Annotated in this window: 65 protein-coding genes, 1 tRNA gene and 1 CRISPR repeat array; of the genes, 36 read left to right on the top strand and 30 right to left on the bottom strand. The window is 59.4% G+C overall.

Going from position 1 to position 81,171, the window contains the following annotated elements; genetic code table 11:
- Positions 1 to 416: 416 nt before the first annotated feature.
- Entirely contained in the window at positions 417 to 1,226 is an 810-nt protein-coding gene (locus tag B2828_RS04845; RefSeq protein ID WP_479632563.1) for an electron transfer flavoprotein subunit beta/FixA family protein, read from the top strand.
- A 35-nt stretch (positions 1,227 to 1,261) separates the two neighbouring features.
- Positions 1,262 to 2,278, top strand: a complete 1,017-nt coding sequence (locus B2828_RS04840; RefSeq protein WP_479632562.1) for an electron transfer flavoprotein subunit alpha/FixB family protein — start codon at positions 1,262 to 1,264, stop codon at positions 2,276 to 2,278.
- Between the two features lie 189 nt (positions 2,279 to 2,467).
- On the opposite strand, the gene B2828_RS04835 is transcribed toward B2828_RS04840, so the two are convergent.
- The 4 genes from B2828_RS04835 to B2828_RS04820 form a co-directional block, all read right to left on the bottom strand.
- Positions 2,468 to 4,168, bottom strand: a complete 1,701-nt coding sequence (locus B2828_RS04835; protein ID WP_479632561.1) for a sialate O-acetylesterase — start codon at positions 4,166 to 4,168, stop codon at positions 2,468 to 2,470.
- Positions 4,169 to 4,546: 378 nt separating this feature from the next.
- On the bottom strand, positions 4,547 to 5,956 hold the full coding sequence (gene der / locus B2828_RS04830; protein WP_479632560.1) for a ribosome biogenesis GTPase Der: 1,410 nt from the start codon (positions 5,954 to 5,956) through the stop codon (positions 4,547 to 4,549).
- A 4-nt stretch (positions 5,957 to 5,960) separates the two neighbouring features.
- On the bottom strand, positions 5,961 to 6,557 hold the full coding sequence (gene pgsA / locus B2828_RS04825; protein ID WP_479632559.1) for a CDP-diacylglycerol--glycerol-3-phosphate 3-phosphatidyltransferase: 597 nt from the start codon (positions 6,555 to 6,557) through the stop codon (positions 5,961 to 5,963).
- A 132-nt stretch (positions 6,558 to 6,689) separates the two neighbouring features.
- Positions 6,690 to 8,714 (bottom strand): protein-disulfide reductase DsbD family protein, encoded by a 2,025-nt coding sequence (locus tag B2828_RS04820; RefSeq protein WP_479632558.1) that lies wholly within the window; start codon positions 8,712 to 8,714, stop codon positions 6,690 to 6,692.
- A gap of 250 nt (positions 8,715 to 8,964) precedes the next feature.
- Here B2828_RS04820 and B2828_RS04815 point away from each other — a divergent pair, with 250 nt between their 5' ends.
- Positions 8,965 to 9,729, top strand: a complete 765-nt coding sequence (locus tag B2828_RS04815) for an SDR family NAD(P)-dependent oxidoreductase (RefSeq protein ID WP_479632565.1) — start codon at positions 8,965 to 8,967, stop codon at positions 9,727 to 9,729.
- Positions 9,730 to 9,817: 88 nt separating this feature from the next.
- Here B2828_RS04815 and B2828_RS04810 read toward each other — a convergent pair whose 3' ends face one another.
- The 5 genes from B2828_RS04810 to B2828_RS04790 form a co-directional block, all read right to left on the bottom strand.
- Complete coding sequence (locus B2828_RS04810; RefSeq protein ID WP_479632557.1) at positions 9,818 to 10,126, bottom strand: hypothetical protein; 309 nt, start codon at positions 10,124 to 10,126, stop codon at positions 9,818 to 9,820.
- Positions 10,127 to 10,128: 2 nt separating this feature from the next.
- Positions 10,129 to 10,563, bottom strand: a complete 435-nt coding sequence (locus B2828_RS04805) for a hypothetical protein (RefSeq protein ID WP_479632556.1) — start codon at positions 10,561 to 10,563, stop codon at positions 10,129 to 10,131.
- A 207-nt stretch (positions 10,564 to 10,770) separates the two neighbouring features.
- Entirely contained in the window at positions 10,771 to 12,057 is a 1,287-nt protein-coding gene (hflX, locus tag B2828_RS04800; RefSeq protein ID WP_479632555.1) for a GTPase HflX, read from the bottom strand.
- 126 nt (positions 12,058 to 12,183) lie between these two features.
- Positions 12,184 to 12,945, bottom strand: a complete 762-nt coding sequence (locus B2828_RS04795; RefSeq protein WP_479632554.1) for an FKBP-type peptidyl-prolyl cis-trans isomerase N-terminal domain-containing protein — start codon at positions 12,943 to 12,945, stop codon at positions 12,184 to 12,186.
- Between the two features lie 271 nt (positions 12,946 to 13,216).
- Entirely contained in the window at positions 13,217 to 13,663 is a 447-nt protein-coding gene (locus tag B2828_RS04790) for a hypothetical protein (RefSeq protein ID WP_479632553.1), read from the bottom strand.
- A gap of 316 nt (positions 13,664 to 13,979) precedes the next feature.
- Here B2828_RS04790 and B2828_RS04785 point away from each other — a divergent pair, with 316 nt between their 5' ends.
- The 5 genes from B2828_RS04785 (at position 13,980) to B2828_RS04765 (ending at position 21,354) form a co-directional block, all read left to right on the top strand.
- Positions 13,980 to 17,162 (top strand): glycosyltransferase family 9 protein, encoded by a 3,183-nt coding sequence (locus B2828_RS04785; RefSeq protein WP_479632552.1) that lies wholly within the window; start codon positions 13,980 to 13,982, stop codon positions 17,160 to 17,162.
- Between the two features lie 57 nt (positions 17,163 to 17,219).
- Positions 17,220 to 18,107 (top strand): glycosyltransferase, encoded by an 888-nt coding sequence (locus tag B2828_RS04780; protein WP_479632551.1) that lies wholly within the window; start codon positions 17,220 to 17,222, stop codon positions 18,105 to 18,107.
- A 9-nt stretch (positions 18,108 to 18,116) separates the two neighbouring features.
- Complete coding sequence (locus B2828_RS04775; RefSeq protein WP_479632550.1) at positions 18,117 to 18,899, top strand: glycosyltransferase family 32 protein; 783 nt, start codon at positions 18,117 to 18,119, stop codon at positions 18,897 to 18,899.
- A gap of 94 nt (positions 18,900 to 18,993) precedes the next feature.
- Positions 18,994 to 20,088, top strand: coding sequence for a polysaccharide pyruvyl transferase family protein (locus B2828_RS04770; protein WP_479632549.1), 1,095 nt, complete (start codon positions 18,994 to 18,996; stop codon positions 20,086 to 20,088).
- An 18-nt stretch (positions 20,089 to 20,106) separates the two neighbouring features.
- Positions 20,107 to 21,354, top strand: a complete 1,248-nt coding sequence (locus B2828_RS04765; protein ID WP_479632548.1) for a Coenzyme F420 hydrogenase/dehydrogenase, beta subunit C-terminal domain — start codon at positions 20,107 to 20,109, stop codon at positions 21,352 to 21,354.
- 6 nt (positions 21,355 to 21,360) lie between these two features.
- Here the strand turns inward: B2828_RS04765 and B2828_RS04760 are convergent, their stop codons facing one another.
- On the bottom strand, positions 21,361 to 23,004 hold the full coding sequence (locus B2828_RS04760) for a glycosyltransferase (protein ID WP_479632547.1): 1,644 nt from the start codon (positions 23,002 to 23,004) through the stop codon (positions 21,361 to 21,363).
- A gap of 206 nt (positions 23,005 to 23,210) precedes the next feature.
- Between B2828_RS04760 and B2828_RS04755 the strand changes: the two genes are divergently transcribed.
- On the top strand, positions 23,211 to 24,131 hold the full coding sequence (locus tag B2828_RS04755; protein ID WP_479632546.1) for a glycosyltransferase family 2 protein: 921 nt from the start codon (positions 23,211 to 23,213) through the stop codon (positions 24,129 to 24,131).
- A gap of 58 nt (positions 24,132 to 24,189) precedes the next feature.
- Here the strand turns inward: B2828_RS04755 and B2828_RS04750 are convergent, their stop codons facing one another.
- Together B2828_RS04750 and B2828_RS04745 are read right to left on the bottom strand one after the other, a co-directional pair.
- Positions 24,190 to 26,085 (bottom strand): hypothetical protein, encoded by a 1,896-nt coding sequence (locus B2828_RS04750; protein WP_479632545.1) that lies wholly within the window; start codon positions 26,083 to 26,085, stop codon positions 24,190 to 24,192.
- Between the two features lie 10 nt (positions 26,086 to 26,095).
- Positions 26,096 to 27,259 carry a glycosyltransferase family 4 protein gene (locus B2828_RS04745; RefSeq protein WP_479632544.1) on the bottom strand — a complete coding sequence of 388 codons (1,164 nt, stop codon included), beginning with the start codon at positions 27,257 to 27,259 and terminating at the stop codon, positions 26,096 to 26,098.
- A gap of 319 nt (positions 27,260 to 27,578) precedes the next feature.
- Here B2828_RS04745 and B2828_RS04740 point away from each other — a divergent pair, with 319 nt between their 5' ends.
- On the top strand, positions 27,579 to 28,736 hold the full coding sequence (locus B2828_RS04740; protein ID WP_479632543.1) for a glycosyltransferase family 4 protein: 1,158 nt from the start codon (positions 27,579 to 27,581) through the stop codon (positions 28,734 to 28,736).
- Here B2828_RS04740 and B2828_RS04735 read toward each other — a convergent pair.
- From B2828_RS04735 to B2828_RS04680, 12 genes are all read right to left on the bottom strand, one after another.
- Positions 28,733 to 29,566 (bottom strand): glycosyltransferase, encoded by an 834-nt coding sequence (locus B2828_RS04735; RefSeq protein WP_479632542.1) that lies wholly within the window; start codon positions 29,564 to 29,566, stop codon positions 28,733 to 28,735. The genes B2828_RS04740 and B2828_RS04735 overlap by 4 nt on opposite strands.
- A gap of 12 nt (positions 29,567 to 29,578) precedes the next feature.
- Entirely contained in the window at positions 29,579 to 30,856 is a 1,278-nt protein-coding gene (locus B2828_RS04730; RefSeq protein ID WP_479632541.1) for a glycosyltransferase family 4 protein, read from the bottom strand.
- A gap of 76 nt (positions 30,857 to 30,932) precedes the next feature.
- Positions 30,933 to 32,474 (bottom strand): lipopolysaccharide biosynthesis protein, encoded by a 1,542-nt coding sequence (locus B2828_RS04725; protein WP_479632540.1) that lies wholly within the window; start codon positions 32,472 to 32,474, stop codon positions 30,933 to 30,935.
- The gene (locus B2828_RS04720) at positions 32,471 to 33,451 is read right to left on the bottom strand and encodes a glycosyltransferase family 2 protein (protein WP_479632539.1); all 981 of its coding nucleotides are present in this window, start codon (positions 33,449 to 33,451) and stop codon (positions 32,471 to 32,473) included. Before B2828_RS04720 ends, B2828_RS04725 begins: the two co-directional genes overlap by 4 nt.
- 5 nt (positions 33,452 to 33,456) lie before the next feature.
- Positions 33,457 to 33,735 (bottom strand): hypothetical protein, encoded by a 279-nt coding sequence (locus B2828_RS04715; RefSeq protein WP_479632538.1) that lies wholly within the window; start codon positions 33,733 to 33,735, stop codon positions 33,457 to 33,459.
- Positions 33,736 to 33,753: 18 nt separating this feature from the next.
- Entirely contained in the window at positions 33,754 to 35,484 is a 1,731-nt protein-coding gene (locus tag B2828_RS04710; RefSeq protein WP_479632537.1) for a thiamine pyrophosphate-binding protein, read from the bottom strand.
- A gap of 31 nt (positions 35,485 to 35,515) precedes the next feature.
- Positions 35,516 to 36,553 carry an NAD-dependent epimerase/dehydratase family protein gene (locus B2828_RS04705; protein ID WP_479632536.1) on the bottom strand — a complete coding sequence of 346 codons (1,038 nt, stop codon included), beginning with the start codon at positions 36,551 to 36,553 and terminating at the stop codon, positions 35,516 to 35,518.
- Positions 36,550 to 38,037 (bottom strand): lipopolysaccharide biosynthesis protein RfbH, encoded by a 1,488-nt coding sequence (gene rfbH, locus B2828_RS04700; protein ID WP_479632535.1) that lies wholly within the window; start codon positions 38,035 to 38,037, stop codon positions 36,550 to 36,552. The genes B2828_RS04705 and rfbH overlap by 4 nt, the downstream gene beginning before the upstream one ends.
- Before the next feature lie 6 nt (positions 38,038 to 38,043).
- Positions 38,044 to 39,192 (bottom strand): CDP-glucose 4,6-dehydratase, encoded by a 1,149-nt coding sequence (gene rfbG, locus B2828_RS04695; protein WP_479632534.1) that lies wholly within the window; start codon positions 39,190 to 39,192, stop codon positions 38,044 to 38,046.
- Positions 39,193 to 39,249: 57 nt separating this feature from the next.
- A complete protein-coding gene (gene rfbF / locus B2828_RS04690) occupies positions 39,250 to 40,032 on the bottom strand; it encodes a glucose-1-phosphate cytidylyltransferase (protein ID WP_479632533.1) in 783 nt (260 codons plus the stop codon).
- A complete protein-coding gene (locus B2828_RS04685; RefSeq protein ID WP_479632532.1) occupies positions 40,029 to 41,612 on the bottom strand; it encodes an O-antigen ligase family protein in 1,584 nt (527 codons plus the stop codon). Before B2828_RS04685 ends, rfbF begins: the two co-directional genes overlap by 4 nt.
- Before the next feature lie 52 nt (positions 41,613 to 41,664).
- Entirely contained in the window at positions 41,665 to 42,576 is a 912-nt protein-coding gene (locus tag B2828_RS04680) for a 5'-3' exonuclease (RefSeq protein ID WP_479632531.1), read from the bottom strand.
- Between the two features lie 137 nt (positions 42,577 to 42,713).
- Here B2828_RS04680 and B2828_RS04675 point away from each other — a divergent pair, with 137 nt between their 5' ends.
- From B2828_RS04675 to B2828_RS04665, 3 genes are all read left to right on the top strand, one after another.
- On the top strand, positions 42,714 to 42,998 hold the full coding sequence (locus B2828_RS04675; RefSeq protein WP_479632530.1) for a hypothetical protein: 285 nt from the start codon (positions 42,714 to 42,716) through the stop codon (positions 42,996 to 42,998).
- 79 nt (positions 42,999 to 43,077) lie between these two features.
- Positions 43,078 to 44,763, top strand: coding sequence for an ABC transporter ATP-binding protein (locus B2828_RS04670; protein WP_479632529.1), 1,686 nt, complete (start codon positions 43,078 to 43,080; stop codon positions 44,761 to 44,763).
- 70 nt (positions 44,764 to 44,833) lie between these two features.
- Positions 44,834 to 48,304: an FHA domain-containing protein gene (locus B2828_RS04665; protein WP_479632528.1), complete on the top strand. Its 3,471-nt coding sequence runs from the start codon at positions 44,834 to 44,836 to the stop codon at positions 48,302 to 48,304.
- Positions 48,305 to 48,373: 69 nt separating this feature from the next.
- On the opposite strand, the gene B2828_RS04660 is transcribed toward B2828_RS04665, so the two are convergent.
- A complete protein-coding gene (locus B2828_RS04660) occupies positions 48,374 to 49,834 on the bottom strand; it encodes a hypothetical protein (protein ID WP_479632527.1) in 1,461 nt (486 codons plus the stop codon).
- 14 nt (positions 49,835 to 49,848) lie between these two features.
- Positions 49,849 to 51,528 (bottom strand): DNA repair protein RecN, encoded by a 1,680-nt coding sequence (gene recN, locus B2828_RS04655; RefSeq protein ID WP_479632526.1) that lies wholly within the window; start codon positions 51,526 to 51,528, stop codon positions 49,849 to 49,851.
- Positions 51,529 to 51,581: 53 nt separating this feature from the next.
- Between recN and B2828_RS04650 the strand changes: the two genes are divergently transcribed.
- A complete protein-coding gene (locus B2828_RS04650; RefSeq protein WP_479632525.1) occupies positions 51,582 to 52,367 on the top strand; it encodes an MBL fold metallo-hydrolase in 786 nt (261 codons plus the stop codon).
- 139 nt (positions 52,368 to 52,506) lie between these two features.
- A complete protein-coding gene (locus B2828_RS04645) occupies positions 52,507 to 54,201 on the top strand; it encodes a TIGR03790 family protein (RefSeq protein WP_479632524.1) in 1,695 nt (564 codons plus the stop codon).
- On the opposite strand, the gene B2828_RS04640 is transcribed toward B2828_RS04645, so the two are convergent.
- Positions 54,181 to 55,866 carry a hypothetical protein gene (locus B2828_RS04640; protein WP_479632523.1) on the bottom strand — a complete coding sequence of 562 codons (1,686 nt, stop codon included), beginning with the start codon at positions 55,864 to 55,866 and terminating at the stop codon, positions 54,181 to 54,183. The two genes, B2828_RS04645 and B2828_RS04640, sit on opposite strands and share 21 nt — an antisense overlap.
- A 96-nt stretch (positions 55,867 to 55,962) precedes the next feature.
- On the opposite strand from B2828_RS04640, the gene B2828_RS04635 reads away from it, so the two are divergent.
- From B2828_RS04635 to B2828_RS04600, 8 genes are all read left to right on the top strand, one after another.
- A complete protein-coding gene (locus B2828_RS04635; RefSeq protein ID WP_479632522.1) occupies positions 55,963 to 57,357 on the top strand; it encodes a DUF2851 family protein in 1,395 nt (464 codons plus the stop codon).
- 124 nt (positions 57,358 to 57,481) lie between these two features.
- Positions 57,482 to 58,744, top strand: a complete 1,263-nt coding sequence (gene nusA, locus B2828_RS04630) for a transcription termination factor NusA (protein WP_479632521.1) — start codon at positions 57,482 to 57,484, stop codon at positions 58,742 to 58,744.
- Between the two features lie 30 nt (positions 58,745 to 58,774).
- On the top strand, positions 58,775 to 60,946 hold the full coding sequence (gene infB / locus B2828_RS04625) for a translation initiation factor IF-2 (protein ID WP_479632520.1): 2,172 nt from the start codon (positions 58,775 to 58,777) through the stop codon (positions 60,944 to 60,946).
- An 86-nt stretch (positions 60,947 to 61,032) separates the two neighbouring features.
- The gene (rbfA, locus tag B2828_RS04620) at positions 61,033 to 61,407 is read left to right on the top strand and encodes a 30S ribosome-binding factor RbfA (protein WP_479632519.1); all 375 of its coding nucleotides are present in this window, start codon (positions 61,033 to 61,035) and stop codon (positions 61,405 to 61,407) included.
- 120 nt (positions 61,408 to 61,527) lie between these two features.
- Entirely contained in the window at positions 61,528 to 62,517 is a 990-nt protein-coding gene (locus B2828_RS04615; RefSeq protein ID WP_479632518.1) for a DHH family phosphoesterase, read from the top strand.
- Positions 62,495 to 63,217 carry a tRNA pseudouridine(55) synthase TruB gene (gene truB, locus B2828_RS04610; protein ID WP_479632517.1) on the top strand — a complete coding sequence of 241 codons (723 nt, stop codon included), beginning with the start codon at positions 62,495 to 62,497 and terminating at the stop codon, positions 63,215 to 63,217. Before B2828_RS04615 ends, truB begins: the two co-directional genes overlap by 23 nt.
- Before the next feature lie 100 nt (positions 63,218 to 63,317).
- Positions 63,318 to 64,256, top strand: a complete 939-nt coding sequence (locus tag B2828_RS04605) for a bifunctional riboflavin kinase/FAD synthetase (RefSeq protein WP_479632516.1) — start codon at positions 63,318 to 63,320, stop codon at positions 64,254 to 64,256.
- A gap of 43 nt (positions 64,257 to 64,299) precedes the next feature.
- Entirely contained in the window at positions 64,300 to 65,130 is an 831-nt protein-coding gene (locus B2828_RS04600) for an MBL fold metallo-hydrolase (protein WP_479632515.1), read from the top strand.
- Positions 65,131 to 65,151: 21 nt separating this feature from the next.
- Here the strand turns inward: B2828_RS04600 and B2828_RS04595 are convergent, their stop codons facing one another.
- Positions 65,152 to 65,832, bottom strand: a complete 681-nt coding sequence (locus B2828_RS04595; RefSeq protein ID WP_479632514.1) for a tetratricopeptide repeat protein — start codon at positions 65,830 to 65,832, stop codon at positions 65,152 to 65,154.
- 198 nt (positions 65,833 to 66,030) lie between these two features.
- Here B2828_RS04595 and B2828_RS04590 point away from each other — a divergent pair.
- From B2828_RS04590 to B2828_RS04565, 6 genes are all read left to right on the top strand, one after another.
- Positions 66,031 to 66,104, top strand: a tRNA-Gly gene (locus B2828_RS04590).
- 464 nt (positions 66,105 to 66,568) lie between these two features.
- On the top strand, positions 66,569 to 68,839 hold the full coding sequence (locus tag B2828_RS04585) for a type I restriction-modification system subunit M (RefSeq protein WP_479632513.1): 2,271 nt from the start codon (positions 66,569 to 66,571) through the stop codon (positions 68,837 to 68,839).
- The gene (locus B2828_RS04580; RefSeq protein ID WP_479632512.1) at positions 68,836 to 69,840 is read left to right on the top strand and encodes a virulence RhuM family protein; all 1,005 of its coding nucleotides are present in this window, start codon (positions 68,836 to 68,838) and stop codon (positions 69,838 to 69,840) included. Before B2828_RS04585 ends, B2828_RS04580 begins: the two co-directional genes overlap by 4 nt.
- Positions 69,837 to 71,177, top strand: a complete 1,341-nt coding sequence (locus B2828_RS04575; RefSeq protein ID WP_479632511.1) for a restriction endonuclease subunit S — start codon at positions 69,837 to 69,839, stop codon at positions 71,175 to 71,177. Before B2828_RS04580 ends, B2828_RS04575 begins: the two co-directional genes overlap by 4 nt.
- Positions 71,174 to 72,160: a DUF2934 domain-containing protein gene (locus B2828_RS04570; protein WP_479632510.1), complete on the top strand. Its 987-nt coding sequence runs from the start codon at positions 71,174 to 71,176 to the stop codon at positions 72,158 to 72,160. Before B2828_RS04575 ends, B2828_RS04570 begins: the two co-directional genes overlap by 4 nt.
- A 17-nt stretch (positions 72,161 to 72,177) precedes the next feature.
- Positions 72,178 to 75,264: a type I restriction endonuclease subunit R gene (locus B2828_RS04565; protein ID WP_479632509.1), complete on the top strand. Its 3,087-nt coding sequence runs from the start codon at positions 72,178 to 72,180 to the stop codon at positions 75,262 to 75,264.
- A 96-nt stretch (positions 75,265 to 75,360) separates the two neighbouring features.
- Here B2828_RS04565 and B2828_RS04560 read toward each other — a convergent pair whose 3' ends face one another.
- Positions 75,361 to 75,624, bottom strand: coding sequence for a helix-turn-helix transcriptional regulator (locus B2828_RS04560; RefSeq protein WP_479632508.1), 264 nt, complete (start codon positions 75,622 to 75,624; stop codon positions 75,361 to 75,363).
- A gap of 130 nt (positions 75,625 to 75,754) precedes the next feature.
- Here B2828_RS04560 and B2828_RS04555 point away from each other — a divergent pair, with 130 nt between their 5' ends.
- The 4 genes from B2828_RS04555 to B2828_RS04540 all read left to right on the top strand — a co-directional run bounded on the left by B2828_RS04555 (position 75,755) and on the right by B2828_RS04540 (position 78,492).
- A complete protein-coding gene (locus tag B2828_RS04555) occupies positions 75,755 to 76,339 on the top strand; it encodes a DUF4339 domain-containing protein (RefSeq protein WP_479632507.1) in 585 nt (194 codons plus the stop codon).
- Between the two features lie 62 nt (positions 76,340 to 76,401).
- Positions 76,402 to 76,704, top strand: a complete 303-nt coding sequence (locus B2828_RS04550) for a hypothetical protein (protein WP_479632506.1) — start codon at positions 76,402 to 76,404, stop codon at positions 76,702 to 76,704.
- Between the two features lie 52 nt (positions 76,705 to 76,756).
- Positions 76,757 to 77,230, top strand: coding sequence for a LexA family protein (locus tag B2828_RS04545; protein ID WP_479632505.1), 474 nt, complete (start codon positions 76,757 to 76,759; stop codon positions 77,228 to 77,230).
- Positions 77,227 to 78,492: a Y-family DNA polymerase gene (locus B2828_RS04540; protein WP_479632504.1), complete on the top strand. Its 1,266-nt coding sequence runs from the start codon at positions 77,227 to 77,229 to the stop codon at positions 78,490 to 78,492. Before B2828_RS04545 ends, B2828_RS04540 begins: the two co-directional genes overlap by 4 nt.
- Positions 78,493 to 78,500: 8 nt before the next feature.
- On the opposite strand, the gene B2828_RS04535 is transcribed toward B2828_RS04540, so the two are convergent.
- The gene (locus tag B2828_RS04535) at positions 78,501 to 78,818 is read right to left on the bottom strand and encodes a hypothetical protein (RefSeq protein ID WP_479632566.1); all 318 of its coding nucleotides are present in this window, start codon (positions 78,816 to 78,818) and stop codon (positions 78,501 to 78,503) included.
- Between B2828_RS04535 and casB the strand changes: the two genes are divergently transcribed.
- Genes casB through B2828_RS04520 form a run of 3 tightly spaced genes read left to right on the top strand, consistent with a single transcriptional unit; the run spans position 78,699 to position 80,492 of the window.
- Positions 78,699 to 79,124, top strand: a complete 426-nt coding sequence (casB, locus tag B2828_RS04530) for a type I-E CRISPR-associated protein Cse2/CasB (protein ID WP_479632564.1) — start codon at positions 78,699 to 78,701, stop codon at positions 79,122 to 79,124. The two genes, B2828_RS04535 and casB, sit on opposite strands and share 120 nt — an antisense overlap.
- Positions 79,125 to 79,127: 3 nt before the next feature.
- Positions 79,128 to 79,781, top strand: coding sequence for a type I-E CRISPR-associated protein Cas6/Cse3/CasE (gene cas6e, locus B2828_RS04525; RefSeq protein WP_479632503.1), 654 nt, complete (start codon positions 79,128 to 79,130; stop codon positions 79,779 to 79,781).
- 42 nt (positions 79,782 to 79,823) lie between these two features.
- The gene (locus B2828_RS04520; RefSeq protein WP_479632502.1) at positions 79,824 to 80,492 is read left to right on the top strand and encodes a type I-E CRISPR-associated protein Cas7/Cse4/CasC; all 669 of its coding nucleotides are present in this window, start codon (positions 79,824 to 79,826) and stop codon (positions 80,490 to 80,492) included.
- Positions 80,493 to 80,542: 50 nt separating this feature from the next.
- Positions 80,543 to 81,120: a CRISPR direct-repeat array (repeat unit 29 nt; unit sequence GGTCTCCCCACGCGAGTGGGGATGGTCCG).
- Positions 81,121 to 81,171: the final 51 nt, after the last annotated feature.

Raw genomic sequence — 81,171 nt, 5'->3', positions numbered from 1 at the left:
CGGAAACGGCAATAGAGTTTCGGATATTGCCAGCCGTTTTACAAGGGGTTTACTAAGTCCCGGCTGGCAGGTGCCATCTTCGGCGAATTTCCATGTTTTAGAGTGGGTTGTAAAGCCGTAACCGGAGAACAGGAGGGGCGTTTTTCCCTCGTTGTCCCTCGTTCCCAATCTCCAGATTGGGAACGTCTTCTGTCCGCGAATCTATGATTCGTTGCGTGAGGTGATGGAATCAGAGATTCCCAGACACCGACGTTACGAATCTGGAGATTCGTAACGAGGGATACGCGAGGGATACTCGCGGGCGGCCCGGACGGAGGGCAAAAAGGGGGCCATCACGGAAGCGCTTTTCCCTGTTTCCTCTGTAGACGCCCCCGTTTTTTCGCGTTAAAGTCGCCCCTCTTTTTGCCACTTCTTCTATGAGTCAAGCCTATCAAATTGTCGTTTGCGGAAGCATCGTCCCCGACCCGCTCCAAACCCTTGAGCCCATCACCGGCCCCGTCGGTCCCGCGCTCAAAAACGAAGCGATGCTCCCTTCCGTGCTCGACCCCTGGGCTGGCCACGCCCTTTTCGAAGCGGCCAACCTCGCCAAGAACCACCCCGGCAGCAAGGTCTACCTCGTCAGCCTCGCGCCGAAGGCCAAGCTCCAGCAGGTCATGATGACCCTCGCCCAGAAGGTGCCCTTCGAGCTTGTCGCCCTCGACGGTTCCGCCAGCGGCTTCACCGATTCCGCCGAAACCGCCGCGCTCCTGGCCGACGCCATTTCCGCCATCCCCGGCCTCGATAAAAACCGTCTGCTCCTCTTCGGCGGTTGGGAAAGCGCCTCGCGCTGTTCCGGCTCCACGCTCGCCATGGTGGGCGAAAAGCTCGGCATTACCGACCAATTCCAGGGCGTTGACGAGATCGCCGTCCAGCCCGATGGCTCCTTCCAGGTCCTGGAGCGCATCGAAGGGGGCCGCCACCAGACTTCCGTTTGCGCGGGCGCACCGGCCGTCCTCGGCTGGGCCACGGGCAACCTTCCCGAGCCGAAGAACAACCCGCAAGTCGGCATGATGAACATGCGCGCCGTCATGCCCGCGCTGCAAAAAGCCAAGCCGGTCAAAGCCGGAGCCGAGGGCCTCGCCTTCGCCAAGGTCGCCCTGCCCAACCAGGTGCGCGAGACCCGCATCGTCAAAGACGCCACCCCGGACGCCATCGCCCAGGAAATCATCGAGTGGATCAAGAAGTAAGCCCACGCGCAACCGACCAACCCTCTTTTTTCTCCATGGAAACCATTCTCGTTCTTCTTCATACCGAATCCGACGGCGCGCTCGGCAAATCCGCCTTCGAAACTATCGGCGCTGCCAAGGCGCTGGGGTTCGATTTCGCGGTCGGCCTCGTGGGAGCCTCCGTTCAGGAAGCCGCCAACCAGGTTGCCGCTTCCGGCGCGGCCAAGTTCCTCGCCGTCGAGGGAGCTGATTTCGCCACGCCCCGCTACGGCTCGGATGCCGCCGCGGTGGAAGCGCTCGTCAAAGCCTCCGGGGCCACCATCGTCCTCGCGCCCGGCACCTCGCGCTGGAACCGCGTCCTCTCCGGCGTTGCCCAGCGTCTCGGGGGCCGCGCGGATACGCACGTTACCGGCCTCGCTGCTGAGAACGGGGCCTTGAGCGTCTCCCGCTGGTATTACCGCCAGCGCATGGAGGCCCAGCTTTCCCGCACGCAGCGCCCGTGGATCGTCGTTATCGACCCCGGTAGCCAGGCCGCCTGGCAGGGCGAGGGCGGCGCGGCCACGCTCGAAGCGGTCGCCGTCGCGCTGCCCGAGAGCGCCCAGCGCACCTGCGTCACCGGCATCCGCACCCCGGCTGCCGACGCCCAGACCATCCGCCCCGACGCTGATCTCCTCTTCGTCGCAGGCGCGGGCTGGACCAAGAAACAGGCCGACGGCGAGACCCACGTGCCGGAGGCCGAAGTCGCCATCCGCAGCTTCCTCAACCTCACCCGCGCCTCGTTGGGCAGCAGCAAATCGCTCGTTGACCTCGGCGGCGAGGGGCAGGCCGTGCTCTCTTTCCTGACTCACTTGAACCAGATCGGCCAGACCGGCTCCACCCCGCGTCACCCCAAGGGCCTCTCCACCTGCTGCCACGGCGAGGAACCGCACGCGGTCGGCTGGCGCTTCATCAAAGAGCGCCGCGCCATCAGTCTCGACGCCAACTGCGGCTGGGCCCGCGGCAAGGCCGATGTCCTCTATGTGGCCGACGCCTTCGCGGTCATGGCGAAGGTCAACGAGCTGCTGAGCAAGTAATTCTGGGTACTTCGTTTTCGAAATAAAAAACGCCGGGTGGCCTTCGGGCTACCCGGCGTTTTTGTTTGGAAAAAATGGGCTTGTTGGGGCTTGTTTTTCGGGCCTCGTTCCCAATCTCCAGATTCGTAACGAGGGCGCGTGGGCGCAAGACGGTGCGTGGGCGCTTAAAGCGACCTTGAATATCAGATATTATTTTTTTTCGTCCGTATCCGTGCGGAAGGGCGAGGCGGGGAGGCCCGCTTTGTTGTAGAGATTGGCCTCGGGGTTGTCGGCCCAGGCGTAGCGCACGGCTACGGGGTTCGGCACGCCCTCGGCGGAGACTACGACCGTGTCGCCGTCGATCTTCGCCTTGGCCCAGACGAATTTATTATCCGCCCCGGCGATGGCGAACCCTTGCAGCTCCGACGCGGTGGCCCTCGGCTCGCCCGGGTGGAAATGCTCCGGCGGCACGCCGATTGTCAGGCCACCGTCGATATGATCGAAGGTGAGGCGGGCTTGGGCTCCCTCCACCTTAAGCGCCTTGTAGATCGGCCCCGACCAGGCGAGCGTTTCGCCATAGGCCAAGTGCCGCCCGGCCAGCGCCAGGCGCGTGCTGACGTCCCATTTATCCTTCGGGTGGATGTCGGTCTCCTCGCCGATGTCGATGATCACGGCCATGCCCGTGTTGGGTACGGTGAGGGCCGTCTTCAGCTGAGCCTCGCGCAGGAGCGCCCAGTCGCTGTTGACCGGCTCCGGTTTGCGGGGCATGTAGTTGGCGAGCTGGACGAAGAGGAACGGGAAATCCCCCTGAGCCCAGTTCTCGCGCCAGTCGGCGATCATCGCCGGGAAGAGCGTCCGGTAGACCACGGCCTGAGAGGTATTGGCCTCGCCCTGGTACCAGATGGCCCCTTTGATGCCGTAAGGGACGATCGGGGCGATCATGCCGTTGTAGAGGCCGGTTGGGTTGTTGGGGTTCTGATCCGGAGAAACCGGGGCCTTGGGCTCGCTCACCGGTGTCGGTTTGGGCGGGACGGGCTTGCCCTCGGCGGTGGCCTGTTTGGAATCGGTCTGCCACTGAGCGAGGGCCGTTTTGTAGGTTTCGATCGCGTCCTTGTTGGCTTCCTTCCACTGGGCGAGGTCGGCGTTGTACTTCTCAAGCACCGGGCCGTAGTCTTCCAGAGCCTTTGGGAAGCCTTCGGAGAATTTCTGGGCCGCCGTGGCGAGGCTTTCCAGGCCGGGCGTTTTTTTCAGCGTTTCCTGGCTCGTCCATGCCTGCGCGGTCGTGCCGCCCCAGGCGGATTCGATGAGCCCCACCGGCTGCTTGGTGGTCTGGTGGATGTTCTTGCCGAAGTAGTAGCCGACTGCCGAGAAACCGAGATTCGAGAGGCTCTCGGGCGTGCAAACGTGCCAGCTCCCATGCATGGGCCTGGTGGGGGCTGGCTTGATGTCGGCGAGGGGCTGCGGCGCGACGGTGCGGGGCACGTAGAAGAAGCGGATTTGCGGGAAGTTGGCCTGGGCGATCTCCTCCTTTGAACTGGCGTCCTGGTGAATGACGAAGGCCATGTTCGACTGCCCGGAGCAGACCCACACGTCGCCCACGAGCACGTCGGTGAAGGTGATCTTGTTTTTCCCCTGCACTGTCACCTCCACGGGCGTGGCTGAGGGGGGCAGATTCTTGAGGCGCACGGTCCATTTGCCGTCCGGCCCGGCGGTGGCGGAGGCCGAGGCGCCCGCCGCGCTGACCGTTACCTTTTCGCCTGGGTCGGCCTGGCCCCAGACGGGGACTGCTCCGTCGCGCTGGAGCACCATGTGATTGCCAAAAATGGCGGGCAGGCTGACATTGGCCAAGGCAAACGGGGACCCGGCCACGACAAAGGCGGCCGCCAGCATTCCAGGAGAGGAAAATTTCATGATGGGAGGACCAAAGTAATGGCGGCTTACCCCCCGGACATCAAGCGCGATCCACCGGGAAATTACACGACTCGCATAGTCAAACGCCACTCCATGGCCTCTCTATAAAAAATATTTCACGCAAAGGCGCAAAGGCGCAAAGGCGCAAAGAAGGCANNGTCTCTTCTTTGCGCCTTTGCGTGAGACTTAAGGGCACCTCTGGAAACCGGCGGCACGTCATCCATTTTGTCTTTTTGCGCCCTTTCGACCTCATTTTTCAGTCAATATTGATCAATATTGCCCGAAATATGAGGCCAAAAGGTCATCAAAAATCCTTCATGGCTGCCATGCCCCGGTTTCCAGAGGTGCCCTTAATGCCTTTTGTCTGTGTAAATTGTGTTACTCCTCCAAATGGGCGCGGCGGCCCCGGGCTTCGCGCTCCTTGAAGTAGAACTTCAGCGGCAGGCCGGTCCACGGGACTTCCTCGCGGATCTTCGTTTCCAGGTACTTCCGGTAGCTCGCGATGAGCAGGTCGGCCTGGTTGACAAAGAGCAGCAGGGTGGGCGTGGGGATGGGCGTGCGGCGCGGGTCGTTGCGCTCGGGCTGGGTGGCGTAGATGATTTTAAAGCGCTTGTTGGAGCGGGTGGGGGCCGGGTGAAGGGTCATCGCCTCCGAGAGGACCCGGTTAAGCGCCCCGGTGCTGATGCGCGCCTGGGCCCCTTCGCGGATCTGCTCGATCATTTTGAGAACCCGCTGCACGCCCTCGCCCTCGTGGGCGGAGGTGACGACGATGGGGGCGTAATCGACGAAGAAAAGCTCCACGCGGATGCGCTCCAGCAGCGCCTCCAGCTGCTCCTTGCGGCCCGCGAGCTGCTCTTTGCGGTTGCCCTGGATTTCGCTGACCAGGTCCCATTTATTGACGGCCACCATGCACGGCTTTCCGGCTTCCTGGATGAGCCCGGCGATGCGCTTGTCCTGGGCTGTGACGCCCTCGACGGCATCGATGACCAGCACGCAGAGATCGGCGCGGCGGATGGTTCGCTCCGAACGCATGACGCTGAAAACCTCCACGGAGGATTCCTGTTTGCCCGCGGGGCGGATGCCTGCGGTGTCGATCAGCGTGTAGCTGCGGCCGCCCCATTCGTAGGGGACGTCCACGGCATCGCGCGTGGTGCCGGAGATGGGCGAGACGAGGGTGCGGCGGTCGCGCAAAATGGCGTTGATGAGCGAGGATTTGCCGACATTCGGGCGGCCTACGATGGCCAGCTCCAGCGGCGGCTCGGGGATCTTCTCCTCCTCCCCGGGCAGCACCTCGGGCAGGTGGGCGCGGATCAGGGAAAGCAGATCGAGCATGCCCCGGTTGTGCTCGGCGCTGATGGAGACGGTCTCTTTAAACCCGAGCCGGGCGAAGTCGCTATCCAGCTCGGCGTGCTTCTCGTGGTCCACTTTGTTGACGACCAGCAGGATCGGCTTTTTCACGCGGCGGAGCTGTCGGGCGAGCTCCTGGTCCACGGGGTTGAGGCCCGCCTGGGCGTCAACCAGGAAGAGGATGACGTCGGCGGCCTCCATGGCGAGGCTTACTTCGACCTCCACCTGCTGGGTGAAGCTCGTATCGACGTCGCTGCCGATGCCGCCCGTGTCGATCAGTTGAAAGGGTTGCCCGACCTCGTCCCAGCGGCATTCGGCGAAGATGCGGTCGCGCGTGACGCCGGGCTGGTCGTGCACGATGGAGATGCGGCGGCGGGCGAGGCGGTTGAAGAGGGCGGATTTGCCCACGTTGGGGCGGCCGACAATGGCGACGGTTTTCATGGCTTTATACTGAGGCGTGACCTCCGGCCTGGAGTTGCCGGATGCCGTCGATGACGTATCCGATTCCCGAAACGAGGGTAAAGAGCCCGGCGGCGGCGACAAGGCCGCTCATCCAGGTAAAGGGTGGGAAGCTGAGTTGGTTGAACTGGAGCATGGCGGCGATGATCGCGGCCATTTGCAGGGCGGTGGCGGTTTTGCCCGTCCAGCGCGGGCGCACGGCGACCTTGCCGTTGAGGTAGTGGACGAGCAGCGCGCCGAGGACCACGACGGCGTCGCGGCTGACGACGAGGATCGGGAACCAGAGCGGGAATTCGTAATGCCAGTTGGAGAAGGAGAGGGTGACAATGGCCGAAAGGAGCAGGCCTTTATCGGCCAGGGGGTCGAGGATCAGGCCGAGCCGGGTGCGCTGGTTAAAGTGGCGGGCGACGAAGCCATCCAGGCCGTCGCTGGCCGCCGCCAGGGCGAAGACCGCTATGGCCGCCCAGCGCTGCCACTCCCGGGGATGGCCGGTCTGCACGCCGTTTCCATAATAGATCGCCAGCGTCACGAACACGGGGATCGCGAGGATGCGCAGGAGGGTGATCTTGTTGGCGGTGGTCATTGGGGTAAGCGGGGCAGTATAGCGTGGTTGCCCCGCGGAAGGGAAGGGATAGGTTTAAGCTCCCTTTTTCTCTTACCCCCGCTCCGCGTGTCCGAGTGGCACTCGGGCACGCCCCCCCATGGCCTCGCCGGATTACTTCAGCGCCTCGGTCACGACCGGCTGGGTCAGCAGCTCCGGCAGGACCTTTGGCTCGGAGCCGTCGGAATGGTCCACGACGTAGACCGGCACGCCGCCACGGCCCAGCTTTTTGAGCTCGGCGGTGATGCGCGGATCGCCCTTGGTCCAGTCGGCCCGGAGCTTTACGTAGCCTTTGAGGGCTTCCTTCACCGCGTCGGTGCTGAGGACAAATTTTTCGTTGTACTTGCAGTTCAGGCACCAGTCGGCGGTGAAGTCGACGAAGTACGGGGTGCCCGCTTTTTGCAGCTCCACCACGCGCTCGGGCGACCATGCCTCCCAGTCTGCCTCGGCTGGGGCTTTCTGGTTGGAGGCCAGGTTGAACCCCGCGCCGACCAGGACCACCATCGCCCCCACGGCCAGGTAGCGCTGCGGCCGCCGTGCCGAGGGCGTGCACCAAGCGCCGAAGATCCAGCATGCGCCGCCCACGCCCAGTAAAATCCACGCCGCGCCAACGGCTTCCGCCGTCCCCTTCTGCGCTCCCAGCACCCCTAGGAGCCAGACCACCGTGCCGAGCATCAGGAAGCCAAACGCCTGCTTGAGGCGCACCATCCACATCCCCGGCTTGGGCAGCCAGCGCATCCACCCGGGGTTGGCCGTCAGCAGCAGGTAGGGCACGCTCATGCCCGCCGCGATCGAGGCGAACATCGAGAGCGTCACCGGCGTGCTCTGGGTAAAGGCAAAGGCCAGCGCCGAGCCCAGGAACGGGGCTGTGCAGGGGGTGGCCAGCAGGGTCGCGAACATCCCGTGCAGGAACGCGCCGCCGTAGCCCTCCTTTTCCGAGAGGGCGGCCAGCTTATTCGTCCCGGGCACCCAGATCTCGAAGACCCCCAGCAGGTTGAGGGCGAAGACGAATACCAAGAGCATCATCCCGAGGACGAATACCGGGTTCTGGAACTGGAAGGCCCACGTTACCTCTTTCCCGGCTCCCCGGGCCACGCAGATCAGCACGGCCAGGCCCATGAACCAGGCGAAAATCCCGCCCACAAAGGCCAGGCCCGAGCGAAAGACCCGCTGGCGCGATTCGCCCGCTTCTTTCAGGAAACCGAAAATCTTCAGCGCGATGACCGGCAGCACGCACGGCATGAGGTTCAAAATAAAGCCGCCCAAAAAGCCGAACCCGAGCGCGCGCGCCAGGGTGAGCTGTGGGGTGCCTTCCGGTGCGGTGGAGGTGCCGGGCGCGGTGGCCCCGAGGGGTTGTTCGACGATCCAGCCTTTTTGCCCGCCGCCGTCGTCCACCAGGAGCAAGCCCCGGACTGCCGCCGGTTTCTCATCCGTGTACGGCACCCGCAGCAGGCCGCCGGAAGTCCATTCGGGGTGCGAGGCGCCGGGAGTGATCGGGTAAAAATCCGCCTTGGCCTGTGCCGGGAGCCCCTCCACCTTCAGGCGCATCTCGGCGTCGCCCGGTTCCCAGGAAATGCGGTACGGGACGGGGCCGGGCTGCGGCAGGCGCGCTTGCGTGGCCTCGATGGTGGGGGCCACGGGGGAGGCCTGTGGGGTGGGGGAGGCCGGGAGCGTAAGGGCTACCTCGGCGCTGCCGGGGACGCAGGTTTTCTCGCAAACGAGCCAGGTGGCGCGGGCGGGGAGCGTGATTTTTTCCCCGGGAGCGAGGTTGGCGGGCGGCGTCAGCTCGGCCAGCAGGAGCACTTCCCCTTCATAGCCGTAGGTGACGAGGCCGCCGTCTTCCAGGTGTTTCTGGGGGATGGGCCATTGCAGCTTCCCGGCCTTCCAGCCTTCGGGGAGCTTCCAGGCGAGCGTCACGGGCAGGCCGGAGTCGCCCGGGTTCTCCCAGTAAACGTGCCAGCCGGGCCGGATGCGAAGGTGGAGGGCGGCCAGGAACGGTTTGCCGGGGGCGATGGCCGTGGTGTCGGCGACGAGCTCGGCCTGGACTTGCGGAGAGCCATTCTCCACGTCCTGGGCCTGGGCCATCATGGGAATCCCCGTCAGCCAGAGGACGCAGCCAACGATCAAATTGCGAAACATGGGGCTACACGTAGCACAGGGTGCCCCCCCGCGCAACCGGAGCCCGCCGTGGGGCCCCCTCTGGCCAGGGTTAACTTTTCCCCCGGCCTACCGGTCTTCCGCCAGGGAAAGCGGGGGGGGAATAGTCGTTGTGGTGCTTCTGAATAAAGAGCGCGCTCCGTTGTTTGTAAAGCCGCTCGGCGAGGCGGTCGGCGATGGGCGGCGCGTCCGGCCTTTCATGCACCCGCGAATTCGTGGAGGGGTGGAAGCGATGAACTTGGAAGGCAAAGTGGCGCTGGTGACGGGCGAGGGGATGGGCGTTGGCGAGGCGATCGCCGAACGGCTGGCCCGCGAGGGGGCGGATGTGGTGATCGATAACCGCGCCCGGGGATACGGCCCGGGGGTTCTGCGCCGGGTGCGGGCTACGGGCCGCCGCGGGGTCTTTCTTCAGGGGGCCCTCGGGACGGTGGGGGATGACTTCCGCATGGTGGCTCATGGGATCGAGGCTTTCGGGAAGCTCGATATCCTCGTTAACCATGCCGCCATGGAGAAGCAGGCCGATTTCTGGAATGTCTCTGAGGCGGAGTACGATGCCGTGCTGCGGGGCAATCTGAAGGGGGTGTTCTTCGCGACTCAGGCTTTTGTCCGGCATCTTCGCGAGAACAAGCGCCCGGGCAAGATCATCAATATCAGCTCGGTTCATGAGGAACTGCCAGCCCCCCGTTTCTCTGCCTGCTGCATTAGCAAGGGGGGCTTGCGGATGTTGATGCGCTCGCTGGCCATTGAGCTGGCGCCCCTGGGGATCACGGTGAACAATGTCGCTCCCGGGGCCATTGAGACGCCGCCTCTGAATTCCCGTCTTCTCGACAGCCCCGATCTCCTCCGGGCGCTGCTCGACCATATCCCCCTCAACCACTTGGGTGAACCGGCCGATGTGGCCGGGGCGGTGGCGTTCCTCGCCTCGCCGGATGCGGATTACATTACCGGCGCGACGCTGATCGTGGATGGCGGGCTGCTCTGGAATCGGGCGGGCTGATGAAAATAACGCCAACACCCCGGCTGGGTTTCCCATGCCGGGTTGTTTCAGCTCAGGCAAACGGCCTGGCGGGCTGCGCTTGCTCTCTTTAGGAGATTTTGATGCTCTGGTCGAGCATGCCTCGCAGGTGTTCCTTTACCACCGGAACGGCGAGGACTCGCGCTTTTTGGAGCATGGCTGAGGCCACGGCGGATTCCCCGTTGCGGTAGTCCAGGCGACGGATGCCGCCCTTGCGCAGGCGGTAGCCCACCTGGCCGGGGGTCAAGTCCGTGTGCTCCATGATCAGCTTGGTTGAAAAACCAAGGCTCCCCAGCAGCGCACATTTGAAGTCGTCGCCTTTGAGAAGCTCTACTTTGCGAGGTAGCGTTCGCAAGCTCGTGTCGGATTCGTAACTCATGTTTAGTTCCCGTTGACCAAGGCCATGGCCGCGTTGACGATCTCCATGTTGAAGCCGCACTGTGGGCAGAACTTCACGTGGTTCGCTTCCAGGGATGGTGCTCTGCGCACCCTATCGGTTTTGGAAGCGGGGGCGGCCGCCTTCTTGGATTCTTTCTTGGATTCTTTGCCGGTTGATACTCCGTGAATCCGCCGCTTGTGCTGGGTGACGTCCGCATCGGTGCGGAAGGTCACCCCTCGAGCGTTGTGGTCCACGCCGCAAATGTCGCACACGAGCGCCCCGGGCTGGGGCTCTGGTAGGGCGGCGTTGGGCTGGACGGTTTCTTTGCCGCTGTGGAGGTGCGCTTTATGCGCCCCCAAGCCGGCGGGTGTAAACGGTTTGCCTGAGAGGGACTCAGTCGCACCGCAGATGTCACACTTAAGACCTGCGTTTTTCATGGAATAGGGTTTTGCGTAAACAGGGGGGAGTGCCGGGGCAAACAAATCCTGTCCTGTCGGCAATCCTGGTTTCATGTGCTACGTCTCCGATCCTGGAACCGAAACCAGCCGTCGACAGTAGGAAAACAACGCCCCGCGGTCAACAGGAAACGTTGTTTATACGCGATAGTACCCTTTGACTACGCGTGCGCTACGTCTTGAGAACGCTTAGGGAACGTGGGTGGGCTCGACGGCAAACGGGGCCAGGGTTTCCATGGCGCGCTTGGGGACTGTGGCCACCACATGGGCGATGTCTCCGTCGTATTCAAGGCTCGCGACGGTGCCGTCACGATGCAGCTTGGCCAGCAGGTCGGAGCGGGCGGCGGGCAGCCGCAGCTCTACGGTGAGGGTGCCGTTGCTGACGAAATCCGAGATCCGCTCGACGAGTTCGTCGATCCCCGCGCCGGTGTGGACGGAGATGAAGACGGAATCCGGGAACTGCCTGCGCAGACCGGCGAGGATGGCGGGGTCGGAGACTTTGTCGGTCTTGTTGAAGACGATCAGCATCTGCTTGGTGTCGGCGCCGAGGTCCGTTAAAACGCGCAGGGTCGTTTCGTAGAATTCCATGACGCGTGGCTGCGAGGCGTCCAGCACATGGATGATGAAATCGGAAAGGGTGGCCTCTTCCAGCGTAGCGTTGAAGGACTCGACGAGCTCGTGCGGCAGCCGCCGGACGAAGCCGACGGTGTCGGTCAACAGCAGGGGCTGTTTGTTGGGGAGGGCGATTTTGCGGGTGGTGGTGTCCAGCGTGGCGAAGAGTTTGTTCTCTACCAGCACGTCGGCGCCGGTGAGCCGCCGGAGCAGGGAGGACTTGCCGACGTTGGTGTAGCCGACGATGGCGGCGTTGGGCACGGGGGCGCGTTTGCGGTCTTTGCGCTGGGTGGCCCGGGAGCGGCGGACTTCGTCGAGTTCGCGCTTGAGGCGGTCGACTTGGCCGCGAATCCGGCGGCGGTCCTGTTCGAGCTGGCTCTCGCCCTCGCCCTTGCCGCCGATGCCGCCGCCCTGGCCGCCGAGGTGGCTCCATGCGCGGGTGAGCCGGGGCAGGGAGTACTCGAGCCGGGCGACCTCGACCTGGAGGCGGGCTTCGCGGGTGCGGGCGCGGGCGCCGAAGATGTCCAAAATGATCTCTTCCCGGTCGGCCACGGTGACGCCGGTGAGCACTTCCCAGTTGCGCTGTTGGGCGGGGGTCAGCTCGTTGTCGAAGACGAGGACGTCGCATTGCCGCTCTTTGAGCAGTGCGGCGAGCTCTTCGGCTTTGCCGGAGCCGATCAGGTAGCGGGGGTGGTTTTCGCGGTGATGCACGAGGTGGCGCTCGACGACTGGGATGCCCAGGGTGTCGACCAGCTCTTCCAATTCCTCCAGGAGGCTTTGGGCTTCGTATTTATCGCTGGCTTCGACGTAGGCCCCCACCAGCAGCGCCCGCTCCACCATTTTGTCGGCTTTGATTTCAAACATTGGCGTTGATCTACAATATCGGTCGGATTCGGCGAATTTATACGAAAATCGTTTGGGCGGACAACAAAACAGCCGGGGCTTTGTGGGCTCCGGCTGTTTTGATGAAAAATACGGTGGCTTTCGCGGTTATTTCTTCGCGTCGGCGGGCTTGGCTTCCGGGGAGGCCGCGGGGGCTTCCTTTTCGGCGGGTTTGATCCCGAGGAGCTCTACCTCGAAGATGAGCGCCTGGTTCGGCCCGATGACGGGCGGGGCGCTTTCGCCGTAGGCGAGGGCGGGCGGGATGACGAGCTGCCACTTGGAGCCGACGGGCATCAGCTGCAGGGCTTCCACCCAGCCGGGGATGACGCCTTCGACGGGGAAGGTGACGGGTTCCTTGCTCTTGTCAAATTCGGTGCCGTTGATCAGCGTGCCGCGGTAGTTCACCGTGACGGTGTCGGTGGCCTTGGGCTTGGGGCCTTTGCCTTCGGTGATGACTTTGTACTGAAGGCCGCTGGCGGTGGTGATGACGCCTTCCTTCTTCTTGTTTTCTTCGAGGAACTTCTCGCTGGCGACTTTGTTTGTCTCGGCGAGGGCCTTCTGCTTGGCGGCCAGCTTGGTCTGCATGTCCGTCTGGAAGGCTTGCAGGGTGGCTTTCATCTCCTCGTCGCTGAGCACCGTCTTGCCCTGGAAGGCGTCTTTGAGGCCTTGGGCGAGGAAGTCGGGGTTAATGTCGAGGTCGTTGCGTTTCAGGTTGCTGCCGATGTCGGCGCCGATGGAGTAACTGATTTTGTCCCGAGTTTCCTGGGGTTTCTGGCCCGCGGTTTTCTGGTCCGCCGCCTGGGAGGCGGGCTGGAGCATGAGAACGCCCGCGAGAGCCAGTGCGAAACCGGCGAATGGTGCTATTTTCATAGAATTTGGTTTGTGGCGTATTGATATGAGAAAACGCGGGCAGCCATTCATCCGGCCGTTTCTTTGAGCTTGGGTGCGGAGAGGGGCAGAACGGTTTCGTCGAAGGGAGTGCTTAGCCTTGCACCCTCTTGAAACCAAGAAAAAAAATGCGGCGGCCGGAAAAGATCAAATCTTTCCCGGCCGCCGGTTTGCCTTGGTCGGCTTTTTTTATGAGCGGTTTTGGCTTCGCTCTAAGGTGCTTGCATCAGTGATGGGTCTGGCAAAAGCCAGCCTATAACCCGCAGCCGCAGCTAGGGGTCGACCGGAAGGTGGTGGTCCGTATGATGGTCTTCTCACCCACCGGTTTCAGGAACTTGTGGTGCCGGATTATCGTCTTTTCCGCAACGGGAAGGGGCGATTGGCGCACCAGGGTTACCTTTTTATGCAGGCTCTTCTTGCTGTGCTTGATGAGCTTGCAGCTGTATTTCTCGCCGACCGGGCTGAGCATTTGTTGATGACGGATGACCTTCACGGTTGTGATGCGTTCGGCCACCGGCAGCAGCGGCTGCTCATAGCGGACCACCCGGACGGTTGTGAACCGTTCTCCCACCGGCTCCAGCATGGCGGGTTGGTAGTAACGGATCGTGGTGAAGCGTTCTCCAACCGGCATGATGGCCGGTTCGCGGATGGTGCGAATTGTGTAGCTTTGGCTCGGTACGAAATAGCTGCAAGAGCTCACGGGTTGATAGCTTATGACACGCTCGCCGACCGGGGCGACATTCCACCCCGACCAAGAGCAGCTGCCAAAGCCACAGTCCCCGAAGGCGAAGCTCGCCGATGCAGCCATGACAAGAGCCGCTAACCATTTACAATTTTGTTTCATAGATTCCTCCTATAGAACTTTTCGGAAGTCCGGGCCGGGCTGGCCTTGCGATTCGTTTTAGGATGGTCCCGCCCGGGCTTCAACGGACGGTGGGAAAATTTTTCCTTTCCGTAACACGTTGGGGAAAAAGGCTCTAGCTTTCCCACGGGGTTGCTTTAGGATTTTCCCCTTAATGAGCGCCGAAGCCCCGCGTAAACTATTGGTCCTGGAACTCTGGGGCCTGGGGGACCTGACGTTTTCCACCGTGCTGATCCGCAAGGCGGTGGAGGCCGGGGAGACGGTGCACGTGCTGGGCAAACCGCATGCCAAGCCGCTTTTGGAGCCGACGTTCCCCTCGCTGAAGTTTTTCCCCTTCCAGGCGGGCTGGACGAAGTTTATCCACAAGTACCGGATTTGGAACTGGAACTGGAAGGTGTTCTTTTCCCTGATTTTGGAGCTGCGGCGGGAGCATTACGATGTGGCGGTGAGCGCGCGGGACGATCCCCGCGACCATTTGCTGATGTGGCTGATCGGGGCGAAGAGCCGCTATGGGTTTCCCCACGTATGGAGCCAAGTCTTGCTCAACCATCCCGTGGCTCGTAGCGGCGGTAACCGCCAGCACAAAGTGGAAGACTGGCGCGATCTTGCCGCGGGCATGGGCTATGGCGAGGCTGGCGACCCGGTGTTGCGGCTCGCCGCCTACCGCACGGAGCGGGTGGACGAGGTTTTGGGGGAACAGCGACTGCCGCTCCTGGTCATCCACACCGGGGCCCGGATTGCCGTCCGGCGGTGGCCGTTGCCCTACTATGAGGAGTTGATCCAGCGGCTGCGGCGGTCGTTCCGCTTTTTCCTGGTCCTCATTCCCGATCCGGATGGGTACGGCGCGAAGCTCAGTTCACTGGCCGACGCGGTTTTAAACGACCTGACGCTCATGGAACTGACCGACATGGTCGGTCGGGCGGATCTCATCCTGTGCAACGACTCCGGCCCTGGGCACATCGCCGCGGCCTGTGGCACGCCTTCCATCTCGCTCTTTGGCCCCACCGAGGCCGACTGGTTCCGGCCATGGGGCCCGCTCCACCGGATCATTCTGCGCGACAACTGCCGCTACCGGCCTTGCTTTGATTACTGCCACTTTTCCGAGCCCCACTGCATGACCCGGCTGACCCCCGCCACGGTCTGGCCCGAGGTGGAGGCCTATCTTTGCCGCTTGGTGGCCGGGGGGAGCTTGCCCGAGAGCTTTTTACCGGATGCCGGGGTGGGGGCTGGTCGGCCATTTGTTGCCGCAGTGGTGGCTACTTACAAACGTCCCGAGGAGCTGACCCGCCTGCTGCAATCCCTGAAAGGCACGCCAACGCCGCTTGCCGTTGTGGTGGTCGACAACGCGGATGACCCTGCCACGGCTGCCGTCGTCGAGGCGGCGCGAGGTTGGCTTGAAGTCGTCCGGCTGGTTCCGGGGGAAAACCTGGGGTGCGGCGGAGGACTCGCCTACGGGGAAGCGGAGGCGATAAAGCGCTTTGGTAACCGCTTGACGCACTTTTGGGTCATGGATGACGACACGGAAGTGTTGCCCGGGGCCCTTGAGGTATTGTTGGCCGCGATGGAGAAAGAAAAAGCCGTCGTGGCTACGCCGCTCGTATTGAATAGCGCCGGTGAAATCAACTGGTTCCCCGGGTTGCTTGACCGGCCCGTTTTCGATGCTGTGCGCAAGCAACGGGTGCGCACGCCTGCCGAGTACCGCGAGCAGTTTGGCAATGCGCCGGTGCCTTTCTCCTGGTCCACTGGCATTTCGCTCCTGGCCGAGCGGGGAGCGGTTGAGGCGGTGGGGCTTCACCGTTCGGATTTCCTAATCCGGGGCGAGGATCTCGATTTCAGCCTGCGCCTGACCTCGTGGGGCAAGGGAATCTACGTGCCAGAGGCCGAGGTCAGACACCTGCCTCCGGCTGGCCCGGACACCGTGCAAACGCGGCAAAGCGACCGCCGAAAGCACGCCATTTTGCTGCAAAACCTCGCTTTCATCAGCTTGCACCTGCGGCATGGGCGGCGAATCTTGCGCACCCTTCCGGGGAACAACTTGCGATACGTGCACACCTGGGGGCTTTTCAGCGTCGGCGAGGTGCTGACCGCCTTTTGGGCCGGAGCCGTGCGGGGCCGCCCTGCGGGCTACGATGAGGCTTCGGAGCCAGTCAAAGTGCTCATATTCGCGCATACCCCGCCTCCTCATCACGGCCAGAGCTTCATGGTGCAGCTGATGCTCAACGGCCTCGGCGGAGATGCGCGCAAGGGAAAGCAAAAGGGCATCGGAGGCATCGAGTGTTACCATGTGAATTGCTCCCTTTCCAAAGGCATGGAGGACATTGGCTGCATCCGCTGGGGCAAAGTGCTCCTGTTGCTGCGCTATTGTCTGGAGGCCATTTGGTGCAGGTTTCGCTATGGCGTTCGCAACTTTTATTACGTCCCTGCGCCCGGAAAGCAGGGGGCGCTTTTCCGAGACTGGATGGTGCTCTTCATGTGCCGCCCCTTTTTCCCGAAGCTGATTTTCCACTGGCACGCCACCGGCCTGACCCAATGGCTGGATGAGAGCGGGCACGGGCTGGAGCGGTGGATCACCCGGCTCCTTTTGAGACGGCCCACGCTTTCCATCGCCCTGGCTAAGGCGAGCTCCCGGGACGCGGAGTGGCTAGAGTCGCGCCGGACCGCGATTGTTCCCAACGGCATACCCGACCCCTGCCCCAGCTTTAGGCAGACCCTGCTTTGCCAGCGCCAGGCACGCTGGGCCGAATTAACGCGGAAAGGGGAGGAGGCGCGGCAAAAGGGAACAGCGTCCACAGAGTTTCGGCTCCTCTACATCTCCCACTGCACCCGGGAGAAAGGCTTGTTCGACACCGTGGAGGGAGTGGCTCTCTTCAACCAGAGGCAAAACGGGTTTAGGGTTCACTTAACCGTGGCAGGAGTCTTCATGGAGCCCAGGGAAGAAGAGGAATTCTTCAATCGGATTGCGCGCCCGGACTTGAAAGGGGCGGTGGAGTATGTCGGTTTTGCCGGAGGAGAAAAGAAGAAGCGCCTTTTCGAAACCAGCGACGGGATTTGCTTTGTCAGCTACTACTTCGCCGAAAGTTTCGGCCTCGTTGTGGTGGAAGCCATGGCCTATGGGGTGCCGCTAGTGGCTACCTTTTGGAACGCCATTCCCGAAATCCTACCGCCTGGTTACCCCGGTTTGGTCGATCCCCGGTCTCCGCAACAAATTGCGGATAAGCTGGAGGCAATAATGAAAGCAGACCTCGCTGAGACGCTGCGAGATCGGTTTGAATCGCACTTCCTCATGAAGCCTCACCTCGAACTGCTCAAGGAGACCCTCGAAAGCCTTCGGACCTAATCATCTTTCGCAGAGTGATTCGTTGTCCTTTTTGAAAACTCCTTTATTCTCGGGCCCATGTCTGTTCGCTTTTGGATTGTAACCCCAAGTTACAACAGCCTGAAATGGCTGCCGTGCGCCGTTGCCTCCGTGGCTGACCAAGCCGGGAAGGACCTCGTGGTGCATCATCATGTCCAAGACGGGGGTTCCAGCGACGGTACCCGCGAATGGCTGGAGCAATACGCCGCCGAGTGCGTTCGCAACCCGAAAGAGGCTTACTCCTTTTCTTACGAAAGCGCACCCGACCATGGTATGTATGATGCAATCAATAAGGGCTGGGCTAACGCGCCGGAGTGCTATGATTACATTGCCCACCTTAATAGTGACGAACAGTATACGGTCGATGCGCTGAAAACGGTGGCAGAGATGGCAAAGACCCGCTCAGAGGTGGATATCGTTCTTGGCGACGCGATCGTCGTCGATCTCCAAGGCCGCTATATTTGCCATCAAAGCAACGTGAATCCTTGGGGGTGGATGTCGCGCTTTTTTTGCCTGATCCTGACCTGCACCGCGTTTTACCGGCAAGAGTTCATGCGGCGTTCGGGATGCCGGTTCGATCCTTCATGGCGCATGATGGGAGATGTGCTGTTTTACCGCCAGCTTTTCAAAAGCCCGGTTCGCTCCGTTCTTTGCAACCAAATAACTTCAGTTTTCATGGAAACCGGGGAGAATCTTGGAACGACTCCTGCTAATCGAAATGAGTTGCTCCGTTATCGGGAAAAATACCGGGGCCGGCTGGGCTGCTTTTCGCCTTGGGTGCGGAAGTTCAATACAGCCCGACGTATTTTAAAAGACCTTGTAAACCGTAGCCCCAAACAATATCAAATCTTTCGATCCGACGTAAAAATGGGACGGATAACCTTCGAAATCGCTCGCCAGAGGACCCTTTGGAAACGGAAGGTTTAGTGATGCGCCATGATTAAGAAAATTCACTACTGTTGGTTTGGTGGCGCCGTGCCTCCCAATGTGGCCGAGAACGTGGAGAAATGGAAACGGCTCAACCCCGATTTTGAAATTTGCGAGTGGAACCTGCGCAATAGCGATTTCTCGAAGTTTGCCTTTGCTCAGCGCGCCCTAGAGGAAAAACGCTGGGCGTTTATTTCCGACGTTGTGCGGCTTCAGATGCTCTACGAACACGGAGGAGTTTATCTTGATACCGATGTGGAGCTGATCCGACCTTTCAACATGTTGGCTGACGAATCGGATTATTTGGTGATGGGGTATATGTATCCTTGCACTTTAGGCACGGGGGTCATCCATTGCCCCCCATGTCACCCGTTAATCGCGGCGGTGCTTGATGAATATCACCACGTTCTCCCCGGAATGTGGCCCGTCAACAACACGATGTTTACGGATTACTTCCTAAATCATGTTCCTGGATTTTTATTGAATGGCCGGTGCTGGAAAAGCGAAACGGAAAAGATTTCGCTCTATCCCAAGGAGTATTTTGAGCAGCCAGCCTTTATCCGTGAGAGCGGCTTTTCCATTCACCATTACTCCGGCTCATGGATGCCCGAAAACCGGGGCAAGGCTTATACCACCTATGGAGGGGGTACTTGGCATAAAATCAAGTGGCTAAAGCGGGAACTGCGAACAGTGCTTTCGGTGTTTAGCTCCGGCTATTCCGCGATTTATTGGAAAGCGCAACTAGGGATTGCCACGAAAAAAATGTCAGAGTGGAGAGAATTGGCGGATTAATGGCGGAGACCTTTGCTAGGTCGCCAAAAAGTTGTCTCTAGGGAAGAGAATAGATTTCCCATCTGGCATTGAAGGATGAAATAATCTGCCCGTCATGACCCTGCGCAAGATTGGGATCGCCACCTATACGAACTTCAACAACTACGGATCGCTACTCCAGCGGTTCGCGATGCAACAAGTTCTGGCGTCGATGGGGTTCTTGGGAGAAAGTGTTTCGCTTTCTAAATTGATCCCCGGCTGCCGGAGGGTTTGGGACGTCTTGATTCGCCGCCTGCCGAGGATGGTCGAGCGCAATAAGCGGTTTGCGCAGTTTATTACGGAGAAAGCGCCGTTGAGGATGTTCAATTCGGAACAGGAGCTGGCTCAGCATAGTGAGGAATACGATGCCTTCATTGCGGGGAGCGATCAGATCTGGCGGGATCGTATCCCCTTTTATTTTCTCAAGTTTGTGACCAACCGGCGAAAGATCGCCTATGCGGCCAGTGGGTTGGACCACCTGCCTCCGGAAGAGTGGCAATGGGCAAAAGAAGCTATCGGTTCGATTGATTATATTTCGGTACGAGAAAAAAGCAGCGTTGGCAAAGTGGATGCGATCGCACAGCGCAGCGCGGAATGGGTGTTGGACCCGACCTTGCTTTTGGAGACTTCGTTTTGGGACCGTTTGGCAATGGCTCCCCGTAACAAAGGGCGGTATCTGTTTAGCTATTTTATTCAGAGCCGTCGTAGGCCTCTGCCCTACATGCCGCAAGCGCCATGCACTTATTTTTTTGAAACGGTTGACCAACTGGCTCGTCAACTCGGTCTGGAGCCGGTGTTTTTATGTGGCGCTCCCAGGGGTTACCTTCCCTACAACTTCTCCGATGTAGCGGGATCTGGGCCTCAGGAGTTTCTGGGATTGATCCGGGATGCGGAGTTGGTGATTACGGATTCCTACCACGCAACGCTGTTTGCCATTCAGTTCAAGAAGCCTTTTTACTCGCTTCCCGTGGCGTGGAAAAATGACGCTAACGATGAAAGCCGTCGTTGTCGGGACGTTCTGGACCGTTTGGAGCTTTCCAACCGGTTCCTTCCTCTTGGCAGCCCATTACCCCGCAGTGAGGAAATCCCACTGGATTTTACGAAAACTTATTCTCTTCTTGATCGGGAGAGGGCTGCTTCGCGGGCATTTTTAGCCCGGGCTTTGCAATGATGGAAATATCCCGCGGCCATGCTATTCTTCAGAGGTAAAACGCTTGATTTTGATCCGGATAAGTGTGTCCGTTGCGGAGCCTGCTTTGCGTCGTGCGGGCATGGCGCTCTTTCATGCAACCCGGAATGCGGGGACCGCGAACCGTTTGTCACCATAAACCGCGAGCGGTGCGTCCTTTGCCAAAAATGCGTCAAGGTATGTCCTGTCAGTGAGCTACCCCTCCATCCATTAATTGGAGACGACATCGAACAACTTGAGCATATCTGCCTTGCGTCATCAAAGGACGAACAGGTGCGTTTTAACGCTTCTTCCGGAGGCGCCGCGCGAGAACTGGCTTATGCCGCTTTACAGAGTGGTTTTGTCGATGCGGTATATGGGGTTCGTCGCCTGCCCTCGGCGCCTTTTTATGAGGGTGCCTATTTTGTTGAGCCTGACGATGTGTTGCAGATGGCCAATTCTGTATATCACGCCTTTCCGTTTGCCGCAGGGTTAAAAAAACGACTGGATGGGCGGCTTATCAAACGGCTTCTTTTTATTGGTACCAACTGCCAGATGCAGGCTGGAGCAAACTTTTACAAGGGCACATCCACGGAACTCATTCGGGTTGCCATCCTGTGTAAACAGCAAAAGACCCATGATTTCGTAACCTATATTCGGCGAGAGATGGGCGATCCGGATGATTTGGAGGCAGCAATTGAGTATAGGGGTAAAGGTTGGCCTGGGGTTGTGCGTTCAAACGCAAAAGAAAAGCCCTCTGAATTTTACACTGTTCCATTCGGGATGGAGCTTTGGCGCGTGCCGGGATGCAAACTTTGCGCCAACTTATTTGGCTGGAAAAGCGACTTGGTGTTGCTTGATCCGTGGGGTATCGGTGCCGACGACCGCTCCGGTCTGAATCTAGTACTGATTCGGACGGATACAGGACAAAGACTTTGGAATATGGGGCGAAGCCGAATCGCAGACTCAGATCAGATTACGGGCGCGGGCGGAACCCCCAATAGCAAATCTCGCCCGTTGACAGTAGCGGATGTAAAAACCGCAATCGACTGGTGGCGCTATCGGCGTACTAAGGTGGATTCCATTCCCTACTACCTTGGGCAAGAGCGCAATTGGATGCGGAAGCTCGGTTATGCCTTTCTTGACTGGGTGCGCACCTTCAATGGCTGGTTTTTTTTGCGTTTTAAGAATCGGGCCCTACGCAACATTCTGATGCGGTTTTGGGGAAAAAGCAGCAAAGCCATCTTGATGATCGTGGGAAAGCGCTGAGAGGTATCAGATCTTGATCACGGTGACCATGTAGCGCGATTCGCCTTTGCCCAAGCAAATGAAACGGGCGTTAACCTGCTGGGGCGCTCCCTCTTTTTGTGCAATGCAGATGGTGTCGGGGAACGAATGGCCACTGCCTTCCGACGGCATTTGAAAATACTGGATGTAATCGCGCATGGCGGTTCCCTCGTCATGGAAGGGCATGAATAATCTCGCGTAAGATTTTCCCACCAGCTCGCCTCGGGGAATTTTCAGGAAATCCACGGCTTCGTCGTTGGCGAAGATGATTGCCCCCATGGCGTCTGAGATGACCACTGGCATCGGCATGGTGGTCAGAATGTCCATGGTCTGATCCTGCCGAGCTTTGGCTTCGCACCGGGATTTGCTGAAGAGGATCGCCAGCGTTGCGGTGAATACGAAGCTGATTAAGCGCAATATTAGCCGAATCCATGCCTCCTGGCTGCCGTCGAATGTCGACATGTACTGGAGCGAGTAGAAGATAGCCCCGGTAAACGCGACGGCAAAGGGAACCAACTGCAAGGGCTCAAGTACAAACGAGAGTGCCAGCATTAAGCTCGTTGAGAGCATTGGCGCCACGATGATGGCCGTGGAGGTTTCCTTTTCCAGAAACAGGATAAGGAGTGTTAATAAAATCGGGATCAGCAAACAATAGATCCATGGCCAGCGCGGGGGGTGGTAAAAGCTGAACGGGAGCGCGCGGGAATGGCTTAGGTGCAGGGACTCGTCGATGCCTAGAAACCGGCGAATTTTGTCGAGGGGGTTGAGCCAGGTAGAAGTGACTCCCAGCTGGGGCTGGGCCTTTTTCCATGCGAATGTTAAACGCTTGGAGGAAATCCTGACGCGTTGGTGGGGCGACGAATGGGTATAAACTTCCGTGCTGAAGTTTCTGACGGCATAGGCGCCGTGGATGAATTTGCGGATGCGGTGCCAGAAAATGACCGGGCTCTTGAGCCACAGCGCCCAACGAGGAACCAACTGGCGCTGCCATTTTTCGCCTTCTTTGAAGGCCAAGCTGCTCTGACCGAGATTTGCCGTCGTGATGGTGAACGCGGCAAGCGGTTCTGGCAATACCGCCATCCGCAGTTTCCCCTTGATCAAGCTGGCTACCCAGACGGCGTCGGCGATGGTTCTCCATTCCGTGTCCAACATGAACCCCCGTTCGATGACTGAACGGCGGATAAAGGTGCCGCACGACAGGGTGTTAAGATGCGAGAGCTGGATATGCAGCAGCGATGGCGGAATGGCTCGCCTGTAGGAAAGCAGATTCCCATTTTCTCCTAAAAGGATGACGTCCCCAAACACGACGTCGACTTTAGGATGTTGCTCAAAGAAAGCGGCAACTTTGGCCAGAGCGCCGGGCAAATACTGTTCATCGCAGTTGAGCCAGGCGACGATGTCTCCGGTGGCCTTTATGAACCCGCGGTTGATCGCGTCGTACATGCCCGAGTCTCTCTCCACAAAGAGCTTGGTATGCGTATGGGTCTGTACCCAATCGGTGAGCTCCTGGCCCGAGCAGGCGTCCTGAATGATATGCTCGAAGGCGACGCCTTGTTGATCGGCTACCGATGCGGTGCAGAGCTTCAGCCACTCAAGTTGCTTATGACTGGGGGTGACAATCGATATTTTCATCGAGGGGACTCTTAAGCAATAGCACTGTTTGGGGGGCGCAGGGGAGGAAAAATTACGTATTGGGCTCCTTTATTATCGTTATGTGACCAAACTCTCGGGAAGGTGCCCGTTGGGACCGAGAAAATCGTTCCCTTTGCTCGGGTTCTGCATTACGGTCGCGGAAATTCACGCCTGTCGCAGATATCCTGTTATTTCAGTTATTCCTTATGAAACCAGCCCCATCTCTTACGATCGGTATCCCTTGTTATAACGAAGCCCTTACCATTGGAAAAGTTGTGAGTGACTTTCGCCGGGTGTTCCCGGAAGCCAGGATTTTGATCATTGATAACGCGAGTACGGATGACACCGGGGCGATCGCAAAAGCCGGTGGAGCCGATGTGATCCAAGAGCCCCGAAAGGGAAAAGGCTATGCGGTGCAACGGCTCTTTATGGAAGCTGATACCGATTACTTGATCATGGTCGACGGCGACGATACTTACCCCGCGGAGGAAGCCCCGAAGCTGATCGATGCGATCCAGACCCAAAGCGGGGATACGGTGGTGGGGCGGCGCGTTAGCAGAGATCAGGCGGCCTTTGTGACAACGCATACCTGGGGTAATAATCTGCTGGCCTTTTTTATTGAAACGGTTTTTTGTGCGCCTGTGGGAGACTTGTTTTCCGGGTACCGGCTTTTTACCCGGTTTTTTTACCGCAATATTCCCATTCTCTCCTCCGGCTTTGAGGTCGAGACTGAACTTGCGTTGCAGACCATCGACAAGGGGTTCTTTCAGCTCGATGTGGACATTGATTTCCGGAGCCGTCCGGAGGGATCTTTTTCCAAGCTCAACACGGTGAAAGACGGTTTGCGGGTGCTGCGGGAGATTCTCCTGGTGATCAAGGATTACAAGCCGCTGCTGTTTTTCTCGTTCATCAGCCTGGTCCTGTTGGCCCTGGCGATGCTAGCCGGTTTCTTCCCGGTGAGGGATTATATTTGCTACCACTATGTCTATCGTCTGCCGCTGGCTGTTCTGGCCACGGGCTTAACGCTTCTTTCCGCGCTGAGCTTCATGTGTGCGGTTGTGTTGGACACCCTTGTTCGCCATAGCCGGGAACAGTTTTTCCTGCGGATCCGTAATTTCCGGCACTGACCGGATGCGGTGAAGACCGTGGGGTGGGCTATCGTTGTCAGTGATGGAGGCTGCGGGGCTATTCCTGGTTTTTCCCTTTGGTGAACTTGACTAGGTAGAGCGTCTCATCGCCGCGGGTGAATTTCAGGTGCACCTTGGGCGTGGCCACAACTTCGGCATGATAGCGTGCGAGCCACTGTTCTGTGGTCATATTCCAACGCAAGGAAAGACCGAGGGGAACAATCAAGACATACTCGAAATCCCGATTTTCCAGCGGGGTCTTGAGGCTGATGTTCCGGAGATGAAGTTTTCCATAGGGCAGCCACAAGCTGCCTTCGACGTCATCGCCTGTTGAGATAAAGCCGATGGTATTAACTCCCTCGGGAATTTGCTGAACCGCGGGCCCAAGAGCATAGGGGCGTATCCGATAATTCTGGTAAACGCTCTGAGCCCTTTGGGTTAAGCTATTGGAAAAGTGTTTGTCGATGGCATTGAGAGCGGTCAGGGCGGGCCACAACGGGCGAGCCGGTGTCGTGACGACCACAAAAATGGAGGTGCATGCCGCGAAGACGGCGATGGATTTCCATGCTTTGGTGCGCACGAGCCGTTCAGCTGACGCAGCCCCCAGCAGTGGCAGAAACAAGAGCGGGTAGTAGGCCGCGCTGACCCGGCTGAATACGCTGATGTAAGACTTGTCCAGCAAGACGGCAAACGCAATCCAAGTTGCGGTGGCCATGAGGAATGCATCCCGGTTGGTTTTGCAAAGGTTGGCCTGAGCTGCGTATTCCCGCCGGGTCGCGCAGGCATAGCCAAAGGCAAAGAGGGACACGATGCCGATCCCGAAGCCGACGCCCGCGAATTCTTCAATTTGGAGCTCCCCCAGCGAAAGATCAAAACCGCCCTCGAAGCCAGCTTTCAAACGACTCTGTAGCGGTTCCGGGATCGATTGGACGATGGCGTTCTCCAATGCTTTGGCCCTGGGAAACAGAGGGGGGATGAGGTTTTGACTGGCGAGCTGGATGGTATTGCCGATCAAAGCGGCATGGCCAAGATTTTTGAAATAGTCGGATTCGAGCGAAAGGCCTGTCCAATCCTTGCACAGGCGGTAGTTGATTACCGCCAACGGAAGGAACGAGGCTCCTGCGGCAAGAACGATACAGAGCGCAGAGAGCCACTTTTGCTTCCAAAGCAGGCTTAGTGCGGGCCAGACGGCCACCAGCCAAGGCAAGGCCAGGGGAGCGTTGGAGGTCTTCGATGCCGTAACTAGCGCGATGGCTAGCATGGAAAAGAACAAGGGCTCCAGCTTCCCGGATGTCCGGGCTTTGAATGCGAATACAATCGAGGCCAAAAAGTAGACCGCCGCGATGGCGTCATTGCCTGCGCTGCCCGCCTGCAGAGCATAAATGTAAGCGGTTGGCAGGAGCCACATCCAGTTCCATGCCACCCTTCGGCGCACTCCCAGGAAACGGAGCGTTTGGAACGTAAGCCCTGGCAGGAAGAGGAATGCGGAGAAATTAATCAGGAAGACCAGGCGTGCCGACCCGGTCAAAGCAATCAACGGAGCCATTACCCACTCAAACCCCGTGGCCCGGGTATTCATTCGTGCACCGCCCCCGTCGATCCAGTACCAGCCCTGTTGGTCGAGCCAATGGCAGATCCGGGGAATCCGGTAGCTGAGAGCGTCGTAATTACAAGGCGCGTAAAGGGCTCCGCCGAGAAATATCAGGCTGGCGAGGGCCAGGAAACAGAGTGGCAGGCCATGGCGGTAGCGCCATTTCAGGCGGGCCCAGCGAACCGGCCTCAGCGGCCCTCCATACTTTGCAAAGAAGGCAACGACTCCCACTGCCCCGAGGAGTAAAGTGATGGCATAACCCCAAAAATTGAGGGCATGGAAGGCGGAGAGCACCCAGCCCGCGACATTTAGGTAGGCGCAAAGAAAAATCCAGATTGCCAGTAATTGATTGGGGTGAGGCATAGACGCAATATTACGATTCCAAAAGATTCTGGTAGAATTGGTGAATCAGAAGCGCGGTTTTGTCCCACGAAAAAAAGCGAGTTCGTTCAAGGCCGTTGTCGATTAACGATTTGCGAACCTCTGGTTGATGCAAAAGGATACTGATTGCATTTAGAAGATCATCTTCTGAATTTGGGTCAAAGAATAAAGCTGCATTCCCAATAATCTCGGGCATAGGGGCCGCATTACTGGCCAATACGGGACATCTACAGGCCATGGCTTCGATTGGAGGCAAACCAAAACCTTCGTATCGTGAGGGATATATTAGCGCGATCGCATTTTGGTAAAAACCAGCCAGGGTATCGTCGGAACCGGACCTGTGAAATACGCGGTTTGCAAGTCCTGCTTTTAGAATTGTTCGCCATTCTGTTTTGTCGAAAGGTCTTCCTCCAAAACACACTAAGCTTAGTGGCTTAAGCATATCTGATTTTGCAAAAGCCTTCAGTACAAGTTCGAAGTTCTTGTATAGGGAACCCCGGTTCCCGACGTACAGAAGATATGGAACGTCTACGTCGGGAGGAACGGCACGCGATGAATTTAGATCATTCCCGTGATAGGCTACCAAGATGGGCTTATTGCCAACATCGTAAAATTTCAACAAATCGTTTTTGGTGTTATTGGATACGCAAATAATCCCATCAACCTTGGAAAGTGCATCCCTGCGTTCATTGACCTGATTATCTGTTTTGAGGAAGATCTCAAAAATCAGATCATGAATTGTCACTACAGTTTTAGTTTTTACCGGAACTTTGGGAGTTTTGAAAAAGGTATAGTGACAGATATCGGGGGCGAACCGTTTAGCGAACTGAACGAAAAGGGCGTTGTTGATGGGCAGGAAAACCCGTTGTTTGGCAATGGATTGGGGAAGTAGAAATTCGTGGACGTTGTTCGGGAATTCACATGCAATTTCATGAAGGCCAGTATTCTTATGAAAACCTGCGTAAACCTGGCACTCGACGCTATTACGCTGGATTTCCCGCCTGATGATTTCATTCATAATGCGGGTAACCCCTCCCTGCTTTTGATCAAGGAAAGCGCCGTAGTCGTATAGAATTTTCAAGGGTGCTGAGGGAATATGGTTAGCATATCTGTTCCTGTGGAGCAAACGGATGCCCGCATCTACGCTAAATAGCATTCTCTAGACCTGCAATCAACTATTTGAGACCAGATGACGCGTTTGTTGCATTAAAACCGGAGAACGGTGTTCGAGGGGTCTAAACTCCTTGCAGGTAATCCGAATTTTGATAGCCTTGCGGGTTATAAACTCACTCCTGAAATCCGATCTCATGGCGAAATTTCACATGCTTTATCCGGGGATTTTAGCCACCGATTTGTTGTGTGCATCCTTTGTTTAAATCCTGTTGGCCTAAGCTTCTCAAAAGGCTGATAATCAGAATTTGTCAGGTGGCAATGCCGTGGGATTCTGCGGCTTGGTTTTTTTGTGATGTCGTAAAATGAAAAAAAAGCACCGCATTGCTGTTTGTTGCGAAGGTTCGTTACTGTGGGCCCAGGGGGTCGAGGTGGTTGTTCGAACTTTGCTGGAGGGGATCTTGGCCAAATACGAAGTGGTTCTTGTTTCCGGAGGGGATGCGGGAGAATTCAAAGGACCTATTGCCCATATTCATTGGGATAGCCGCAAGGCCGGTTATGCATCGGCCCAAGATCTTGCCCGGCAATTGAAAGCCCTGGATGTGGAATTGGTGCATTTTCACGCCAACATGCCCTACGCTTGGGGATCGCGGGTGTTTGGGCGCCACCCGGCCATCGCATGCCGCCGGATCGGATTGCCCTGCCTGCTTACCACCCATCTGTTGGGGGCCTGGCATTGGGGTTATTGTGGGCCTCAAAAGCCGCTTTGGTTCAAGTTGGCTCTGTTCCCTTGGGCGTGGCTTTCGCGTCTTCATTTTTTGGGTTATCTGGAACTTGAGGTTGCCGTTTCAAACGAGAACCGGGATTTTTTACGGCGACTTTGGTTTCCATTTAAGAACCGAATTCAGACGCTTTACCATTCCAGAATCCATGAAAACCGCAAACAGCCGGTGGTCGAACCTCGGGAAAAGATGATCTTAAATGTCGCGTCGATTGCCCCAAGAAAAGGGCAGTTGATTTTAATAAAAGCTTTTACGGAAGTCGCCGCCCAATATCCAGATTGGATGTTGGGGATCGTCGGCCACGTTGGGGACAAGAATTATTTCAATCAGATCCAGGAGGTTGTTCGCGCGAACGGCTTGGAAGCGCGAGTTCGGTTTTTCGGGGTTCTCGATGAGGTCTCTGTGGATGATTTGCTGTGCGGGGTCTCCATTTTTGCGTTTCCATCGTTTATCGAAGCCTTGGGGTTGGCGCTTGAGGAAGCTCTGTTTGCCGGTTGCCCCTCCGTGGGTTCAAAGGTCGGCGGAATCCCCGAACTGATCGAGCCCGGACGCAACGGTTTATTGGTGGCTCCCGGCTCGGTGCGGGAACTTGCAGATGCCTTGGCTTTGCTGATGGGCGACCCGGCGTTGCTCCGAACGTTGTCGGATCAATGCCGCGTTTCCATTTTGGAAAAGGGATTCACCGCGGAGAAAATGGTAGAGAACTATACCCGGATTTACGATCATCTCCTCACTCCCTAACGCCGCTGTTTCCACTTTAGCCAGGCAATGACGATCCCAAACTGGATGTGGTGAGGATACAACCAGTAAGCGGGGTGGGGCCACCGTCCCCGCTTGATGCATCGCGCGAAGTCAATAGCCATCCCGCGCAGCCCCCCCAGAATGCCGGTGCGCAAGGGTCGCATCCGCATCCGCGCCCAGAACTCCGGCCAATGGGGTTCCGTGCGCCAGCATTGCAGGTTTTCCACGGGCGAAAACAATTGATTGCCTACCTGCCTTGTCCAAAGCCAAGTGCGTTTCCTCAAGAAAATATTACGGAATCCGTAGGTTTTTCGCGTTGGCTGGTGCTCCAGTATCAGGGGCAGTTTTTCATACACCATGCCGGGGTCCGGTATCGGAATGCACTCCGGGATGCCAACGCATGAGATGCGGTTGCGGTCAAAAAGCAAGCAGCGATGGTCAGGCCAATCATGAGTGACTGTTTTCTTCCCGTTCCACATTGGCCAGATGCAGGAAAACCCGGCCGTAGGTTCTGCTGGCGCGGGAGACTGCCGGAACTGGATCAGCCATTGTTGCAGCGACGGGGACGGGAATTCGTCCGGATCCATTCGCAGGATCCAGTCGTGTGTTGCGGCGCCAAAGGCAAACTTCCAATGTTGCTCCTGCTGGAATGCACGTGGTCGTTCAAAAAACCGCCCCCCGATATCTTCGACGATGCTGCGGATATTTTTCTCGTCCGGTCCATCATGGATGACCAGCAGCTCATTGTAGCAGCCCTCGATATGCTCGAAGAGCCGGACAAGATGGTCCCGTTCACCGCATGCGCATATAATGAGAGAAAGAGCGGGCATGGGAGGGGGGAATTAAAACCGGGCTGAGGGCTGGGGATGAAGTCGCTGTTTGATCACCTTTCGCCACTGGTGGAAGCGCACGCGGTAGTAGAAGGGCCTCAGTGCGAGCTGTTCGCGCCAGGTTTCACCGAATTGGCGGGCTTTCAGTTTGGCAAGGGTATCTTGGGCTTGTTGCAGATCGCTTTCGCGGTGGGGGTTGGGTTTGCCTTCGACGGTGGCGACGAGGGCTTCTTCAAGCCGGTTGAGCGATGAATTCGGCGATGCTAGCTTGCGAATATGGCGCTGGGCGTTGGCCCCTAGTGAAATCCGAAGCTCTTTGTTTGTTGCTAGTTTCAAAATGGCCTCGCAGATCGTATCCGCCGTGCTCGCGATATAGCCGCATTCGCTGTGGCGCACCAGTTCGATCTGTGCCTGGTCGAGCCAGGGAACAGAATTGGCGATTACCGGTTTTCCATAATTCATCGGTTCGGCGATGCCATAGCCAAAGCTCTCGCCGATGCTGGAGGTATGCAGCACCACATCGAGGCTGGCGAGGGTCAGACGCAATTCGGAGGCGTTGCTGGTAGCGGGTAGGATGATGAACCGGTCGTGGTCCGGGGCGTTCCGGAGCTGCTCCGCCACGAGAGGCGGCGGTTCTCGAAGGATCAACTTGAGGGATGGCTCCTTTTGCAGGGCTTTGCGGAAAGCCATAAGCGGTAAGTCGGTCCATTTATTCGGCTCGGGCCGGGAAATGCGCCCGAAAACCACATCATCCGGTGCGATTCCATGCGCGCTGCGGAAATCGGCGATCTCTTGCGCGGATGGGCCGTCGTCCGAATCGAGCGGATAGACTGCGACGCTGGCTTTGCGGAAAAATTCGAGGTCGAGCTTGAGGAATGCGCGCTGTGCAGCCTGCACGCAACTGGTCCAGGAGATAAACAAACGGAAATCGGTCCAAGCGCGGTCAGTGGGGTTTTCCAAGCGGCCGAAGACATTGGTTTGGACCACGGGGATCTTTGGGATTTTTGCCAAGGCTTGCCCAAGAACATCGCCTTCGGTTGGAAACCCAGGGGAGTGGGTATGAATGGCGTCCGGTTTTGTGCGTTCCAATAGCTGGGCGATGAACAATGGATCAGGTGGAAGGACTTCCACGGGTACACCATGCGCTTCGAGTTCCGGTTTGCGTGGTCCGTCGTTTAGCGTAAGGACCGTGATCTGGTGGCCGCGCTCCTTAAGCCCCCATGCCCATCGGCAGGCTGCTTTTTCGGTACCCCCCAGTCCTAGCGAATTTACAAAAACGTGAATTTTCATTCAGGCTTGGGTCAAAGAGGAGATGGGTTCAATGATGGGCCACCGCAAGTGGACGATTCAGTCAATTGGAACACGGTCACTTGCTGGCAACGAGGATTTCCCTCGGTTTGCGCCGCTTTTCAAGTTGTTGTTTTAGCCACTGGCTGGCGCAGCCGATTTCATCTTGGAGGGTATACCAAAAAAGGGCGATTCCCAGGAGAGCAACAACGGCTTCCGAAGTGAACATGATACTTTTGAATTCCGGGTTGATATTCTTAAAGACCAAAAAGCTGGCGGTGAGCAGCCCTGTATAAAGAAGTAAAATGGATTGGGAGCCTTGGATCAGTTGCTTGGTGTGAAGGCCCATGAGGCGCGGGGCTCTGAATGTGATAAAGCAGATGCCAATTCCAATCAACGAATAGATAGCTGACGAGCACATGTAGCCAACCAGCCCGAAATACTTTGTGCCAAGAATCGAGACTCCTAACGAAAGCACGACATCTCCTGCGATAACCGCCGCGAATAAATTCATTTTTTTGGCCAAGCTGAACGAGATGGCGAGACACCGGTTCCAGATCTGGGCGACGGCAAACACGGCAAACCAAAAGTCAAAGTCCTTGCCAATATAAAGTTGTTCCTTTCCAAAAAGGAGGACAAACCAACGGTTCATGGCCAGGCTGCAGGTCATAGCCAGGAAGGTTAAGCCGATTGTGAAGCGTAGCATCTGGACGAATTCACGGTTTAGCGATTCGGTTTCACCATTGACCCAGCAGATCTGCCACCGCGGATTGAAGGCGTCAAAGGGGCGCCAGATCAGTTGCATCAAAAGGGTTGGCACCTTTGCACACAGAAGATAGCTTGCGACTGCTCCAAGCCCAAGAACGCGGGTAATCACAAGCGAGGGGCTCATTAGCACAACCTGCACGGCGATGTTGATGACAAAAACAGCAGAGCTGAATCCGAAAAGTTCGCGGGCGTGTTGCCAAGGAATGCCCTGTAAGGAGATCCTGATCCGGTTAGGCCCACGGAGGACGGCGATGATGATCAGGATGATGTTCAATCCTGTCTGGGAGGCTAGTGAGAACACATACGCCAAGCTGCCGAAACCCAGTTTCAAGGTTACGAAGAAAACTCCCAGCCCAAGAAATGCTCCCGCGCTGGTGGAAAAATAATACCAGTAGGAACGGTTTTGGGCTCCTAATATGCCGTTTAAAATGCGGAACGGAAAACCGAGAGCATTCAAAAATAACGTGGAGATCCACAGAGTCCGGGCTTCGGAAAACAGCGGAGCTGGGATGTGGAACCAATGCAGGATGGAGTCTGCAAGGAACAATCCTGTTCCAAGGACCAGCAGGCCTTGGACGGTCAGGATGGCAAGAAAGAGGTTGATCCACCCGTTCCATACCTTCTCGTTCTTACCCTGGAGCGGATCGGTCAGAAGCCTCCCGATGGAATTGGTGACGCCGAAATCCAACAAAAGCAGGTAGCCGAGAGACTGCGAAGTGAACGACCAAAGCCCAAAACGTTCGTTGTCGAGAAAACGCAGGGCCATCGGAATAGCCACCAACTGCGTTAACATAATCGCCCCAATCTGAATATATGAGGAGGCTCCTGTTAAAATGGTATTGCGGAACTTCATGAGTCAGCGCTGTGGATAATGCGTTCTCTGCGTCCGGGGGTTAAGCGATTGCCCAGCAATTTGACGAAATCGCGCAACGCGGATTGCGCCGGGTGGAAACGGCGATAGAGTGCCCATGCCGCCGAGGCATTGGAAAATTGTCCCCGTTTGAGTTGTTGCAGCGCGATCATCCAAAGGTGGGCGGTCCGGCGCTGGGATTCCGCACCGATATCGATACCGTGGCTGGCCCATTCCCCAGGATGCTCTTCGAAACTGGTCAATAGGTGTAGCTGCTGTTCCATGGCCCATTCGAAGCTGTGCTTGTTCTGCGCAGTGTCGTTGGAAAGATGGAAGCGGTAGGACGCGCCCTTCTCCGGATCCAAAAGGAGATACGGGTAAAAGAGGGCAAGTTCAACATAGATCGCCCAGTCGCCACAAAAGCGCCAGCGACTGTCAAAGGTGATGCCGCGGGTGGCAAGCGCAGAGCGGCGAAACATGACGTTGCTAATGTTGATGTAGCAGTAAAGCAGCATCCGTTTCAGGGCTTCGCTGCTCGGTTCGATGGGCGGCTTGGATAAGACCGACGGCGCGTCATCGGAGAGCCTAGGGATCACCTTGCTGTTTTGATCCACGTGAACGGCCCAGCTATAGGCGAGCGGGGCCTCAGGGTAGCAATCGAGCAGGCAGACTTTACTCCGGACAAAGTTAGGAAACAAAAAATCGTCCGAACCAAGCATGCAGAAGTAATCCGTTTCGACTTTTTCCCGGACGAAATTCCAGTTGTTCATGACCCCAATATTCCGTTCGTGCCGGAATAGTTTGATGCGGGAGTCGCGGAACTCTTGCAGGATTTCCCAAGTGCCGTCGGTCGAACAATTATCGGCTACCAGCAGGACCCAGTCATTGGAATCCTGAGCCAGAACGCTTTCAATGCATTGCCGGATGTAAGGAGCTGTGTTATAAACAGGAACACAGATGGAGGCTCGCGGGAAACTCATAAAATTCAGACTAATCGTACTGGGAAAATTCCCAGGCAGCCCTTCAGTTTTTCGGAGTTCAGTTGGGGAAACATTGCTTTCAGCAAAGGGGATATGATTTTGCCGTTCGGCAACATTTCCCGTGTCCCGGAGATCCAGGCGATGCGGCGCTCCGGGGTCAGGTACCGCAGGACCAGTGCAATGGTGATCGGGCCGGTGAGTAGCCGTGTGATCTGGTTCGCATTGGAGAAAAAGACGGCGCGGTCGATTCCCAGAAAACGACAGAGTGCTTTGATTAGGTGCATGATCTCAAAGCGGTTCGCTTACGTTCCTTCCATCTCTAGCGGTTTGGCAAACGGCTCCATCTCTGACATGGGCTTGCCGAATGCCATTTTGGGATAGGCATTGGCGGCCGGGGCGATGTTGACTTCAAGCAGGTAGGGGCTCTGGGGTTGGGCCCAGCAGGCTTCGATGGCTGCTTCCAGGCAGGCGGGATCGGTGACGCTGGTTGCCGCGATGCCGTATGCTTGCGCGACTGCTGTGAATGCTGGCGCTGAATAGCCCCAGACGGTGGATTGGTAGCGGGAGCTGAAATAGGATTCCTGAAATTGCCGCACCATGCCGTGACAATGGTTGTTTATGACGATGATCTTTATCGGTAACTGATGATGCGCGATGGTTTGCAGTTCTTGGATGTTGAGCTGGAATCCTCCGTCTCCGGATATGGAGACGACGGGTTTCGCGTTGCCTGCTAAGCATGCGCCAATTGCCGCGGGAAGGGAAAACCCCATGGCTCCGAGGCCTCCTGATGTCAGCAGGCGTTGGTGGCTGGCGATTTCGAGGGATTGGGCCGCCCACATTTGATGCTGGCCCACGTCAATGGTGTAGGCGGAGGCGCTTCCTGATTTCTTCGATAGCTGGTGCATCAGGACGTTCGGGTTGATGCCGGGCACTGAAGCTTGTTCGTTGGTATCGGGCCACTGGTCGCGGAGGGTGTTGATCTGGGAGGTCCACTCCTGGCGCGAGAGCCCGGTGGGTGGGTTCGCGGTGGCATGGGACAGGAATTCTTTTAGTTCGCATTGCAGGCTGATGCAGCCTTCGATGCGGTTGTTCATTTCTCCGGCTTCGCAATCGACATGGAAGATGGGTCGTGTGCCTTTGAATGCCTTGGTATCCGCGCCGGTTTGCCGAACGTCGAGACGGCTGCCCAGGACGAGCAGGTAATCGCTTTCACTCAATGCGATGTTGCTCCACCGGTTGCCGTAGGTGCCGATCAGGCCGGCTCGCAGCGGATGGTGTGAGGGGATGACATCGCTGGCCATTAGGGAGTGGACGACGGGAATGCCCAGGGTTTCGGCAAACTGCCGGAACAGCTCGGTGGCTTGCCCGGAGCGAATACCGCCTCCGGCTAAAATCAGCGGTTTTTTTGCTTCGGCCAAGCGGGCGCATGTTTCGTCCCAAAATTCACGGGTTGCGGGGGTGGCTGCGGAAGGCGGGATCGGGGCGGGGGTGGTTTCCAGGCGTTCGAGGTCGGTGATTTCAGCCCGTTGAACGTCGAGGGGGAGATCCAGCAATACGGGCCCGGGGCGGCCTGACGTTGCGAGGGTGAAGGCGGCTTCGAGAAGCCGGGGGAGGTCTTCGGGTTGGTTGACGAGCCATGCCGCTTTGGTGATGGGGCGGGCCATGGAGACGATGTCGGTTTCCTGAAATCCGAGTTGGCGGATGGGCCGCGAGGCTTTTTGCTCGGTGCGGTTAACCTGCCCGGTTATGAAAACGGCGGGGGTGGAGTCGAAGAAGCAGCTTCCGATGGCGGTGAGGAGGTTGGTTGCGCCGGGGCCGCTGGTTGCCAATGCGACGCCGGGAATTCCGCTGACTCGCCCCCAGCCTTCGGCGGCAAATCCCGCGCCTTGCTCATGGTGCATGCTGACGATGTTGACGGAGGTGCGCTCGTGCAGCGAGTCGAGCAAGAAGGTGATCATTCCTCCAACGAGCTCGAAGACGTGTGTGACGCGACGGTGTTGCAGGTAGAGAGCAATGTAATCGGCGGCTTTCATTCGAGGTGGTGGTTATCGGGGCAAAGGTAGCTTAGGTTTGAGCCGTATGAAATGCCCAAGTCCGTTGAAGAGCTTCTTTGATTGGCACGGAAATTTGAAGCTCTAAACGGTTTTGGGTGAATTGGGTGTCGGGGACGTAGCGTTCGGGGAGGGTTCCTGGTCTGGGGGTGCCTTGGATTTCTACGCGGATCGGGGGCTGGGGAAGGCGGGCGACGAGGTGTGCCAAGTCGGCGATGGAGATGGGGTGGTTGGAGCCGACATGATAGGGCTGCATGGGCTGGCCGTTGAGCAGGATGGTGAGCAGCCAGACGATCAGGTCTGTGGCGTAAAGGTAGGAGCGGTACGGGGTGCCGTCGCCTTTGATGATGACGGGCTCGCCTCGCAGGGCGTTGCCGATGAAGTTGCCGACGGCGAACTGGCTTTCAAGGGGAAGGTAGGGGCCGACGAAGGCGAAGCACCGGGCGATGGTGCACTCGATCCCGTGTTGCTGGTGGTAGATGGCGCAGAGCTGCTCGGCGATGCGTTTGCCTTCGCCGTAGGCGCTCCGGGTTGAGCAGGGATCGGGGGCGCCTGGGTGGGTTTCCGGTAGGAGGGGAAGCTCGGGGGGCTGGCGTCCGTAGACGGCTCCGGAGCTGGTCAGGAGAAATCTGGAGGCTCCTGACTGAAGCGCGAAATCGAGCATTCTCCGGGTCCCGGCGACGATGGGGTCGAGAATGGCCAGTGGCTGGTGGGCGTTCTGGTCGGTCTCTGTGGCGGCGTGGATGATGTAATCAAAGTGGCCTTCGGGAAAGGGGAAGCCGGTGATGTCGCCGCTGAGGAAGTCAATGCGGGGGTGGTTGAGAAAATGGGGGGCTTTTTGGCAAAACCGTTCGGGGCTGCGGCTAAGAACGGTTAGCGATGTCTCGATTCCGCGGCAGCGGTGCAGGTAGTCGAAGGTTTCCAGTAGCCAGCGACCAAAGAACCCGGTGCCGCCGGAGATGAAGAAGCGTTTTCCGGCCAGCTTTTCCCAAAGGGTTTGGCCTTTGAGAAAGATTTCATCGAGATCCTGGGTCGAGGGCCGCTGGGTCATTGGCAGCGGCAGAAGGCCCGGATGACCTCGATTTCATAATCGAGCATCGCTTTGGTGAGGCCGGGGTAGGTCCCCAGGAAGAGGGCTTGGTTCATGATGCGGTCGGCGCCTTTGAGGTCGCCCACGATGCGGAAGGCGGCCGGGTTGTCTTTGCGCAGTTGGATGAAGGCGGGCTGGCGGACGAGGTTGCCGCCAAAGAGCATCCGGTTGCCGATTTTGGCGGCGTCGAGGGCGCGGGCAAGCTGGCTGTTGGTGAAGGGGGCGCTGGCGCGTACGAGGAGCAGGAAGCCAAACCAGCTGTTGTCGGTGCGGCAGCCGCTGGGGTCCCAGGTGAAGCCGTCGGTGGTCCAGCCGGTGGCGTGGGTGGGCAGGGAGAATTCGAAAAATTCCTCCAGGTCTGCCAGGCCGCGGCGCAGGGTTTCCCAGTTTTCTTTGCGGGTCTGGATGAAACGGGGCAGCTTTTTGAGCTGCTGACGGCCGATGGCGGCCTGGATGTCGAGCGGCTTGAGGTTGTAGCCCAGGTGGCTGTAGATGTATTTGTGGTCGTAGCCGCGCGGGAGTTCGCCGAGCTGCCAGTCGAAGCGCCGGTGGCAGGTGTCGTCCATGCCGCTGGCGCACCAGCAGTCGCGCCCCCAGTCGCGGAAGCTTTCGGCGTAGGTTTTGAGCTGCGGTTTGGAGATGATGTTGACGGCACCTCCTTCGCCGAGGGTCAGGTGGTGCGGAGGGTAGAAGGACTGGGTGGAGATGTCGCCCCAGGAGCCGGTGTAGCGGGTGATGTTTTGGCTGTCGTCGGCGAATTCGGGGGAGTTGCCTTTGATTCCTAGCCGTTGGGCTCGTTCCTGCGGCATGGTGTAGGTGCACCCGAGGGCGTCGCAGTTGTCTTCGATGAGCCAGAGGTTGTGGGCCTGGCAGAATTCCAGAACGGTGGCGAGGTCGAAGGGGTTGCCCAGGGCGTGGGCCATCATGACGGCCTTGGTTTTTCCGGGAACGTAGGCGGCTTCGAGCTGCGTGACGTCGGCGTTGCCGGTGGCGGGGTCATTGTCGATGAAGACGGGGATGGCGCCGTTTTGGATGATCGGGGAGACGGTGGTGGGGAAGCCTGCGGCGCAGGTGATGACTTCGTCGCCGGGGCGGATGCGGCGTTCGGCGGGGAGTTTATGGCTGGTCAGCGCGGCGAATGCGACGAGGTTGGCCGAGGAGCCGGAGTTGACGAGCAGGCTGTGCCGGACGCCCAGGATCCCGGCGAGCTCTTTTTCGAAGGCGGCGCCTTCGGGGCCGAGGGTGAGCCAGAAATCAAGGGTGCTACTCACGGCCGCTTCTACTTCGTCTTCGGTAAAGACCCGACCGGCATACGGCACGGTGGTTTGGCCTGGGATAAACTCGGTGGCGGCTTCTGACCCGGGGCGATTGGCCCGGTGCATTAGGGCGGAGTAGTCGCGGGTCAGGCGCAGAATTTCGGCTTTGATTTCGGCGGCGGTGTTCATGAGTGGTTAGACGGCCCAGGCGATCCCTGCGGCTTGGGCTGAGGCCGTGTAGGCGGCGATCTGTTGATGGGTGAGGGATTGGAACCGGGCGGGTTCGCCCTGGCAGGCGTCGGTTTCGCGGTACCAGCGGACGGTTTCGGCGATGGCTTGGGGAAACGGCCAGGCGGGGGACCAGCCCAGGAGGGCGCTGGCTTTGTCGGTGCAAAGCTGGAGTAGCTTGGCTTCGTGCAGGGCGTTGGGATCGCTCTGGTCTGTCCAGGTGCCGGGCCAGGATTTGAGGATCTCCCGGACGAGTTCGCCCACGGTGCGGTTGGCGTCGTGTCCCGGGCCGAAGTTAAAGCCGGAGCAAAGCGGGCCCCCGCATTGTTCCTGCGAAGCGAGGCGGGCGCCAAGCCAGAGATATCCGCTCAAGGGTTCCAGAACGTGCTGCCACGGGCGGGTGGCGTGGGGGTTGCGGATGCCGATGGGGGCGGTGCAGTGCAGGGCTCGGATGCAGTCGGGCACGATGCGGTCGAGGGCCCAGTCGCCACCGCCAATGACGTTGCCCGCGCGGGCGCTGGCGATTTTAACGGGGTGGTTTTGGAAAAAGGACCGGCGGTAGGCGGCGATGGCCAGTTCGGCCATTCCCTTGCTGGAGCTGTACGGGTCGAAGCCGCCCATGGGGTCTTCTTCGCGGTAGCCGTAGATCCATTCCCGGTTTTCGTAGCACTTGTCGGTGGTGATGAAGACTGCGGCGCACGGTTTCCGAAGCGAACGCAAGGCGTCCAGGAGGTGGACGGTTCCCATCACATTGGCAGCGTAGGTTTCCACGGGCCGGTCGTAGGAGAGCCGAACGAGCGGTTGCGCGGCGAGGTGAAAGACGAAATCGGGCTGAACGGCTTCCACTGCATGTCGCAATAGCGCGGCGTCGCGGATGTCGCCGATCTGGTGATGGAGGCGGTCGGCGAGTCCGAGTTGATCAAACAGTGCCGGGGTGCTTTCCGGTGTGAGGGAAAACCCGTGGACGTCGGCGCCCAGCTGGAGCAGCCATTCGCAAAGCCACGATCCTTTGAAACCCGTATGGCCGGTTACGAGAACCGTTTTGCCCGAGAAGGTATCCCGGAACGGAACCAATGCTGCTGCGGTTGAATTGGAGATCGAGTTTGGGCACGCCATGGAGGATTTGAAAGGGGTTGGCAGACGGAGTCGAGGGTTGGAATGGTCAACTAAAGATCACCAGACTTTCCAGGGCGCTTTTCCCTCGTTCCAGAGACGGTTCAGGAACAGGTTTTCCTGATAGGTGTCCATTGGGTACCAGAAGCCCGAATGCTTGAAGGCTTTGATTCCCCCGGCGGCTGCGATTTGCCGCATCGGTTCCTGTTCGAACATGACGTTGTCGGCGTTTTGCAGGTAATCGAAGATCTTTGTTGATGCGATAAAATAACCTCCGTTAATCCATCCCGCCTCGATCTGGGGCTTTTCATTGAAGGTCTTTACGGAGTTCTCTTCGCCCAAGGTCAATTCGCCGAAACGTCCCGGAGGGTGGACGGCGGTCAATGTCAGGAGGCTTTTATGGCATCGGTGGAAGGCAAGTTCCGCGCTGATGTCTACCGAGCTGACGCCGTCGCCGTAGGTCAGAAAAAACTCTTCGTCATCGCCCAGGTGTCTGCGGATGCGCTCGATGCGTCCACCGGTCATGGTTTCTTCGCCAGTTTCAGCCAGGGTGACCGTCCAGCTCTCTTCATCATGCTTATCGTGGAAGTGGAGGCACGGCTCTTCTCCCAGCCGCAGGGTGACGTCGGTGGACATCCATTGGTAATTCCGGAAGTATTCTTTGATAATATTTCCTTTGTACCCGAGGCACAAAATAAAGTCTTTGAACCCATGGGTGGCATAGGTCTTCATAATATGCCATAGGATAGGGCGTCCCCCGATGGGTACCATCGGTTTAGGACGGTATTCGGTTTCTTCACGCAAACGAGTTCCTTTTCCACCGCAGAGAATGACGACTTTCATGACTGGTGACGTGTTATAATTTTGGGCGCGAAGGGATCCGCTCCGAAAAGTTCTTTATGGGCCGGGTGCTTGGCTGCGGCCTGGTTTTGAAGATATGTTTCCAAGGAACGGCGAATAAGCCGCAGCATGGCTACGGACATAATCGAGTTTACAAATTCATATTTAAAGAAGCCGGTCAGGATCAACGTGGGAAGTGGTGCGAAAATCAGTGGAATGCCAATAAAAAGCGCGATGGCAAAGAAGGGTGTTCCCTTGCACGCTGAGATCAGGAGGCTGGATTCCCACGCGATGGCGAAATAGAGGACTAGGAATATAACGAACCCCACGTAACCGACGGTATGGATAGCCGACAGCGGCAGGCTGTGATAATCCCCCGCGACGGTGAGGTTTTCCTGGGCCTCTTGCGCGTACTGTCCCGCCTCCTTTAGCTGGGTGCGCGTCATGCCAAAGCCGTCTCCAAACCACCAATTATTGATGTATTTGTGGCCTGAAGACCAAACGTTTTGCCATATTTCAAGCCGCCAGTCGTTTGAGTCCTGAGCGTTTTCGATAACGCTTTGATCCCACTTGGCTGGCAAAAACGAGAGGGTGCGTTGCATAGCGGGAGGCATATTGATCACCGTCCCCTGCAATGCGATGATCAATCCCAGCACCGGCACTATGGTGAGCGCAGCCCTGAAAATGCTCGAAAAACCGTGCCGGAAATAGCAGGCGACAAAAAAGAAACCGGCGGCACCCATCAACGAGGATCGAAACCCAGATTTTAGAATTGCGAGCACCGATAACACGGTGAGGGCAAAACGGAAAATGTGGAACGGGTTGAGTGTTGAAAAGGGTGAGAACCAGGAATATAAGGTAAGCAGAATGCCCTTCCCAAGGTCTGCAAAAAAAGCTGGGCGTTGTATGTAATCGGTTCCTCCGCTGCTCATCGTCTCAGCGTAACTTGAGGTATCGATGCCGGTGTAAATGCGGGCAACAATAGGGACGGTGGATGGAATGCAGAACGTGATGAAGCTGATGGCGGAAGTAAATAAAGCCCCTGCCATGACGATGAGGGGAAATTTCCAGGCAAATTTAGAGGGAATCTGTACATGGCTGATGACCCAAAAACCCATGGTGGCAAAAACTGCTTCAAAGTAAGGTTTCCCACCGATCAGATTGAGTCCCATGGATTCGGTACCGACAGGATTCCGCAGATATGTGGTTGCTAGGTAAGCAAGATTAAGAAACAGCAAATAATCCAGCCAGTTATAGGCTGCCTTTGTCCGAACGAGTTTAAGCGCCCGCAGCCCCAAAAAAATCATGAAGACGTAGATGATGATTACGTCTCGCAGAGGGAAGGATCCGGGCAACCCGACCAACTGGCCGGTCATGCCCCAGGATAGCGGAATCAAAAGCCAGATCCGTGACTGCATCATCATGGCGATGCCCATCGCCACGATGGCTCCAATAATCATGAATGGCGCTTTGGAACCGGCTCCGGCGGCTCCCCCGACGTATATGGAGAGCAGCGCACCGACAACGATAGTTATAACGATTGTTATACACTCTGTTAGGCGCTTTAATTTCTTGGAATCCATGGATCTCTCGATGGAGGGTGTCACAATGGGAAACGTTCCGCAATGGCTTTTGTTAAAACAGCTCGCCTTGAGTGGGCCGGGCTGTCTTGGCGGCTTCGTCGCGGATTTCCTGGGTTAGCGATTTGAATTCCCACGGCTCCAGCTCGGCCAGCAACTCGGGGTAACGGGGGCACAGGGTCAGCTCGTCCAGAGGGGCGGGCAGGGGGAGGCAGGTGTCGAGCTGGATCATGACTTGGTTCTCCAGAATTTGCTCGCGCCCGGCCCGCACTTTTTCGCGGAGGGTTTCGTTGGGGATGGATTCGGCTTGGTTGAGCAGCGCGGCGATGTTGCCGTATTGCCCAATGAGCGCGGCCGCCCGCTTGGGCCCCAGGCCGGGGACGCCTGGGATGTTGTCAGCGGAGTCGCCAACCAGGCAGAGGACGTCGCCGATCTGCTCGGGCTCGACGCCCCACTTGGCCCGCACGTAGTCCCCGCCGAGGAGCGCGAAGCCGTCCTTGGGCGAGGCGAGGTCGGTCTTGTTGGTGGAGTAGACTCGGATGCTGCCGTTGACGAGCTGGAAGAGGTCCTTGTCGTTGGTGGCTACGACCACTTCCATGCCGCGCCGCTGGGCTTCGCAGGCGTAGGAGGCGATGAGGTCGTCGGCTTCGGTGTCGGGCATGCGCAGGCTGGCGATGCCCATCAGGGGGACGAGCCGCCGGATGGGGGCCAGCTGCGGGCGCATCAGCTCGGGCATTTCCGGGCGCTGGGCTTTGTAATTGGGTTGCAGCTGGGTGCGCCGGGGCGGGAGGCCTTCGTCCCAGCAGACGGCGACCAGGTCCGGGGAGATGTCTCGGATCATTTTTCGGAGCACTTTGACGAAGCCGTAGATGGCGTTCGTCGGCTCGCCCCGCGAGTTGGAGAGTTCGCGGATGGCAAAAAACGAGCGGTATACATAATAGGGGCCGTCGACAAGCAGCAGTTTCACGGGGCACACGGTAGACGCAAACTCGGGTTTTTCGAAATTCCTTTTTGTAAATTGTCGATGACGGCTCAAATCGGGATAAGGGGGCCCGGGAAGTTTCCCTTGCGCCCGGCCTGGCAGGGGAGTGCGAATTAAGGGGTATGGAACGCAAGATCTTCTGCCCCAAGTGTGGGGAAACGGTGGAGAAAACGGCCAAATGCATCCGCGAGCATCCCGAGAAGGCGGCGCTTTTTAGCCTGGGGATTGGCTTTTTGCTGGCCCAGCTGCCGTTGCGGTTGGTGATGGCGGCGTTGGCCAGCCTGGTGCTGACGGTGATCAAGCCCGCCGCGCTGATCTACGGGCTTTTCCGCCTGGCCGAGGATGTCTACAACCATCCCCGCCCGGCAGCCGCCGCGCCGGACCCGGACGAACAGGTATCGCCCTAGCCTTTGGTTCCCTAGTTTTTCAACCAGCCGCTAAGCCGGGACTTGCACCGGGCGCGCCTACCTCTCTAGGGTAAGGCGCGTGTTCGAACTCCACGATGTTTCGCTTTTGGCGGCGGCCCTTCCCCAGGAACGAGTCCTTTTGGGGGATGTCAGCGCCGTTTTTTTTCCTGGCGAGGTGGCGGCCTTGGTGGGCCCCCCCGGCTCGGGCAAGAGCCTTTTATTGCAGGTCCTCGCAGGCGTGCGGGTTCCCACTTTTGGCGAAGTGATCTGGACGGGAGCGGCTCCGGCTCCCTCCGTGGCGTACCATCCGGCGCTGAATTTTGGCCATGACCGGGCAGCGAGCTGGTTGACGGTTCGCGAACAGATTTCCGGGGCGTTGCGGCTGCGCGTCGTCGCCTCTGCGGCGGATCTTTCCGAGCAGACCGAGGCCCTTTTGCGCCGAGTGGAGCTGGCGGAGGCCGGGGAGAGCCGGGGTGGGACGCTTTCGCGCGGGCAGCGGCGGCGGCTGGAGCTGGCCCTCGAGCTGGCCGGTTCCCCGGGGCTGCTCCTCTGGGATGAGCGGGACGACGCCGGGAGCGATCCCGGGTTCGACCGCCTCCTGCGCACCCTCGCCGTGGAGCTGCGGATCGCCATCGTGCGCGTTACCGAGGCCCTGGACCGGCTGGGGGACTTCGATACCGTGCTCGTGCTCTGCGGCGGCCACCTGGCCTACCATGGCGCGCCGGGTGGCCTGGCTCATTATTTTCAGATCGAAGCCCCCGGGGCGCTCTGGGCGCAGCTTGCCGTGCGGGACGCCGGGCAGTGGCACGGGTCCTGGGAAAAACACGGCGAGGCTTATCGCCGCCTGCTTCCCTCCGGAGCCGAGGGCTGCGACGCCCCCTCGCGGCTGGGGCGGCCGGGCGCGCTGAGGCAGGGGCTCGGGCTGTTGCGGCGGCGTGGCGAAGCCCTCTTGCGCGACCGGGCCGAACTCGGGCGCGAGGTCACCCTGGCCCTGGCGTTTCCCCTGGCCGCGGCAGTGTTCGCCATGGACGGGCTGCCGAGGTTCGTCGGCCTGGCCGGGGCGCTGCGGGGCGACGTGGCCGCGCAGATCCGCGAGAACGCCCTCCTGGCCGTCGATGCCACCTACGGCGTGGGGTTGGCCAACGGCCTTGTGTTGGCCCAGTTCGTCCTGCTCGCCTTCCTGACCGCCCGCATTGCCTCAAGCGAGGTTGCCGGGGAGCGCGGGTTCCTCGAACGCGAGAAATTCCGAGGCCTGCGCGTCGGGGCCTACGTCGCCAGCAAGGCCGCCTTTTTGCTGCCGTGGGTGGTGCTTCAGGCGCTTTGGATGGGGGTTTTTATCCACGAAGTTTGCCGGATGCCGGGCGCGCTCGGGTGGCAGGCGGGCGTGCTGGCCCTGGCCAACGGCGCTTTCGCCGCGATGTGCCTGGCCCTTTCCAGCTTTGCACGGACGGCTGGGCGGGCGCGGCAGCTCTGCTTCGGGCTGGCGGCCTTACAGCTCCCCTTTGCGGGCGTCCTCCTGGCCCCGCCCGAGTGGCTGAGCTGGACGCTGCGGCCTCTCTCGCCGCTTTACTGGGGCTCCGGCGCGTACCTCCAGTCGATGGAGGGGACCCGCTTTTACGAAATCCTCCAGATGGTCAACCCGCAAAGCCCCTCCGGCTTGTGCCTCGGGATGCTGGGCGCGCAGCTCGCCCTGGGGCTGATTTTGTGCGCGGCAGGCTGCAATATGAATCGTTTGAGAGTTGCCCCGGGCCGCGAGGGCACGTAACCTGCTTCACAAACTCGATTTTACGACCTCCCTTTTCATGAGCCGTCATATCCCCCGGTAGTTATCCCTCATGGCCACACTTTTCGTACACATTCCCGGATCGGGCATCATCTCCCACGGAGTACCCCAGAACCAGCCGCTTACCATCGGCGAGGCGGCTGAAAACGCGTTCCCGCTCAAAGCCCCCTCAGTCTCCCCGCGCCATGCAGAGATCATTTTTGAGAACGGCGCGTATAAATTGCGCGACTTGGGCTCGGCCAACAAATGCTGGGTCAACGGCGTGGCGATTTTCGAAGCGGGCCTCAAAGAGGGCGACTCCGTCCGTTTCGGCAAGATCGAGGGCCTCTTTCTGGAAAGCGACCCCGGGGAGGGCAAAGCGGCCATCGAAGCGCGCCTGCGCGGCCGCCTCGCCCTGGCCACCCCGGAGGGCGACACCGATATCGTCCAGTTTGAGGGAGCCACCACCGTCGGCTGGAAGTCCGACAACGACGTGCGGATCAAAGACCCCTCGGTTTCCGGCCACCACGCCCAGTTCATCCAGCAGGGGGGCAAGTTCATCCTGCGCGACCTCGGCTCCACGAATAAAACCTTCGTCAACCAGGAGCCGATCTCCGAGCGGGAGGTCCAGGATGGCGACATCGTCCAGTTCGGCGCGGTCCGGGGCACTCTGACCATCCATTACGGCCTCCAGCGGCAGGCGGGCGGCGGCGTTTCCGACGCCGAGGCAAAGGGCCTGGCCGACGAGGTCGAGAAACTCAAAAAAGAGACCGAAACCCTCGCCAAGGAGCGCGACGGGCTGGAATTTCATAACAAAGCCCTCGCCGCCCAGCTCAAGGACGCCGAGGAGCAGCTCGACCAACTCCAGACCGAGACCGAGAGCAACCGGAAGGTCATCGACCTGAAGGAAAAAAGCATCGCCACCGCCCTCTCCATCGCCGGGGCCCGCGTCACCGCCCTGGAGGAGAGCCTCAAGGCCGCCGAGGAAAAAGCCGCCAAGGCCGAGCGCGAATTGCAGAACGCCAAGGGCCAGGTGGAAGCCCTCTCCGGCGACCAAACCGGCCAGCAGCAGAAGATCGCCTCCCTGATGCAGGCCCGCGACACCCTTCGCGCGGAGAAAGAGCAATTCTCCACCCAGCTCGCCGCCGCCCAAGCCCAGGTAGAGGCCGAGACCAAAGCCGCCGCCGAGAGCGTCCGCAAACAGAAAGAAGCCGCCGCCCGCCTCCTGGAGCAGGAGAACGCCATCGGCGAGCTCAAGTCCGAAATCGACGGCCTCAAGGCCAAGCTCGACGCCGCCCTGGCCAAGCGCGACGAAACCCTCCAGCGGTTGGAGAACGCCTCCCGCGACCGCGAGCGCGACCAGTCCCAGGCCACCGAGGAAGTCGCCGCCGCCGAGGCCCGCGCCGCCAAAGCCGAGAAAGAGGCCAAGGAAGCCCGCGACGCCGTGGAGCTCACCGCCCGGCAGCTGCGCGACTCCAACGCGCTGATCTCCACCCTTTCCGGCGACCAGACCGGCGACCGCCAGCAGATCGCCTCCCTTACCCAGGACCGCGACAGCATCCAGCAGGAGAAAGACCGCCTCGCCACCCAGCTCACCGAGGCCAGGGCCGAGACCGAGAAAGCCGCCAAGGAGCGCGACGAACTGCGCAAATCCCTCGACGAAGCGACCTCCCGCGTCAAGATCCTCGCCGCCGACTGCGACGGCTTCAAATCCTTCGAAAAGAGCCTCCAGCAGCGCATCGAGGAGCTCTCCCGCGAACGCGATCTGGCCAAGGCCTCCGCCACCGACTTGCAGGCCCAGATCGACCTGCTCTGCACGGAGAACGACGAAGTTCGCGCCGAGGTCAAGGAAACCCAGGTCAAGCTCGACGCCATGGCCAAAGAGCGCGACGCCGCCAAGGTCGCCGAGGCCGCGCACCAAGGCAAACTCGACGCCATGACCGAGGAACGCGATGAAGCCAAGGCCGCCTCCGTGACGTTGCAGGCCAAGGTCGATTCCGTCTCCAAAGAACGCGACGAAGCCCGGGCCACCGTAACCGAGACCGAGGCGAAGCTCACCGCGATGACCCAGGAGCGCAACGCCGCCAAGATCAGCAACGCGGAACTGGAGTCCAAGCTCGCCGCCGCCACCCGCGACGGGGCCTCCTCCCAGTCCACCGCCTCCGACTTGCAGGACCGCCTCGCGGCCCTCTCCAAAGAGCGCGACCTGCTGAAAACCTCCCTCGCCGAGGCCCAGGCCAAAGCCGCGGCCGACGCCCGCGATCTCGATGCCGCCAAGGCCTCCAGCGGGGAACTGCGCGGCCAGCTCGAAAACCTCCTGCGCGAACACCGCTCCGCCCAAGGTGCGGAATCCGGCCTCCAAGCCCAGCTCGAAGGGCTCACCCGCGAGCGCGATGCCCTCAAAACCGAGGTCGCCACCGCCGCCGAAAAGCTCTCCCTGGCCCAAAGCGAGATCGCCGCCCTCGCCGCGCGGCCCGCTGCCCCTGTCGCCGCTCCGGCCCCCGTGCCCGCGCCCGTTGCGACCCCCGCCGCACCCGTGCAGGCGCCTGCGCCCACGCCGATGCCCACCCTTTCCATGCCGACGGTTTCCATGCCGACCGTGCAAATGCCGTCGATCCCGCTGCGCCCGGCCCCGGTCGCCACGCCCGCTCCGGCCGCGCCCGCCGCCGCCAGTTTCCCGCCGGTCCCGAAGCTCTCCCTCGCCCAGGAAGAGCCGCTAGCGCCATCCGCCGCTACAGCCGCCGATCCGAGGCATTCGCTTATCGAAATCGCCCCGCCCGCGCACGATCCCGGCATGGTTTCCACCCGCCCCGGGCCCGTCTTTGGCGGAGGCGCGCCCGACCTCAAGAAAATCCTCGAAACCGCGCCCGAGGCCCTCAACTCCATGCGCCGCAGCCTCCACGCGTTCATCAAGAACCAGATGGAGCTCTCGCTCTTGGAGGAATTTCAGGTTGGCCTCCACTGCATGGCCGAGGAGACCCGCCGCGCCAACGTCACCCCCGTCGCTACCCTCTCCAATGCGCTCGAAATGCTCGTGGACGACCTCAAGAAAATCCCCGGGCAGATCAACCCCTCTTCCCTGCGCACCGTCAGCCAGGCGGTCGACTTCCTCGTCACCCTCATCCACGAGAAGAACCTTTCGCTGACCCAGGACCCCTCCCAGGCGCGCCTCTTTGCCATCGACGACGACCCCGACGCCCGCAAGACCATCCTCGCCGCCCTGGAAACGCTCCGGCTCAACGTATCGAGCGCCGTGGACGCCAAGGGAGCCCTCGCCGCATTTGAGAGGGAACAGTACGATCTGGTCTTAATCGATGTGGGCCTGCCCGACATCAACGGCTTCGAGCTCTGCACCCGGCTGCGCAAGCTGCCCAACTACAAGAAAGTGCCCGTCGTCTTCATCACGGGAGCCGTGACCGTCCAAAACCGCGTGCAATCGAGCCTCAGCGGCGGCAACGACTTCATCGCCAAGCCCTTTAACCTCCTGGAGCTAGGCGTCAAAGCGCTCATCTGGATCTTCAAAGGGCAGATCGGGCTGGTGTAGGCCTCGAACGCATTCCGTCAAGTTTCAGGAGTTGACCCCATTGTACGTCAGCTTCACTGGAAGGATTCTTTAGGCGTTCAAGATCGCCTCAACATTGTCCTCTCCTTTAACAACGTCTGCTATGTATGGATGATGCTTTTTCAAAAGGCTAAACGCATCAATTGTCTTCGCCTTTAGTCCCGCTTTCGCATATGTTATCACGGCCCGCTGCAAATGATCCTCATCGGGGTTGGGTTTATCACAAATGATAGCCATATAACGGTCCACGAGCGCCAAAGCCTCATCAAATTTGGCCACTTTCTCGCAACTTATCGATTGATTATACAAATAGGATTCGTCATTAGGACAAAGATCTAAAACGCGTTGGCCAATCTCAAACGTTTCCATAAATCGCCCAAGTCCGCTAAGCAACCGATTCTTTTGAGTAAGCAGACTTGCCCGATTTTCAACTGAATAATCTCCCATGCGACCCTCACTGACCCCGTTAAAGAGCGGTTCGAGTAACTCTAACGCCTTCTTTTCCTCGTCAAGTCGGTTTGCTCCTGTGACGAAGCAGCCTACAATCGTTATAACATCATCCTGTTCAAACCCGCCTAGATTTGTAACATGACAAGCCAAGAGATCGAAAGCAACACGACTTCCAATCGCTGCGCCTTGGGCTAAGCCACTGAGAATGAAATTATTACCCTCGGGGCGCTTCTTTGCTAACCTTGGAAGAATCTCATCAACCAAATCTGAATCCCGTTGCGAAAACGCATAATTCAAAGCCGCAATCAGACCGTATTGCTTTATTAACTCAGAGGCACGTGGAGATGGTGTGGTAATGGAGAGTGAAGGACTCGCAACGGCCAAGCGGTCAAGCGTTCGCTCAATGCGTCGAACCGCTTCAGCAACACTTGCCAACGATTCACCCGAACTGTTTAATTGGAAACCGTCCGCGACAATTTTCTCCACGGCACCTTGGACGGATTTCACTGCATCATGAATATCTCGTCCACTGCATAAACTGTAGAAAATGGTACGTATTGTTGTTATATCAAACGGAAGCGTCTCACCCTTTTTCGCAATCATTATGTATGGCTTTCCGGTCTCATGCCTGCGACCGCATTCGTACATGACGTTCGGATTGTGGCCAGTAATGTCAATCACGCATACCTCCGCATTCTGAATTTGATCAATGACATCTTTGTTGATCGATCCCAACGAGTTGATTTTATCGGCACGGAGCACAGAAAAACCAAATCTCTCTAAAGCTGGCTCAATCAACAGATCGAAGACATCGTCTGCGTGTTCGCGGGGTTCAGAGTTCTCTTCGCCAATGGGTGAAATTACGAAACATGTCGGCCGCTTTTGTGAGTTCATAGTTTGGGTTCTTCTTCCAGATGCGTCCGTGCTTCCCATTGCATCCGAAGTACGGCTACGGTTTCCAACTTCGTATGTAAAGTTTTTTCGCTTGGAAAAAATAATAGCCTGATAAGAGGGCAACTCTTGAAAATTGACAAAGAAACGAGCAGATGTGCCGAGTTTCAAGAGTGGCCTCTTTATTATTTCCAGCCTTTGAGCAACTCCCGGGCGTGGGCGAGGGCGGATTCGGTTTGGCCTCCGAGCATCCGGGCGATTTCCTCCACGCGCGCTTTGCCTTCCACTTCGACTAAGTGTGAGCGGGTACGGCCGTCGTGGAATTCCTTGCTGACGACGCACTGGGCCTGAGCTGCGGCGGCCACCTGGGGCAGATGCGTGATGCAGAGGACTTGGCGCGCTGCTCCCAGGGAACGCATTTTGGCTCCGACGGTGTGGGCGATCTCGCCGCCGACGTTGGCGTCGATTTCGTCGAAAACCATGAGCGCTACGGTGTCCTGGGCTGCGAGCGACGACTTTACCGCCAGCATGACGCGCGATATTTCGCCGCTGGAGGCGATGGATTTGAGCGCTTTGAGCGGTTCGCCGGGGTTGGGGGCGAAGAGGAATTCGGCCCCTTCCAGGCCGTGGGGGCCCGGTTTCTCCTGCGGGGTGAGGGTGACTTCGAAGCCGCTTTTTTTGAACCCGAGGTCGCGCAACTGCCCGGCCACATCGGCGGCCAGCTTGGGCGCAGCGGTTTTGCGGGTTTTGGAGAGCTTGCCGCCTGCCGTCTGGACCTTGGCGCGCGCCGCTTCGATCTCTTTTTCCAGCCGGGCCAGTTCGTCGCCGCGCGATTCGATCTTGTGCAGCCGGGCGGCGGCCTGGGCTCCGAAGGCGATCACCTCGGCGAGCGAGGGGCCGTATTTGCGCTTGAGGGTCTCGATCAACGTCACGCGGTCTTCCAGCTCGGCAAGTTGTTCCGGGTCGAGGTCCAGGCGGCCTGCGTAGCGCTCCAGTTCGCGCACGGTGTCCTCCAGGGCCGCGACGGCTCCGGTGTGGGCCTCGGCGAGCGGGGTGGTGGAGGGGTCGAGCTTTTCGAGCTCGCGGAAAAGGCGGGTCAGCTCGGCGAGGCCGGGCAGCAGGGCGTCGTCGGCGTCGGAAAGGCGGCGGGCGATCTGCGTGGCGAGCTCGACGAGGCGGCGGCTGTTGGTGGCGACGTGGTAGCGGGCGAGCACCTCGGCCTCCTCTTCTTCGCGCAGGCAGGCGGCTTCGATCTCGCGCGACTGGTGGCGCAGGAGGTCCAGCTCCCGCTCCAGGGCGGATTCGCTGGTGGAGAGCTCTTCGTATTCCGCCGTGAGGCTGAGCCACTCGCGGTAGCGCGTCTCGTACTCGGCCAGCAGCGCGGCGTTGCCCGCGAAGGCGTCGAGGAGTTCGAGCTGTTTTTCCACGGAAAGGAGCGACTGGTGGTCGTGCGGCCCGTGGAGATCCACCAGGCCCTCGCCCAGTTGGGAGAGGACGGAAAGGGTCGTCGCGCTGGCGTTGATGAATTGCCGGTTGGCCCCCGCGCGGGTGAACGTGCGCTTTAAAATCAGCTCGCCCCCCTCGCACGGCTCCACGCCCTGCGCTTCCAACCATGGGTTGAGCCGGGCGGTGGGTGCGCCGCCTTCGAGCTCGAAGACCGCCTCCACGGTGCAGCCGTCTGCGCCGGTGCGGATCAGGGATTTATCGGCCCGTTCGCCCAGGATCAGCTTGAGGGCGCCCAGGATGATGGATTTGCCGGAGCCGGTCTCGCCCGTCACCGCGACGAACCCGCGCTCCAGACGCCATTGCAGGTCTTCGACGAGCGCCAGGTTGCGGATGCGGAGGGAAGTGAGCGTTGCGGTCACGGGGGTTATTATGTAGGGTCACTAGAGTTTTTTCAAACCCGCAAATCACGCTCATGGACAGCTTCCAAATTACCTTCCTCGGATCGGGAACTTCCCAGGGCGTGCCGATGATCGCCTGCGATTGCCCTGTTTGTACGTCCGAGGACCCGCGCGATTTCCGCACCCGCTCCTCGGTATACGTGGAAACGCCCGAGGCCGCCTGGGTGATCGACACGGGCCCTGATTTTCGCTTACAGTGCCTGCGAGAGAAAGTTTGCCGCATGGATGCTGTGCTCTACACCCACGCCCATACCGACCACATTATGGGCTTCGACGATCTGCGCCGTTTTTGCGGCGGCGACCGCTGGCTGCCCATTTACACGGGCCTGGCGACGATGCAGGATTTGAAGCGGATTTTCTTCTTCGCCTTCAACGGCCAGAACCTCTACCCCGGCTACATCAAGCCCAAACCGCTCGTTGTGCAGAGCTTCCAGCCCTTCAAAATCGGCGAAACGACCCTCACGCCGCTGCCGATGACGCACGGGCGCTCCCCGGCTTTTGGCTACCTGATGGAGCGCGGCGGCCGCAAGCTCGCCGCCTACCTGAGCGACTGCAAAAGCGTGGAGGAGGAGGTCGTAGAGCGGCTCCAGGGGGTGGAGGTGCTCATCGTTGACGCGCTGCGCCACCGGGAGCACCCGACGCATATGAACCACCAGGAGGCCCTCGCTCTTTCCTCGCGCATCCGGCCCGGGGCCACCTGGTTCACTCACCTTTGCCACGAAATCGGCCACGCCGAGACCGAGGCCGCCCTGCCACCGGGCGTGCGCCTGGCCTACGACGGGCTGAAGCTGAAGTTCTAGAAAAATGACTCACGCAAAGAAGCAAAAGCGCAAAGGATGGAAGCCGTTGGCGCTGGCTCTCTTGTTTTCTCGTTCCCAATCTCCAGATGGGGAACGCAAGTGTCTTGGAAACTCCAGTTTCCGGAACCGCGCGCTGGCAGTGTGGCCCACCTTTTCGAAACAGAGTTTCGCAGACAGAGGCGTTACGAATCTGGAGATTCGTAACGAGGAAGAAGAACGCCCTTCCGCCCCCCGGCGTGGAAGCGCCTTCTCCGCGTCTCCGTGTCTCCGCGTCTTTGCCTTTTGCTTCCTCAGCGCCGCCCTGCCGCTGCAAGCCGCGCCGCCGCCCACCCCGGAGGCCCAGGCGACGGTCGTGGTCTTTAACCAGGCCGACCCCGCCTCGCTCCCCCTGGCCAGCTTCTACGCCACCCAGCGCAATATCCCGCTGGACCACGTTATCGCGGTCACCTGCCCCACGGCGGAAACCATCTCGCGCCAGGATTACGACGACGCCATTGCCGGGCCGTTGCGCCGGGCCTTCCTCGCCAAGGGGTGGTGGAAAACCGAGGCCGATATCGACTCCGGCCAGGTCGTCGCCAGCCGCATCCGCTACGTCGCCCTCATCCGGGGCGTGCCGCTCAAGATTGCCCCCGTGGCGGATTACCCGGGCGACAAGCCCGCCCAGCCTGCCTTAAACCACAACGAGGCCTCAGTCGATTCCGAGCTGGCCACCCTCGGGCTCGGCTCCCGGCAGATCTCGGGCTTTGTCGAAAACCCCGCCTTTATCCGCCCCGGCCACGCGAGCAACCCCGCCTCACAGTGGCTGCTGCGCGTCTGCCGCCTGGACGCCGCCACGCCCGATACCGTGCGCCGGATGATCCGCGACAGCCTGGAGGCCGAAAAAGAGGGCCTCTGGGGCTTCGCCTACGTCGATTCGCGCGGGATCACCGAAGGGGCCTTCGGCCAGGGGGACGAATGGTTCCGGCAGGCCGCCGGGAACCTCTTTGCCCAGGGCTTCCCTTGCGTGATTGATAACCGGCCCGCCCTCTTTCCCGAGAACTACCCGCTGACCCGCGCGGCGGTTTACCTCGGGTGGTACGCGGGCGGAGTCGAGGGCGTTTTCCGGAACCCGGCGGTGAAATTCGCCCCCGGGGCCATCGCCTTTCACCTCCATTCCTTTAGCGCCACCTCCCTGCGCGAGCCGTTGCAAGGCTGGTGCGCGCCGCTCCTGGAGCACGGGGCCGCCGTGACCTTCGGCAACGTCTACGAGCCCTACCTGACCTTCACCACCCGGCCCGACACCCTGGAGGAGCAGCTTGCGGGCGGTGCCTGCTTCGGCGACGCCGCCTACGCCGCCCAACCGGTGCTCTCGTGGATGTCCACCTTCATCGGCGACCCCCTCTACCGCCCCTTTGCCGCGCGCCAGGCGGGCCGCAAGCCGCCGGTGGACTACGCCGAGTTTGGCGTCGTGGCCGAGGGGGCGCTCCACTGGGGCAGCGACCCGAAGATCGGCGAAAGCTGGCTCTCCACCCGCGCCAAGAGCCTGAAGAGTGGGCTCCTCTGGGAGGACCTGGGCCTGCTGCAAGTGCAGGCGCGCAACCCCCGGGGGGCGTTGGCCTCCTGGGAGCAGGCCCGCGCTGCCTACCGCGAGGAATCGGGTCGCTTGCGGTGCCTGCTGCACGAGATCAGCCTCCTGCGCTCACAGGAAAAAAACGCCGACGCCCTGGCGCTGGTTCGCAAGGGGTTGGGGGAACCCTGGCAACCCGGCCCGGCGGCGCTGCTGCGGTCCATCGAGCTGGAGCTGGCCCCGCCGCCCCCGCCGAGCCCGGCTGCTTCAGCGGCCGGGAGCCGGTGAGGTGCCCTGCGCCAGCGAGCGGCCAAGCGAGCCGTAAAGGAGACTTTCGAGGAGCCGTTTTTCGATCGTCTCCTGGCAAACCGGCAGCATTTCCTCAATCACCTGATGCGCCGTTGCGGTTTGCCCGATGGAATAATAATGAAGGGCGATGGCTGTCACTGCCTGGGGGGTGTAGACATCGGTTGGCTTCAGCTCGGCCCGGGTTTCTTCCCAGGTTTTGGTCCCGGCCACGAGGGCCTGGGCCGCGAGATAAGCGGGGCGGTTGGTCTTGAGCTCCAGGAATTGCTGCCGGGCGGCGTCCGTTCCTTCCCGGTTGCCCTTGTGGAGCGCGCAGATCCAGAGCGCGTTTTTCCCGATGAGATTAAACCCGCGCTTCTGGTTGAAGGCATTTCCCGCCGCCTCCGCTTTCTCCCATTGGCCGACCAGGGGGGCGAGCTTTGAGAGTTCAGCGAGCGTGTTGATGTCGCTGGTGGTGGAGGGATCGGCGTCCAGAATCTGCGCAAAGGACTGCTGGTCACTAAACCGCAGGGGCCGCAGCTTGGCCTCCATGCCTTCTCTTATATAGAAAGAAATCATCCAGGAGCTCGTCGAGAGGTCTGGATGGAACGAAAGGAACTGCTTTTCCGCCTCGTCCAGTTTCCCCGAACGCTCGGCTTCCAGGGCCTTGTTGATGATCGCTTCGGCACCGCTGGCCTTGCGCAGCCGGTTGAAATTGTCATCGGTCCCGAAGGCGCTGCGATAAACGGAGCCCCCCAAGTCCAGCAGGAGTTTCACGGCGGTGGCGTTGTCGCCCTGGATCGTGGCCAGGTAGGCGAGGTTGCTCAGGTCCGATGGCCGGTCGTTCGCGTTATGGTAAACCGCTCCCGCGAGGTAGCCGCGCTTGATCCGCGCATAGTCTGCCTGGGATTCCTTGAAGAAGTTCTCCCCGTAATGGTGCGCCTCGGCCCGGGCGATCCGGGCGTATAGGATGTCCCCCTTCTCGCCGGAAAACGAATTGGCCGTGTTGAGGAGGAAACGCTCCCAGTCCCCCGGATTCCCGAACCATTTTGGCAGGAGAAAATAAGCCCGGTCACTATAAAGCGGGTAGTATTCCTTGGCCAGGTTGCTCCCCTTGATGACCGCCGTTTTGCCGCAATCGGCGTTGCTCTCGCCCGGCTCGGTTTCGAGGTAAATCCAGGTGCGGTAGTATTCCGGGTCGTCCACCATGCCCTCCGGCACGCTTTTCAGGATTTGCGCGCTTTGGTGGAGGCGTTCGCGCATGAGCTTCCAGCCTTCGTCGGAAACCTGGTTCGCGTAGGCTGTGCCCCGGGCTTTCCAGCCGTAGTTGAGGTACCAGTTGGCAAGGGCGATTTTAGCGGCAAGCGACTCAGGCCGGACCTGGGACCAACGGGTCAGTTTCCCCTGCTGGTCGAGCCATTCGCGCTCGTTAGCCCCCTCTTTGACATCGAAAGCCGAATAAAACCCGCGTAATTCGGGGTAGCTTTGCCGGATGTCATAGCCTTGTTGTCGGATCGTGGCAGCCAGGGTGTCCAGCGCTGCAAAATCCTCGGCCTTAAGCAGTTCAACGGCTTTCTTCTTCACCTCATCCGGGTTCCAGCCCGGTTCGCCCAAAACGGGTTGTAGCAAGCCGATGGCCATCAGAACCGAGAGCAATATCCGTTTCATCGCCGCAAGAGTACCCGCCCCGGGGCAGGGGAGAAAAGGGCAAACGATTGCGGGCTTTCCATCGGGGCGGCGGGCGCGTTAACCTGCCGGGCTCAAATGGAACTCGCTGATCGCTATGCCCGATGGAGGGAAGAGGGCTTCGTTGCCGAAGCCGCGACGCTTCGCGCTCCCAGAGAGCTGCCGGAGGTCGAGTTGCAGACGCTCTGGCTGGCCGGGGAGTTCGGGCGCGAATTCCTCTCCACTACGCGAGCCCCGCTGCGCATTGAGCGCTTTGGCCGCTGGAACGCCGGGGCCGGGCCCCACTTTATTGATGCCGAGATTACCTTTGGCTCCACCCGCGTACGAGGCGGCGTCGTGGTCCATGCCAGCGCCGAGGCGTGGGATGCCGAGGCCGCCGCCAGCCCGGAGTACGAGGGGACGATCCTGCACGTCTTCGCCAGCCACCCCGCCCACGAACGGGGTCAGCTCCTGCCCGCCTCCTGCACGCGCCTGGGTCGCGAGGTCCCGCAGGTCTGGCTCGATACCGCCCGCTTCGAATACCCGCCCGTCGAGCCCACAAACAGCGAATGCACCGCCTGCCGGGGCCTTTTTGCCGAGATGCCGCCCGCCCGTGCCGAGGAGCTTGTCGAAGCGGCGGCGCAGTTCCGCCTTTGTAAAAAAGCCGCGAGGCTCAAGCGCCTGGAGGAGATCTTCGGCCCCTCCGAGGCCCTCTACCAGGGCATTGCCGAGGCGCTCGGCTACCGGAATAATAAGCTCCCCTTTACCCTCCTGGCCCAGCGCTTCCCCCTCAGCCTGCTGCGCGGCGAACGGGGCGAGATCGAGCCGATCCTCTTCGCCGGAAGCGGCTTCCTGGGGCTTACCGACTTCCAGCCCCTGCCGGGCGACACCCGCAGCTACCTGCGCGACGTCTGGGCCCGCTGGTGGCCCCGCCGCACCGAGTTCGACCGCCTGACCGTCCCCGCCGCCCTCTGGAACTTCCGGGGGGTGCGCCCCGTCAACCACCCCCAGCGCCGCGTCGCCGCGCTCGCCGAGATCGTCCGGCACTGGCCCGTCCTGGAGGCGCTCGCCGGGTCCGGGAACATCGCCGGAGTGCGCCATTTCTTCAGCCAGCTCAGCGAACCGTACTGGGACTGGCACTATACGCTGAAATCCCCCCGCTCCCGTTCCCGCATGGCCCTGGTGGGCGAAAACCGCGTTACCGACCTCCTCCTCAACGTCTTTTTCCCCGGGGCCCTGGCCGCCGCCCCGGACTTTTGGGAAACCTACCGCCAGCTCCCCGCCCCGGCATCCAACCGGCGCGTCGACCTGGCCGCCCGCCGCCTCTTCGGGGCCGGGCCCATCGTGCGGCGGCTCACCCGCCAGGCCGTCACCCAGCAGGGCCTCCTCCAGCTCTACGAAGACTTCTGCCTGGCATGCGAAGGAGATTGCGCCCGGTGCCCCTTGCCATTACGGTTAGGGAAGTGGGTCGATTCGGGGGAACAATTTTCCTAATGAATCCCCCGGCGTTCTTCTCTGCTTGACGGTAGGGAGGAACGCTTCTAGGATTGACAAGTTATTCGAAGCGCGAGTGGGCTTACCCCCCACTCTTTTTTGTCTCCGGATATCCCGTTTTTTTATGAACAGCGATCTCATTTCAGGCTTGGATTATTTTGAACGCGAGAAAGGCATTAAGCGCGAGGTGCTCGTAGAGGCCGTGCAGAATGCCCTTCTCTCCGCGTCCAAAAAAGCGATCGGACCCGCCCGGGAATTGCGTATCGAAGTCGATGGCAAGACCGGGGAAATCCGTGCTTTGGCGAACCTGGTGGTAGTGGAGAACGTCCAGAACCCCCACGACGAGATCGCATTGACCAAGGCGCGGACCCTCAAGCCCTCGGCCGAGCTCGGCGAATCGCTCGAAGTCGAGGTCACGCCCAAGAATTTCGGCCGCATCGCCGCCCAGACCGCCAAGCAGGCCATGATGCAGCGCATCCGCCAGGCGGAGAAGGAGATGGTCTACGACGAGTTCAAGGACCGCGCCGGAGAGATCGTCAGCGGCACCGTGCGCCGTTTCGAGCGCTCGGATGTCATCGTCGACCTCGGCAAATTCGAGGCCGTCATGCCCTCGCGCGAACGCGTCCAGACCGAAGACTACAACGTGGGCGACCGCATTCGTGCGTACGTCGTCGCCGTCGAGGTCGGCCCGCGCGGCCCCGAGATCATCCTTTCCCGCAGCCACCCCAACTTCGTCCGCCGCCTCTTTGAAACGGAAGTTAGCGAAATCGCCGACAAGACCGTCGAGATCCGGGGCATCGCCCGCGAGGCCGGCTATCGCACCAAGATCGCCGTCCACAGCGCCAATGACAAAGTGGACCCGGTCGGCGCGTGCGTCGGCATGAAGGGCTCCCGCGTCAAGAACATCGTCCGCGAACTCAACAACGAGAAAGTGGACATCATCCGTTGGAGCGCCGATGTGAAGGAATTCGTCCTTGAAGCCCTTAAACCGGCCAAAATCAAGAGCGTCACCCTCGACCCCGTCAAGAAAGCCGTGGCGCTTCGCGTCGACGAGGACCAGCTCTCGCTGGCCATCGGCAAACGCGGGCAGAACGCCCGCCTGACCTCCCGCCTCCTGGGCTGGGAGATCAACATCGAAAAAGACGAAACCGCCAAAGAAGCGTTCGCCCAGAGCGTCTCCAAGGCCGCGAGCGCGCTGGCCGCCTCCCTGAAAATCGACGAACCCATTGCCCGCAAGCTTATTACAGCGGGCATGAACAGCGCCGAAGTGATCGTGGGGGCCGAACCCCAGGACATCGCTGACGCCACCGGAGTCGATCTGGAGCAGGCAGCGGCTATTTACAACGCGGCCCAGAGCGAATATCAAAAGGGGGCGGCTAAACCTTAGTCGAGCCCTCCGTATTTTTTAGAATTAATAATGGCAACCCGAGCAACACCCAATTCCCAAGGCGCAAGACGTCCCGCACCCCGCAAAAACACGGGAGGCGGCGGCGCACATCCGCGTCCCTCGGGCAGCCCGCAGAAACCGGAGGCCGCCGTCGAGCCGAAAGCCCCTGTCGAACCGAAGCCCGCTCCTCCCGAGACCGTCTCGCTCATCGATGGGCCCAAGCCCGCCCGCCGTCGCGCCGCCAGCACCGGCTCCGGCTTCAAGCCCTTCTCCGCACTTCCTCCCATTTCCCGCATTCTCGCCCCCGCGCAGCCCGAGCCCGCGCCGGAACCCGTCGAGCCCGAGCCCGCCCCCGTGGCGGAAGTCCCGGCTGAGCCCGCCGCCCCGGCCCCTGCTCCCGAGGAGCTCGTCCCGGACGAGAAACGCATCCACATCAAGCCGCCGATCATCGTCAAGGAGCTGGCCAACCAGCTGGGCCTCAAGCCCTTCCAGCTGATCTCCGAGCTGATGGACATGAACATTTTCGCGGCCATCAACCACACGCTGGAGCCCGACATCGCCGCCAATCTGTGTAAAAGGCACGGCTTCGTCTTCGAGCGCGAGAAGCGCAAAGAAGGCGGCGGAGTGCACAAGCCCGAGCCGGTCGTCGAAGCGCCCAAGCCCCCGCCTCCTCCCAAGAAAGAAGAGCTCAAGCTGCGCGCCCCGATCGTGACCTTCATGGGCCACGTCGACCACGGCAAGACCTCGCTGATGGACTTCATCCGCAAATCCCGCGTCGCAGCGGGCGAAGCGGGCGGCATCACCCAGCACATCGGCGCTTACACCGTCGACCACAACGGCCACCCGATCACCTTCCTCGACACCCCGGGCCACGCGGCTTTCACCGCGATGCGTGCCCGTGGCGCCAACGTCACGGACATCGTCGTCCTGGTCGTCGCCGCCGATGACGGCATCATGCCGCAGACCGTCGAGGCGCTCAACCACGCCAAGGCCGCCGAAGTGCCGATCATTGTTGCCATCAACAAAATCGACCTCCCCGGCGCCAACGTCGACCGTGTCAAAGGCCAGCTTCAGGAAAAGGGCCTCACGCCCGAAGACTGGGGTGGCGAGACCATCACCTGTCCCGTTTCCGCCGTCAAAGGCACCGGCATCGACGCCCTTCTGGAAATGATCCTGCTCCAGGCGGAAATCCTGGAACTCAAAGCCAGCCCGTCCGCCGAACCGCGCGGGACCGTCATCGAAGCCCGGGTCGAACCCGGCCGCGGCCCCACCGCCACCGTACTCGTGCGCATGGGCACCCTTAAAGTCGGCGAGCCCTTCATCTGCGGCAACTACTCCGGCAAGGTCAAATCGCTCATCAACGACAAGGGCAAGAACGTCAAACTCGCCGGACCCTCCACCCCCGTGCAGGTCCTCGGCTTCGCCGGTCTGCCCAACGCGGGCGACGAACTGCTCGTCATGGAGAACGACAAGGCCGCCAAAGCCCTTTCCGAAGAGCGCCTAGCCGAACAGCGCGAGGAAAAGCTGGCCACCCCGCGCGGCGGCCGTGCCACGCTGGAAAACCTCTTCGCCAGCCTCGCCGCCGACGCCAAGAAGGAACTGCGCATCGTCCTCAAAGCCGACGTGCAGGGCTCCCTCGAAGCGCTGGTCGCCTCGCTCAGCCTGATCGAGTCCAAGAAAGTCTCCCTGGTTGTCATCCACTCCGCCGTGGGGCCGATCTCCGAGAGCGACGTACTGCTCGCCACCGCGTCCAACGCCGTCATCATCGGCTTCGGCGTGAAGGTCGAGAACACCGCCGCCGCCGCCGCCAAGCGCGAGCAGGTGCAGATCAAGCTCTACTCGATCATTTACGAACTCCTCGACCAGGTGAAAGAAGCCATGGCCGGCCTCCTCGAGCCCGAACTGCGCGAAAGCGTCATCGGCCACGCCGAGGTCAAGCAGGTGTTTGAACTCACCAAGGGCGTCGTCGCCGGGTGCTCCGTCACCGACGGACGCATCGCCCGCACTGCCCGGGCGCGCGTGCTTCGCCGCCGCCAGGCCGTTTACGATGGCAACATCGCCACCCTACGCCGCTTCCAGGACGACGTGAAAGAAGTCCGTACCGGACTGGAATGCGGCATCAAACTGGGCGATTATACCGAATACGAAACCGGTGACATCATCGAGTGCTACACGCTCGAGAAAGTTACCCAAACCTTGTAGGGGGCTTTAGCGGGGAGGCAGCCGTGGGACGCAGGCAATCGGGCCGAAGCGCCCAGCCGCCTTCCCCTGCACCCTCGTTCCGAGCCATGAAACATCGTCTTGTCCGAGTCAAAGAATTGCTGAAGCGGGAACTCGGGGACCTCATCGGTCGCGAGTTCCACTTTACCCAGCTGGTCACCGTCCAGGACGTCGACATTACCCCGGACCTTAAGCACGCGCACGTCTACGTCTCGGTGTTGGGGGATAACCCTCAGGCCGTCATGTCGAAACTGCACGAGCACCGCAAAGAACTGCAATCGGCCGTTTCCAAGCGCGTCATCCTCAAGTACACCCCGCAGCTCCACTTCAACCTCGACGAAGGCATCGAGCGGAGCGCGCGAATCTTCGAGATCCTGCAAACCCTCGACATTCCCGAGACCCCGGCCGAGCCCGGCGATCCGGAGGACGAACACGAAGACTGATCTTTTGCGCTTTCGGATGGTTGGATTGACCCAGATAAAAAAGTCGGGCCACGGGGGCAAAAGAGGAGTACCGTACCCCTCCTCCGCTACTTGTGAACCCAGGCAACGGAGGGCTTCTCTATGAGTAAGAGCAACTGCACCCTCCTTCAGGTCGCCGACGTCCTGCGGCAGAACCAGAAATTCGTCGTCATGTGCCATGTGCGCCCCGACGGGGACGCCATCGGCTGCTCCGTTGCCCTCGCCATGAGCCTGCGCGAAATGGGCAAGGACGTCACCGTGTGGAACGACGACGGCCCGGGCGAGAAACTCGCGTTCCTTCCCGGCACCGACCTCGTCGTCAAGCCGCCGCGCGAACCGCAGGATTTCGACGTCGCCATCGCCGTGGACACCTCCACGCACCCGCGCTTGGGCGACGCCCCCGCCGCCGTTCGCTCCGCGCGCGTCTGGATCAACCTGGACCACCACGTATCCAACACCGGCTACGGCGACCTAGTCTACATCGACGTCGGGGCCCCCGCCACCGGGCAGGTCATCTACGAGCTCATCCGCGCGGGCGGCATGCCCTTTAACCTCGCCATTGCCGAGAACCTTTGGGCTGCCATCGCCACCGACACTGGCTCCTACCAATACTCCAACACCACCGCCCGTACCTTCGAGATCGGGGCCGAACTGATCCGCGCCGGAGTGCGCGTCGGCAAAATCTCCGAACAGCTTTTCCAAACCCACCCGCGCCGCCGCCTGGAGCTCATGCGCGTCATGCTCAACGGCATGAAATTCACGTGCGAGGCCCGCGTCGCGAGCTTCGCCTTGACCCGCGCCGCCTTCACCGGCATCGAAGGGGCCCTCCCCGACGACACCGAGGGCCTCATCGACACGCTCCGCTCCACCGAGGGCGTGCAGATCGCTGTCTTCATGGAAGAGATGGAAGGCGGCAAAGTCCGCGTCTCCATGCGCTCCAAAGACCCGCGCCACGACGTCTGCGCCATCTGCGCCAAGTTCGGCGGAGGCGGCCACACGCTGGCGGCAGGAGCGCGTGTCAACGGGCGTTTGGAGGAAGTCGAAACCAACATACTCAATGCTATTGCAGATGCCATCCACCACCAGCCTTGACGGAGTCCTCATCGTAGACAAAGCCCCCGGAATGACCTCGCACGACGTGGTCGCCATCGTTCGCCGCGCGCTCGACACCAAGAAAGTCGGCCACTGCGGCACCCTCGATCCCCTGGCCACCGGGCTCCTCATCGTGGTCATCGGCCGCGGCACCAAGATCCAGGACCTCCTCATGAGCGAGGACAAGGAATACGTCGGCACGCTGCGCCTGGGCGAGATGACCGACAGCCAGGACGCCGACGGCCAGATCACCGAAACCCGCCCCGTCCCCGAGCTGCCCCCCGAGCGCATCGAAGCCGCCTTTGCCAAGTTCGACGGCGATTTCTACCAGATGCCCCCGATGGTCTCCGCCATCAAGAAAGAAGGCGTGCCGCTCTACAAGCTCGCCCGCCAGGGGAAGACCGTCGCGCGCGACCCGCGCTTCGTCCACATTTTCGCCCACGAGATCAAGGCCATCGCCATGCCCGAGGTGGAATTCCGCGTCGTCTGTAGCAAAGGCTTCTACGTTCGCACTTACGCCTTCGACATTGGCAACGACCTCGGCTGCGGCGCGCATTTGAAGGCCCTGCGCCGCACCAAGAGCGGCAAATTCACCTTGGAGCACGCCGTCACCGTTGACGACCTGAAAAACAAACCGCGCTCGGAAATCATCGGCAAAATCCTGAGCCTGCCCACCGTCTCGCGGATGCGCGGCGCGTAATTTCTATCCGAGACGGGAAATGAATCACGCAAAGCCGCAAAGCCGCAAAGAGAAGAAAGCCTTTTTGCGCCTCTGTGCCTTTGCGTGAGCAAAACGAACCATGCACTTCCTCCACTCCATCGCCGAACTTGCCACCGTCCCCGGGCCGGTGTTTCTGGCCATCGGAGTGTTTGACGGCGTCCACCTCGGCCACCAGGCCGTCATCCGCCGCGCCATCGACGACGCCCGCAAAGCCGGGGGCTCCGCCGTGGTCGTCACCTTCAAGCCCCACCCCCTGCGCGTCACCAGCCCCGAGCACGCCCCGCGCCTGCTCACCGCCACGCGACACAAAGCCCGGTTCATCGAGCGCCTCGGCGTGAATCACCTGCTCATCGTCCCCTTCACCGGGGAATTCGCCTCCATGCCGCCCGAGCACTTCGTGCGGGAACTCCAGGCCGCCTGCCGCCCGCTACGCGAGATCTGCGTCGGCCACAGCTGGGAATTCGGCAAAGGCCGCACGGGTAACCTCGACCTCCTTAAACGCATGGGCGACGAACTGGGCTTTGACGAAATTGGCATCCCGGCCGTCGAAGTCGGCGGCGAAATCGTCAGCAGCACCCTCATTCGCGCCGCCGTCGAAGCGGGCGACCTCGAAAAAGCCGCCCTCCTCCTGGGCCGCGACTACACCCTCCAGGGAAGCGTCGTCCAGGGCGACCAGATCGGCCGCACCCTCGGCTTCCCCACCGCCAACCTCAGCGTCCACAACGAGCAGTTTCCCCCTAACGGCGTCTACGCCGTCATCGCCGAGCACCAGGGGCAGCAACTCCCCGGCGTCGTCAACATCGGCGTCCGGCCCACCATCGCCAACGCCACCGGCGCGCGCCTGCTGGAGCTTCACCTTCTCGATTTTGACGGCAACCTCTACGGCGAGGAACTCGAAGTCCACTTCCGCAGCTTCCTGCGCCCCGAGCAGAAATTCAAAGACCTCGACGCCCTCAAAGCCCAGATCGCCTGCGACACCGCCGAGGCCCGGCGGATTCTCGGGCTGAAAAAAGCCTGAATTTTTCGAGCCCATCGCGCCCTTTTGCGGTTAAATAACGGGCGTGTTCCAGATTACCCTACTTGGCAGCGGCAGTGCCGGGAACTGCGCCCTCATCGAGACGGGCGGCAGCCGCCTCTTGGTGGATGGCGGCTTGAGCGCCCGGCAGATTACCCTGCGCCTGGGCACCCTCGGCGTCGATCCCCTCTCCATCGACGCCATCCTCCTCACCCACGAACACACCGACCACGTCGGCGGCCTGCGCGTTCTTTGCAAAAAGACCCCTATTCCCGTCTACTGCACCCGGCTCACCGCCGAAGCCCTGCGCAAAGACCACCTCGCCGGGCACCCTAACATCCATCAGTTCCAGGCTGGGGCCGAATTCTGCATCAAAGACATCGGCGTGCGCACCTTTAGCGTCCCTCACGACGCCGTCGACCCCGTCGGCTTCACCTTCCAGAGCGGCGACGAATCCCTCGGCTTCCTCACCGATCTGGGCAAATGCACCAACCTCGCCCGGGAGCGGGTCCGAGGCGTCAGCACGCTGGTCATCGAGACCAACCACGACGAAAAAACGCTCCAGAACGACCCGCATCGCCCCTGGTCACTCAAGCAGCGCATCATGTCCATTCACGGGCACCTCTCCAACGCCGCCGCCGCCAACGTCCTGGCCGATCTCGTCAAAGACGGCCTCAACCGGGCCATCCTCTGCCACCTGAGCCGCGACTGCAATTCGCCGCAAATGGCGTTTGCCGAAGTCCGCAACCGCCTCGCCGCCGACGGCGCCCAAGAAGCTGTGGAAATCTTTTGCGCCTCCCAGCACGAAGTCTCGCCGCGCTTTGCCGTGCGGAAAAAAACGAGCCAAGCCGTCCTGCCCCTCTTCGCCGGGGAATAACGCCCGCAAACCCGCCCGCGCCTACGCCTGCGCTGTCGGTCCCGGGTGGTTGGCGTCCTGTTGCGGGGCCGCTTCGTCCTGCACGGGAGCGACTCCAGCCGCTTCGGCTTCCTGCTGCTGCTGAGCGGCGAGGTAGGCCTCCTCCTGCGCTTGGCGCTCGATCTCCGCCATCCGGTGCGTGGCATTGGCTGCCTCGCGGGTTTCCGGCATTTCCTCGACAATCCTGGCCAGAATCGCATTGGCGCGAACCGCGTCGCGCTGAACTCCCCAGCAAACATCCACGAGCCGTTCCGAAAAGAAAGCGCGCTCCTTTGGCGTTAAGTCGGAGGCCGAGAGCGCCCCCACGAGGAAATCCGAAGCCGGTTCAGGCATACCGAGCTTCTCACAATAGAGGCGCACGATTTCATTGGCCGCGTGCATATCCTTCGGGTCATCCTCGAACACCTCTTTATAAGCCTCCACAGCCCCCTCATAGTCGCCCGCCGCCAGCTTGGCCAGCGCGGCAGAGTGGGGGCTCTTCTCGATCTGAACGCTAGGGGTGAAGATGACATTCCCCATGAACTCGCCCAGGATTGGCAGCAGCAAGATACCGCTGATGATAGCCGAAACCAGCCCGGCGAGGACAATGCCCATGTAGTAAGAAGAGAGCGTCGCGTTATCGACATCCTCGGCGCTTTGCATCCCTTTGACGTGTTGGATCAAATAGTAAATACCTCCCCAAAGGAGGCCAATGACAAGCAAACGGGGGAACACACGCATAAGGATTTCTTAACAAAAGCCTAATAAAACGCCTAGCGCAAAGTTGGGCTTGCGCGGCTGAGGGAGAGCCGGTAAAATGCCCGCAGCGTGGAGACTCCCAGTTAACGCAGGTTAAATCTAGGGGAATCCAGCATGTTAAAAGCGGGTATAGCTTAGTGGTAAAGCTCCATCCTTCCAAGTTGGCTATGCGGGTTCGATTCCCGCTACCCGCTCCAACCTATTCAATCAGAGGCACTTAACTCCAGGTGCCTCTTCTTTTTTGCCCTAAACGGGAACAGAAACGGGAACATATTGCCCTAAAATCCGCGACTGTTCGCTGGGGGTTATCCTTGTGCTTGTCTGATAGCGTCGCTATTCCTCCGGGTGTCCGAGAGCGCTATCGAGCGTGTAGCAGAACTGTAGCAACGGGTGTAGCAATTAGCCCTCATCAGATTTTCATATCAAAGCCGACCGTTCGGGTGTTTTCGGTTGTGCTGACCGGGAAATCGGGCACTCAAAAATCTGGAGATTGAACATTGATTCCCCCGTCAAAATTGTGCCTTATCGGGAGGTTAATGGAATTCTGCATCCCGAAGTCATGTTCCTCCCGATCATCGAGCCTGGGGCTGGTCGATTTTGCCTGCTTGGGCAGCAAAAGTTCCTCGGAATCCAGCTTCCTGTCCTATTTTAGCCCTCTTTCATGAATAACCTAGAAGCGTTCAAACAGCACGGCGACGTCATCTGGAATATCGCCAATCTCCTGCGGGGTCCTTATCGCCCTCCCCAATACCGGCGGGTGATGATTCCTCTGACCGTGCTCCGGCGCTTGGATTGCGTCCTGGAGAAGAGCAAGGAGAAGGTGCTGGCGATGCACAAGAAGCTCAAGGCGGAGGGGAAGTATGATGACGACGCCATCGAGAAGATCATCAACAAAAAGTTCGATCTTACCTTCCACAACACCAGCGTGTTTACCTTCGAGAAACTCCTGGGCGATCCAGACAAGCTTGCCGCCAATCTTGCGAATTTTATAGCGGGGTTCTCCTCTCGCGCTCGCCATATCATCGAGAAATTCAAGTTTGAGGAGGAGATCGAGAAGCTGGAGGAGGCCAACCGTCTCTTTGAAATCGTCAAGCAGGTTGCCGCCGTGGACCTCCACCCGGATACGATCCCGACCATCGCCATGGGCTACCTCTTTGAAGACCTTGTCCGGCGCTTTAATGAGCAGGCCAACGAGGAAGCAGGGGATCACTTTACCCCGCGCGAGGTGATCAAGCTTATCGTGAACTTGCTCTTCACCTACGACGACCTCGTCTACAAGGAAGGCAAGGTCATCAAGATCTACGATCCCACTTGCGGCACCGGGGGGATGCTTTCTGAGTCGGAAAAGCTCATCAAGGACAAGGACGCGGGCCTCAACCCCAGCGCCAATCTCGAACTCTTTGGCCAGGAATATAACCCGGAGTCCTACGCGATCTGCGGCTCGGATCTGATGATCAAGGGCGAGGACGTGAAAAACATCGCCTTTGGCGACACGCTAGGGACGGGGAGATCCAAGGAAGGCTTTGTCGATGGTGATGGCCACCCGGATGAAAAGTTCCATTACATGCTCGCCAATCCCCCCTTTGGCGTGGAGTGGAAGCCGGAGAAAGACCACGTCTTCAAGGAACACAACGAGTTTGGCTTCCAGGGGCGCTTCGGCCCGGGGCTGCCTCGCATCAATGACGGGGCTTTACTCTTCCTACTCCACATGATCTCGAAGATGCAGCCCGCTCCCAGCGACGGGGGCGAAGGTTCGCGCATTGGCATCGTTTTCAACGGCTCCCCCCTCTTCACCGGGGATGCGGGCAGCGGTGAAAGCAATATCCGCCGCTGGATCATCGAAAACGACATGCTGGAAGCCATCATCGGCCTCCCCGACCAACTCTTTTACAATACCGGCATCTCCACCTACGTCTGGATCGTCACCAACCGGAAACACTCCAAGCGGGCCGGAAAGGTGCAGCTTATCAATGCCACGGACTTCGCCTGGAAGATGAAAAAGAGCCTTGGCAACAAGCGCAAACTAATCGGCGATGGTACGGACGGAACGCCCAACCATATTGAGGTACTCACCAAGCTCTACGGCAACTTTAAGCACGACGTGCGCATGACCGTGGGCAAGATCCAGACCGATATTGATCCCAAACGCGACCAGGCCAAGAGCCTCTTTGTCAGCAAGATTTTTGATAACAGGGAGTTTGGCTACCTCAAAATCACCGTCGAGCGTCCATTGAGGCTCAATTTTGCCGTGACCGATGAACGCATTGTGCGTTTCAAAAACACCAGCGCCTTCCTTGATCTGGCCGTCTCCCGGAAGCGCAAGAACAAGGCGAAGATTGAAGAGGAAATCCTGGAAGGCAAGGCTGCCCAGGATGTCATCTTGGAGGTTCTGGAAAAGGTGAAGAGCAGCGTTAAGGAGGGGCAGATCTTCAAGGACCGCCAGCTCTTTCAGGTGCAGTTGATTGTTGCCTTCCAAATGGCGGGGATCACGCTCGATGGGAAGCTCAAGGACGCCCTCCTTGCCCCAGGCGGCTTGGGAGAAAAGGACCCCACCGCCGAGATCTGCCGCGATAAGAAAGGGAATCCCGAGCCCGACCCTGACCTGCGGGACACCGAAAACGTACCCCTCCCGGCCAACATCGCTCTCCCGCTGCCGCTCGACTACGAGGGGAAGAAGAACAAGGGGAAGGTGGACGTATTGCCCCTGCTTAAGTTAGTGCGGGCCCACTGCGAAGCCTACCTCAAGGCGGAGGTGCTCCCCTACCGCCCCGATGCCTGGATCGACCACAGTAAGATCAAGGTCGGCTACGAAATCCCCTTCAACCGCCACTTCTACGAATACGAGGCCCCGCGCCCGCTGGAGGACATCGAGGCGGACATCGAGGGGCTGGAGAAGGAGATCATGGCCATGCTCAAGGAGGTCCGGGCATGAGCAGCGAACTGATTCTCTACCAAACCGAGGATGGCCTTGCGCGGGTACAGCTTCGGGCGATGGACGGTGGCGTCTGGCTCTCCCAGAAGGAGATGGCCGAACTCTTCGGTATCACCGTTCCTAATGTTAACATCCACATCCGCAACATCTTAAAGGAGAATGAGCTGCCTGCGGATTCAGTTGTTAAAGAATCCTTAATAACTGCCGCCGATGGCAAAAACTACCCGACCAAGCTCTACCGCCTGGAAATGATCTTGGCGGTTGGCTATCGAGTCAGAAGCCCGCGCGGCACCCAGTTCCGGCAGTGGGCCACCCGGTATCTCAGCGAGTATCTGGTCAAAGGCTTCGTTATGGATGACGAACGCCTCAAAAACCCGGGCGGCTGGGACTACTTTGATGAACTCCTGGCCCGCATCCGGGAGATCCGGGCCTCGGAAAAGCGCTTTTACCAAAAGGTCCGCGACCTCTTCGCCCTTAGCTCCGACTACCGGTCCGACGACCGCGACGCTCAGTTCTTCTTTGCGGAGGTGCAAAACAAGCTTCTCTACGCTGTCACCCGGAAAACCGCTGCCGAGATCGTGGTGAACCGTGCCGATCCCCATGCACCAAACATGGCCCTCAACGCTTGGAGCGGGTCGCGCGTGCGCAAGCATGATGTCATCGTCGCCAAGAACTACCTCACCGCCGACGAGGTGGACACGCTCAACCGGCTGGTGGTGATCTTCCTGGAACAGGCCGAGCTGCGCGTCAAGGAGCGCAAGGACCTCACCCTCGACTACTGGCGCGCCAATGTGGACCGTTTGCTGACCTTCAATGAACGACCTGTCCTCAAAAACGCCGGGAGCATCAGCAATGAGCAGATGAAAGCTATCGCCTACGAGCGCTACGAGACCTTTGACGGCCACCGCCGCAGCGCCGAAGCCCTCGCGGCGGATGCGGAGGACCTGAATGCGCTGGAACACATTGAGAAGCAGGCGAAGGAAAAAGGGGGGAGGAAGTGAACTACCCGGCTTATTCTCAAGTTAGGGTCAGCGGAGCGAAGAATCTTGGCGACATCCCCGAGCACTGGGAAGTGATGCGTGGGCGTTTTGTGATGCGAGTCAATCCGCCTGCACCACGCCTTCGAGAACTCAAACCTGAAGACGAGGTCTCGTTCGTTCCAATGGAAGCGGTAGGTGAGCATGGAGGACTCGACCTGCAACAAACCCGAGTCCTGGCTGACATTTCCAGCGGATATACTGAATTCCAGGACGGCGATGTCGTAGTCGCTAAAATCACTCCATGTTTCGAGAATGGAAAAGCAGCCCTGGCCCGTTGTTTGCTGAATGGTGCCGCATACGGAACAACAGAGCTTCATGTGTTACGTGCCGGGCCGACACTTGACCGTGGATTCCTCTTTTACGTCACGGTTTCGGATACGTTCCTTAAGCTTGGCGAGTCGGAAATGTATGGCGCAGGCGGGCAAAAGCGTGTCCCTCCTGAGTTCATCAAAGATTTTCCTATGCCACTTCCTCCGCTTGCCGAACAGCGGCAAATCGCGGCGTTTCTGGACTGGAAGACGAGGCAGATTGACGCGCTGATCGCCCGCAAGAAGGAGCTGCTGGAGAAGCTCAAGGAAAAGCGCATCGCGGTCATCACCCAAGCTGTCACGCGCGGCCTCAACCCCGACGCTCCCCTGCGGGCCTCCGGTATCCCCTGGCTCGGCCAAGTGCCGATGCACTGGGAGGTGAAGAAATTTAGCTATATCTCACGAGTAGTTAGAGGGGCATCGCCGCGTCCCGCTGGCGATCCAACATTTTTCAATGGAGATTTCATCCCCTGGATTACCGTTGGGGAAATCACGAAAGAGGAACGGATTTACCTCGACTCGACCGAAACAATGCTGACTGAGGCAGGAGCATCGAACAGTCGGGTAATGAAGGCTGCCACGTTGGTTATTACTAATAGCGGCGCAACATTAGGGGTGCCTAAAATTCTTTCAATTACCGGATGTGCGAATGACGGTGTCGTTGCATTTGAAGATTTGGCAGAGGACGTGGACAAGGTATTCCTATTCTATTTTCTGAGATCGCAAACTGAGGAACTTCGAGAACGGATGAAGCAGGGCGGTGGCCAGCCCAATCTAAACACGGACATCATCAAAGCGCTTTCCGTTCCGTTGCCACCGCTGGAAGAGCAGACAAGAATTGCGGAGTTTCTGACCCTGGTGACTCGCAAGCTCGACGCAATGGCGGATAAGGTAGCCGAAGCTATAGCCCGTCTCACCGAATACCGCACCGCTCTCATCACCGCCGCGACGACAGGAAAAATTGATGTAAGAAAGGAAACCTGCAAATGAGCCCCCTTCCAGCCAAGCGCGTCATCCTCGACAAGAGCTTTCTGCAAGCAGAGACTCAACGAGGCGAACGCCTTCAATTGCTACGCGATTGTGGGGCTTCCTTTGTTCTGACAGACACTCTCATTTACGAGTTCTGTACCGACGCACGTACCGCGCAGTGGCCAGCAACACAACGGAAGCTCTTCTTGATTGCAGACAGCGTCGAAGTGTGGCGCCACAATGGGGAGTTGTTGAAGATGGAGATTGACCAACAAAGGCCGGTGGACTCCCCCGTGGACCAAGAGGCGACGGACCGTGTTCGTGAATGGTTCCGAGGAGGCGCGATCTACGTCCCCCCGAATCTGGAAGCACTCGGACAAGCGGCTCACCAAGAGCGGGAAATTGATTCGGTCGGTGCCCTGATCGCAGATTGCCAGTCATTCTGTCAGATAGACCAAAGCTATACGGCCAGAATTCAGCGCGGGGGCGCTGAAGCTGAAGCGATTTTAAGTGATCTCATGGGCCGCCACGATTTTATTGCGTGGCGTGTACGTATGGTTCATGGAAATCCGGCGGTTGCCGACCTTTATATCCAGGGTGCAGAACAGGGCCTCGGACCTGAGTGGTTTGCGTATCAAGAAGCCAAGAGCGCGTTGGCACTCTGTTGCCACTTCATGATGAGGTATGGAATGCAGAACCGATCTGGGAAGGATTTTGTGCATACAAAACTCGACGCCGATTACGTCGCCTTGCTGCATTTCGCCGATGTTCTTGCGACGAACGAAACCAACAGTTTGGCCGAAATCTGCAGATGGATGCACGGCACATCCAAAATCATCCTCTCAACGAGCAGCTTGGATAATGCCAAGCCGAACGACGACGATATAAAAATCGAGGCCTATAGGAACTGGGAACGAGATGGGCGGATTCATGGCCGTGATCAAGACGATTGGTTCTCGGCAAGAGCGAACCTAATATGGCGCAGAGCCAACATCGCGCCTTAAATTCCACCAATTCCCCCATGAAAAAGCACACAGAAGTCCGCTTGGAAGACGCGATCATCGATCACCTGACCGCGCAAGGATGTTATGTCTTCGTGGATTACCGCGAAGGCCCCGCGAAGGATCGCTACGATAAGGCGCGGGCGCTCGACCCTGAGTTGGTGCTCGGTTTCATCCAGGCCACCCAGAAAAAAACCTGGGACGCCCTCCATGCAATTCATGAGGAGGAGACGGCGAAAGTGGTGTTGGATCACCTGGGGAAGGAATTGGAGACGAAGGGGATGCTCAAGGTGCTGCGCCAGGGCTTCAAGTGCTACGGCAAGAAGCTGCGGGTGGCGATCTTCGCCCCCAATAACCGGATGAACCCGGAGACGTTGGCGCTCTACGATCAAAATGTGCTGAGCGTGACGCGGCAACTTTACTACGGGGAGACGCATTCCAAGTCGCTCGATCTGGTCCTCTTCCTCAACGGCCTGCCCATCGCCACCGCCGAACTCAAGAACCCGCTCTCCGGCCAGACGGTGGAGGATGCAAAGAAGCAATACAAGCGGGACCGGGACCCACGGGAGCTGCTCTTTGAGTTCAAGAAGCGCACGCTGGTCCATTTCGCCGTGGATCAAGATCAGGTCTTCATGACCACACGGCTCAGCGGGGATAAAACGTACTTCCTCCCCTTCAATCTTGGCAACCATGGCCACGCCGGGAATCCGCCCGCTGCCGATGGCGGCTATCGCACTGCGTACTTGTGGCGCGAGGTGTGGCAGCGGGACAGCCTCCTCGACATCCTTGGGCGCTTCATGCACCTGCAAGTTGAGGAGAAGCGCATCCTGACGGACGAGGGCATCCGCAAGATCACCAAGGAGACGATGATCTTCCCCCGGTATCATCAGCTCGACTGCGTGCGGCGGCTGGTGACCCATGCTCGGGCCCATGGACCGGGAAGAAACTACTTGGTGCAACACTCGGCGGGGTCGGGGAAATCCAACTCCATCGCATGGCTGGCGCACCGCCTCTCCTCCCTGCATGACGCGGCGGACCAGAAGATTTTTGATTCGGTGATCGTGGTGACGGATCGTCGTATTTTGGATCAGCAACTCCAGAGCACCATCTATCAGTTTGATCACAAACAAGGGGTGGTGCAGAAGGTGGATGAGGATACGCGCCAACTGGTGCAAGCGCTGGCCAACGGCACGCCAATCATCATCACCACCCTACAGAAGTTCCCCTTCGTTTCGGAGACCTTGGAAAAATTGCGCGAGGAGAACCTCCCCGGCATTGATATTTCCACCAAGGACAAGCGGTTCGCTGTGATCGTGGATGAGGCCCACAGTTCGCAGTCTGGCGAAAGCGCGATGGAACTCAAAGGGGTGCTGAATGCCGACCGGATTCAGGAAGACGCGACGACCTATGCCGCCGAGCATGGTCTGGATGAGGACGAGGATGCCGACTGCCTCGCCGGGGTGGTGCGGGAGATGATGCGCCGGGGTAAACAGCCAAACCTGAGCTTTTTCGCCTTCACGGCAACGCCGAAATATAAAACGAAGAAGGTCTTTGACGAGCCCGGTCCGTCCGGCGAATCGCCCTTCCATCTCTACACCATGCGGCAGGCCATTGAGGAGAAGTTCATCCTCGATGTGCTGCGGAACTACATTTCCTACGAGGCGTATTTCCGCATTGTCCAGGCCACCCAGGAAGATGTCCATGTGGAGCGCAAAAAGGCGGCGCGGGCGCTGGCTCGCATCCTGACGCTGCATCCGCACAATCTGGCCGCCAAGACCGAGGTGATGGTGGAGCACTTCCGAACCCACGTAAAACACAAGATCGGCGGACGGGCCAAGGCGATGGTGGTGACAGATTCCCGCGTTCATGCGGTTCGCTATAAACAGTCCTTCGATAAATACATTGCCGAGAAAGGCTACACTGACATTAAAACGCTGGTGGCCTTCTCTGGAGTTGTCGAAGACCCGAAGGATTCGGGCAAGAACTGGACGGAAGTAGCCATGAATGGTGGTATCATGGAAAGTGAGTTGCCGGAGCGGTTCGATAGCCACGAATACCAAGTGCTGCTCGTAGCGGAGAAGTATCAGACCGGATTCGATCAACCGCTGCTGCACACGATGTATGTGGACAAAAAGCTCACCGGCCTACAGGCGGTGCAGACGCTCTCTCGGTTGAACCGCACCTGTGCGGGCAAAGAGGATACCTTCATCCTGGACTTCCGCAACAAGCCGGAGGAAATCTTCAAGGCATTCAAGCCGTACTACGAGGACACGCCCGCCGAGCCGCTAACGGACGCCCAACATCTCTACCGGCTGCAACACCAGATCGAGGAGACGCGGCTGATTTTTGAGGAGGAGGTGAAGGAATTCTGCGCCGTCTATTTCAAACCGCTCCGCAAGGGGACGGTGAACGATAATGCGCAGATGAACGGCATCTTGGACCAAGCCATCGAGCGCTTCAAGGAGCGACCCGAGGAAGAGCGTGAAGAGTTGAAGGCCCTGCTGGTGAACTTCCGCAACCTGTATGGTTTCCTGTCCCAGGTGATTCCTTACCAGGATTCCGACCTGGAGCAGCTCTACACCTACCTGCGTTTTCTGCTCACGAAGCTACCCAAGCGTGAGGGTGGGCCGGGCTATCACCTGGAAGACGAAATCGAACTCCAATACTACCGCTTGCAAAAGATCAGCGAGGGGCGAATCGACCTAAATAGCGGCGACGGACATCCCTTAAAAGGACCCAGCGATGTTGGCACGGGCCAGAAAGATCAAGATATCCGTCTCTCAGAGCTGATCGACATCCTCAACGAACGCTTTGGAACGGACTTCACCCAAGCCGACCAGCTCTTCTTTGACCAAATTCAGGAAGAGGCCATCGAGAGCGATACGCTGAAGAAGGCGGCTGCGACGAATTCAAAGGATGATTTCCGTTACGTGTTCGAGAAGGCCTTCGAGGGGCTTGTAATCGACCGGATGGAAGGGAACGAGGAAATCTTCGGGAAGCTCATGAGCGATGGCGAGTTCAGGAAACTGGCCGTCGAGCATCTGCTACACAAAGTCTATGGGGCATTAAAGAAGCCAAAAGGCGAAGGTGAGACCAACTCCCATTAATACCCTATCCGATACCCTATTGGGCCAGCGTTGTTATCTTTTTCAATACCAAGACATGGAGAATGGCGGTATGATTCCACGCATTTGGAGCTGGCGTCAGCGGGAGGAGCGACCAGATTCATCATCCGGTTTTAGGGCTTTGATCAACAATCGGGGTAAATTGACCTCAAGGGCATCAGCAATTCTTAGCAGCGTATAAAGCGTTGGCTTGAAATTTCCGCTCTCAACATGGCGGACACCTGTACGGCTTAAACCTGCCTTTTGAGCCAGGGTTTCTTGAGAAAAACCGCGCCTCAACCGTTCCTCTCTGAGGGCAGAGAGGATTCGACTGACTGTCTGAGCATGGCGGTCGACCTCCACGTCCAGAACGATAATTGGCTTGCACCCATGACGAATACGGCCATATATGGCCGTAGTGCCCGTTTTTCAAAAACGGAACACCTCATCGCTGAAGATAACCTCAAAATCCGAACCTTTTTCTTGAACCACGATGAACTCAAGCGACCTCATTCTTAGAGACCTTATTCTGGGGATCTTTATATTGGTTATAATCTTGGTAGGCCCCGCTGTGGCTGCGGTCTTTCTCAATAGACGGCATCAATCACGTCATCCTAACGGCCACCCTTATGGGTGGGGGTATTATCTCGGTTTTTGCGGATTTCTTGCGCCTCTACTGTGGGGCCTTACCAACGGCAACTTTGCTGGCTGCTTCCTAGCAGGTGCAATCATATATTACCCATTTGCGATTCTGACACTTTGCAGAAACCGGTGGGGGCTCCTGATTTTAACTGTTCTGTCGATCAATCCGATTATTTGGATTATAAACGGGTTCTACATCTCGAAGCGCTGGAACCAGATGGCGACCAAGAATCCTTCGTTACTTCCGCCACCTCCTCCCCAAATTCCCCAAGCAAAGTATTTCCTTCATCTTGAAGACCAAGTTAAAGGTCCCTTTTCAAAAGAGCAGATCCGCGCCCTTCTGACTGTTGGAACCGCTACCCTTGACACTCAATGTTGCAAAGAAGGTACTACTGACTGGCACACTCTTGTTGGGAGTGGTGCCTTGCGGGAATGACAGAGGTGTGTTGCGCCAACTCAGACCATTCCTTGCCCGATACAAGCTCAAACTGAAACCGCATGGGACACGAGAATGCTAATAGTACGCCGGAAGGCGAGGAGACCTCGAAGATTCCAGGTAGCAACATTAAAGAGGTTCCTGCGGATGATCCGATCTATCAACGAGGCTGGATGATCGGGGTGCCGAGAGGGGATTTGGCTGCCAAGCTCAAAAAGGCACAGGAAATGCAAGCCAAGGCCGAAATGGAACGGAAGGAAGATCACAGGAAAGGAATTCGTATGTTGAGCATGGAAGCCTACGAGGCAATGACGGGGCGTCCCTACCGCGAAGAGGAACACGGCCAGGAAAAACCCGAGCGGTAGGGATTTCGATTACGTTAGTAAAACACCTGTATGCCGCTGAAACCGCAGCGGGATGCGCCTGCTTGATCCTCGCGCACGGTCGCCTTATTTTGACGGCATGATCGTCGGCCAGCCCATCCCTTTTGAAGCGCGAACCCAACGGCGCATCCCTATGGCCTCGGCCAGCGTGCAGGCGGGGTTCCCGTCGCCCGCCGATGATCACTTGGAACGCTCGCTGGATCTCAACGAGCATCTTGTGAGCAACCCCGCTGCCACCTTCTTTGTCCGGGTTCAGGGGAACTCCATGAAGGACGCCGGGATAGTGGAAGGTGACACCCTCATCGTGGATCGCTCGGTCGCCCCGAAAGACCGGCAGATCGTCATCGCCATGCTGGATGGAGAGTTCACCGTCAAACGGCTGCGGAAGCGGGGCAAGCGGGTCTTTCTGCAAGCCGAGAACCCCGAGTTCGCCCCCATCGAGATCAGCGAGAACCAGGAACTGACGATCTGGGGAGTAGTCACGTTTGTGATCCATCGGCCACGATGAAAACCCGGTTCGCCCTGGTCGATTGCAACAACTTCTACGCCTCCTGTGAGCGCGTGTTTAACCCACGGCTCATCGGGAAGCCCGTCGTGGTGTTGAGCAACAACGACGGGTGTGTCATCGCCCGGAGCGAGGAGGCCAAACTCCTGGGGATCGAAATGGCAGCCCCCGCCTTCAAATGCGAGGAGAAGTTCCGGCGGCATGGGGTGGCGGTCTTGAGTTCCAATTATTCCCTCTATGGAGATATGTCGGCGCGGGTCATGATCACGCTGCGCCCCATGGTTTCGCACATGGAAGTCTACTCCATCGACGAAGCCTTCCTGGGGCTGGAGGCCTGGCAAGGGGACGATTGGGGACGGGAAATACGTGCCCGGGTGCGCCAGTGGACCGGCATCCCGGTTTCGGTGGGGATTGCATCGACCAAAACCCTTGCCAAGCTGGCCAACCGGCTCGCCAAAAAGACGCCTGACCGCCAAGGGGTGTTCGACCTGACGGCTACCCCGGATCTGGATTCCATTCTGGCCAAGGTGCCTTGCGGTCACATTTGGGGCATTGGACGCCGTACCGCAGCCCGCCTTGCCCCAAAGGGCATCCACACCGCTCTCGACTTGAAAAAGGCCGATATGGCGTGGCTGCGCGGCGAATTGGGGGTGGTTGGGGAACGAGTCGTCCGGGAACTCAGCGGGATTTCATGCCTGGAATTGGACAAGGCACCGGAACCACAAAAAGGGATCGCCACGGCTCGTTCCTTCGGGCACCCGGTCGAGAGCCTGGAAGAGTTGGAGCAAGCCTTGGCTACTTTCACCGCCCGGGCTGCGGAAAAGCTCCGGGCCGGGGGACAGTTGGCCGGGCACATCCAAATTTATCTCGAACCAAGTCGCCCCCGGCCTGATCAGCCGCAAGGTTATGTTGCTGCGCACACCTCACTGCCGGAACCGACTTGCCACACCCCCGCGCTTATTGCGGGAGCCTCGTCTCTCCTGCGGAAGATTTACCGTCCAGGGGGCGTATACCGGAAAGTGGGGGTGTTTCTGACGGAGTTGAGCCAGGAGGGTAACGCCCAGCTTCAACTGTTCGACACCCCAGCAGCCAGCCCTGCAAGCCGCCGCCTTGATGCGCTTGTTGACCAGATCAATCGCCGCTATGGCTCCAACACCGTGCGGTATGGAACCATGGGGTTTCAGCAGAAGTGGCAAATGCGGCAGGCACGGAAATCCCCGAGCTTTACGACTCGCTGGGATGAGTTGCTTGTGGCGCGGGCATAAATCTCTACTTACGCCGGTACCAAATACCGAACCCCACCGACCTTGCATGTTACCCCGCCGCTGATTTCATAAACCTTGCGGCCAATGATTTCACAGACCGTGTCCTTGTGCTGCTCCTGGCAGATAATGGCGTCAACCTCGGGGATCGCAATAATCCCGCGCTTCTGCGCCTCAATCAGTGCCGAGTTGATGGCCGCAGCGGTGAAATGCTGGAGCGGCTTGCTGATATTCCGATGATCGTTCCGTTTGATGTCCTCAATGACCTGAAAGACACACGGGAACCGCTGCCGGAGCCAGCGGTAATCCCCGCTCTCTACGCATGGCATCGCCTCCACACCACGGAACCCTATTGCAACTTTGGTGTCACCTGCCGGAGGCTGGCTGGCTCCAACCGCGAAACCTTTGACGCCCATTTCCGCCGTATCCTGGCGTGTGATTCGGTGAATGAGATTTTGAAACTTCTTCCTGCCTACGTTCGACGGGCAGCGTCAGCCAACATCCCGATCAACTACGTCCGTCTCTTTAGGGATCTATGCCACTGGCGAAATTCCCCAGAGGACGCCCAGGAGGTAAAGGTTTGTTGGGCTAAAGAATATTATCATGTAAGCGCAGCCCCCCAAACCCCCGCCTAACCCATGAGCCTCTACCTCGCCGAAATTCAAATCGACCACGAAACGGCCGCCAAAGCGGGACTCCGGGACACCTACGCCTGGCACAAGAAAACCTGGCTCTGCTTCCCGGGAAGGGAAAAGGACACTCGCGATTTTCTCACCCGCCTCGATCCCGTGGACTGCGGCTTCCGCCTACTCATCCTTTCCTCGACCGCCCCGCAGCGTCCCCCGTGGTGCCCGGAACCTGCGTGGCGCAGCAAAATTGTTCCTGAAACCTTCCTGACCCAAACGGTTTTTCGCTTCAGTCTCGTGGCCAACCCTACACGAAAAACCCGCTCCGAAAAGAACGGGGTGACAACCAAAAACGGACGCCGGGTGCCCATCGTGTCCCGCGAAGATACCGAAGACGCGGAGGGGAAAATCATCCCCGGCCTGCTCTCTTGGTTGACGCGCAAGGCCGAGGCCCACGGATTTATCATCGCCATCGATCAGGTCCGCACAGTGCCGCGCGCCCGACAATACTTCATCAAAAACGGCATGTTGGGGCTGCATTCCGGTGTGGAATTTCAAGGTGTTCTCCGCGTCACCGACCCGGAGAAATTCCGTCAGGCTTTCACCCAAGGCATCGGCAGCGCCAAGGCATTCGGCTTCGGCATGCTGGTGCTTGCCCCTCAATAACCAAACTCAACCCATCCAACTTTCTCCAACTCAATCGACCCTATGAACCTCATCGAACTCCATATTCTCCAATCCTACCCTGTTTCCTGCCTCAACCGCGACGACGTGGGGGCACCCAAATCCGCTGTCTTCGGCGGAGTCACCCGCGCTCGGCTCTCCAGCCAATGCCTCAAACGCGCCGTGCGTACCTTCGCCCGCGACGAATATCCCGAGGCCCTTTTCAACGGGGTCCGCAGCCGCCGTCTGGTCGAGCCTTTCCTCGCAGCCTTTGAAAAAGCCGGGCTCTCTCCAGAAGAGGCCCAGGCCAAGACAGATTTAGTTCGGGAAGCGTTGAGCAAAATCGACAAGAACAAAGAACTTGTCACCACCGCCGTATTCCTCTCCCCGTGCGAAATCGAACAGATCGCCGCCGAGGTGACCAACGGAACCGATCCCAAGAAAGCCGCCAAAAAGGCCAGTCGCCTCGACGCCGCCGACATCGCCCTCTTTGGCCGCATGATCGCCAACGATGCCTCGCTCACCCGCGATAAAGTGCTGGAATACGTCAAGCGCAACGCCGTAGGGATGAGTCTCCTCATCATCACCAGCGAACCCAACTGCCAAGGGTTTAAAATCGAACGCTGGGGTGAACCCGACCGCCAGGACACTACGCTGAGCGGTCTCTGGCTCGTCGCAGAAAAATGGGCCGATCCAGATAATCAGCCGTTCTGATTCTCCTGAAAAAGCTCGAAAACAGCCTCGTAAGTCGTTGATATTCTAGGGGTCTCCCCACGCGAGTGGGGATGGTCCGCCTGTTAGCGAGATCTTGCCGCAGGTTTTCCTGGTCTCCCCACGCGAGTGGGGATGGTCCGACCACGGCTGACGAGGTTAGCCCCGCTAGCGAGGTCTCCCCACGCGAGTGGGGATGGTCCGGGGTACAAGATCGTCGAGCCCGAACTTGTATCGGTCTCCCCACGCGAGTGGGGATGGTCCGCTGCCACCGCAATCGCTGAAAACGACAATCTCGGTCTCCCCACGCGAGTGGGGATGGTCCGGAGCACGAGAATAAAAACAAAAACCAGACCGCGGTCTCCCCACGCGAGTGGGGATGGTCCGTCATCGAGGTTGAGAGCGAATTCCGGTTTCCGGGTCTCCCCACGCGAGTGGGGATGGTCCGGCCTTCATGCCGACGCTCCAGGCGACCGAGAAGGTCTCCCCACGCGAGTGGGGATGGTCCAAAGTCCTGTTACAAAGGCAGCGAGATGGAATCGGTCTCCCCACGCGAGTGGGGATGGTCCGATTGTAAGGCTCAGCGGGCCGACAAGAGGTGCGGTCTCCCCACGCGAGTGGGGATGGTCCGCGCCGCAGCCATCATGCCATTGCGACCCTCCGGGTCTCCCCACGCGAGTGG

The organism is Spartobacteria bacterium UBA695 (assembly GCA_002298145.1).
Lineage (GTDB): Bacteria > Verrucomicrobiota > Verrucomicrobiia > Chthoniobacterales > Chthoniobacteraceae > UBA695.
The sequence above is the reverse complement of the archived record's forward strand: the minus strand, read 5'-3'. Positions and strand labels throughout refer to the sequence as shown.

Coding starts and splice junctions, on each gene's coding strand:
- B2828_RS04845 (WP_479632563.1), top strand. CDS start 417: ATGAGTCAAGCCTATCAAATTGTCGTTTGCGGAAGCATCGTCCCCGAC.
- B2828_RS04840 (WP_479632562.1), top strand. CDS start 1,262: ATGGAAACCATTCTCGTTCTTCTTCATACCGAATCCGACGGCGCGCTC.
- B2828_RS04835 (WP_479632561.1), bottom strand. CDS start 4,168: ATGAAATTTTCCTCTCCTGGAATGCTGGCGGCCGCCTTTGTCGTGGCC.
- der (WP_479632560.1), bottom strand. CDS start 5,956: ATGAAAACCGTCGCCATTGTCGGCCGCCCCAACGTGGGCAAATCCGCC.
- pgsA (WP_479632559.1), bottom strand. CDS start 6,557: ATGACCACCGCCAACAAGATCACCCTCCTGCGCATCCTCGCGATCCCC.
- B2828_RS04820 (WP_479632558.1), bottom strand. CDS start 8,714: ATGTTTCGCAATTTGATCGTTGGCTGCGTCCTCTGGCTGACGGGGATT.
- B2828_RS04815 (WP_479632565.1), top strand. CDS start 8,965: ATGAACTTGGAAGGCAAAGTGGCGCTGGTGACGGGCGAGGGGATGGGC.
- B2828_RS04810 (WP_479632557.1), bottom strand. CDS start 10,126: ATGAGTTACGAATCCGACACGAGCTTGCGAACGCTACCTCGCAAAGTA.
- B2828_RS04805 (WP_479632556.1), bottom strand. CDS start 10,563: ATGAAAAACGCAGGTCTTAAGTGTGACATCTGCGGTGCGACTGAGTCC.
- hflX (WP_479632555.1), bottom strand. CDS start 12,057: ATGTTTGAAATCAAAGCCGACAAAATGGTGGAGCGGGCGCTGCTGGTG.
- B2828_RS04795 (WP_479632554.1), bottom strand. CDS start 12,945: ATGAAAATAGCACCATTCGCCGGTTTCGCACTGGCTCTCGCGGGCGTT.
- B2828_RS04785 (WP_479632552.1), top strand. CDS start 13,980: ATGAGCGCCGAAGCCCCGCGTAAACTATTGGTCCTGGAACTCTGGGGC.
- B2828_RS04780 (WP_479632551.1), top strand. CDS start 17,220: ATGTCTGTTCGCTTTTGGATTGTAACCCCAAGTTACAACAGCCTGAAA.
- B2828_RS04775 (WP_479632550.1), top strand. CDS start 18,117: ATGATTAAGAAAATTCACTACTGTTGGTTTGGTGGCGCCGTGCCTCCC.
- B2828_RS04770 (WP_479632549.1), top strand. CDS start 18,994: ATGACCCTGCGCAAGATTGGGATCGCCACCTATACGAACTTCAACAAC.
- B2828_RS04765 (WP_479632548.1), top strand. CDS start 20,107: ATGCTATTCTTCAGAGGTAAAACGCTTGATTTTGATCCGGATAAGTGT.
- B2828_RS04760 (WP_479632547.1), bottom strand. CDS start 23,004: ATGAAAATATCGATTGTCACCCCCAGTCATAAGCAACTTGAGTGGCTG.
- B2828_RS04755 (WP_479632546.1), top strand. CDS start 23,211: ATGAAACCAGCCCCATCTCTTACGATCGGTATCCCTTGTTATAACGAA.
- B2828_RS04750 (WP_479632545.1), bottom strand. CDS start 26,085: ATGCCTCACCCCAATCAATTACTGGCAATCTGGATTTTTCTTTGCGCC.
- B2828_RS04745 (WP_479632544.1), bottom strand. CDS start 27,259: ATGCTATTTAGCGTAGATGCGGGCATCCGTTTGCTCCACAGGAACAGA.
- B2828_RS04740 (WP_479632543.1), top strand. CDS start 27,579: ATGAAAAAAAAGCACCGCATTGCTGTTTGTTGCGAAGGTTCGTTACTG.
- B2828_RS04735 (WP_479632542.1), bottom strand. CDS start 29,566: ATGCCCGCTCTTTCTCTCATTATATGCGCATGCGGTGAACGGGACCAT.
- B2828_RS04730 (WP_479632541.1), bottom strand. CDS start 30,856: ATGAAAATTCACGTTTTTGTAAATTCGCTAGGACTGGGGGGTACCGAA.
- B2828_RS04725 (WP_479632540.1), bottom strand. CDS start 32,474: ATGAAGTTCCGCAATACCATTTTAACAGGAGCCTCCTCATATATTCAG.
- B2828_RS04720 (WP_479632539.1), bottom strand. CDS start 33,451: ATGAGTTTCCCGCGAGCCTCCATCTGTGTTCCTGTTTATAACACAGCT.
- B2828_RS04715 (WP_479632538.1), bottom strand. CDS start 33,735: ATGCACCTAATCAAAGCACTCTGTCGTTTTCTGGGAATCGACCGCGCC.
- B2828_RS04710 (WP_479632537.1), bottom strand. CDS start 35,484: ATGAAAGCCGCCGATTACATTGCTCTCTACCTGCAACACCGTCGCGTC.
- B2828_RS04705 (WP_479632536.1), bottom strand. CDS start 36,553: ATGACCCAGCGGCCCTCGACCCAGGATCTCGATGAAATCTTTCTCAAA.
- rfbH (WP_479632535.1), bottom strand. CDS start 38,037: ATGAACACCGCCGCCGAAATCAAAGCCGAAATTCTGCGCCTGACCCGC.
- rfbG (WP_479632534.1), bottom strand. CDS start 39,192: ATGGCGTGCCCAAACTCGATCTCCAATTCAACCGCAGCAGCATTGGTT.
- rfbF (WP_479632533.1), bottom strand. CDS start 40,032: ATGAAAGTCGTCATTCTCTGCGGTGGAAAAGGAACTCGTTTGCGTGAA.
- B2828_RS04685 (WP_479632532.1), bottom strand. CDS start 41,612: ATGGATTCCAAGAAATTAAAGCGCCTAACAGAGTGTATAACAATCGTT.
- B2828_RS04675 (WP_479632530.1), top strand. CDS start 42,714: ATGGAACGCAAGATCTTCTGCCCCAAGTGTGGGGAAACGGTGGAGAAA.
- B2828_RS04665 (WP_479632528.1), top strand. CDS start 44,834: ATGGCCACACTTTTCGTACACATTCCCGGATCGGGCATCATCTCCCAC.
- B2828_RS04650 (WP_479632525.1), top strand. CDS start 51,582: ATGGACAGCTTCCAAATTACCTTCCTCGGATCGGGAACTTCCCAGGGC.
- B2828_RS04640 (WP_479632523.1), bottom strand. CDS start 55,866: ATGAAACGGATATTGCTCTCGGTTCTGATGGCCATCGGCTTGCTACAA.
- B2828_RS04635 (WP_479632522.1), top strand. CDS start 55,963: ATGGAACTCGCTGATCGCTATGCCCGATGGAGGGAAGAGGGCTTCGTT.
- nusA (WP_479632521.1), top strand. CDS start 57,482: ATGAACAGCGATCTCATTTCAGGCTTGGATTATTTTGAACGCGAGAAA.
- infB (WP_479632520.1), top strand. CDS start 58,775: ATGGCAACCCGAGCAACACCCAATTCCCAAGGCGCAAGACGTCCCGCA.
- rbfA (WP_479632519.1), top strand. CDS start 61,033: ATGAAACATCGTCTTGTCCGAGTCAAAGAATTGCTGAAGCGGGAACTC.
- B2828_RS04615 (WP_479632518.1), top strand. CDS start 61,528: ATGAGTAAGAGCAACTGCACCCTCCTTCAGGTCGCCGACGTCCTGCGG.
- truB (WP_479632517.1), top strand. CDS start 62,495: ATGCCATCCACCACCAGCCTTGACGGAGTCCTCATCGTAGACAAAGCC.
- B2828_RS04605 (WP_479632516.1), top strand. CDS start 63,318: ATGCACTTCCTCCACTCCATCGCCGAACTTGCCACCGTCCCCGGGCCG.
- B2828_RS04585 (WP_479632513.1), top strand. CDS start 66,569: ATGAATAACCTAGAAGCGTTCAAACAGCACGGCGACGTCATCTGGAAT.
- B2828_RS04580 (WP_479632512.1), top strand. CDS start 68,836: ATGAGCAGCGAACTGATTCTCTACCAAACCGAGGATGGCCTTGCGCGG.
- B2828_RS04570 (WP_479632510.1), top strand. CDS start 71,174: ATGAGCCCCCTTCCAGCCAAGCGCGTCATCCTCGACAAGAGCTTTCTG.
- B2828_RS04565 (WP_479632509.1), top strand. CDS start 72,178: ATGAAAAAGCACACAGAAGTCCGCTTGGAAGACGCGATCATCGATCAC.
- B2828_RS04555 (WP_479632507.1), top strand. CDS start 75,755: ATGAACTCAAGCGACCTCATTCTTAGAGACCTTATTCTGGGGATCTTT.
- B2828_RS04550 (WP_479632506.1), top strand. CDS start 76,402: ATGGGACACGAGAATGCTAATAGTACGCCGGAAGGCGAGGAGACCTCG.
- B2828_RS04545 (WP_479632505.1), top strand. CDS start 76,757: ATGCGCCTGCTTGATCCTCGCGCACGGTCGCCTTATTTTGACGGCATG.
- B2828_RS04540 (WP_479632504.1), top strand. CDS start 77,227: ATGAAAACCCGGTTCGCCCTGGTCGATTGCAACAACTTCTACGCCTCC.
- casB (WP_479632564.1), top strand. CDS start 78,699: ATGCTGGAGCGGCTTGCTGATATTCCGATGATCGTTCCGTTTGATGTC.
- B2828_RS04535 (WP_479632566.1), bottom strand. CDS start 78,818: ATGCCATGCGTAGAGAGCGGGGATTACCGCTGGCTCCGGCAGCGGTTC.
- cas6e (WP_479632503.1), top strand. CDS start 79,128: ATGAGCCTCTACCTCGCCGAAATTCAAATCGACCACGAAACGGCCGCC.
- B2828_RS04520 (WP_479632502.1), top strand. CDS start 79,824: ATGAACCTCATCGAACTCCATATTCTCCAATCCTACCCTGTTTCCTGC.